General features: G+C 67.4%; 105 protein-coding genes and 3 tRNA genes (1 of these 108 running past the window's edge). 70 read left to right on the forward strand and 38 right to left on the reverse strand.

Annotation, left to right across the window (positions count from 1 at the left end; genetic code table 11):
* Nucleotides 1-154 precede the first annotated feature (154 nt).
* The 5 genes from B5X82_RS17005 to B5X82_RS17025 all read left to right on the forward strand — a co-directional run bounded on the left by B5X82_RS17005 (nt 155) and on the right by B5X82_RS17025 (nt 3,012).
* Nucleotides 155-778: a hypothetical protein gene (locus B5X82_RS17005; protein ID WP_223811320.1), complete on the forward strand. Its 624-nt coding sequence runs from the start codon at nt 155-157 to the stop codon at nt 776-778.
* Nucleotides 779-781: 3 nt separating this feature from the next.
* A complete protein-coding gene (locus B5X82_RS17010) occupies nt 782-1,522 on the forward strand; it encodes a phage holin family protein (RefSeq protein ID WP_125724485.1) in 741 nt (246 codons plus the stop codon).
* Nucleotides 1,519-1,950: a hypothetical protein gene (locus B5X82_RS17015; RefSeq protein WP_079649384.1), complete on the forward strand. Its 432-nt coding sequence runs from the start codon at nt 1,519-1,521 to the stop codon at nt 1,948-1,950. The genes B5X82_RS17010 and B5X82_RS17015 overlap by 4 nt, the downstream gene beginning before the upstream one ends.
* Before the next feature lie 114 nt (nt 1,951-2,064).
* A complete protein-coding gene (locus tag B5X82_RS17020) occupies nt 2,065-2,661 on the forward strand; it encodes an MlaC/ttg2D family ABC transporter substrate-binding protein (RefSeq protein WP_079649385.1) in 597 nt (198 codons plus the stop codon).
* A gap of 135 nt (nt 2,662-2,796) precedes the next feature.
* Nucleotides 2,797-3,012: a DUF4170 domain-containing protein gene (locus tag B5X82_RS17025; protein ID WP_079649386.1), complete on the forward strand. Its 216-nt coding sequence runs from the start codon at nt 2,797-2,799 to the stop codon at nt 3,010-3,012.
* 121 nt (nt 3,013-3,133) lie between these two features.
* Here the strand turns inward: B5X82_RS17025 and B5X82_RS17030 are convergent, their stop codons facing one another.
* From B5X82_RS17030 to carA, 5 genes are all read right to left on the reverse strand, one after another.
* Entirely contained in the window at nt 3,134-3,763 is a 630-nt protein-coding gene (locus B5X82_RS17030) for a rhomboid family intramembrane serine protease (protein WP_079649387.1), read from the reverse strand.
* 17 nt (nt 3,764-3,780) lie between these two features.
* Nucleotides 3,781-4,257, reverse strand: coding sequence for a transcription elongation factor GreA (gene greA / locus B5X82_RS17035; protein ID WP_079649388.1), 477 nt, complete (start codon nt 4,255-4,257; stop codon nt 3,781-3,783).
* An 83-nt stretch (nt 4,258-4,340) separates the two neighbouring features.
* On the reverse strand, nt 4,341-7,673 hold the full coding sequence (gene carB / locus B5X82_RS17040) for a carbamoyl-phosphate synthase large subunit (protein ID WP_079649389.1): 3,333 nt from the start codon (nt 7,671-7,673) through the stop codon (nt 4,341-4,343).
* Nucleotides 7,673-8,035: a ribonuclease E inhibitor RraB gene (locus B5X82_RS17045; RefSeq protein WP_176152609.1), complete on the reverse strand. Its 363-nt coding sequence runs from the start codon at nt 8,033-8,035 to the stop codon at nt 7,673-7,675. Before B5X82_RS17045 ends, carB begins: the two co-directional genes overlap by 1 nt.
* Nucleotides 8,032-9,210, reverse strand: a complete 1,179-nt coding sequence (gene carA, locus B5X82_RS17050) for a glutamine-hydrolyzing carbamoyl-phosphate synthase small subunit (protein WP_079649390.1) — start codon at nt 9,208-9,210, stop codon at nt 8,032-8,034. The genes B5X82_RS17045 and carA overlap by 4 nt, the downstream gene beginning before the upstream one ends.
* A gap of 134 nt (nt 9,211-9,344) precedes the next feature.
* Here carA and B5X82_RS17055 point away from each other — a divergent pair, with 134 nt between their 5' ends.
* From B5X82_RS17055 to B5X82_RS17110, 12 genes are all read left to right on the forward strand, one after another.
* Entirely contained in the window at nt 9,345-9,797 is a 453-nt protein-coding gene (locus tag B5X82_RS17055) for a GatB/YqeY domain-containing protein (protein WP_079649391.1), read from the forward strand.
* A gap of 71 nt (nt 9,798-9,868) precedes the next feature.
* The gene (locus B5X82_RS17060; RefSeq protein ID WP_223811319.1) at nt 9,869-10,261 is read left to right on the forward strand and encodes an endonuclease domain-containing protein; all 393 of its coding nucleotides are present in this window, start codon (nt 9,869-9,871) and stop codon (nt 10,259-10,261) included.
* Nucleotides 10,262-12,124 carry a DNA primase gene (dnaG, locus tag B5X82_RS17065; RefSeq protein ID WP_079649393.1) on the forward strand — a complete coding sequence of 621 codons (1,863 nt, stop codon included), beginning with the start codon at nt 10,262-10,264 and terminating at the stop codon, nt 12,122-12,124.
* Between the two features lie 52 nt (nt 12,125-12,176).
* Nucleotides 12,177-14,201 carry an RNA polymerase sigma factor RpoD gene (rpoD, locus tag B5X82_RS17070; protein WP_079649394.1) on the forward strand — a complete coding sequence of 675 codons (2,025 nt, stop codon included), beginning with the start codon at nt 12,177-12,179 and terminating at the stop codon, nt 14,199-14,201.
* A gap of 210 nt (nt 14,202-14,411) precedes the next feature.
* Nucleotides 14,412-15,080 (forward strand): PepSY-associated TM helix domain-containing protein, encoded by a 669-nt coding sequence (locus tag B5X82_RS17075; RefSeq protein WP_377266548.1) that lies wholly within the window; start codon nt 14,412-14,414, stop codon nt 15,078-15,080.
* Nucleotides 15,081-15,091: 11 nt separating this feature from the next.
* Complete coding sequence (locus tag B5X82_RS17080; RefSeq protein ID WP_176152610.1) at nt 15,092-15,574, forward strand: DUF2271 domain-containing protein; 483 nt, start codon at nt 15,092-15,094, stop codon at nt 15,572-15,574.
* Between the two features lie 11 nt (nt 15,575-15,585).
* Nucleotides 15,586-16,413 carry a DUF4198 domain-containing protein gene (locus B5X82_RS17085; protein ID WP_079649396.1) on the forward strand — a complete coding sequence of 276 codons (828 nt, stop codon included), beginning with the start codon at nt 15,586-15,588 and terminating at the stop codon, nt 16,411-16,413.
* A gap of 95 nt (nt 16,414-16,508) precedes the next feature.
* On the forward strand, nt 16,509-17,372 hold the full coding sequence (locus B5X82_RS17090; RefSeq protein WP_079649397.1) for an FAD:protein FMN transferase: 864 nt from the start codon (nt 16,509-16,511) through the stop codon (nt 17,370-17,372).
* Nucleotides 17,373-17,442: 70 nt separating this feature from the next.
* The gene (gene purS, locus B5X82_RS17095) at nt 17,443-17,673 is read left to right on the forward strand and encodes a phosphoribosylformylglycinamidine synthase subunit PurS (RefSeq protein ID WP_011951274.1); all 231 of its coding nucleotides are present in this window, start codon (nt 17,443-17,445) and stop codon (nt 17,671-17,673) included.
* A gap of 13 nt (nt 17,674-17,686) precedes the next feature.
* Nucleotides 17,687-18,352 (forward strand): phosphoribosylformylglycinamidine synthase subunit PurQ, encoded by a 666-nt coding sequence (gene purQ, locus B5X82_RS17100; RefSeq protein WP_011951273.1) that lies wholly within the window; start codon nt 17,687-17,689, stop codon nt 18,350-18,352.
* Nucleotides 18,349-18,768 carry a GFA family protein gene (locus tag B5X82_RS17105; RefSeq protein ID WP_079649398.1) on the forward strand — a complete coding sequence of 140 codons (420 nt, stop codon included), beginning with the start codon at nt 18,349-18,351 and terminating at the stop codon, nt 18,766-18,768. The genes purQ and B5X82_RS17105 overlap by 4 nt, the downstream gene beginning before the upstream one ends.
* Entirely contained in the window at nt 18,768-19,100 is a 333-nt protein-coding gene (locus B5X82_RS17110; protein ID WP_079649399.1) for a YnfA family protein, read from the forward strand. The genes B5X82_RS17105 and B5X82_RS17110 overlap by 1 nt, the downstream gene beginning before the upstream one ends.
* A 4-nt stretch (nt 19,101-19,104) precedes the next feature.
* Here B5X82_RS17110 and B5X82_RS17115 read toward each other — a convergent pair whose 3' ends face one another.
* The gene (locus tag B5X82_RS17115) at nt 19,105-19,851 is read right to left on the reverse strand and encodes a queuosine precursor transporter (RefSeq protein ID WP_079649400.1); all 747 of its coding nucleotides are present in this window, start codon (nt 19,849-19,851) and stop codon (nt 19,105-19,107) included.
* 59 nt (nt 19,852-19,910) lie between these two features.
* On the opposite strand from B5X82_RS17115, the gene B5X82_RS17120 reads away from it, so the two are divergent.
* Nucleotides 19,911-19,987: transfer RNA gene (locus B5X82_RS17120), tRNA-Arg, on the forward strand.
* Nucleotides 19,988-20,125: 138 nt separating this feature from the next.
* On the opposite strand, the gene B5X82_RS17125 is transcribed toward B5X82_RS17120, so the two are convergent.
* Nucleotides 20,126-20,767: a hydrolase gene (locus B5X82_RS17125; RefSeq protein WP_079649401.1), complete on the reverse strand. Its 642-nt coding sequence runs from the start codon at nt 20,765-20,767 to the stop codon at nt 20,126-20,128.
* Nucleotides 20,768-20,906: 139 nt separating this feature from the next.
* Entirely contained in the window at nt 20,907-21,776 is an 870-nt protein-coding gene (locus B5X82_RS17130) for a pirin family protein (protein ID WP_079649402.1), read from the reverse strand.
* Between the two features lie 116 nt (nt 21,777-21,892).
* Here B5X82_RS17130 and B5X82_RS17135 point away from each other — a divergent pair, with 116 nt between their 5' ends.
* The 4 genes from B5X82_RS17135 to B5X82_RS17150 all read left to right on the forward strand — a co-directional run bounded on the left by B5X82_RS17135 (nt 21,893) and on the right by B5X82_RS17150 (nt 25,674).
* Nucleotides 21,893-22,822 carry a LysR substrate-binding domain-containing protein gene (locus tag B5X82_RS17135; protein WP_079649403.1) on the forward strand — a complete coding sequence of 310 codons (930 nt, stop codon included), beginning with the start codon at nt 21,893-21,895 and terminating at the stop codon, nt 22,820-22,822.
* 230 nt (nt 22,823-23,052) lie between these two features.
* Complete coding sequence (locus B5X82_RS17140; RefSeq protein WP_235862714.1) at nt 23,053-23,868, forward strand: hypothetical protein; 816 nt, start codon at nt 23,053-23,055, stop codon at nt 23,866-23,868.
* A 22-nt stretch (nt 23,869-23,890) separates the two neighbouring features.
* The gene (locus B5X82_RS17145) at nt 23,891-24,565 is read left to right on the forward strand and encodes a hypothetical protein (RefSeq protein ID WP_079649404.1); all 675 of its coding nucleotides are present in this window, start codon (nt 23,891-23,893) and stop codon (nt 24,563-24,565) included.
* Nucleotides 24,562-25,674, forward strand: coding sequence for a hypothetical protein (locus tag B5X82_RS17150; protein WP_079649405.1), 1,113 nt, complete (start codon nt 24,562-24,564; stop codon nt 25,672-25,674). The genes B5X82_RS17145 and B5X82_RS17150 overlap by 4 nt, the downstream gene beginning before the upstream one ends.
* A 53-nt stretch (nt 25,675-25,727) precedes the next feature.
* Here B5X82_RS17150 and gdhA read toward each other — a convergent pair whose 3' ends face one another.
* The 4 genes from gdhA to B5X82_RS17170 all read right to left on the reverse strand — a co-directional run bounded on the left by gdhA (nt 25,728) and on the right by B5X82_RS17170 (nt 29,705).
* Nucleotides 25,728-27,077, reverse strand: coding sequence for an NADP-specific glutamate dehydrogenase (gene gdhA / locus B5X82_RS17155; protein WP_079649588.1), 1,350 nt, complete (start codon nt 27,075-27,077; stop codon nt 25,728-25,730).
* Nucleotides 27,078-27,188: 111 nt separating this feature from the next.
* Nucleotides 27,189-27,317: a DUF2474 domain-containing protein gene (locus B5X82_RS17160; protein ID WP_079649406.1), complete on the reverse strand. Its 129-nt coding sequence runs from the start codon at nt 27,315-27,317 to the stop codon at nt 27,189-27,191.
* Nucleotides 27,298-28,302 (reverse strand): cytochrome d ubiquinol oxidase subunit II, encoded by a 1,005-nt coding sequence (gene cydB, locus B5X82_RS17165; RefSeq protein ID WP_079649407.1) that lies wholly within the window; start codon nt 28,300-28,302, stop codon nt 27,298-27,300. Before cydB ends, B5X82_RS17160 begins: the two co-directional genes overlap by 20 nt.
* Nucleotides 28,299-29,705: a cytochrome ubiquinol oxidase subunit I gene (locus tag B5X82_RS17170; protein ID WP_079649408.1), complete on the reverse strand. Its 1,407-nt coding sequence runs from the start codon at nt 29,703-29,705 to the stop codon at nt 28,299-28,301. The genes cydB and B5X82_RS17170 overlap by 4 nt, the downstream gene beginning before the upstream one ends.
* Before the next feature lie 200 nt (nt 29,706-29,905).
* On the opposite strand from B5X82_RS17170, the gene cofE reads away from it, so the two are divergent.
* From cofE to cofC, 3 genes are read left to right on the forward strand one after another with little or no spacing between them, the layout of a single operon-like run.
* Complete coding sequence (gene cofE, locus B5X82_RS17175) at nt 29,906-30,676, forward strand: coenzyme F420-0:L-glutamate ligase (RefSeq protein ID WP_079649409.1); 771 nt, start codon at nt 29,906-29,908, stop codon at nt 30,674-30,676.
* Entirely contained in the window at nt 30,673-31,596 is a 924-nt protein-coding gene (gene cofD / locus B5X82_RS17180; protein WP_079649410.1) for a 2-phospho-L-lactate transferase, read from the forward strand. Before cofE ends, cofD begins: the two co-directional genes overlap by 4 nt.
* Nucleotide 31,597: 1 nt before the next feature.
* Nucleotides 31,598-32,179: a 2-phospho-L-lactate guanylyltransferase gene (gene cofC, locus B5X82_RS17185; protein WP_079649411.1), complete on the forward strand. Its 582-nt coding sequence runs from the start codon at nt 31,598-31,600 to the stop codon at nt 32,177-32,179.
* Nucleotide 32,180: 1 nt separating this feature from the next.
* Here cofC and B5X82_RS17190 read toward each other — a convergent pair whose 3' ends face one another.
* Nucleotides 32,181-33,650, reverse strand: coding sequence for a leucyl aminopeptidase (locus B5X82_RS17190; RefSeq protein ID WP_079649412.1), 1,470 nt, complete (start codon nt 33,648-33,650; stop codon nt 32,181-32,183).
* A 155-nt stretch (nt 33,651-33,805) separates the two neighbouring features.
* Between B5X82_RS17190 and B5X82_RS17195 the strand changes: the two genes are divergently transcribed.
* The 6 genes from B5X82_RS17195 to B5X82_RS17220 all read left to right on the forward strand — a co-directional run bounded on the left by B5X82_RS17195 (nt 33,806) and on the right by B5X82_RS17220 (nt 40,870).
* On the forward strand, nt 33,806-36,052 hold the full coding sequence (locus tag B5X82_RS17195) for an LPS-assembly protein LptD (RefSeq protein WP_079649413.1): 2,247 nt from the start codon (nt 33,806-33,808) through the stop codon (nt 36,050-36,052).
* A 75-nt stretch (nt 36,053-36,127) separates the two neighbouring features.
* On the forward strand, nt 36,128-37,468 hold the full coding sequence (locus B5X82_RS17200; protein ID WP_079649414.1) for a peptidylprolyl isomerase: 1,341 nt from the start codon (nt 36,128-36,130) through the stop codon (nt 37,466-37,468).
* A 4-nt stretch (nt 37,469-37,472) separates the two neighbouring features.
* Nucleotides 37,473-38,468 (forward strand): 4-hydroxythreonine-4-phosphate dehydrogenase PdxA, encoded by a 996-nt coding sequence (pdxA, locus tag B5X82_RS17205; RefSeq protein ID WP_079649415.1) that lies wholly within the window; start codon nt 37,473-37,475, stop codon nt 38,466-38,468.
* Nucleotides 38,465-39,298 carry a 16S rRNA (adenine(1518)-N(6)/adenine(1519)-N(6))-dimethyltransferase RsmA gene (gene rsmA, locus B5X82_RS17210; RefSeq protein ID WP_079649416.1) on the forward strand — a complete coding sequence of 278 codons (834 nt, stop codon included), beginning with the start codon at nt 38,465-38,467 and terminating at the stop codon, nt 39,296-39,298. The genes pdxA and rsmA overlap by 4 nt, the downstream gene beginning before the upstream one ends.
* A gap of 121 nt (nt 39,299-39,419) precedes the next feature.
* A complete protein-coding gene (locus tag B5X82_RS17215) occupies nt 39,420-39,986 on the forward strand; it encodes a cyclase family protein (RefSeq protein ID WP_079649589.1) in 567 nt (188 codons plus the stop codon).
* A gap of 23 nt (nt 39,987-40,009) precedes the next feature.
* Nucleotides 40,010-40,870, forward strand: a complete 861-nt coding sequence (locus B5X82_RS17220) for an AraC family transcriptional regulator (RefSeq protein ID WP_079649417.1) — start codon at nt 40,010-40,012, stop codon at nt 40,868-40,870.
* Nucleotides 40,871-40,879: 9 nt separating this feature from the next.
* Here B5X82_RS17220 and B5X82_RS17225 read toward each other — a convergent pair whose 3' ends face one another.
* From B5X82_RS17225 to B5X82_RS17250, 6 genes are all read right to left on the reverse strand, one after another.
* Nucleotides 40,880-41,413 carry a hypothetical protein gene (locus B5X82_RS17225; RefSeq protein ID WP_079649418.1) on the reverse strand — a complete coding sequence of 178 codons (534 nt, stop codon included), beginning with the start codon at nt 41,411-41,413 and terminating at the stop codon, nt 40,880-40,882.
* A gap of 35 nt (nt 41,414-41,448) precedes the next feature.
* Nucleotides 41,449-42,618, reverse strand: coding sequence for an RsmB/NOP family class I SAM-dependent RNA methyltransferase (locus tag B5X82_RS17230; protein WP_079649419.1), 1,170 nt, complete (start codon nt 42,616-42,618; stop codon nt 41,449-41,451).
* 6 nt (nt 42,619-42,624) lie between these two features.
* Entirely contained in the window at nt 42,625-44,082 is a 1,458-nt protein-coding gene (gene guaB / locus B5X82_RS17235) for an IMP dehydrogenase (protein WP_079649420.1), read from the reverse strand.
* Between the two features lie 107 nt (nt 44,083-44,189).
* The gene (locus B5X82_RS17240) at nt 44,190-45,326 is read right to left on the reverse strand and encodes a GGDEF domain-containing protein (RefSeq protein ID WP_079649421.1); all 1,137 of its coding nucleotides are present in this window, start codon (nt 45,324-45,326) and stop codon (nt 44,190-44,192) included.
* 46 nt (nt 45,327-45,372) lie between these two features.
* Nucleotides 45,373-45,837, reverse strand: coding sequence for a hypothetical protein (locus B5X82_RS17245; RefSeq protein ID WP_079649422.1), 465 nt, complete (start codon nt 45,835-45,837; stop codon nt 45,373-45,375).
* A gap of 86 nt (nt 45,838-45,923) precedes the next feature.
* Nucleotides 45,924-47,522 carry a phosphoenolpyruvate carboxykinase gene (locus B5X82_RS17250; RefSeq protein WP_079649423.1) on the reverse strand — a complete coding sequence of 533 codons (1,599 nt, stop codon included), beginning with the start codon at nt 47,520-47,522 and terminating at the stop codon, nt 45,924-45,926.
* A 256-nt stretch (nt 47,523-47,778) separates the two neighbouring features.
* Between B5X82_RS17250 and B5X82_RS17255 the strand changes: the two genes are divergently transcribed.
* The 12 genes from B5X82_RS17255 to B5X82_RS17310 all read left to right on the forward strand — a co-directional run bounded on the left by B5X82_RS17255 (nt 47,779) and on the right by B5X82_RS17310 (nt 55,642).
* The gene (locus B5X82_RS17255; RefSeq protein ID WP_079649424.1) at nt 47,779-48,486 is read left to right on the forward strand and encodes a response regulator transcription factor; all 708 of its coding nucleotides are present in this window, start codon (nt 47,779-47,781) and stop codon (nt 48,484-48,486) included.
* Nucleotides 48,473-50,062: a sensor histidine kinase gene (locus B5X82_RS17260; protein WP_079649425.1), complete on the forward strand. Its 1,590-nt coding sequence runs from the start codon at nt 48,473-48,475 to the stop codon at nt 50,060-50,062. The genes B5X82_RS17255 and B5X82_RS17260 overlap by 14 nt, the downstream gene beginning before the upstream one ends.
* A gap of 3 nt (nt 50,063-50,065) precedes the next feature.
* Nucleotides 50,066-50,515, forward strand: a complete 450-nt coding sequence (locus tag B5X82_RS17265; RefSeq protein WP_079649426.1) for an HPr kinase/phosphorylase — start codon at nt 50,066-50,068, stop codon at nt 50,513-50,515.
* A complete protein-coding gene (rapZ, locus tag B5X82_RS17270; protein WP_079649427.1) occupies nt 50,512-51,438 on the forward strand; it encodes an RNase adapter RapZ in 927 nt (308 codons plus the stop codon). Before B5X82_RS17265 ends, rapZ begins: the two co-directional genes overlap by 4 nt.
* A gap of 19 nt (nt 51,439-51,457) precedes the next feature.
* Nucleotides 51,458-51,865 carry a PTS sugar transporter subunit IIA gene (locus B5X82_RS17275; RefSeq protein WP_011951246.1) on the forward strand — a complete coding sequence of 136 codons (408 nt, stop codon included), beginning with the start codon at nt 51,458-51,460 and terminating at the stop codon, nt 51,863-51,865.
* Nucleotides 51,862-52,134 (forward strand): HPr family phosphocarrier protein, encoded by a 273-nt coding sequence (locus B5X82_RS17280; RefSeq protein WP_079649428.1) that lies wholly within the window; start codon nt 51,862-51,864, stop codon nt 52,132-52,134. Before B5X82_RS17275 ends, B5X82_RS17280 begins: the two co-directional genes overlap by 4 nt.
* A gap of 101 nt (nt 52,135-52,235) precedes the next feature.
* Nucleotides 52,236-53,039 (forward strand): TrmH family RNA methyltransferase, encoded by an 804-nt coding sequence (locus B5X82_RS17285; protein ID WP_079649429.1) that lies wholly within the window; start codon nt 52,236-52,238, stop codon nt 53,037-53,039.
* Nucleotides 53,036-53,527: a transcription elongation factor GreB gene (greB, locus tag B5X82_RS17290; protein ID WP_079649430.1), complete on the forward strand. Its 492-nt coding sequence runs from the start codon at nt 53,036-53,038 to the stop codon at nt 53,525-53,527. Before B5X82_RS17285 ends, greB begins: the two co-directional genes overlap by 4 nt.
* A gap of 123 nt (nt 53,528-53,650) precedes the next feature.
* A complete protein-coding gene (locus B5X82_RS17295; protein ID WP_223811316.1) occupies nt 53,651-54,190 on the forward strand; it encodes a helix-turn-helix domain-containing protein in 540 nt (179 codons plus the stop codon).
* 51 nt (nt 54,191-54,241) lie between these two features.
* Nucleotides 54,242-54,589, forward strand: coding sequence for a hypothetical protein (locus tag B5X82_RS17300; protein WP_079649432.1), 348 nt, complete (start codon nt 54,242-54,244; stop codon nt 54,587-54,589).
* Nucleotides 54,590-54,641: 52 nt separating this feature from the next.
* The gene (locus B5X82_RS17305) at nt 54,642-55,070 is read left to right on the forward strand and encodes a hypothetical protein (RefSeq protein ID WP_079649433.1); all 429 of its coding nucleotides are present in this window, start codon (nt 54,642-54,644) and stop codon (nt 55,068-55,070) included.
* An 8-nt stretch (nt 55,071-55,078) separates the two neighbouring features.
* Nucleotides 55,079-55,642 (forward strand): JAB domain-containing protein, encoded by a 564-nt coding sequence (locus tag B5X82_RS17310; protein WP_176152611.1) that lies wholly within the window; start codon nt 55,079-55,081, stop codon nt 55,640-55,642.
* 239 nt (nt 55,643-55,881) lie between these two features.
* On the opposite strand, the gene lon is transcribed toward B5X82_RS17310, so the two are convergent.
* Nucleotides 55,882-58,284, reverse strand: coding sequence for an endopeptidase La (lon, locus tag B5X82_RS17315; RefSeq protein ID WP_079649435.1), 2,403 nt, complete (start codon nt 58,282-58,284; stop codon nt 55,882-55,884).
* Between the two features lie 149 nt (nt 58,285-58,433).
* Between lon and opgC the strand changes: the two genes are divergently transcribed.
* Complete coding sequence (opgC, locus tag B5X82_RS17320) at nt 58,434-59,558, forward strand: OpgC domain-containing protein (RefSeq protein WP_079649436.1); 1,125 nt, start codon at nt 58,434-58,436, stop codon at nt 59,556-59,558.
* A gap of 105 nt (nt 59,559-59,663) precedes the next feature.
* Nucleotides 59,664-61,040 (forward strand): class II 3-deoxy-7-phosphoheptulonate synthase, encoded by a 1,377-nt coding sequence (locus tag B5X82_RS17325; RefSeq protein ID WP_079649437.1) that lies wholly within the window; start codon nt 59,664-59,666, stop codon nt 61,038-61,040.
* Nucleotides 61,041-61,112: 72 nt separating this feature from the next.
* On the opposite strand, the gene B5X82_RS17330 is transcribed toward B5X82_RS17325, so the two are convergent.
* On the reverse strand, nt 61,113-61,319 hold the full coding sequence (locus B5X82_RS17330) for a hypothetical protein (RefSeq protein ID WP_079649438.1): 207 nt from the start codon (nt 61,317-61,319) through the stop codon (nt 61,113-61,115).
* Between the two features lie 147 nt (nt 61,320-61,466).
* Between B5X82_RS17330 and B5X82_RS17335 the strand changes: the two genes are divergently transcribed.
* A tRNA-Glu gene (locus tag B5X82_RS17335) sits at nt 61,467-61,542 on the forward strand.
* Nucleotides 61,543-61,869: 327 nt separating this feature from the next.
* Complete coding sequence (locus tag B5X82_RS17340) at nt 61,870-62,976, forward strand: amidohydrolase family protein (protein ID WP_079649439.1); 1,107 nt, start codon at nt 61,870-61,872, stop codon at nt 62,974-62,976.
* 25 nt (nt 62,977-63,001) lie between these two features.
* Here the strand turns inward: B5X82_RS17340 and B5X82_RS17345 are convergent, their stop codons facing one another.
* The 6 genes from B5X82_RS17345 to B5X82_RS17370 are packed head-to-tail and all read right to left on the reverse strand — an operon-like array spanning nt 63,002 to nt 71,292.
* Complete coding sequence (locus B5X82_RS17345; RefSeq protein ID WP_079649440.1) at nt 63,002-63,736, reverse strand: enoyl-CoA hydratase-related protein; 735 nt, start codon at nt 63,734-63,736, stop codon at nt 63,002-63,004.
* 2 nt (nt 63,737-63,738) lie between these two features.
* A complete protein-coding gene (locus tag B5X82_RS17350) occupies nt 63,739-65,313 on the reverse strand; it encodes an AMP-binding protein (protein WP_079649441.1) in 1,575 nt (524 codons plus the stop codon).
* Complete coding sequence (locus B5X82_RS17355) at nt 65,304-66,671, reverse strand: MFS transporter (protein WP_079649442.1); 1,368 nt, start codon at nt 66,669-66,671, stop codon at nt 65,304-65,306. The genes B5X82_RS17350 and B5X82_RS17355 overlap by 10 nt, the downstream gene beginning before the upstream one ends.
* On the reverse strand, nt 66,668-68,143 hold the full coding sequence (locus B5X82_RS17360) for an aldehyde dehydrogenase (RefSeq protein ID WP_079649443.1): 1,476 nt from the start codon (nt 68,141-68,143) through the stop codon (nt 66,668-66,670). The genes B5X82_RS17355 and B5X82_RS17360 overlap by 4 nt, the downstream gene beginning before the upstream one ends.
* A gap of 3 nt (nt 68,144-68,146) precedes the next feature.
* The gene (locus B5X82_RS17365; RefSeq protein WP_079649444.1) at nt 68,147-70,483 is read right to left on the reverse strand and encodes an arylsulfatase; all 2,337 of its coding nucleotides are present in this window, start codon (nt 70,481-70,483) and stop codon (nt 68,147-68,149) included.
* Nucleotides 70,484-70,491: 8 nt separating this feature from the next.
* Nucleotides 70,492-71,292 carry an SDR family NAD(P)-dependent oxidoreductase gene (locus B5X82_RS17370; RefSeq protein WP_079649445.1) on the reverse strand — a complete coding sequence of 267 codons (801 nt, stop codon included), beginning with the start codon at nt 71,290-71,292 and terminating at the stop codon, nt 70,492-70,494.
* 170 nt (nt 71,293-71,462) lie between these two features.
* Here B5X82_RS17370 and B5X82_RS17375 point away from each other — a divergent pair, with 170 nt between their 5' ends.
* The 3 genes from B5X82_RS17375 to B5X82_RS17385 all read left to right on the forward strand — a co-directional run bounded on the left by B5X82_RS17375 (nt 71,463) and on the right by B5X82_RS17385 (nt 75,135).
* Nucleotides 71,463-73,148, forward strand: coding sequence for a GMC family oxidoreductase (locus tag B5X82_RS17375; protein ID WP_079649446.1), 1,686 nt, complete (start codon nt 71,463-71,465; stop codon nt 73,146-73,148).
* 350 nt (nt 73,149-73,498) lie between these two features.
* On the forward strand, nt 73,499-73,759 hold the full coding sequence (locus B5X82_RS17380; RefSeq protein ID WP_079649447.1) for a hypothetical protein: 261 nt from the start codon (nt 73,499-73,501) through the stop codon (nt 73,757-73,759).
* A gap of 17 nt (nt 73,760-73,776) precedes the next feature.
* Entirely contained in the window at nt 73,777-75,135 is a 1,359-nt protein-coding gene (locus B5X82_RS17385; RefSeq protein WP_079649448.1) for a L,D-transpeptidase scaffold domain-containing protein, read from the forward strand.
* 4 nt (nt 75,136-75,139) lie between these two features.
* On the opposite strand, the gene mutL is transcribed toward B5X82_RS17385, so the two are convergent.
* Entirely contained in the window at nt 75,140-76,924 is a 1,785-nt protein-coding gene (gene mutL, locus B5X82_RS17390) for a DNA mismatch repair endonuclease MutL (protein ID WP_079649449.1), read from the reverse strand.
* Between the two features lie 127 nt (nt 76,925-77,051).
* Between mutL and B5X82_RS17395 the strand changes: the two genes are divergently transcribed.
* From B5X82_RS17395 to B5X82_RS17420, 6 genes are all read left to right on the forward strand, one after another.
* A complete protein-coding gene (locus tag B5X82_RS17395) occupies nt 77,052-78,092 on the forward strand; it encodes a rod shape-determining protein (protein WP_047167615.1) in 1,041 nt (346 codons plus the stop codon).
* Nucleotides 78,093-78,108: 16 nt separating this feature from the next.
* Complete coding sequence (gene mreC, locus B5X82_RS17400) at nt 78,109-78,984, forward strand: rod shape-determining protein MreC (RefSeq protein WP_079649450.1); 876 nt, start codon at nt 78,109-78,111, stop codon at nt 78,982-78,984.
* 44 nt (nt 78,985-79,028) lie between these two features.
* Nucleotides 79,029-79,493, forward strand: coding sequence for a rod shape-determining protein MreD (gene mreD / locus B5X82_RS17405; RefSeq protein WP_235862715.1), 465 nt, complete (start codon nt 79,029-79,031; stop codon nt 79,491-79,493).
* Complete coding sequence (mrdA, locus tag B5X82_RS17410) at nt 79,490-81,478, forward strand: penicillin-binding protein 2 (RefSeq protein WP_079649452.1); 1,989 nt, start codon at nt 79,490-79,492, stop codon at nt 81,476-81,478. Before mreD ends, mrdA begins: the two co-directional genes overlap by 4 nt.
* Nucleotides 81,475-82,575 carry a rod shape-determining protein RodA gene (gene rodA / locus B5X82_RS17415; RefSeq protein ID WP_079649453.1) on the forward strand — a complete coding sequence of 367 codons (1,101 nt, stop codon included), beginning with the start codon at nt 81,475-81,477 and terminating at the stop codon, nt 82,573-82,575. The genes mrdA and rodA overlap by 4 nt, the downstream gene beginning before the upstream one ends.
* 125 nt (nt 82,576-82,700) lie before the next feature.
* Nucleotides 82,701-82,776, forward strand: a tRNA-Lys gene (locus B5X82_RS17420).
* A 58-nt stretch (nt 82,777-82,834) separates the two neighbouring features.
* Here the strand turns inward: B5X82_RS17420 and B5X82_RS17425 are convergent.
* Entirely contained in the window at nt 82,835-83,875 is a 1,041-nt protein-coding gene (locus tag B5X82_RS17425) for a helix-turn-helix domain-containing protein (protein ID WP_176152612.1), read from the reverse strand.
* 145 nt (nt 83,876-84,020) lie between these two features.
* Here B5X82_RS17425 and B5X82_RS17430 point away from each other — a divergent pair, with 145 nt between their 5' ends.
* The 13 genes from B5X82_RS17430 (at nt 84,021) to B5X82_RS17490 (ending at nt 101,857) form a co-directional block, all read left to right on the forward strand.
* Nucleotides 84,021-86,237 (forward strand): TonB-dependent receptor, encoded by a 2,217-nt coding sequence (locus B5X82_RS17430; RefSeq protein ID WP_176152613.1) that lies wholly within the window; start codon nt 84,021-84,023, stop codon nt 86,235-86,237.
* 13 nt (nt 86,238-86,250) lie between these two features.
* Nucleotides 86,251-88,173, forward strand: a complete 1,923-nt coding sequence (locus B5X82_RS17435) for an FAD-binding oxidoreductase (RefSeq protein ID WP_079649456.1) — start codon at nt 86,251-86,253, stop codon at nt 88,171-88,173.
* Nucleotides 88,174-88,204: 31 nt separating this feature from the next.
* Nucleotides 88,205-89,122, forward strand: a complete 918-nt coding sequence (locus tag B5X82_RS17440) for an MBL fold metallo-hydrolase (protein ID WP_209045885.1) — start codon at nt 88,205-88,207, stop codon at nt 89,120-89,122.
* Nucleotides 89,123-89,241: 119 nt separating this feature from the next.
* Complete coding sequence (locus B5X82_RS17445; RefSeq protein ID WP_235862716.1) at nt 89,242-90,243, forward strand: threonine ammonia-lyase; 1,002 nt, start codon at nt 89,242-89,244, stop codon at nt 90,241-90,243.
* Between the two features lie 169 nt (nt 90,244-90,412).
* The gene (locus B5X82_RS17450; RefSeq protein WP_079649459.1) at nt 90,413-91,201 is read left to right on the forward strand and encodes an FAD binding domain-containing protein; all 789 of its coding nucleotides are present in this window, start codon (nt 90,413-90,415) and stop codon (nt 91,199-91,201) included.
* On the forward strand, nt 91,195-91,662 hold the full coding sequence (locus B5X82_RS17455) for a (2Fe-2S)-binding protein (protein WP_079649460.1): 468 nt from the start codon (nt 91,195-91,197) through the stop codon (nt 91,660-91,662). Before B5X82_RS17450 ends, B5X82_RS17455 begins: the two co-directional genes overlap by 7 nt.
* On the forward strand, nt 91,659-93,980 hold the full coding sequence (locus B5X82_RS17460) for a xanthine dehydrogenase family protein molybdopterin-binding subunit (RefSeq protein WP_079649461.1): 2,322 nt from the start codon (nt 91,659-91,661) through the stop codon (nt 93,978-93,980). The genes B5X82_RS17455 and B5X82_RS17460 overlap by 4 nt, the downstream gene beginning before the upstream one ends.
* A 17-nt stretch (nt 93,981-93,997) precedes the next feature.
* Nucleotides 93,998-94,432, forward strand: coding sequence for a nuclear transport factor 2 family protein (locus tag B5X82_RS17465; protein ID WP_079649462.1), 435 nt, complete (start codon nt 93,998-94,000; stop codon nt 94,430-94,432).
* Nucleotides 94,433-94,520: 88 nt separating this feature from the next.
* On the forward strand, nt 94,521-97,106 hold the full coding sequence (locus B5X82_RS17470; protein ID WP_079649463.1) for a LuxR C-terminal-related transcriptional regulator: 2,586 nt from the start codon (nt 94,521-94,523) through the stop codon (nt 97,104-97,106).
* A 240-nt stretch (nt 97,107-97,346) separates the two neighbouring features.
* On the forward strand, nt 97,347-98,360 hold the full coding sequence (locus tag B5X82_RS17475; RefSeq protein ID WP_235862717.1) for a Rieske (2Fe-2S) protein: 1,014 nt from the start codon (nt 97,347-97,349) through the stop codon (nt 98,358-98,360).
* A gap of 117 nt (nt 98,361-98,477) precedes the next feature.
* On the forward strand, nt 98,478-100,550 hold the full coding sequence (locus B5X82_RS17480) for a TonB-dependent receptor (RefSeq protein WP_079649465.1): 2,073 nt from the start codon (nt 98,478-98,480) through the stop codon (nt 100,548-100,550).
* A gap of 4 nt (nt 100,551-100,554) precedes the next feature.
* On the forward strand, nt 100,555-101,400 hold the full coding sequence (locus B5X82_RS17485) for an SDR family oxidoreductase (protein ID WP_079649466.1): 846 nt from the start codon (nt 100,555-100,557) through the stop codon (nt 101,398-101,400).
* Nucleotides 101,401-101,413: 13 nt separating this feature from the next.
* A complete protein-coding gene (locus tag B5X82_RS17490) occupies nt 101,414-101,857 on the forward strand; it encodes an SRPBCC family protein (protein ID WP_079649467.1) in 444 nt (147 codons plus the stop codon).
* A gap of 47 nt (nt 101,858-101,904) precedes the next feature.
* Here B5X82_RS17490 and alaS read toward each other — a convergent pair whose 3' ends face one another.
* Nucleotides 101,905-104,568, reverse strand: a complete 2,664-nt coding sequence (gene alaS / locus B5X82_RS17495) for an alanine--tRNA ligase (protein WP_079649468.1) — start codon at nt 104,566-104,568, stop codon at nt 101,905-101,907.
* A gap of 121 nt (nt 104,569-104,689) precedes the next feature.
* Here alaS and B5X82_RS17500 point away from each other — a divergent pair, with 121 nt between their 5' ends.
* Entirely contained in the window at nt 104,690-105,049 is a 360-nt protein-coding gene (locus tag B5X82_RS17500; RefSeq protein ID WP_079649590.1) for a c-type cytochrome, read from the forward strand.
* A gap of 8 nt (nt 105,050-105,057) precedes the next feature.
* Here the strand turns inward: B5X82_RS17500 and B5X82_RS17505 are convergent, their stop codons facing one another.
* From B5X82_RS17505 to dapA, 8 genes are all read right to left on the reverse strand, one after another.
* On the reverse strand, nt 105,058-105,684 hold the full coding sequence (locus B5X82_RS17505) for a glutathione S-transferase family protein (protein WP_079649469.1): 627 nt from the start codon (nt 105,682-105,684) through the stop codon (nt 105,058-105,060).
* Between the two features lie 34 nt (nt 105,685-105,718).
* The gene (locus B5X82_RS17510) at nt 105,719-106,066 is read right to left on the reverse strand and encodes a VOC family protein (RefSeq protein WP_079649470.1); all 348 of its coding nucleotides are present in this window, start codon (nt 106,064-106,066) and stop codon (nt 105,719-105,721) included.
* Between the two features lie 160 nt (nt 106,067-106,226).
* Entirely contained in the window at nt 106,227-107,300 is a 1,074-nt protein-coding gene (recA, locus tag B5X82_RS17515; RefSeq protein WP_079649591.1) for a recombinase RecA, read from the reverse strand.
* Between the two features lie 157 nt (nt 107,301-107,457).
* The gene (locus B5X82_RS17520; RefSeq protein WP_079649471.1) at nt 107,458-109,881 is read right to left on the reverse strand and encodes a hybrid sensor histidine kinase/response regulator; all 2,424 of its coding nucleotides are present in this window, start codon (nt 109,879-109,881) and stop codon (nt 107,458-107,460) included.
* A gap of 45 nt (nt 109,882-109,926) precedes the next feature.
* Nucleotides 109,927-111,972, reverse strand: coding sequence for a M13 family metallopeptidase (locus tag B5X82_RS17525; RefSeq protein WP_079649472.1), 2,046 nt, complete (start codon nt 111,970-111,972; stop codon nt 109,927-109,929).
* Nucleotides 111,973-112,030: 58 nt separating this feature from the next.
* Nucleotides 112,031-112,606: a DUF2062 domain-containing protein gene (locus B5X82_RS17530; protein WP_079649473.1), complete on the reverse strand. Its 576-nt coding sequence runs from the start codon at nt 112,604-112,606 to the stop codon at nt 112,031-112,033.
* Nucleotides 112,607-112,617: 11 nt separating this feature from the next.
* On the reverse strand, nt 112,618-113,100 hold the full coding sequence (gene smpB / locus B5X82_RS17535; protein WP_079649474.1) for an SsrA-binding protein SmpB: 483 nt from the start codon (nt 113,098-113,100) through the stop codon (nt 112,618-112,620).
* Nucleotides 113,101-113,161: 61 nt separating this feature from the next.
* Nucleotides 113,162-113,597 carry the final stretch of a 4-hydroxy-tetrahydrodipicolinate synthase gene (gene dapA / locus B5X82_RS17540; RefSeq protein WP_079649475.1) on the reverse strand. Its footprint extends 440 nt past the window's final position, so the window shows 436 of its 876 coding nt (coding positions 441-876); the start codon falls outside the window, past its right edge; it ends in the stop codon at nt 113,162-113,164.

The raw sequence follows: 113,597 nt of genomic DNA on the forward strand, positions 1-113,597 counted from the left end.
AAAGGCTGCACATAAAGGCCGGACACGCGACTGCACTCGATATGGCATGTCAGAACGTCAGAAAATCGCACCGCAACGCGGGAGCCATCCACACGGGAACGCTATCCGCCCCATTTGGTTGATGAGCTGGCCTCTTTTGATGGAGACGATCGACATGGCGACCCAAAATCAGGACGGCGGCCCGCGCGCCGGCAGTGCGTTCGACAGCGCCCGCAAAGCGTTCAACGATACCGCGGCCGGCTTCACCGGTCAGGCGGAAGCGCGCGCCCGGGACTATGCCTCGCAGGGCAAGGATCGCGCCGTTGAGGCGCTCGACAACGTCGCCAGCCTGGTCGGCGACGCCGCCTCGCAGGTCAGCGAGAAGCTGGGCGATCAATATGGCGGCTATATCCAGCAGGCGGCCGACGCGGTGAGCGGGTTCGCCACAACGCTGCGCGACAAGGATGCCGACGAGCTGATCGACGATGCCCGCAACGTCGTCCGCTCCTCGCCGGCCGTGGCGATCGCGGCGGCCGCCGCCGTGGGCTTCCTGCTGGCGCGGGTCGTGAAGTCGGGGCTGACTCCCAAGGAGGCAGCGGCGGATGCCGATGCGGATCCCGCTGCCGCGCCCAAGCCAGCGGCCCGCAAGAGCGCCCCTCGCCCAGCGGCCAAGCCTGTGGCGAAGGCAACCGCGAAGCCCCGGGCGGCGGCGAAGCCGAAGGCGCCCAAGGCTCCGCTTGCCGATACGCCGATCGCCGAAACCCCGGCGACGTCCGACGACACGCCGCCCGCAGCCTGATCCTTGACGGCGGGGCGCCCAGACGAACAGGAGACGCTCGGCGCGCTGATGGCGCGGCTGATCGAGGACGGCCGCGCCCTCGCCAAGGCCGAGCTCGCCCTGTTCCGGACCGATTTCTATCGCCGTATCGGCCGGGCGCGCACGGGCGCGTTGCTCTGCCTGATCGGCGCGATCATGGGCCAGGCCGCGGCGGTGACCTTCCTCGTCACTCTGTCCTTCGTCCTGGCGCCGTGGATCGGCCGGCTCGGCGGGGCGGCGGTCTCGGTCCTGCTCGGCATCGGCCTGGCGGTGCTGCTGATCCGCATCGGCGTCCGCAAGCTGATGCTGGTGGTCGAGGATGCCGACGACGATGATGATGCTGACCATGCCGATCCGGTGCATCCCAGCCCGATCGACGAGCTGTTCGAACGCGTCCGGCGACGGTCGCAAGATGCCCGCAACCAGCTCGTCGAGACCGTCGGCGAGGCGCAGGCGCGGCTCCATCCACAGGCGCTGGTCGCCGACCTGGCCGAGATCGTCGTCGATCAGGCCCAGGAAATGAGCCATAAGGCGATCGACGCGATCCGGCGTCGACCCGGCCGTGCCGCGCTGGCCGCCGCCGCGCTGTTGATGCTGGTGCTGCGTCCGCCGCTCCACCGGATCGCCCGCGGCATCGCCCGTGCAACCCGGCGCGGGCCGACGAGTTTCAGCAGCGACCGGCGGCGATCGCCGTCGGCCCGCGACGATGAGGAGACGAGCGCATGACCATCAAGAGCAAGGCCGAGGCGGCCGGAGCCGGCATCAAGCAGCGCGCGGCCCGCGTGGGCGATTATGCCGGCGAGAAGATCAGGACGGGCGGCGAGGCCGCGCGCACCGCGGGACGCAAGGCAGCCGAGGGGGTCGAAAGCTTTCCGGTGGCGGCGCTGCTCGGCGGTCTGGCGGTCGGGGCGGCGATCGGCACGCTCCTGCCCCGCACCCGGCAGGAGGAGGAACTGCTCGGCTCGATCGGCGGCGCGATCAACGACCGCGCCAAGGAAGCCGTCAGCGCCGCGCGCGACGCCGGACAGGCGAAGCTCGACGAGCTCGGCATCAGCACCGATGCGGCCGGCAAGCAGGTCGGCAAGCTGATCGACTCGCTCGCCAAGGTCGCCGAGAGCGCCGGCAACGCCGCGGTGGACGCGGTCCGCTCCTGAGCGTTTCCGGGGCGTCACGGTTCAATCGGGGTTCATCGCCCGGCCGCTAATCGACGGACGAGATCGATTGAAGGGCGCGCGCCGTCGTGCGCGCCGATGGAGAAGAACAGGATAATGAACAGGTTCACCAAGCTCACTGCCGCCCTGATGCTGGCCGGCGCGATCGCCGTGGTCCCCGCCGCATCGGCCCAGGCCGCGGTCGTCGCCAATCAGGATGCCGGGACTTTCATCTCGTCGCTGGGCACCGAGGCGTTCGCCGTGCTCAAGACCGGCAACAAGACCGCGGTCCGGTCCAAGTTCCGCGAGCTGCTGTCGCAGCATTTCGCGATCGACGCGATCGGCGATCGGCTGATCCGCCGCTGGAACAATCAGATCACCCCGCAGCAGAAGGCCGCCTACAAGGCTGCCATCCCGAACTTCATCATCGGCACCTATTCGGACAATCTCTACGATTATGCGAACGCGTCGATGAAGGTGATCCGCACCGCTCCGGCGGGTAGCGGCTTCAATGTGGTGACCCGGGTGCAGAAGCCCGGGGCGCAGCCGATCAGCGCCGTCTGGTCGGTCGCCAAGGTCGGCGGCGCGTTCAAGGTGACCAACCTGACCGTCGCCAACATCAATCTGGCAGTCACCCAAGGACAGGATTTCGACGCGATCATCCAGCGAAAAGGCATTGACGGCCTGATCGCAATGATGAAAGCGCGCGGCTGATCTTTCCGGCGGCCGGGCGGCCGTCACGAAAATAGTGAAGGAACGGGAGGCGGTTCGGGACTATCCTGAACCGCCCTTCTTCGTCAGGAGATGGTGCCAGGTTTCGTCCGGCAGGACGATCAACGGAGTATTCGCATGAGCAAGATCCACCTGGTGTTCGGCGGTCGCGTCAAGGATCCGCAGGGCCTCGATTTCGAGGACCTCAGCCAGATCGACGTCGTCGGTTTCTATGAAGATTACAAGAGCGCCGAGAAGGCGTGGCGCGGCGCGGCGCAGCGGACGGTCGACGATGCCGAGATGAAGTACGTCGTCGTCCACCTCCACAAGCTGCTCGAACCCGAACTGGGCTGATCGACAAGCCATCCACTTCCAAAGACGTCATGCCGGCGAAGGCCGGCATCTCGGGAGGAAGAGAGATATGGTCGCGGCAGGAGACGCCTGAGATGCCGGCCTCCGCCGGCATGACGGATTTCTAGCGGAGCGATCGCCGCCGCCAGGCCAGCAGCGGCCGGATCAGCAGCAGCCCGGCGAGGAAGCCGCCGACATGGGCTCCGGTGGCGATCGCCATCCCATAGTCGGCGAAGGCGAAGCCCATCAGGAACTGGACGCCGATCCAGGCCGCCGCCAGCCAGACTATGTTGATCGCGACGCCCAGCGTCGGATGGCTGGCGAAGCCGCGCGGGCGGCCGAACAGCAACGCATAGCCTGCGAACAGCGCGGAGATCGCGCCGCTCGCGCCGATCATCGGGGTGCCGTCGGCCGGATTGACCAGGAACTGCATGCCCGCGGCGGCATAGGCGCCGACGACATAGAGGATCGCGAGCGCCGCCGGCCCGATCACCGCCTCGACCATGCGGCCGCAGAAGACCAGCATCAGCATGTTGAAGCCGAGGTGCAGCATCCCCCCGTGGAGCAAAGTCGCGGTCAGCGGCGTGATCCAGGCGGGCAGCGCCCCCGGAATCTCCATGCCGGCCAGGCGGGCCGGAACGAAGCCGCCGGCAATGTCGGCCGCGTCGCTCCACCCGAGCAGGACAAGAAGCAAGTAGATCGCCGTCGTACCGATGGCGATCGCATTGGTGCAGCGGCTGGGCGGCAACCGCATCGGCGCCCCGGAAGCGTTCAGATGAACTCGATCTTGGAGACGAGGTAGAAGCGGTCGCCCGACGGCACCGTGACCTCGACCTCGTCGTCGACCTTCTTGCCGATCAGCGCGCGGCCAAGCGGCGAATTGTAGGAGATCTTGCCGGTCTTGGCATCCGCCTCGGTCTGGCCGACGATCTGGTACTTGACCGGCTTGTCGTCGTCATCGAGCAGCGTGACGGTCGCGCCGAACACGATCTTGTCGCCCGACAACATGCTGGGATCGATCACCTGGGCACGGCTCAGCCGGTCCTCGATGTCGGCGATCGACGCCTCGATCTGACCCTGGCGCTCCTTGGCGGCATGATATTCGGCGTTTTCCGAAAGATCGCCATGCGCCCGAGCTTCCTCGATCGCATCGATGATCAGCGGCCGTTCGGCTTTGAGACGGGCGAGCTCCTCGGTGAGCATCTTCTGCCCTTCCGCCAGCATCGGCAGCTTCTCAATGCTCGCCATCGTCCAACAACCCCTTCGTCAAAACCAACGTCCCCGGACGACCCCGGCCGGGCCGCCCGCCCTGAACTCCTGCAATGTGGGGATCAGGCGTGCGAATGAGAATAATAGGATTGAAGCGCGCGCACTTCAAGCTTCCGCTCCCGCAATGCCCCGATCGCCTGCGCCGCCGCGACGCTCGCCGCCGCCGTGGTGAAATAGGGAACGCGGCCGTAAAGCGCCGAGGTTCGGATCGCCTTCGAGTCCAGCAGCGACTGCCAGCCCTCGGTCGTGTTGAAGATCAGATCGACGTCGCCGTCGACGATCCGGTCGACGATGTTCGGCCGCCCCTCCCGCTTCTTGAGCACGGTTTCGACCTCCAGCCCCTGCTCGCGCAGGAAGGCCGCGGTGCCGCTGGTCGCGAGAATGGTGAAGTCCATCGCGATGAGCTGCCGCACGGCGGGCAGGATATGCCCCTTGTCGCCGTCCTTGACCGAGACGAAGGCGGTGCCGCCGAGCGGCAGCCTGGTGCCCGCACCGAGCTGTGCCTTGGAGAAGGCTGTGGCAAAATCGCTATCGATTCCCATGACTTCACCGGTAGATTTCATCTCCGGGCTCAGCACCGGGTCGACCCCGGGGAAACGCGCGAACGGGAATACGGCTTCCTTGACCGCGATATAATCGACGTCGAGACGGATACGCGGCAGCGCCTTGAGACGCTCGCCTGCCATCACCCGCGCCGCGATCTTGGCGATCGGCTGGCCGATCGCCTTGGCCACGAACGGTACGGTGCGGCTGGCGCGCGGATTGACCTCGATCAGGTAGACCTCGCCGTCCTTTACCGCGTACTGGACGTTCATCAGGCCACGCACCTTGAGCGCGCGGGCCAGCGCATCGGTCTGACGCTCGATCTCGGCGATGATCTCCTTGGGCAGGCTGTAAGGCGGCAAGGTGCAGGCGCTGTCGCCCGAATGGACGCCTGCCTCCTCGATATGCTGAAGCACGCCCGCGACCACGACATCGTCGCCGTCGCAGATCGCGTCGACGTCGACCTCGATCGCATCGCGCAGGTACTGATCGATCAAAACTGGTGAATCGCCAGATACTTGGACCGCAGTACTAATATACTGATCGAGCTGCGACGGATCCTCGACGATCTCCATCGCGCGGCCGCCGAGCACGTAAGAAGGCCGCATCAGCACCGGATAGCCGACCCGCTCGGCGACGATCAGCGCCTCTTCGCGGCTGCGGGCGATGCCGTTGCGCGGCTGGCTCAAGCCGAGCTCGCCGACCAGCGCGGCGAAGCGCTCGCGGTCCTCGGCCAGGTCGATCGCGTCCGGGCTGGTGCCGAGGATCGGGATGCCCGCATCCTCCAGCTCCTGCGCCAGCTTGAGCGGGGTCTGCCCGCCGAACTGGACGATCACACCCTTGAGCGTACCCTTCGACTGCTCGACATGCAGGATCTCCAGCACGTCCTCGGCGGTCAGCGGCTCGAAATAGAGGCGGTCCGACGTGTCATAGTCGGTCGACACCGTTTCCGGGTTGCAGTTGACCATGATCGTCTCATAGCCCGCATCGGCCAGCGCAAAGCAGGCGTGGCAGCAGCAATAGTCGAACTCGATCCCCTGACCGATCCGGTTCGGGCCGCCGCCGAGGATGACGATCTTCTCGCGATCGCTCGGATTGCTCTCGCACTCGGGCTCGCCGAAGCTCGGCGCCTCGTAGGTCGAGTACATATAGGGCGTCTTCGCCTCGAACTCGGCCGCGCAGGTGTCGATCCGCTTGAACACCGGGCGGACGCCCAGCTTGTGGCGGTGCGCCCGCACCTCCTTCTCGGTGATGCCGCCGGTCATCGCCCTGGCCGCGTCATGGACGATGCCCGAGCCGCGCGCCTGCTCGCGTGCCATGCCCGCCAGATTGGCCGATTGCAGCGCCAGCCAGGCGAGCCGCTTGTCGGAGAAGCCCATCGCCTTCAGCCGGCGCATGCCCGCCGCGTCCTGCGGCAGGCCCTCGCGGCACACCTCCTCCTCGGCCGCGACGATCTCGGCGAGGCGTTCGAGGAACCAGGGCTCGTACTTGGCGATGCGGTGGATGTCGTCGACCGAGAGGCCTTCGCGCAACGCCTGCGCCGCGACGAGCAGCCGGTCCGGGGTCGGCCGGGCCAGCTCCTCCTCGATCACCGAGCGGGGCGCGCCCTTCAGGCCCTCGACGACGTTGAAGCCGGCGAGCCCGGTCTCCAGGCCGCGCAGCGCCTTCTGCATCGATTCGTGGATGTTGCGGCCGATCGCCATCGTCTCGCCGACAGACTTCATCGCGGTCGACAGCAGCGGCTCGGAGCCCTTGAATTTCTCGAAGGCGAACCGCGGGATCTTGGTGACGACATAGTCGATCGTCGGCTCGAACGAGGCAGGCGTCGCGCCGGTGATGTCGTTCATGATCTCGTCGAGCGTGTAGCCGACCGCCAGCTTGGCGGCGACCTTGGCGATCGGGAAGCCGGTCGCCTTCGACGCCAGCGCCGAGGAGCGCGACACGCGCGGGTTCATCTCGATCACGACCAGGCGGCCGTCGGCCGGGTTGACCGCGAACTGGACGTTCGACCCGCCGGTCTCGACGCCGATCTCGCGCAGCACCGCGATCGAGGCGTTGCGCATGATCTGATATTCCTTGTCGGTCAGCGTCAGCGCCGGCGCGACGGTGATGGAATCGCCCGTGTGGACGCCCATCGGATCGACATTCTCGATCGAGCAGATGATGATGCAGTTGTCGGCGCGATCGCGCACGACCTCCATCTCATATTCCTTCCAGCCGAGCACCGATTCCTCGATCAGCACCTCGGTGGTCGGCGACGCGTCGAGGCCGCCGGTGACGATCTTGACGAACTCGTCCTTGTTGTAGGCGATGCCGCCGCCGGTGCCGCCCATGGTGAAGCTGGGACGGATGATCGCCGGCAGGCCGACATAGTCGAGCACGCGCAGCGCCTCGTCGAGCGTGTGGGCGACATCGGAGCGCGGGCTTTCCAGGCCGATCTTGTCCATCGCCTGGCGGAACTTCAGCCGGTCCTCGGCCTTGTCGATCGCCTCGGCATCGGCGCCGATCATCTGGCAGCCATATTTCTCCAGCGTGCCGTCGTTGAACAGCGCCAGGGCGGTGTTCAGCGCGGTCTGCCCGCCCATTGTCGGCAGGACGGCGTCGGGCCGCTCCTTCTCGATGATCTTGGCGACGATCTCGGGCGTGATCGGCTCGACATAGGTCGCGTCGGCCATCTCCGGATCGGTCATGATGGTGGCGGGGTTCGAGTTGACGAGGATGATGCGATAGCCTTCCTCGCGCAGTGCCTTGCAGGCCTGCGTCCCCGAATAGTCGAACTCGCAGGCCTGACCGATGACGATCGGACCCGCGCCGATAATGAGGATGGAGGAGATGTCAGTGCGCTTGGGCATTATTCGCTTGTTCCATCCTGGGCGGCACAGCCCCAGCCATCATATTCGACGCCGAAATCGACCTCGATCTGCAGGCAGGTGGCGGTAAGGGCCTTGATTGATTCCACGTCGGCACGCTGGTCGCGCACCAGAAAGAGACAGGGATCGCCGTCGGGCGAGGTCTCCATGTCGAGATAGTCGAAGCCCAGCCCCTCAGCCGCCTCGGTCAGGCGCACCAGCGCCTCGGGGCTGCCCCGGAAGCTGACGTCGACGGGGCGCTCTATCTCTGCCCGATCGCCATGTTCGGCGAGATCGGCGAGGACCTCCATATCGGCCCGCCATTCCTCCTCGAGCCGCTGGGGATCGACGGCGCCCTTGGTCACGCCTTCGCCTTCAGCTGGGCGACGAACTGCTCGAACAGATAATGGCTGTCCTGCGGTCCGGGGCTGGCTTCGGGGTGGTACTGGACGCTGAACGCCGGCTTGTCGGTCAGGCGGAGGCCCGCCAGCGAACCGTCGAACAGCGAGATATGGGTGGCCTCGGCATTGGCCGGCAGGCTGTCGGTGTCGACCGCGAAGCCGTGGTTCATGCTGGTGATCTCGACCCGGCCGTCATCGGTGCGCTTGACCGGATGGTTCGCGCCACGATGGCCCTGGTGCATCTTGTAGGTCTTTGCGCCGACCGCGAGGCCGAGCATCTGATGGCCGAGGCAGATGCCGAACAGCGGCGTGCCGACCTCAAGCAGCTTGCGGATCACCGGCACCGCATATTCGCCGGTCGCGGCGGGGTCGCCCGGTCCGTTCGACAGGAATACGCCATCGGGCTTGTGCGCCATCACCTCTTCGAAGCTGGCGGTGGCGGGGACGACCGTCACCCGCGCGCCGGCGGCGACCAGGTTGCGCAGGATGTTGCGCTTCAGCCCATAGTCGATCGCGACGACGTGCGGCGCGTCGGCGGGCGCGGCGTCGAGGTCATAGCCCTCGCCCAGCGTCCACAGGCCGTCGTTCCACTTGTAGGTCTGGGTGGCGCTGACCTCCTTGGCGAGGTCCATGCCCTCCAGCCCCGGCCATTCGCGCGCCTTGCGGCGCAGCGCTTCGATATCGAAGCGACCCTGGGCATTATGCGCGATGACGCCGTTCGGCGCGCCGTTGACGCGGATCGCGCGGGTGAGCGCGCGGGTGTCGACGCCCGAGACACCGATCCGGCCATTGGCCTTCAGCCAGGCGTCGAGATGCTGGCTGCTGCGGAAATTGGCGGGGTCGGTGACGTCCTCGCGCACGACCATGCCGAGCGCGTGGGGGTTGGTCGCCTCGATATCCTCGGCATTGGTGCCGACATTGCCGATGTGCGGGAAGGTGAAGGTGATGATCTGCCCGGCATAGGAGGGATCGGTCATCACCTCCTGATAGCCTGTCATCGCCGTGTTGAAGCAGACCTCGCCGACGGCGTCGCCTTCGGCGCCGAATCCCCTGCCCCAGATCAGCGTCCCGTCGCCGAGAACCAAAACGCCCGTTGCGCCCTCGGGGGGTGTCAGACGCGCGTGATCGGTTTCGGCCACTAGGGCTCTCCTCGGCTATGGGTCGGTGGGCAAACGGCGGCGTACCTAGGGGCCCCTCCTCGGCGGGTCAATTCTATTAAATCAGGAATCTCTGTGCTACGCATCCTCCTTTCCCGAACAGACCGGTGGTTCCCATGATTCGAGACGACATCAAGACGGCGCTCGTCGCCGCGATGAAGGCGCGCGACGCCACCACCACGGCGGCGATCCGCCTGATCCAGTCGGCGATCAAGAACCGCGACATCGAACTGCGGACCGCCGCCCAGCAGCCCGACGACGACCTGCTCGTCACCGAGGTGCTGCAGAAGATGATCAAGCAGCGCCGCGAATCGATCGAGATGTACGAGAAGGGCAACCGCCCCGAGCTCGCCGCCGCCGAGGCGGCCGAGGTCGCGGTGATCGAGCGCTTCCTGCCGCAACAGATGAGCGAGGACGAGGCCCGCGCCGCGATCGACGCCCTTGCGACCGAACTCGGCGCGTCCTCGGTCAAGGACATGGGCCGCGTGATGGCGGCGCTCAAGGAACGCTTCGCCGGCCAGATGGACATGGCCAAGGCCAGCGCCCTGGTGAAGGCGCGGCTGGGGTAAGGTTAAAAAGCCCCCTCCCTGCCAAGGGAGGGGGTTGGGGGTGGGTCATGCCGCGAAGAATCGATCCCCGATTGGCCACCCATGCCCGCACCATGCGGGCAGCACCCACGCCCTTCGAGGATCGGCTCTGGCAGCAGCTTCGCGGCGCGCGGCTAGAAGGACTCAAATTTTCGCGGCAGATCGTCCTGCACGGCTTTATCTGCGATTTCGTCTGCCGCAATCTGCGCCTTGTGATCGAGGTGGACGGCGATACCCATGATCGAGTGCGCGATGCGGACCGGGACCATGCGCTCGGACAGATGGGATATCGGGTGCTGCGCTTCACCAATGCCGAGATCGGCGCGAACATCGAAGGCGTATTGACGGTTATCGCGGCGGCAGCGGCGGGGCGGCCTTCGAAGGTCGAGCTGTCGGGCGGCGTGACCCGCCCCCCGGCCCCCTCCCTTGGCAGGGAGGGGGAGTAGATGTCCCTCTCCCCCCAATTCCTCGACGAGCTCCGCGCCCGGGTCACGCTCTCCACCCTGATCGGGCGGTCGGTGAAGCTCGTGAAGGCCGGACGCGAGTTCAAGGCGTGCTGTCCGTTCCACAACGAGAAGTCGCCGAGCTTCTACGTCAACGACGACAAGGGCTTCTACCATTGCTTCGGCTGCGGCGCGCATGGCGACGCGATCCGTTTCCTGACCGAGGCGAAGGGCCTGACCTTCATCGATGCGGTCAAGGAGCTCGCGCAGGGCGCCGGAATGGAGGTCCCCGCCCCCGATCCGCGGGCAGCGCAGCGCAACGAGATGCAGGCGGGGCTCCATGATGTTATGGCGGCCGCGGCGAGCTGGTTCCAGGAACAGTTGGGCGGGATCGCCGGTGCCGAGGCCCGCGCCTATCTCCAGCGGCGCGGAATCGACGAACGACTGGTGAAGAAATTCGGCATCGGCTTCGCCCCCGATTCGCGCGGCAAGCTCCGCACCGCGCTGAAGAGCTTCGGCGACGCCAAGCTGATCGAGACCGGGTTGCTGATCCAGGTCGAGGACAAGGAACCCTATGACCGGTTCCGGGGCCGCGTGATGATCCCGATCCAGGACCAGCGCGGGCGCGTCATCGCCTTCGGCGGGCGCATCCTCGACAAGGGCGAGCCCAAATATCTGAACTCGCCCGACACGCCGCTGTTCGACAAGGGCCGGACCCTGTTCAACATCGAGCGCGCCAGCGCCGCATCGCGCAAGGCCAACCGCGTGATCGCGGTCGAAGGCTATATGGACGTGATCGCGCTGGCCAAGGCGGGGATCGACGAAGCCGTCGCCGCCAACGGCACCGCGCTGACCGAAGCTCAGCTCGAACGGATGTGGCGGATGTCCGAGATACCGCTCCTCTGCTTCGACGGCGACAAGGCTGGGCAGAAGGCCGCGGTCCGCGCCGCCCAGCGCGCGCTGCCGATGATCGCGCCGGGGCGGACGCTGCGCTTCGCCCTGCTGCCCGGCGGGCAGGACCCCGACGACCTCGTCAAGTCGGGCGGCGTCCGCGCGGTCGAGCAGGTGCTGGGCGAGGCGATCAGCCTCGACGAGTTGCTGTGGCGCGCTGAATATGAGGCGCAGCCGCTGTCGACACCCGAAGCCCGCGCCGGCCTGCGCAAGCGGCTCGGCGACCTCGCCGGATCGATCCAGGACCGCGACGTGCGCGAACTCTACCAGGCCGAGTTCCGCCGCCGCTTCGACGAACTGTTCGGCAGCGCCCAGCGCCGCCCGTTCGAACGAAGCTTCCAGCCCCGGCGGCAGCGCCGCCCCGGCCAGCCCTGGAAACCCGAACCGCTGCCGCCGTCGCGGGCCGCCCATGCGGTGAACAGGAGCGGGGTCAACCCGATGGTGACCCGCGCGGTGATGGCCGGCCTGCTCCGCTTCCCGGCGCTTTTCTCGTCGCACATGGAGGCGATCGGGCAACTCCAGCTTGACGACGAGCGGCTCGACAGGCTGCGTGCGGAAGCCTTCGAAGCTGGATTTTCGGGGCTCCCGCTTGAAAAGGAAAGCCTCGAAACCATATTGGCCGAGGCGGGTCTTGGGGCTGTGGTCGAGGAGCTCAAGGCTACGAACGCTCTTGCCTTTTCCTTCTTGCGCGGCAATGCCGATCCTGACCGTGCTATGCGCGATCTCTCGGCGGCGATCGAGGCCATGGCGGCGCGACCCCTTCTGGACGCGGCGCTGAGGGAGGCCACCGAGCGGTTGGGCATGGCGGCCGACGATGCCGGGCTAGAGGAGCAGCGCAGGCTGCTCGCGGCCCGCGAGGCGGCGGATCGCGCGCTCACCGACCTCGCCCTGGGCGAGGACGGCGGGGGCGCTTAAACTGTTTGAGGCCGGCGTTTCCGGCCGAACATACATTGAGGGCTGGTCTTAGATGGCGAAGACGAACGGGAGCGAGGGTGGCGATCGGATCGACGGTGACGCCCCGCTCATCGATCTCAACGAAGGATCGCTCAAGAAGCTGATCGCCCGCGCGAAGCGCAAGGGCTACATCACCTATGAGCAGCTCAACGAGGCGCTGCCGCAGGATCAGATGACCTCCGACCAGCTCGAGGACGTGATGTCCGCGCTCAACGAGATGGGCGTGAACATCGTCGAGAACGAAGATGCGGGCGAGGACGAGCAGCCCGAGGAGGACGGCATCGACGAGGTCGCCGGCTCCGAGGAAGGCGATACCGGCCCTGCCCTCACCACCACGGCCAAGAAGGAAACGGTCGATCGCACCGACGATCCCGTGCGCATGTACCTGCGCGAGATGGGCGCCGTCGAGCTGCTCAGCCGCGAGGGCGAGATCGCGATCGCGAAGCGCATCGAGGCAGGCCGCGACACGATGATCCTGGGCCTCTGCGAGAGCCCGATCACCTTCAACGCGATCATCGAATGGTCGAACGCTCTCAATGAGGGCACGATGCAGCTGCGCGAGATCCTCGATCTCGACGCGATGCTCTCGAAGGGTCCGACCGCCGAGCAGGTCGAGAACGAGGACGCCGACGGCGAAATCTCGGCCGAGACGGCGGGTCCGACCTTCAAGGAGGAGGATGAGCCCGAGGAGGAGGCCTCCGCCGACGAGGACGAGGACTCGATGACCGAGCGGCGCGCCCCGCGCCCGCAGGAAGACGATGACGAGGATAACACCCTCAGCCTCGCCCAGATGGAAGAGCAGCTCAAGCCAATGGCGCTCGAGCGGTTCGCGGCGATCACCGATCTCTACAAGACCTTCTCGCAGGTCCAGTCCGCGCGCGTCGCCGCGCTCGGCGTCGGCGACGACTTCCCGGCCGCCGAGGAGGAGCGCTACCAGGGCCTGCGCGAGCAGCTCACGGCCGAGGTCGAGAGCGTCCAGTTCCACGGCGCGAAGATCGAATATCTCGTCGACCAGCTCTATTCGTTCAACCGCCGGCTGACCACGCTGGGCGGGCAGATGCTGCGCCTGGCCGAGCGCCACAAGGTGCCGCGCCGCGACTTCCTCGAAGCCTATGTCAACCACGAGATGGAGGACGGCTGGCTCGACCGGGTCGGTCGGATCGACAAGAAGTGGGCGAATTTCGCGGCCAACGAGGCCGACGCCGTCGATCGCATCCGCAACGAGATCGGCGAGATCGCCCAGGCGACCGGCATGGCGCTCAGCGAGTTCCGCCGCATCGTCAACATGGTGCAGAAGGGCGAGCGCGAGGCGCGCATCGCGAAGAAGGAGATGGTCGAGGCCAATCTCCGCCTCGTCATCTCGATCGCCAAGAAATACACCAACCGCGGCCTGCAGTTCCTGGACCTGATCCAGGAGGGCAATATCGGCCTGATGAAGGCCGTCGATAAGTTCGAATATCGCCGCGGCTACAAGTTCAGCACATATGCGACCTGGTGGATCCGGCAGGCGATCACCCGCTCGATCGCCGACCAGGCGCGGACGATCCGCATCCCCGTCCACATGATCGAGACGATCAACAAGCTGGTCCGCACGAGCCGCCAGATCCTGCACGAGATCGGCCGCGAGCCGACTCCCGAGGAACTGGCCGAGCGGCTGTCCATGCCGCTCGAGAAGGTCCGCAAGGTGATGAAGATCGCCAAGGAGCCGATCAGCCTCGAAACGCCGATTGGTGACGAGGAGGACAGCCATCTGGGCGACTTCATCGAGGACAAGAACGCGATCATCCCGGTCGATGCCGCGATCCAGTCCAACCTGAAGGAAACCGTCACCCGCGTCCTCGCCAGCCTCACCCCACGCGAGGAGCGCGTCCTGCGCATGCGCTTCGGCATCGGCATGAACACCGATCACACGCTGGAGGAGGTCGGCCAGCAATTCTCGGTGACGCGCGAGCGCATCCGCCAGATCGAGGCGAAGGCGCTCCGCAAGCTCAAGCATCCGAGCCGCAGCCGCAAGATGCGGAGCTTCCTGGACCAATAGGGCTCGATTGCCTTTCGTCATCCTGGCGAAAGCCGGGATCTCCCTGCCTTTTTCGTGCTTCGGCGAAGAGAAGTGAGATCCCGGCTTTCGCCAGGATGGCCCGAAAATGAGGGCAACGGGACTCCGCTTCAAATATTTCATCGCTGAATTATTGCGAACAGTTCGCATTAGCTATTGCGAGGGTAAATCGTTCGCGCTACGCGGCAGGACGTGAACGAGACGCCCGTCATCCCCGCCCCTCCGGCGAAACGCAAGCCGCAGCACAAGCCCTGGTATCGCTCGCGCGGCTGGTGGCTGAAGCAGCTCCACAACTGGCACTGGATGAGTGCCGCCATCTCGCTGATCGGCATGCTGCTGTTCGCGGCGACGGGCATCACCCTGAACCATGCCGCGACGATCGGCGCTTCGCCTCAGGTCCAGAACCTGTCGGCGAAGCTGCCGGCGCCGATGCTCGCCCAACTCGCCAAGCCCGCGTCCGACAGCGCGCCGCTGCCCCCGGCCATCGTCGCCGAGCTCGATGCCAGGCTTGCGCTCAACGCCGGTGGCAAGCCAGGCGAATGGTCCGATGACGAGGTCTATGTCGCCCTGCCCCGTCCTGGCGGCGATGCCTGGATCAGCATCGACCGCGCGAGCGGCGCGGTGACCGCCGAGATCACCGATCGCGGCTGGATCAGCTACCTCAACGATCTCCACAAGGGACGCAATGCCGGCGAGGGCTGGAGCTGGTTCATCGACATCTTCGCGGCGGCCTGCATCCTGTTCACGCTGACCGGCCTGTTCCTGCTCTACATGCATTCCAAGCCGCGCCCCCTGACCTGGCCGCTCGTCGGACTGGGCCTGGTGGTACCGGTCCTGATCGTCGTCCTCTTCGTCCATTGAGAGAGATCGCCATGCGCACTACGCCCTTCCTGCTCATCGGCGGAATGATCGCCGCCCCCGCCTCGGCGGCGGGGACGATCAACGTGACCATCCCGCAGCTCAAGGTCGCCGAATATCACCGCCCCTATGTCGCGGTGTGGCTGGAACCGACCGGCGGCGGCGCGGCGCGCACCCTGGCGGTGTGGTACGACGTCAAGAAGGGCGGCAACGAGCCCGGCACCAAATGGCTGTCCGACCTGCGCGCCTGGTGGCGCAAGGGCGGCAAGAGCGCGAAGATGCCCGCCGACGGCATCAGCGGTGCCACCCGCGCGCCCGGTACCCACGCGATCCCGCTGCCCGCCGACCTGAAGCCCGGCAACTATGTGCTGGCGGTCGAGGCCGCTCGCGAGACCGGCGGCCGGGAATATGTCACCCTACCGATCAGCGTCCCGGCCAGGCCCGCCAAGGCGGCCGGCAAGACCGAGCTCGGCGCCGTCACCCTCTCCGCCCGCTGAAAGGACCGCCGATGAAGCGCCTCCCCGTCCGCCTGATCGCCGCCGCCGCGATCATCGCCCTTCCCGCCGCCGCCTCGGCGCACCGCCAGTGGATGGTGCCCAACGCGACGGTCTTTTCCGGCACCAACAGCTGGGTGACGGTCGATGCCGCCGCCTCGAACGACCTGTTCTTCGCCGATCATCAGCCGATGCGGCTCGACGGTGTGAAGGTCTGGGCGCCCGACGGCAGCGAAGGCGCGATCGCCAACGGATCGACCGGCCGCTACCGTTCGACCTTCGACGTGAAGCTCGACAAGCCCGGCACATGGAAGATCGGCACCTTCACCAGCGCCGTGATGGGCAGCTTCAAGGTCAATGGCGAGGAACGCCGGGTCGGCGGTCGTCCGGGCGCCGGAACCCCGCCGCTGTCGGTCGCGGACATCCCCGCCGACGCCACCGACGTCAAGCTGACCGAGATGATCGGCCGCAACGAACTCTACATCACCGCCGATGCACCGAGCACCACGGTATTCACGCCGACCGGCAAGGGGATCGAATTCCAGCCGGTGACTCATCCCGACGAGCTGGTCGCGGGCGAGCCCGCCAGCTTCCGCTTCCTCGTCGACGGCAAGCCCGCCAATGGCCTGAAGGTTACGGTGGTCCCCGGCGGCAAGCGCTATCGCAACGACGACGGCGCACGCGAATTCACGACCGGCGCCGACGGTGTCGCCAGGATCGACTGGCCGACACCGGGCATGTACTGGATCAATGCCTCGCTGACCGACGACAAGCCCTCGGCGCCGCGCGCGACCCAGCGCCGGATGAACTATGTGACGACCGTCGAGGTGCTGCTCCCCTGAACGCCCCCCGCATCGCCCTGCCCAGAGAGATCGCGATCGCGGCTTTCGCCGATCGCGATCCGGCTCGGCCGCTGGTCGAGCTCGGCGGCGAGACGATGGGAACGAGCTGGTCGGCGCGCTTCGCCGCGCCGGCCGGCTGCGATCCCACCAGGGTCGAGACGGAAATCCTCGCCCGGCTCGAGACCATCATCGTCGAGATGAGTCATTGGCAGGCGGATTCGCTGATCTCCGGCTATAACCGGGCCGAAGCCGGTACCTGGCATACGCTTCCCGACGATTTCGCGACGGTGGTTTCGACTGCGCTCGACGTCGCGGCGCGCAGCGGCGGCGCCTTCGATCCGACGATCGGCCGCCTCGTCGACCTCGCCGGCTTCGGCCCCGATCCCGCCCTGCGCAGCGATGACCAGGCATCGCTCACGCGCGCCCGGATCAAGGCGGGATGGCGGCATCTGCGCTTCGGCGACGGCCGGCTCCTCCAGCCCGGCGGCCTCGCCCTCGACCTGTCGGGCATCGCCAAGGGCCATGCCGTGGACGCGGTCGCCGACACGCTCGGCGCGCTCGGCATCGCCCATGCGCTGGTCGAGATCGGCGGCGAACTGGTCGGGCGCGGCGTCCGCCCGGACGGCGATCCCTGGTGGGTCGATCTCGAAAACCCGCCCGGCATCCCTCTGCCGCCGCTGCGCATCGCGCTTCACGGCATCGCCGTCGCTACCTCGGGCGATTATCGACGCGGCGCGCACAGCATCGATCCACGCACCGGCCGATCCATCGAAAACGGCGTCCGCTCGGTCAGTGTGATCCACCGGAGCGCCATGCTCGCCGACGCCTGGGCGACGGCGCTGACGGTGGCGGGGCCCGAAGCCGGCCTCGAACTTGCCCGACGCGAGGGCATTGCCGCGCGAATTGTCGGCGATCGCGAATGGCTCACCCCCGCGCTCGTGGAAATGCTGGAATATTGATCCCGGCCCCTTGCCCCTGACGGCCTTCGTCGCCATAGGGCATCATGAATTTCCAACACATGAGGCCGCGATGAAGACCCGCGTCTATGTCACCCTGAAGGGCGGCGTGCTCGATCCCCAGGGCAAGGCGATCCACCATGCGCTCGGCTCGCTCGGTTTCTCGGGTGTCAACGACGTCCGTGCCGGCAAGCTGATCGAGCTCGACCATGACGACGGCGTCAGCGACGCCGAGATCGAGGCGATGTGCAAGAAGCTGCTCGCCAACACCGTCATCGAGAATTTCCGGATCGAACGGGCCTGATCGGAGGCATATCATGAAGAGCGCGGTCATCGTCTTTCCCGGCTCCAATTGCGATCGCGACCTTGCCGTCGCGATCCGCGACGTCACGGGCAAGGCGCCGGACATGCTCTGGCACCAGGAAACGGCGCTGCCCGACGGCATCGGCCTGATCGCGGTGCCCGGCGGCTTCTCCTATGGCGACTATCTGCGTTCGGGCGCGATGGCGGCGCGGTCGCCGATCATGCGCGCGATCGTCGAGGCCGCCGGCCGTGGCGTTCCGGTGCTCGGCATCTGCAACGGCTTCCAGATCCTGACCGAGGCCGGGCTGCTGCCCGGCGCGCTGATGCGCAACGAAGGGCTGGACTTCGTCTGCCGTGAGGTCGCGCTGACCGTCGAGAACAGCCAGTCGACCTTCACCGCGCGCTACGACAAGGGCGAGAAGGTCCATTTCCCGGTCGCGCACCATGACGGCAATTTCACCGCCGACCGCGAGACGCTCGACCGGATCGAAGGCGAGGGCCGGGTTGCCTTCCGCTATGCCGAGGCGGTCAACGGATCGGCACGCGGCATCGCGGGCATCCTCAACGATGCGGGCAACGTGCTGGGCATGATGCCGCACCCCGAGCGGGTGATCGAGGCCGCGCACGGCAATGACGACGGCCGTCGCCTGTTCGAAGGCCTGCTGGAGACGGTGGCGTGACCGCGCCGCACGGCGCCGGCTGTCTCTGCGGCGCGGTGCGCTTCACCATCGACGCCGAGCCGATGGCGGCGCGCACCTGCTGGTGCCGGTTGTGCCAGTATCTCGGCGGCGGCACCGCGACGGCGAACATCTGCTTCCCGGCCGACAAGGTGAGCTGGACCGGCGAGATCCGCTATCACGAGACCGTCGCCGACAGCGGCAATGCGATGCGGCGCGGCTTCTGCCCCACCTGTGGCACGCCGCTGACCAGCGAAGCGCTGAGCCGACCGCACTTGATCTTCCTGCGGATCGGCACACTCGACGATCCCAACCTGATGGGTCCGCAGGCGACGATCTGGACCTCGCAGGCGCCCGACTGGGCCTGCATCTCGACCGAGATACCCAGCCTCGAAAGCCAGCCTCCGCCTGTCGCCTGATGCAGGCCACCGGCCTTTTCATCTTCATTGCGGCGGCGCTGTGCGAGATCGGCGGCTGCTTCGCCTTCTGGGCCTGGCTGCGGCTCGGCAGGTCGCCCTTCTGGGCGGCCGGCGGCATCGGGCTGCTGATCCTGTTCGCCTGGCTCCTCACCCGTGTCGACAGCGCCGCAGCAGGTCGCGCCTTCGCAGCTTATGGCGGCATCTACATCTGCGCGTCGCTCGGCTGGATGTGGGCAGTCGAGGGCGGCCGGCCCGACCGCTGGGACCTGATCGGCGCGCTGCTGTCCGTCGCGGGAAGCGCGATCATCCTGCTCGGACCGCGCACGGCCTGATCGCCTATACCCGTGTTCTGAACGGGGTGAAGTCGGTGCCCTCGTCGAAGACGTCGATGCCCTCGCGCTTCTTGAGGAAGTTGACCACGACATAGGTGGCCGGGGTCAGGATAACCTCCCAGCTCACCTTGAGGACCCACTGGGTGACGAGCACCTTGAACACCAGGTTGCTCGTCCATCCTTCCGCGCCGAGGAAGGCGAGCGGATAGAAGATCAGGCTGTCCACCCCCTGCCCAGCGACGGTCGATCCGATCGTGCGGGTCCACAGATGCTTGCCGCCGGTCCACAGCTTCATCTTGGCGAGGACGTAGCTGTTGACGAACTCGCCCGCCCAGAAGGCGGTGATCGAGGCGATGACGATGCGCGGTACCTGCCCAAACACCTGTTCATAGGCCGCTTGCCCGGTCCAGTTCTTGTCGGGCGGCAGCGCCACGACGACGAGGCTCATCACCACCATGAACAGCAGCGCCGCCGTACCCGCCCAGATGCAGCGGCGGGCACGGCCATAGCCGTAGACCTCGGTCATGATGTCGCCGATCACATAGCCGACCGGGAAGAACAGGATGCCCGCGCCGAACGGCCATGGACCGATACCGGGGATATGGACCACCGCCACCTTGCCCGCACCCAGCACGTTGGACAGCAGCAGGATGGTGACGAACGCCGCCATGACGAAATCGAAATAGCGGAAATGCCGGCCCCGGATGGCTTCGGCGTCGGAGGCGACAGGCGCGGCGCTGCTATCGTTCATAAGGTCACACTAACGTCGTTCCATCCGAGCGCAATCCACGCTATCTGCCGGCCCGACGCGCGCCCGTAGCTCAGTTGGATAGAGCACGAGCCTTCTAAGCTTGGGGTCGCAGGTTCGAATCCTGCCGGGCGCGCCATAGCCACCGGGAGCACGAAATCCGGCGTTTCCGCTTGCGACCATTCCCGAACAAAAGAGAGAACTCAGCCGGGATGGGCATGGTCAATCTCCGGCATCCCGCCGCCGGGCGATGGTCGCGGCGGCGGGATATATCCGGTCATTCCGCCTTATCGGCGGCGAACTGGAGCCCGGCAGTGCCGCCGGTCTCGATGAACAGGTTCATGAAGGCGGGCACTGTCTCGGCACGCTTCCAGTCGCGTTGCAGTTCGCAGAACAATTGTGGCACAGAGATCATCTTGCCACCGGCCTGCTCGATCCGGCGCAACGCTGCCTCGTGCGCGACGACCGACGTGCCGCCGACGGCATCGACGGGCACATAGACCTCATAGCCTTCGGCGAGCGCGTCGAGCGCCGGGAAGGTCAGGCACGCCTCGGTCCACAGCGCGGTCATGATAAGCTTCTTGCGGCCGGTCTCCTCCACCGCCTTTTTAAACTCGACATCTTCCCACGAGTTGATCGTCGTGCGATCGTAGGTCGGATAGCCTTCAAGCGCCTTGCGCACCTGGGGCACGGGTGGCCTATTGAGTCCGGTCTCGACGTTCACCGTCGAGTGGATCACCGGCAGCCCGTAAGCCACCGCCGCCTTCGCACAGCCGACGATGTTGTTGACCAGGAGCTGGCGGTCCATCGAGGCGATCGAGTTCACCTGGACAGGCTGATAGTCGATGATGATGAAGGCTGCGTTCTGCGGAGTGAGCAGATGATCGGCCTTGGGATCGCGGATCGGTTCGCTGGACATGGATCATTCCTTCCTTGCTTTTCAGGCGCTCGCCGTGGCGCCGCGCGGGTGCAGGCCTGGCGGTGAGGGACGGAAGCGAGCAATGCCGCCCCAATTGCATGAAGATGGACCGACCGCATGAGGCGGCGGGGCCATCCGTTCAGGCAGCGATCCTGGCGAACCGGCCGCTGTTATAGTCGTCGATGGCCTGGCGGATCTCCGCCTCGTTGTTCATCACGAACGGGCCGTGGCCGACGATCGGTTCGTCGATCGGCTCGCCGGTCAGGACCAGCAGCTTCGCATCGCCATCGGCATGGACGCTGACGTCGCTGCCTTTGCGGTCGAGCAGGATCATCTCCGCCTCGCCCGCGCCCTGCGCGCCGTTGACGGTGACATGGCCGGTCAGCACGACCACCATGGCGGTATGACCTTCGGGCAGGTCGAGTGTGACATCGGCGTCGCGGCTGAGGGCCACGTCCCAGACGTTGATCGGCGTGAACGTCCGCGCCGGTCCCGTTACACCGCCGAACTGGCCGGCGATGATCCGGGCCTTGCCGGCGCCTTCGGGCAGATCGACCGAGGGGATGTCGACGGCGCCGATGCCTTGGTAGCCGGTCGGGGCCATCTTGTCCTTGGCCGGCAGGTTGACCCAGAGCTGGATCATGCGGAACGGCCCGCCGGTCTTCGCAAATGCCGGTGAATGATATTCCTCATGGATGATCCCGCCAGCCGCCGTCATCCACTGCACGTCGCCCGGGCCAATGACGCCGCCATTGCCGGAGGAATCCCGATGCTCGACCTCGCCGTCATATACGATGGTGACGGTCTCGAAGCCGCGATGCGGGTGCTGGCCGACGCCGCGTCGATCCGTGGTCGGCTCGAAATAATGCGGCCCCGCATAGTCGAGCAGCAGAAACGGGCTGACGTGTGCGCCCAGCGAATTGTAGGAAAAGAGCGAACGAACGGGGAAGCCGTCGCCCACCCAATGGCCGCGATTGTTGCCGTAACGCCCGAGGATTTGTTTGGTCATGGTTTGTCTCCGGCGCGAGGCGCTCCTTGGCTTCCTCGCTATTGCGCCGAAAATAGATCTGCGACGTCGGGGCCGGAAGATTGTAAATCCCGTCGCTGCGTCCTAAAAATAGGACGATGCAGGACCTCAACGACCTTTATTACTTCGTCCAGACGGTCGATCACGGCGGCTTCGCGGCCGCCGGACGCGCGCTCGGCATTCAGAAATCCAAACTCAGCCGCCGCATCCTGCTGCTGGAGGAGCGCCTGGGCGTGCGCTTGCTCAACCGCTCTTCGCGCCATTTCTCCGTCACCGAGATTGGCCGCGAGTTCCATGATCGCTGTGTCGCCATGCTGGTCGAGGCCGAGGCCGCCGAACAGGTGATCGCGCAGGTCCGCGCCGAACCGCGCGGCGTCATCCGGGTAAGCTGCCCGGTTGCGCTCGCCAACTTCCAGTTCGGCGCGCTGATCGCCCGGTTCATGCTCGAGAACCCCGCCGTCGAGGTGCATCTGGAAAGCACCAACCGACGCGTCGACGTGATCACCGAGGGCTTCGATATTGCGATCCGTGTTCGCTTCCCGCCCCTGGAGCCGACCGATCTCGTCATGCGCCGCCTTGATGAAAGCACGCAGTGTCTGGTCGCTAGCCCGACGCTGGTTACGGCAGCGCTGTCATCGCCAGGCGATCTTGCCGGGCTGCCCAGCCTCGATCTCGCTCCCCCGCATCGCGAGCATTGTTGGCGGCTCGATCATGACGACGGTCAAGAGGCGGTCATTCCACACCGGCCGCGTCTCGTTACCGATGACATGGCGGCATTGCGCGAAGCAGCGATGGCTGGGGTGGGTGTCGTTCAGCTTCCTACGATGATGATCTGGGGAGACATAGAGGCCGGACGGCTTGTCCATGTGCTGCCGGCCTGGCGGCCTCGTGCCGGCATTGTCCATGCGGTGTTTCCTTCGCGGCGAGGCCTGCTGCCCTCCATTCGTGCGCTGCTCGACTTTCTGGGCCGCGAATGCGCGATGCAGCGCCACGCCGTCGGAAACATACCATCATGGCGTTCCGCTTGACTCGCGAAGAGTTGAAAATGGGGGCACCGGCACCTCAAAGAGCGATTATCGACCAGTTCTCATCTTCATCATCTGGGCGCGCCACTTCGGTTCGAAATCCCGAACACCTGACTGGCACCGCCATTCGATCATTCGTGAAGTTGCGGCCCCGGTTCCGCCCAAAAAAAGCGCTTGCCCCGAACAGGGTCGCCACACATTCTGGTTGGACAGTCGTAACGAATTGCGAGGGGATGCCCGTGACGATCCGCCATCTGAGCATCATCGCCGCCTGCGGACCGCTCCTGTTGTCCTCTATCGCGTCAGCGCAGGCGCCGCGCGACCTGGGTGACCTGGTCGGTGCCCGCGCGGCCGGCGGCGAGACGCAGCTAGAAGAACGGGGCTATGTCCATATCAAGACCCAGAAGGGCGACGATCGGGCGTGGAGCTACTGGTGGCAGCCGAAGCACCGCGCCTGCGTGTCGGTGGCCGTTTTCGACGGGCGGTTCGATGCCATCACGACGACGCCGGCGGCCGACTGCAACCAGGGCAGCGCGAAGGCGGACGGGAAAGACGGCTCCGGCGCGGCGGCGGCAGCGGCCATCGGCGTTGCCCTCGTCGGGGTGGCGGCGCTCGCGCACAGCTCGCACAATCACGACAATGGGAAGCATCTCGACGACGAGGCCGCGGATTCGCAATTCGAGCGCGGCTATCGCGACGGCCTCTATGCGCAATCCTACCATAATTACGATCGGGCCGATGCCTATTCGGACGGCTATTCCAAGGGCGTCGCCCAGCGCGGCAACGAAACCCGGCATCGCGACGGCCATGCCGACGATGCCGGCGGCTATCGCGCCTCGGTCAACGTCAACGACCTCGTCACCCAGCGGGCGGCGAGCGCAGACGTCGAGCTCCAGAAGCGCGGCTTCCGGACCGTGAACGCCTATCAGGCCGGCGATTCCGCCTATACGATCCGGTCGAACGAGCGAACCGGCCAGTGCGTGCAGGTTGCCGTCAAGGACGGGCGCATCCGCTACATCGCCGCGATCAAGCCATCGGCCTGCCGCTGACGCCTGGCGCGAGGCGGAAGACGTGGATTTCCTGCGCCTTTTCCAGTCGATCGAGGAACTGCTCTATGAAGTGATGAGCTGGCTGATCTTCTATCCGCGCACGCTGTGGCGGTCGGTCCGGCATCCGATGGAGATGCTGCTTTATTCCGAAAGGGAATTGAGGGACCCCGCCGAGGACCAGTTCACGGACATGCTCAGCCCGCCGCTGTTCCTGCTGCTCACCATATTGCTGTCGCACCTGATCGAGATCGGTTCGCATAGCAGCTTGCCCAAGGCCACCAGTCCGATCGGCCAGCAGTTCATGACGTCGGACCAGAACCTCCTGCTGTTGCGCTTCGTCCTCTTCTCCATCTATCCGCTGATGTTCGCGGCGCGCCGGCTGAAGGCGCAGGGCCTGCCGCTCGACCGCGAGACCCTCCGCCAACCCTTTTTCGCGCAATGCTACATCGCCGGCCCTGCCGCCCTCATCCTAGGCATCGCCGCGATCCTCGTGCGCGCGCAGCACCCGGCGGTCGTCCTGAGCGGCTTCGCGGTCGCCCTGCTCGGCGTCGCCTGGTATCTGCGCATCGAAACCATCTGGTTGCGCCGCCACAGCCATATGACGCGGTCCGCCGCCATTCGTTCGGTGCTGGGCACCTGGCTGGCCGCGGCGATCTTCAACGGCATCGCCAGCATCCTGATCGTTGGGGCACCATGACGCGCGACATTTCCTCCTCCCGCCGCTGGGGCATCCGACTGGGCGCGATCCTCTGGTTCGTGGCCGGGCTCGGCTTCCTCCTCGCGCTGCCGATCCTCGTCCAGGCGACGGGCTGGGCGCTGCCGGTGGTCGCGCTGCTGGCCGCACTGATCGCGTTGCCGCTGGCCTGGCTCTTCCGGAAGCTGCTCCGACCGCGCCGGACCTTGCTACAAAGCTGGATCGGGTGGGCGGTGGCGCTGTTCTTCGTCCTGTCGATCCTGCTCGCCGCGCCGATCTACTATCTCGCCGCCGTCACGCAGATGCGTCCCGCCCTGGTGCCACAGGTCACGCTCACCAACGGCCACAAGACGATCGTCTTCCAAGGTATGCAGCATGTCGGGATCGAGCGCTTCTACAAGTCGGTGGTCTACGACCTCGAAGATGCACTCTCGCGGGGCTATGTCCTCTATTATGAGGGCGTCCGGCCCGCGACGCCCGAAGCCGACGCCTGGCTCGACCGGACGGTGACCGGCGGCCGCGATCTCAGCGAGACCTATCGCGCGCTGGGCGACCTGTGCGGCCTCCAGTTCCAGAACGATTATTTCCAGCTTCTCGGCCGCGATGCGCAGGTCCATCCCGCCTCGCACATCGTCGCGGACGTCAGCACATTCGACCTGAAGCGGGAATATGACCGGCTGATGGCGACCGATCCGGGCTTCTCCAAGGCGATGGCCGCAAGGTCGAAGAGCGACGCGGCCTCGCCCGACCGGATGGAAGCCGCGATCCGTTTCCTCCGGCAGGGAACGGAGGGGCAGCGCGCCATTGCCGGCATCCTGTGCCGCGGCTTCATGACGCTGTCGCTGACGCGGGCTAACGGTCCGCCCTCGGGCGATCCGCTCGACCGGGTGCTGATCGACTTCCGCAACCGCCAACTCGCGGCCCGGCTGATCGCCGAGCCCAGGCCGCGCGTCTACCTCACCTATGGCGCGATGCATCTGCCCGGCCTGTTCGCGCTGCTGCGCAAGAACAACCCGCAATGGCATGTGGCGTCGGTCAAATGGATGCGGACGATCGATGCGCCCGAGGATCATGACGGGCAGATGCCCACCCTCCCCGCCGCCGGCCGATAGGGCCGGCGTCCGAAGGGACCGCGCCGAGCCGCGCGCAGCCCCTTCGGCGACGATCAGATCACGCCGAGCGAGCGCATCGCCTCGGCGACGCGGACGAAACCGGCGATGTTGGCGCCAAGCACGTAATCGCCGGGCGCCGCATATTCCTCGGCCGTCTCGGCGCAATTGTCGTGGATGTTGCGCATGATCTGCGCGAGCCGCTCCTCGGTCTGCTCGAACGACCAGCTGTCGCGCGAGGCGTTCTGCTGCATCTCCAGCGCGGAGGTGGCGACGCCGCCGGCATTGGCAGCCTTGCCCGGCGCGAACGGCACGCCGGCGCGCTGGAACAGGTCCACGGCCTCCGGGGTCGACGGCATGTTGGCGCCCTCACCCACCGCGATCACACCGTTCCTGATCAGGGTGTTCGCATCCTTGGCGGTCAGTTCATTCTGGGTCGCGCAGGGCAGCGCGATGTCGCACGGGACGTCCCAGATCGAGCCGTTCTCGATATAATGCGCCCTGGCGCCCGCAGCGCGTGCATATTCGGACAGCCGCTCACGGCGTACTTCCTTGATCTCCTTGAGCAGATCGAGGTCGATGCCATCCTCGTCGAGGACATAGCCGTTCGAATCGGAGCAGGCGACGACCTTGCCGCCGAACTGGCGCACCTTCTCGATAGCGTAGATCGCGACATTGCCCGAACCCGACACGACGACGCGCTTGCCGTCGAACGCTTGGTCCTTCGTGGCCAGCATTCGCTGCACGAAATAGACGAGGCCGTAGCCGGTCGCCTCGGTCCGCGCGCGGGAGCCGCCATAGACCAGGCCCTTGCCGGTCAGCACGCCTGCCTCATAGCGGTTGTTGAGCCGCTTGAACTGGCCGAACATGTAGCCGATCTCGCGCCCGCCGACGCCGATGTCGCCCGCCGGCACGTCGGTATATTCGCCCAGGTGGCGCTGAAGCTCGGTCATGAACGCCTGGCAGAAGCGCATCACCTCCCCGTCGGAGCGGCCGCGCGGGTTGAAATCCGAACCGCCCTTGCCGCCGCCGATCGGCATGCCGGTCAGCGCATTCTTGAAGATCTGCTCGAAGCCCAGGAACTTGACGATGCCGAGGTTCACGGAGGGATGGAAGCGGATGCCGCCCTTATAGGGGCCGAGCGCCGAGTTGAACTGTACGCGAAAGCCGCGGTTGATCTGGACCTGACCCGAATCGTCGACCCACGGCACGCGGAAAATGATCTGCCGCTCGGGTTCGCAGATGCGCTCGATCAGCGCCTGTTCGGCATAATCGGGATGCTTGGCGACCACGCGGCCCAGGCTTTCCAGCACTTCGCGCACAGCCTGGTGGAATTCGGCTTCTCCGGCGTTTCGACGCAATACTTCATCAAGAACGGGCTGCAACTTCTCATCAATATTGCTCAACAACACCTCCATGGAGCACGTTTCGCACATGCCTTTGGAGCAATCGTTGCATGTTTCGCAACCCGTCAGTCGTCATGCGGGCGGTTTCAAGGCGGTGGCGGGGCGAACGGATCAGCCGTTGATCATTCGCCGGATGGCCCAGGCGACGAGGCCGAGCACGGCGACGCTCGCCGCCCAGATGCCGACGAACCAGGCGAGCCGCCGCCAGAGCGGGCCGGGTTCAGTGGTAGCCGGCTTCATCGACCTTGCCGCGGAACACCCAATAGGCCCAGCTGGTGTAGCCAAGAATGATCGGCACCAGCACCACGGCTCCCACCAGCATGAAGAGCTGGCTCCGCTCGGGCGCTGCCGCCTCCCAGATCGTCACCCGGCCCGGAACCACGTCGGGATAGATCGAAATGGCGAGCCCCAGCATCGACAGGCCGAACAGGCCGAGGGTCAGCAGGAAGGGCATGCCGTCGCGCCGTCCCCCGATCGACCGCCACAGCAGCAGCGCGCCGACGGCGACGAGCAGCGGCACCGGAATCGTCACGAACAGGCCCGGATAGCCGAACCAGCGCTCATGATATTTACCTTCCAGGAAGGGCGTATAGGCACTCACAGCGGCGATCGCGACGAGCAGCGCCAGGCATAGAGGTCGGGCGAAGCGGCGCGCGTCGGCCTGAAGCGCACCCTCGGTCTTCCAGATCAGCCAGCCTGCGCCGAGCAGTGCATAGCCGATCGCGAGGCTCACCCCGGTCAGCAGCGAGAAAGGCGTCAGCCAGTCCCACCAACCGCCGGCATAGGCCCGCCCGCCGACCTCGATGCCCTGCAGCAGCGCGCCGAGGGTGATGCCCTGCGCCAGCGTCGCGACCAGTGATCCGCCGCAGAAGGCCGCATCCCAAAAGGCACGATGCCCGGGATCGCGCCAGCGGAATTCGAAGGCGACGCCGCGGAAGACGAGGCCGAGCAGCATCGCCGTCAGGGGGGCGTAGAGCGCCGGCAGGATGATCGCATAAGCGAGCGGAAAGGCCGCCATCAGCCCTCCCCCGCCCAGCACCAGCCAGGTCTCGTTGCCATCCCAGACCGGGGCGATGCTGTTCATCGCCATGTCGCGTTCGCCACCGACCCGAAAGCCGGGGAAGAGGATGCCGATGCCCAGGTCGAAGCCGTCCATCACGACATAGGCGGCCACCGCGAAGGCGATGATCGCCGCCCAGGCGAGGGTGAGGTCGAAGCCGATCATGGTCTTTCTCCTTCGACGGCCGGCGCGGGGGTGATGCCGGCGCTGCGGATCGGCCCCGCGGCCGGCTCGGCGCTCTCACCGCGCTGGGGCGGCTTCGCCATCAGCTTGAGGATGTACCAGACGCCCACCCCGAACACGGCGAAATAGACGATGATGAAGGCGAGCAGCGACGCGCCTACCGCCGGCGCCGCCAGTGGCGAGGCGGCATCGACGGTGCGCAGCAACCCATAGACGACATAGGGCTGGCGGCCGACCTCGGTCGTGACCCAGCCCGCGATCACCGCTACGAAGCCGGCCGGGCCAAGCAGGATGGCGAGGCGGTGGAGCAGCGGCCAGTCATAGAGCCGCCCCCGGACCCGCGCGACCAGGCTGAGCAGGCCGAGAGCGAAGATCGCAAAACCGATCCCGACCATGATCCGAAACGACCAGAAGACGATACCAACCGGCGGATGCTCGTCCGCGGGCACGGTGTCGAGCCCGGCGAGCGGCGCGTCGGGATCGTGCTTGAGGATCAGCGAGGACATCTTGGGAAGCTCGACCGCCATATCGACCCGCTGCTCCGCGCTGTTCGGAATGCCGAACAGGATCAGCGGCGCACCGTGCGGATGGCTTTGATAATGGCCTTCCATCGCCATCACCTTGGCCGGCTGATGCTCAAGCGTGTTGAGCCCGTGCATGTCGCCGGCCAGGATCTGGATCGGCGCCACCAGCGCCGCCATCCACATCGCCATCGAGAACATCGTTCGCGCGCCGCGATTGGCGCTGTCGCGCAGGAGATGCCAGGCACCGACGCCGCCGACCACCAACGCCGTCGTCAGATAGGCGGCGATGACGGTGTGGACGAGGCGATAGGGGAAGCTAGGGTTGAAGATGATCGCCGCCCAGCTCGGCCCCGGCACGAACTGTCCGTTCGCCGCGATCTCGTAGCCGACCGGGGTCTGCATCCAGCTGTTCGCCGACAATATCCAGAAGGCCGATATGAAGGTGCCGATCGCGACCGCGCAGGTCGCGGCGAAGTGCAGCCCCTTCCCCACCTTGTTGATCCCGAACAGCATGACGCCGAGGAACCCCGCCTCCAGAAAGAAGGCGGTCAGCACCTCATAGGCCATCAGCGGACCGATCACCGCCCCCGCCTTGTCGCTGAACACCGACCAGTTCGTACCGAACTGGTAAGACATGACGATCCCCGACACGACCCCCATGGCGAAGGCGATCGCGAAGATCTTCAGCCAGTAGCGGTAGAGATTGGCGTAGATCGCGTTGCCCGTCTTCAGCCACAGCGCCTCCAGCACCATCAGATAGCTGGCCAGCCCGATCGAGAAGGACGGAAAGATGAAATGGAAACTGACGGTGAAGGCGAACTGGATGCGCGCCAGCACCACGGGATCGAAGGCGTCCAGCATCGGTGCGATGCTCCCCTCTAGGCCGAGGCGGACCGGCAACGGAACGCCCCCGAGTCGAAGCGGTCCGGCGGTTTCCGGCCGCGGCGCGGCTATACCAGCATTTTGCCGCAGTGCAGGAAAAAACGTGTCGATTCGTATATTTCCCAATGTGGCGCGCCATCGCGATTGCGCCTGTCGCCGCCCCGACCTAAGCCCCGCCCATGGTCACCGAAACCTCCCTGTCGCTCTTCCCGCTGGCGGGCGTGCCGCTGATCGAAGGCGGCGTCGATCTCGCCGCGGTCGTGACTTCCGCGCTGGAAACGAGCGGCCGGTCGCTCGTCGACGGCGACATCGTCGTCCTCGCCCAGAAGATCGTCTCCAAGGCGGAGGGGCGGCTGGTCGAGCTGGCCGGCGTCACCGCCTCGGCCCAGGCGATCGACATCGCCCGGCAGGTCGACAAGGACCCGCGCCTCGTCGAGCTGATCCTGTCCGAGGCGCAGGAGGTGATGCGCGTTCGCAAGGGCGTGCTGATCGTCCGCCACCGGCTGGGCCTTGTCCTCGCCAATGCCGGGATAGACCAGTCGAACATCGACCATGACGGCCAGCCCCGCGCCCTGCTCCTCCCCGTCGATCCCGACGCCAGCGCCCGCACACTGCGCGCCGCCCTCGCAGAGCGCTGCGGCGTCGATGTCGCGGTGCTGATCATCGACAGCCTCGGCCGTGCCTGGCGCACCGGCACCACCGGCACCGCGATCGGCGTCGCCGGCATGCCCGCGCTGCTCGACCTGCGCGGGCGCGAGGACCTGCACGGCCGGCGGCTGGAGACCAGCGAGCTCGGCCTCGCCGACGAGGTCGCCGCCGCCGCCTCGCTCGTCATGGGCCAGGCCGACGAGGGCCGCCCGATCGTCATCGTGCGCGGGGTCGAGCATGATCGCCGCGACGGCAGCGCCGCCGACCTGATCCGTCCGCGCCACATGGACCTGTTCGCATGATCCTGGCGCTGGCCGGTGGCGTCGGAGGGGCGCGGCTCGCGCGTGGGCTGGCGGCGATCCTGCCGCCCGATGATCTGACGATCGCGGTCAACACCGGCGACGATTTCGAGCATCTCGGCCTGCTCGTCTGCCCCGACATCGATACGGTCTGCTACACGCTGGCGGGGATCAACAACGCCGCCCAGGGCTGGGGACTGGCGGGCGAGAGCTGGGCGTTCATGGATGCGCTCGGCAAGCTCGGCGGCGAAAGCTGGTTCAACCTCGGCGACCGCGACCTCGCCACCCATGTGCTGCGCACCGGCATGATCGGGCGGCTTGCGCTGTCGGAGATCACCGCCCTGCTCGCCGGACGGATGGGCATCGCCCACCGCATCGTGCCGATGAGCGACGATCGGGTCCGGACGATGATCGACACCGACGAGGGCGAACTGCCCTTCCAGCATTATTTCGTCCGCCGCCGCGCGGAGCCTCGCTTCCGGGCGATCAGCTTCGACGGGATCGAGACGGCCCGACCCTCGACCGGCCTGCTCGACGCGATCGCCGATCCGGCGCTGGAAGCGGTGATCCTCTGCCCGTCCAACCCGGTGCTCAGCATCACGCCCATCCTCGCCTTGCCCGGCGTCCGGACGGCGCTGGCGGCGCGGGGCGTCCCGATCGTCGCCGTGTCGCCCTTCATCGGCGGCCAGGCAGTGAAGGGGCCCGCCGCCAAGATCATGGGCGAGATCGGCCTCGCCACCACCCCCCCGGGGCTCGCGGCCTATTATGACGGGCTGCTCGACGGCATCGTCATCGATCACGTCGATGCGGCGGCCGACGCCGGGAATACCGCCCTGCACGTCACCGCCACGCTGATGCGCGACCTCGACGACCAGCGCCGCCTCGCCGCCGAGACGATCGCCTTCGCGCAGCGCCTGCGCTGAGATGGACGGCCATCTTCTCTTGGCTGTCCGGCCGCCCGAGGAAGGCAAGAGTCGGCTCGCCACGACAATCGATGCTGACCAGAGATCGGCACTCAATTACAATATGTTCCGGCATGTCCTGAAGATCGGAAGGGAGCTTTTTCCTCCCGAAAGGATCATCCTGGTCAGCCGGTCGGCCGCGCTGCGCGGGGAGGTGGCGGCGCTTGGTGGCCATGCGCTGGAGGAGAGTGGCGACGATCTCAACGCGGCGCTCGAACAGGGTGCGCGTTTCGCCATCGGGCGCGACGCCGGATCGCTGCTGTCGCTGAGCAGCGACCTGCCCGCGCTGACCATGGACGACGTGCGAGCGTTGCTCGACGCGCCGGCGCCGATCGCGATCGCCACCGATCGGCTGCGGACCGGCACCAACGCGCTCCGGATGCGCCCGGCCGGGGCGATACCGTTCCGCTATGGGATGGACAGCCTTACCGCGCATCTCGCCGCGGCGGCGGCGGCGAAGCTGGAGGCGGTGGTCGTCGAACGGCCAGGCCTGGCGGATGACATCGATACGCCCGCCGACCTGGCCGCTTGGCACCGTCGCTGACCTATTTCTCGAAATTGTCGGCGACGAAGCGGTCGAGCAGGCGCACGCCGTAACCGGTCGCACCCTTGTCCCATGTCGCGCCGGGCTTCGAGGCCCAGACCATCCCGGCGATGTCGAGATGCGCCCAGCGGACGCCGTCATCGACGAAGCGCTTGAGGAACTGCGCGGCGGTGATCGAGCCGCCCTCGCGCGGGCCGACATTCTTCATGTCGGCGATCGGCGAATCGATCAGCTTGTCGAAGGCGTCGCCGAGCGGCATCCGCCACAGCTTGTCGCCCACTGCGCTGCCGGCGGCGGAAAGCTGGTCGGCCAGCGAGTCGTCGTTGGCGAACATCCCGCCATATTCGTGGCCGAGCGAGATGATCATCGCGCCGGTCAGGGTGGCGAGGTCGACGATCGTCTTCGGATTGCGGGTCTTCTGCACCCAGGTCAGAGCGTCGCAGAGGACGAGCCGCCCTTCGGCATCGGTGTTGATCACCTCGATCGTCTGGCCCGACATGGAGGTCACGACGTCGCCGGGGCGCTGGGCATTGCCGTCGGGCATATTCTCCACCAGGCCGCAGACGCCGATGACGTGCGCCTTCGCCTTGCGCAGCGCCAGCGCCTTCATCGCTCCCGCGACGGCGCCCGCGCCGCCCATGTCCCACTTCATGTCCTCCATGCCGGCCGGCGGCTTGAGGGAGATGCCGCCGGTGTCGAAGGTCACGCCCTTGCCGACGAAGGCGACCGGCGGCTCGGCGCCGCCGGTGCCGTCCCAGGTCATGACCAGCAACTGGGGCTGGCGCACCGAGCCCTGTGCGACGCCCAGCAGCGCACCCATGCCAAGCTTTGCCATCGCGTCGCGGTCGAGGACCTCGATCTTGACGCCGAGGTCGGCGAGCGTGCGGCAGCGTTCGACGAAGCTCTCCGGATAGACGATGTTCGCGGGCTCGGCGACCAGCGTGCGGGCGAACATCACGCCTTCGGCGACCGCCTCGCGGTCTTTCCAGGCGTCTGCCGCGCCAGTGCCGCCGCCGACGATGACGATCTCCTCCAGCGACGGGCGCTGCTTGGCGTCGAGCTTGGTGCGATAGGCGTCGTGGCGCCAGGCGCGCAGCACCGCGCCGAAGGCAAGCGCGGCTGCCGCATCGGCCGGCTTGTCGCCCGCGACCGCCGAGAGGTCGACCACCAGCGCGGTCTCGCCCGAGGTCAGCAGCTTGGCCACCAGCGCCGCGCCGGCCCGCTCGAAATCATTCTTCGACCCGACGCCGACGAGCAGCAGGCGGCGATGCGCCGCATCGGTCTCGCCGAAGAACTCGACGACCGCACCGCTCTCGCCGTCGAACCGGTTGGCCTGGGCCGCGGCGCGCGCCAGCGGCTGGACCGCTTCGGGCAGCGCGGCGAGGCCGGCGCCGCCGATCGTGGCGGGCGCGACCGCGATCGCAAGGGCGTGAGGCCGGGCCGGCCGACTGTCGACAAAGCTGATGCGCATCGGGGAAAGCTTCCTTTTTTGTGTTGCCCTCATCTAGGGCCAGCCCCCGTGCGTCGCAACGGGGGTTCGCCAGAGGATTGCAGCCGGGCGTCGGGTGCGATAGGCGGCGCGAACGCATATTTCGGGCGATCCGTCCGCGCGTCATAAGGGGTAGCGTGAAGAAGCCGATCCTGTTCCTGCTGGCGACCACCCTGCCCCTGCCGTTCGCGGCCACCCCGCTTCGCGCGCAGAACATCATGACGCCCGCCGCCGGCCCACCGCTCCAGGGAGACGCGCCGACCCCGGCTAACGAGCAGGAAGTCACCTTCGCCGCCGATACGCTGACCTACGACGACAATGCCGAGATCGTCACGGCGACCGGCAATGTCCGCATGATGCGGCAGGGTGATCGGCTGCGCGCCGACAAGGTCCAGTGGAACCAGAAGACCGGCGTCGTCCGCGCCGAAGGCAATGTCGCCGTGGTCAATTCGAGCAATGACACGCTCTACGGCGACTCGGTCGAGCTGACCGATTCGCTGCGCGACGGCGTGATCGAGAATCTGCTGCTCGTCCTCAACGACGGCGGTCGCCTTGCGGCGGTCCACGGCGTGCGCCGCAACGAGGTCACGACCCTCGACAAGGCGGTCTACACGCCCTGCGCGGTGCTCGACAGCAAGGGCTGCCCCAAGGAGCCGATCTGGAAGATCAGCGCGGTGCGCGTGGTCCATGATCCGAACAAGCACCGGATCAGCTATGACGGGGCACGGATCAGCTTCCTCGGTGCGCCGATCCTGTGGCTGCCCGGCCTGTCGCATCCCGACGGCAGCGGCGGCGGCGGATCGGGCCTGCTGCTGCCCGACGTCAAGTACAGCCGGGTAAACGGCGCCGAGCTCGGCCTGCCTTATTATTTCCAGCTCGCGCCCAATCGCGACCTGACGATCACCCCACACGTCTACACCAAGGTGCTGCCGGCGATCGAGGCGCAGTATCGCGCGCTGACCGACAACGGCGCCTGGCAGGCCGCGGGCATGCTGACCTACAGCTCGCGCTTCGCGGCGACGACCGGCACCACGCCCGTGCCGAACGGCAACAAGGACATTCGCGGCTATATCGACGCCAATGGCCGTTTCCAGCTCGATCCCTATTGGACGCTGTCAGGCTCGATCCGCGGGACCAGCGACCGCACCTTCCTGCGCCGCTACGACATCTCGCGCGACGATCGCCTTCGCAACCAGATCCAGGCGGAGCGGATCACCCCGAACAGCTATCTGTCGATCAAGGGCTGGGCGGTGCAGACGCTCCGCACCAACGACAAGCAGGGCCAACAGCCTATCGCCCTGCCCGCGATCGACTATCGCCTGCGCATGGCCGATCCCTGGGTGGGCGGCACGCTCAACATACAGGCGAACAGCCTCGCGCTGCTCCGCACCGACGGCCAGGACACGCAGCGCGCCTTCGCCGCCGTGCAGTGGGACATGCGCCGCTACACCCCGCTCGGCCAGGAATTCACCCTGACCGCCTATGGCCGCGGCGACATCTACCATACCGACCAGGTCGGACGGACCTCGACGATCGTCTATCGCGGCGATCCGGGCTGGACGACGCGCGGCATCGCGGCGGTGGCGGCCGACATGCGCTGGCCCTTCGTCGGCGCATTCCTGGGCGGATCGCAGCGGATCACCCCGCGCGTCCAGATCGTCGCCAGCCCGAAGACCCGTAACCTGAGCATCCCGAACGAGGATGCCCGCGCGATCGACCTCGAGGATTCGAACCTGTTCGCGCTCAACCGCTTCTCGGGCTACGACCGCTGGGAAGACGGCAGCCGCATCACCTATGGCGCCGAATGGGCGGTAGACCTGCCGGGCATCTCGTTCAACACGGTGATCGGACAGAGCTACCGCCTGTCGAACAAGTCGACGCTGCTGCCGGTCGGCACCGGCCTGTCGGACCGGCTGTCGGACATCGTCGGCCGCACCACCGTCAAATATGGCCGTTTCCTCGAGCTCACCCACCGCTTCCGCCTCGACAAGGACAATTTCGCGGTCCGCCGCAACGAGATCGACGCGACGATCGGCACCCAGCGGACCTATGCGACGATCGGCTATCTCAAGCTCAACCGCGATATCGCCGCGACGATCGAGGACCTGCGCGACCGCGAGGAGGTTCGCCTCGGCGCCCGCATCCAGATCGCGCGCTACTGGTCGGTGTTCGGCTCGACCGTGATCGACCTGACCGGCCGGCGCGAGGATCCGCTGACGCTATCCGACGGATATCAGCCGATTCGGCATCGTCTGGGTATCCTCTACGATGACGATTGCATCGAGCTTGGCGTCACCTGGCGGCGCGAATATGACGCGATCGGCGATGCCCGGCGCGGAAATACCTTCCTGTTGCGACTGGCGCTCAAGAATTTGGGCCGCTAAGCCTGCATTCAGCGGGCGCATGCCAGGGGACAGCCCGTCTGGCCAGATTGAGGATGTGACTAGGTGCGTGGACTGATGCTGAGGCGGGGCGGCTTTTGGATGACGGCGGCGGCGGTCGGGGCGATCGCCCTGGCGACGCCGATCATCGCCCAGACGATGATGGACGACGAGGACGTCGGCGGCCTCAATATCCCGAAGGACATCACCGTCTTCGGCAACAGGGACCCGAACATCCGCACCGCGACGGCGATCGTCAACGGCACGATCATCACCCAGACCGACGTCGAGCAGCGGCTGGCGCTGGTGATCGCGGCGAACGGCGGCAACATCCCCGACGAGGAACGCGAGCGCCTGCGCCTGCAGGTGCTGCGCAACCTGATCGACGAGACGCTGCAGATCCAGGAGGCAACCGCCCAGAAGGTCGAGGTATCGCCCGAGGAGGTGCAGCAGACCTATGACCGGGTCGCCGCCAATTTCCGCAAGTCGCCCAAGGAGTTCGCCGAGTTCCTTCGCGAGAAGGGATCGTCCCAGGCGTCGATCAAGCGGCAGATCGAGGGCGAGGCCGCCTGGCGGCGCGTGCTCAGCCGCAAGGTCGAGCCCTTCGTCGCGGTCAGCGACGAGGAAGTCAACGCGATCATCGCCCGCCTCAAGGCGTCGAAGGGCGCCAACGAATATCATGTCGGCGAGATATTCCTGTCGGCAACGCCCGAGACGATGAACGAAGCCAGCGCCAATGCGGAGCGGATCATCGACCAGGTCCGCCGTGGCGCCTCCTTCGCGGCCTATGCGCGGCAGTTCTCCGAAGCCTCGACCGCGGCAGTCGGCGGCGATCTCGGCTGGGTCCGCGCCGAGCAGCTTCCCGACCAGCTCGCCTCGGTCGTCAACCAGCTCCAGCCCGGCCAGATCAGCCAGCCCATCGCCATCCCCGGCGGCTATTCGATCCTATTGCTGAGCGACAAGCGCCAGGTGCTCGGCGCCGATCCGCGCGACGCGCAGCTCCTCCTCAAGCAGCTCACTGTCAACTTCCCGCCGGGCATCACCCAGGCGCAGGCGACCCCGAAGGTCGAGGCGTTCGCCAAGGCGCTCGAGCAGATCAAGGGCTGCGGCAACGCCAACGAGGTCGCCGCCAATATCGGCGCGGAGGTCGTCAACAACGACCAGATGAAGATCCGCGACCTGCCGCCGCAGCTCCAGGAAGTGATGCTCAACCTGCAGATCGGCCAGTCGACCCCGCCGTTCGGCTCGCTGCGCGACGGCATCCGCGCGCTGATCCTGTGCGGCCGCGACGATCCGACGCCCTCGTCGGGTCCGTCGTTCGAGCAGATTCAGTCGCAGATCGAGCAGGAGCGCGTCAATCGCCGCGCCCAGCGCTATCTGCGCGACCTGCGGCGCGACGCCGTCATCGAATATCGATGAGGCGATGGAGATAGGGCCTCTCGCCGTCGCGCTGGGCGATCCCGCCGGGATCGGTCCCGAGATCGTCGCCAAGGCCTGGGATGCCCGCGAAGCGCAGCGTCTGGCCCCGTTCTTCGCGGTCGGCGACCGGCGCTCGATCGAAGCCGTATGGCAGGGGCCGATCCGGCAGATCGCCAGCCCCGACGAAGCCGCCGCCCATTTCGCCGACGCGCTGCCGCTGATCCAGATTTCGGACACCGGGCCGATCATTCCGGGCCAGCCCGACCTGGCCGGCGCCCGCTGCGCGCTCGACTCGCTCGAACTGGCGGCCGGACTCGCGCGTTCGACGATGGTCGGGGGGCTCGTCACCGCACCGGTGGCCAAGGCGCAGCTCTACGCGATCGGCTTCGCTCATCCCGGCCAGACCGAGTTCGTCGCCGAACGCTGCGGCGTGGCATCGGCCAACACGGTGATGATGCTGGCGGGGCCGAGCCTGCGCGCCGTCCCGATCACCACCCATATGCCGCTGCGCGAGGTGGCCGACCATGTGACGGTCGACCTGATCGTCGCCAAGGCGCGCGCCACCGACCGTGGGCTCAGCCGCAATTTCGGGATCGAGCGCCCGCGCCTCGCCATAGCGGGGTTCAATCCGCATGCCGGGGAACAGGGCGCGATCGGGCGAGAGGAGATCGACCTGATCATTCCCGCCGTCGAGCAGCTTCGCGCCGAGGGGATCGACATCGTCGGGCCGCTCGCCGCCGACACCATGTTCCACACCCGCGCCCGCGCCCAATATGATTGCGCGCTGTGCCTCTATCATGACCAGGCGCTGATCCCGCTCAAGACCTTGCATTTCGACGAGGGCGTCAACATGACGCTCGGCCTGCCGATCGTGCGGACCGCGCCCGACCACGGCACCGCCTTCGCCATTGCTGGCGAGAACAAGGCGCATCCGGGCGCGATGATCGCGGCGATCGCGCTGGCCGCGGAAGCCGCCCGGAACCGCCTCGTCCACGCATGAGCCGCGCACTGCCGGACCTTCCGCCGTTGCGCGAGGTGATCGCGCGCCACGGGCTCAGCGCGAACAAGGCGCTCGGGCAGAATTTCCTGCTCGACGGGCAGTTGCTCGACCGGATAGCGCGCGTTCCCGGCGATCTCGACGGCCAGACGGTCTATGAGGTCGGCCCCGGGCCCGGCGGGCTGACCCGAGCGCTGCTCGGCACCGGCGCTTCGGTCGTCGCGGTCGAACGCGACGACCGCTGCCTCGCCGCGCTCGAAGAGCTCAACCAGGCTTCGGGCGGGCGGTTGCGGGTGATTTCCGCCGACGCAATGAAGATCGACGAGCGGGCGGAGGCCGGCGACGGCGCACACATCGCTTCCAACCTGCCCTATAATGTCGGCACCGCGCTGTTCGTTCGCTGGATGACGCTCGACGCCTGGCCGCCCTGGTGGCGCTCGCTGACGCTGATGTTCCAGAAGGAGGTGGCCGAGCGTATCGTGGCGAAGCCGGGCAGCGCGGCCTATGGCCGCCTCGCCGTGCTGGCGCAGTGGCGCGCGACCCCCGCGATCGCGATGAACGTCCACCGCTCGGCCTTCGTGCCGCCGCCCAAGGTGATGTCGGCGATCGTCCATGTCGTCCCCGCCGCGCAGCCCGAAGGGGCGAGCATGACGGCGATCGAGACGCTGACCGCCGCCGCCTTCGGCCAGCGCCGCAAGATGCTGCGCCAGAGCCTCAAGGGCGTGAAGGGCGCGGTCGAGGCGCTGACGACGGTCGGCATCGACCCCGAACGGCGCGCCGAGACGGTGACGGTCGACGAGTTCGTCGCGCTGGCACGGACATTGGAGGCCTGACCCCAACCGGCCGTTTATGGCGCGATCGCGACATTGGTTGGCCGGGTCGCTCCATGCCGCCCGCACATGGGGCGGCTATGATCGGGATATCCCCACAGGGCCGATCATGGAGAAACCGACGATGCTCATCGATCTTTCACTGCCGATCTCGACCGACCAGATCACCGGGGGCGAGGAATTCGTCCGCAAGATCATTGACGCCGGCCATGCCGGCACGCATTTCGACGTGATGGACAAGAGCTTTCCGCTGGAGAAGTTCAAGACCCGCGGCAAGGTGATCGACATCTCGCACATCCGCGACCGGGAAATCGAGGTCGCCGACCTCGGCGACATCCGGATCGAGAAGGATGATTTCGTGATCTTCCATTCGGGCTGGGTCGGGCAGCTGGGCTACGACATCGTCGACGAATATATCCACAAGAGCGCCGAGCTCTCGGACGAGCTCGTCCGTCATCTGGTCGAGGCCGGCGTATCGCTGATCGGCGTCGACGCGGCGGGCGCACAGCCGCCCAAGAAGCATCCAGCGGTCGATCAATATTGCGCCGACCATGGCGTCTTCATCATTGAGAATCTCAATAACGTCGATAAACTTCTTGATATCCCTCAGCCTTTTACCGTCTATACAGCGCCACTCAACCGGGTCGACCTGACCGGGTTGCCGTGCCGTGTGCTGGTCGAGGCGGACTGACGCATCGCCATGGCAGGGACGCGATGACCGAGCGCCTGCCCGCCGGGACCGAGGATCCCGACCTGGTCCCGCGGCCGCTGGTCGGCCTGACCATCCGGGGCACGCCGACGGCCGAAGGATTGCTGCATCGGCATGACAAGGCGGAGCTGCTCTATGTGATCAGCGGCGTCATCACCGTCCAGGCCGCGACCGGCATCTGGACGGTGCCACCCCGCTGCGCCTTCTGGCTGCCCAAAGGCGTCGAGCATATGGCGGACGCCAGCGGCCATTTCGAAGCCGGCGCGCTCTATGTCGTCGCGGATCTCGCCGAGCGCATGCCCGGCGCATGCTGCATCGTCTTCGTGCAGCCGCTGCTCCGCGAACTCATCCTGCGTTTCATCCGCAGCCCGCAGCTCTATCCCGAGGGGGATTCGCGCGAAGCCAGGCTGGCCGCTGTGCTTCTGGACGAATTGCAGGCGGCTCCGGTCGAGCCGCTCCACCTGCCCTTCCCCGCCGACCGGCGGCTACGCCGCCTGACCGAGGCGGTGCGCGAGCAGCCGTCGCTGCGGCTCAGCCTGGAGGAATGGGGCAGCCGGGTCGGTGCGAGCAGCCGCACCTTGTCCCGGTTGCTCCGCAGCGAAACGGGCATGTCGTTCGTCCGCTGGCGACAGCAACTCCATATCGGGCTGACCCTGCAGCACCTCGCCATGGGCCGGTCTGTCGCCACGATCGCCCATGATCTCGGCTATGAAAGCGTCAGCGCCTTCATCGCGATGTTCCGGCGCCTGCTGGGCACCACGCCCGCGCGCTATTTCTCCGAAGCCATGGGCGCGAAGCCGGATCAGGCGTCGGAAGGCGTCGTCCTTCGCATGACGCCCGACGGGATCACTCCCGCCGACGCCTGACCGCGAAACTCATTTGTCGCTGACGACGCTCTTTTCCTCGCCCTTGGGCGGGACCTTGTCATTGGGCTGCGCGGCGGCGACGGCGGCGGCCGGCGGCCCCTTGGCGATCGCGGCGGCCAGTTCGGTCGCGGGGGCGCACTCGCTCTTGCACAGCGCCTTGACCCGCGCGAGGTTGGCCCGGGCGCGCTCCACCGCGCCCTTCTGCACCATCGCCTCGCCCTGCGCCGACAGCGCTGTCACATCGTTGGGTTCGAGCGCGAGCGCCTCGAAATACATGCGGATCGCCTTGCCCGGCAGCTGCTGCGCCTGCGCGACCCGGCCAAGCGCGACGAAGGCCGCGCGGTTGCGCGGGTCGATCGCCAACGCCGTCTCCAGCGCGTCGTTGGCGCCCTGGAGGTTACCCGCCTTCAGCGCCGCCTGGCCTTCGGTCAGCAGCGCGAGCGACTTCGGATTGATCTGGTCGTCGGCCTTCTGGCCGTTCACCCCGCTCGAAACCGCCGCGAGGGTCAGGGACAGGGCAATCGCAACCGGCGAAAAACGCATCAAAATCTCCACTAGCGGCGCTGATCGGCCTTCTATCATGCACGCACCAGCCTGGCGACGAAAAAGCCGTCGGTGCCGTCATGCCCGGGGCTGAGCAGCGTTCCGCCATCCTGATAGCGCCCGGCGCTGAACGGGAGCTGAGCGGCCGCGAACGAGGATTGCCGGCCGAGGAAGGCCCGGAGCTGCCCCGCGCCCTCCTCGTCGAGCAGCGAGCAGACGGCATAGACCAGCGCGCCGCCAGGCCGGACCAGATCGGCCGCGAGATCGAGCAGCCGCGCCTGCGTCTCGACCAGCTTCGCGAGGCGATCGGGGCTCAGTCGCCAGCGCGCCTCGGGGTTGCGCCGCCAGGTACCCGTACCCGAGCAGGGGGCGTCGACCAGCACCAGGTCGCAACCATCGCGGAGATCGCCGAGCGCGGCCATTTCCCGGCCGGGATCGAGCAGCCGCGTCTCGATGCCGGCGAAGCCCGAGCGCTGGGCGCGCGGCGCGAGGCGGTCGAGCCGGGCGCGGTTGGTGTCGCTCGCGATCAGCCGCCCGCCGTTGCCCATATCGTCGGCCAGCGCCAGCGTCTTGCCCCCCGCCCCTGCGCAGAGATCGAGCGCGGTCATCCCACCGGTCGCCTTCCCGGCGAGCGCGATGAGTTGGCTGCCTTCGTCCTGGATCTCGATCAAGCCCTCGACCCAGGGCGTGCTCGCCTCGATCGGCGTGCCCTCGGGCAGGCGCAGGCCGTGCGGCGCGAACGGGGTCGGCTCCGCGCCGGGCAGCAGCGCGGCGACCGCGTCGCGGTCCGCGCGCCGGCGGTTGACCCTCAGGTCGAGCGGCGCGCGTTCGAGCAGCGCGGCATGTTCGGAAGGATCGATCCGGTCGGCGAGCCAGCGCGGCAGCACACCGGCCGGGCTGCCCTCCTCGTCCGCGGCGATCGGCGCCGGGGTGTGTGGCGCTCCGTCGAACGCCGCCGCCAGCACGGCGTCCTCGCGGGCAAGGCCGACCAGCGCGGCGCGTCCGCTCGCCGGCACCTCGCCGGCCCGGCGGATGGCGCGGTAGATCAGCTCGCGGATTGCCCGGCGATCCTTCGATCCGGCATAGCGTCGCGTCTTGAAATAGCGCGCGATCAGCGTATCGGCCGCCGCCCCGCCCTCACGGGCCGCGCGGACGATCTCGTCGAGCAGCTCGATCGCCGCCTGCGCGCGCGCGCCCGGCGTCATCGCGACCTAGCGGGTCGGATAATTGGGCGCCTCGCGGGTGATCGACACGTCATGGACGTGGCTTTCCTTGAGGCCCGCATTGGTGATGCGGACGAAGCGGGCGCGCTTCTGGAGCTCGGGGATGGTCCGGGCGCCGGTATATCCCATCGCCGCCTTCACGCCGCCGACGAGCTGGTGAATCACGTCGCGCGCGGTGCCCTTGTAGGGGACCTGGCCCTCGATGCCCTCGGGCACCAGCTTCATCTGGTCCTTGATATCCTGCTGGAAATAGCGGTCGGCCGAGCCACGCGCCATAGCGCCGACGGAGCCCATGCCGCGATAGGACTTATAGGCGCGGCCCTGGTAGATGAAGGTCTCGCCCGGCGCTTCCTCGGTGCCCGCCAGCAGCGATCCGACCATCACCGTGCTCGCGCCCGCGGCGAGTGCCTTGGCGAGGTCGCCCGAGGTGCGCAGGCCGCCGTCGGCGATCACCGGCACGCCCGACTTGGCGGCCTCGGCGGCCGCTTCCATCACCGCGGTGAGCTGCGGCACGCCGACGCCCGCGACGATGCGGGTGGTGCAGATCGAGCCCGGGCCGATGCCAACCTTGACCCCGTCCGCGCCCGCGTCGATCAACGCGCGGGCGGCTTCGGCGGTGGCGACGTTGCCGGCGACGACCTGAACCGAGTTGGACAGCCGCTTCACCCGCTCGACGGCGCGGGCAACGTCGCGGTTATGGCCGTGCGCGGTGTCGATGACGATCAGGTCGCACTCAGCGTCGACCAGCGCCTCGGTCCGCTCATAGCCCTTGTCGCCGACCGTCGTCGCCGCGGCAACGCGCAGCCGGCCGCTCGGGTCCTTGGTGGCCGAGGGATAGTTGACCGCCTTCTCCATGTCCTTGACGGTGATCAGCCCGACGCAACGATAGGCATCGTCGACGACCAGAAGCTTCTCGATCCGGCGCTGGTGAAGCGTGCGGCGCGCCTCCTCCTGGCTGACGCCGCTGCGGACGACGGCCAGGTTCTGGCTGGTCATCAGCTCCGACACCGGCTGGTTGGGATTCTCGGCGAAGCGGACATCGCGGTTGGTGAGGATGCCGACCAGCTTGCCGTCGGCTTCGACGACGGGGATTCCCGAGATCTTGTTGCGCGCCATCAATTCGTGCGCATCGGCCAGCGTCTGGTGTGGCTGCATGGTGATCGGGTTGACGACCATGCCCGATTCGAACCGCTTGACCGCACGGACGGCGGCGGCCTGTTCCTCGACGGTGAGGTTGCGGTGGAGCACGCCGAGCCCGCCGAGCTGCGCCATGACGATCGCCATGTCGGCTTCGGTCACGGTGTCCATCGCCGACGACAGGATCGGGATGTTCAGCGTGATCGCCTTGGTCACCTGGGTGGCGGTGTTCGCCTGGCTCGGCAGTACGTCCGACTCTCCGGGCCTGAGAAGCACGTCGTCGAAAGTAAGGCCGAGGCTGATGTCCATGAGGTCGAATCCCCGCGAGGTGTTGAAGGATTCGAGGCCATATATGTCGATGGGCGGCGGATCGCTAGTCCGCTTGTCGGATTTCCGCAGCGATCGCCGCGCCGGCCTTATTCCTCGCCGTGGATGACCACCCGGTTGCGGCCGCCATTCTTCGCCGCGTAGAGCGCCTCGTCGGCCCGACGCAGCATCGCGCCGTCGTCCTCGCCCGCCAGGAGCTGGGCGACGCCGGCCGAGAAGGTGACGGTGCCGAGCGGCTCTCCGGTGGTCTTGGAGACGAGATGGCGGCCCGACAGCTCGTCGCGCACCTCGTCGACCCGCATCGCCGCGCGCCGCGCCATGATACCGTCGAACAGGATGAGGAATTCCTCGCCGCCGAAACGCCCGACGAACGCGTCCTCGCCGACGCCCTCGACCAGGGCCTCGGCCACCATCTTCAGGATCCGGTCGCCGGTGTCGTGGCCGTGGTTATCATTGATCGACTTGAAATGGTCGATGTCGCAGAAGGCGACCGACAGCGGCGTGCCCTCCGCCGCCGCCTGCGCCATCGCCCGTGCGAGACGCGACTGGAAGGCGCGGCGGTTGGCGAGGCCGGTCAACGGGTCGCTCTCGGCCACGGCCTGCGCCTCGGCGAGCTCGCCCTGCAGGCTGCTCATCTGGCTGCCCATTTCGACCAGCCGGCGCTCGGCGTCGTTGGTCTTGTCGATCATCGTGCGGGTCAGCTCTGCCATCAGTTCGAGCGCGCGGCCCGCCGGCTCGCCGCCGGCTTCGAGCGCGGCCGATCCCCGGTCGAGCGCGCTGCCATAGGCGCTGGCATCGGTGCGCGACTGCCCGACCAGCGCGGCCGCCAGGGTGACGCTGCGATGCGCCTGTTCGATCAGCTTGCCCAGCAGGTCTGACGAGACCCGGCTCGACGCAGCCTCGGCGATTTCCGCGGCGACATCGTGGCGCAGCAGGCCGTCGCGCGCGATCGCCGCGTCGACCGAGGCGACCAGCGCCGGGTCATGGCCACCGAGATATTGATAGGCCAGGTCGTAATTGCCCGGGCTCGGGTCGAGCCGGTGGGTGCGCAGGAAGCCACCGATCCGCCCGAAAAGATCGGACGGCGCGGCTTCGTCCGGGACAGCCGGGACGGGCACCTGCGCGGCCGGAACGGCGGCGGGATCGTCTACGGCCGAGCGGCCGAACAGCGCATCGAAGCTCCAGCCCTTGCGGCCGGTGGAGGATGGCGGCTTTCCTTCGTACATCGGACACCCACTCTGCGGATCGTCCGACGGGCTTATCGGCCGCCCCTTAATTTTCGGTATCGCCGCCGGGAAAAGATGCGAGATCCGGCGCCACCAGCGCGCGCCGCGCAGCGACCGAGAACAGCCGGTCCCGGCTATAGAAGCGCAGCGGCCAGTCGCGCTGCCCCTCGGGCGCTTCGAGCAGGCCGTTGACCCGGTCGACCAGAGTCCCCGCCCCGGTCCGCGCCAGCCAGCCACGGACGCCGGCGATGAAGCAGTGGGTGATGGTGTCGTGATAGCCCTGCCGATCGTCGTTCACGCCGCCGACCGCGACATTATAGGCGCTGATGATCGCGCGCATGTCGCGCGCCGGATCGATGTCGGACCGCTCGACGACGATCCACAGGCAGGCGGCCAGATGCGCCTCATGGGTCCACGCCGCCTTGGGAAGGCTGCGGTCGAGCAGGCCCCGCCCGACATGACGGATACTCTCGTCGTCCGCGAACAGGCGCGGACCTTCCCCGATCGCCATGATCATTCCCTCTGAACGGAAGGAGGGCGCCCCCGCCGAAGCCGGGGCGCCCTCCTGAAGGCCGTGTCGGCCCTTATGGAGTTTCGTCAGGCCGCCTTCGGAGCCGCCTGACGGACGCCCTCGTCCACATGATCCGCGAATTGCGCGAAATTCTCGATGAACTGGTCGACCAGCTTCTTGGCGGTCGCGTCATAGCCGGCGCCGTCAGGCCAGGTCTCGCGCGGGTTGAGGATCTTGCTCTCGACGCCCGGCACCGCGACCGGGACCTTGAAGCCGAAATTGGGATCGATCCGGAACTCGGCATTGTTCAGGCTGCCGTCCAGCGCGGCGTTGAGCAACGCGCGGGTGACCTTGATCGGCATGCGATGGCCGACGCCGTACTGGCCGCCGGTCCAGCCCGTGTTGACCAGCCAGCAATCGACGCCGCCCTTGGCGATCCGCTCCTTGAGCAGGTTGCCGTAGACAGACGGATGGCGCGGCATGAACGGCGCGCCGAAGCAGGTCGAGAAGGTCGCCGACGGCTCGGTGACGCCGATCTCGGTGCCGGCGACGCGCGCGGTGTAGCCCGACAGGAAATGGTACATCGCCTGTTCCGGGGTCAGCTTCGCGATCGGCGGAAGAACGCCATAGGCATCGGCGGTCAGGAAGATGAGGTTCTTCGGGACCGGACCGAGATTCTCCTTCGACGCGTTCGGGATGAAATCGATCGGATAGGAACCGCGGCTGTTCTCGGCCAGGCTGTCGTCGTCGAGGTCGATCTCGCGCGTATCGGGATCGATCACGACATTCTCGAGCACCGTGCCGAAACGCTTGGTGGTCGCGTAGATCTCCGGCTCGGCCTCGGCCGACAGGCGGATCATCTTGGCGTAGCAGCCGCCTTCGAAGTTGAACACGGCCTCATCCGACCAGCCATGCTCGTCGTCGCCGATCAGCGTGCGGCTGGCGTCGGCCGACAGTGTCGTCTTGCCGGTGCCCGACAGGCCGAAGAAGATCGCGGTGTCGCCCTTCGGACCGATATTGGCCGAGCAGTGCATCGGCATGACGCCGGCGACGGGCAGCTTGTAGTTGAGGATGCCGAACACCGATTTCTTCATCTCGCCGGCATAAGCCGTGCCGCCGATCAGGATCAGTTTCTCCGTCAGGTTGACGGCGATCACCGTCTGGCTGCGGCAACCGTGCCGCTCGGGGTCCGCGGCGAAGCTCGGCAGGTCGATGATCGTGAACTCGGGCACGAAGCTGGTGAGCTCGGCCGCCTCCGGGCGCACCAGCAGGGTGCGGATGAAAAGATTGTGCCAGGCCAGCTCGTTGATGACGCGGACGTTGACGCGGTGCGCCGCCTGCGAACCGCCGTAGAGATCCTGCACGAACAGCGTCTCACGCGTCTTGAGATGGGCCAGGAAGTCAGCCTTCAGCGCAGCGAAATGCTCGGGCGTCATCCCCTTGTTGGTCTTGCCCCACCATACGCTGTCCTCGGTCTCGGCATCGCGGACGATGAACTTGTCGTTGGCGGAACGGCCGGTGTGCGCACCGGTCTTGACGACGAAGGGCCCGTCCTTGGCGAGCAGTCCTTCGCCCCGCTGGACCGCATGCTCGACGAGGGGCGCGGTTCCCAGGTTCCAGTGGAGCTGGGCGGCGACATCGATTCCCTGTTTGTCGAGGCCAAAGGCGGGGATGAGCTGGGGCACTTTTGTCTCCTATACGGGTGAGGCTACCGTTGTGGGGTCGCCCTCCTAACGTCTAGGCACGTGGCGATGCCGCGAATCCATCGTTCGGCATCCTCCGCACCTTTGTATCTTTCCCATCGCGCATAGTTTCAAAGCCCCGGATCGTAAAGGGTGCGCAGCATGGTTGAACGTCCATGAGGGCTGCGCTAGGCAGAGCGGGCATTTTCCGGGCCATGGCGTGTCGGCCAGCATCATTTCGGGGAGGCCACCGGTCCCAATGACACCCACGATCGCCCTGGTCGACGACGATCGCAACATCCTGACCTCCGTCTCGATCGCGCTGCAATCCGAAGGGTTCACGGTCCGGGTCTATTCGGACGGCGAATCGGCGCTGAAGGCGCTGCTCGACAATCCGCCCGACCTTGCCGTGCTCGACATCAAGATGCCGCGCATGGACGGCATGGAACTGCTGCGGCGGCTGCGCGAGAAGAGCAGCATCCCGACGATATTCCTGACCTCCAAGGACGACGAGTTGGACGAGGCGCTGGGCCTCGCCATGGGCGCCGACGACTATATCACCAAGCCCTTCTCGCAACGGCTGCTGATCGCCCGCATCCGCGCGATCCTGCGCCGGACCGAGGTTCGCGCGACGCCCGAGGACCAGGCCGACGCCACCCCGGTCGAGAAGATCGTGCGCGGCCGACTGGAGATGGACCCCGCCCGGCACCGCGTGCAATGGGGCGGCAAGGACGTGACCCTCACCGTCACCGAATTCCTGATCCTCGAGGCGCTGGCCCAGCGGCCCGGCTTCGTGAAGTCGCGCGATCAGCTGATGGACACGGCCTATCAGGACGACGTCTATGTCGACGACCGCACGATCGACAGCCACATCAAGCGCCTGCGCCGCAAATTCCGGCAGGTCGACCCTGAATTCAGGGCCATCGAGACGCTCTACGGCGTGGGCTATCGCTTTGGCGAAGAGTAGCAGCGCGCTGGGCACGCCCGAGGCGGCGGCGCGCACCTCCCTCACCACCCGTATCCTCGCCGTCAACATCTTCGCGCTGGCGATGCTGGCTGGCGGCTTCTTCTATCTGGACAGCTACCGCGCCCAGCTGATCGACGCCCGGCTCGAGGAGACCGCCACACAGGTCCGGCTGATCGCGGAGGCCTATGCCGTGACGCCGCCTGCTGGACGGCCGCAGCTCCTCTCCAAATTCGGCCTGCTGACCGATACGCGGCTGCGGGTCTATGCCTACCCATCGCCCACCGCGCGCGCCGCCGAGGTTCCGCGGAGCTTCGACAGCTGGTCGGTCTCCGGCCCGACCTACCAGCTTCGCGATCCGGCGCAGGAGGAATGGCAGAAGCGGGTCGCCCGTTTCCTCGACCGGTCGATCGACATCATCGTCGACGCCGACCATCCCGAGCATTTCCATGAGCCGGACCACGACACGCTCGCCGCCTGGCCGATCGCCCTGCGCGCGACGCGCGACCGCAACATCGCCACCTCGGTCGAGCGGGCGCCGGACCGGACGCCGATGATCCTGGCGGCGATCGACGTCCGCCGTCCCGACGGCAGCGGCGCGGTGATCCTGTCGACAGAGAACCAGCGCGACATCACCCGCATCGTCCGCGCCGAGCGGCTGCGCCTCGGCGTCGTGCTGCTGATCGTCGTGCTCGTCTCGGTCAGCCTGTCGCTGTTCCTGGCGCGTACCATCGTCCGCCCACTGCGCCGTCTGGCGCTCGCGGCGCACCGCGTCCGCCTTGGCCGGGCGCGCGAGGTGCAGGTGCCGCGCCTGCCCGAGCGGCGCGACGAGATCGGTACCCTCGCCCGCGCGCTGTCCGACATGAGCATGGCGATCCGCCAGCGGATCGATGCCACCGAGGCTTTCGCCGCCGACGTGACGCACGAGCTCAAGAACCCCCTCGCCTCGCTGCGTTCCGCAGTCGACAGCCTCGGCATCGTCAAGGATCCGGCTCTCCAGAAACAGCTGATCGACGTGATCCGCGACGATGTCGGCCGGCTCGACCGGCTGATCACCGATATTGCCGAGGCATCGCGGGTCGATGCCGAGCTGGCGCGCGCGCGCTTCGAATCGGTCGATCTCGGCACGATGATCGAGGGGCTGCTGACCACCCGTGAAGAGCGCGGCCGCAACGGCGACGTCCGCGTGGCCTTTGCCCGCCCGCATCGCGGCACAGCGGTGGTGTTCGGCGACGGATCGCGGCTCACCCGTGTGATCGAGAACCTGGTCGAGAATGCGGTTTCCTTCTCCCCGGCCGGCGGGCTCGTTCAGGTTGCAGCCACCCGCGATGGCGATGATGTCGTGATCAGGGTGGAAGATGAGGGACCCGGCGTGCCGCCCGACGCGCGCGAGGCGATCTTCAACCGGTTCCACAGCGACCGCCCCGAAGGCGAGGAATTCGGCCGGCACAGCGGGCTTGGCCTCGCCATCGCGAAGGCTATCGTCGAGGGTCATAATGGTTCGATCGTCGCGACCGACCGGGACAATGCGCCGAACGGCGCGAGGTTCGTCATCCGCCTGCCGGCCTGGAGCCGCTAGGCCATGAGCGATTCCGTCCCCCTCGCGGGCCCGATTCATGCGAGCAGCGTCCTGATCGACGGCCGGGTGGTGCTGATTTCCGGCCGTTCGGGCAGCGGCAAGTCGGACCTGGCGCTGCGGCTGATCGATCGCGGCGCGCTGCTCGTTGCCGACGACTATACCCGCGTCGACGGCCGGGACGGACGGCTGATCGCCAGCGCGCCACCGCAGATCGCCGGCCGGATCGAGGTGCGAGGCGTCGGCATCGTCGAGCTGGCGAGCGCCGTCGAGGGGACGGTCGCCCTGCTCGTCGATCTCGACCGGGCGGTCGAGCGCATGCCTGCCGAGCCGCTGCCGACGACGCTGTTCGAAGGCGTTGCCATCCCCACGATCGGCCTTGCCGCTTTCGAGGCATCGGCACCGGTCAAGGTGGAGCTGGCGCTGCGCCGTCATGGGCTGGGAGGCCCGCAATGACCAAGGCTGGAGAGCCACGCCGTATCCTGTTCGTCACCGGCATGTCCGGTTCCGGCAAGAAGACCGCGCTGACCGCGCTCGAGGACATGGGCTGGGAGACTGTCGACAACCTGCCCGTGTCGCTGCTCGAACGGCTGCTCGCCGCCAGCCCGGCCGAGGGGAGCATCGACGAAGGCCGTCCGCTCGCGCTCGGCATCGACAGTCGCACCCGCGATTTCGACAGCCGCGGAGTCGTTCGGCGGGTGCGGTCGCTGCGCGACAGCGGGCGCGACGCATCGATCCTGTTCTTCGACTGTTCCAATACCGAGTTGAGCCGCCGCTATTCGGAGACGCGCGCGCGTCATCCGCTGGCGCAGGACCGCCAGGTCGAGGACGGCATCACCTATGAGCGCGAGCTGCTGGCCCCGTTGCGCGAGGCGGCCGACGAACTGATCGACACCACGGACAGCTCGACCAACGATCTGCAGGCACTGCTGCGCCGCCGGTTTGGCGATTCGGCGGGCACGGGGACGACGCTGACCGTCATGTCCTTTGCCTTCTCGCGCGGGGTGCCGCGCGACGCCGACCTGATGTTCGACATGCGCTTCCTGCGCAATCCGCACTGGGTGCCCGAACTGAGGCCCCATAGCGGCCTCGATCCCGACGTCGGCGCCTATATTGCCGGCGACCCGATCTATCCCGAGGCGCGCCGGCGGATCGAGGAGCTCATCCTGTTGTTGCTGCCGCGCTATGAGATGGAGGGCAAAAGCTATGTGACGATCGCCATAGGCTGCACGGGGGGGAAGCATAGGTCCGTGCATTTCGCCGAAACCCTCGCAAGCCGGTTGCGCCAGGAGGGATTTTCGCCCACGGTCCGCCACCGCGATTTGACTCGGCAGAAGTCGAACGCTGAGGAGAGCACCGTGCCAGGCGTGGGATCATGACCATTGGGTTTTTAGTCAGATGATCGGATTGGTGCTCGTTACCCATGGCCGCCTTGCGGCCGAGTTTGTGACCGCGATGGAACATGTCGTGGGTCCACAGACCGCGATCGAGGCGATCTGCATCGGTCCGGACGACGATATGGAAAGCCGCCGGGCCGACATCGCCCGCGCGGTGAAGGCCGTCGACGACGGATCGGGGGTGATCCTGCTGACCGACCTGTTCGGCGGCACGCCATCGAATCTGGCCATCTCGCTGATGGAACCGGGCCGGGTCGAGGTGATCGCCGGCATCAACCTGCCGATGCTGATCCGCCTCGAAGGTGCCCGCAAGATGATGAAGATCAAGGCCGCCGTCGCTGCCGCGCGCGATGCCGGCCGCAAATATATCTCGGTCGCATCCGAGGTTCTGGGGGAAGCTGCCGCATGACGCAATTCCGGCGCGAAGTGCAGATCACGAACATAAGGGGGCTTCACGCCCGGGCCAGCGCCAAATTCGTCACTCTCGCCAGCGCGCACAGCGCCGATGTCGAGGTCGAGAAGGACGGGTCGAAGGTCGCCGGCACCTCGATCATGGGCCTGATGATGCTGGGCGCCGCCAAAGGCGACAGCGTCGTCATCTCCGCCACCGGCGACGGCGCCGAGAAAGCGCTCGCCGCGCTGGTGGAACTGATCGAAGGCAAGTTCGGCGAGGAGTGAAGTGAAACCGTTCGTGTCGAGCGAAGTCGAGACACGTTTCGCCTAGTCCACGTCCCTCGACTTCGCTCGGGACGAACGGCGTCCAGTCGAGGTCCATCACCCTGCCCCGCCAGATCACCGCCTTTTCCAACCCGCTGATCAAGCGCGTCCGGTCGCTCCGCGAGAAACGGCACCGGCGCGAGGAAGGGCTGTTCCTTGCCGAGGGACTGCGGATCCTGACCGAGGCGTCCGAGGCCGGCATCCTGCCCGAATATGTCTTCTTCGCGAAGGATGGCGCCCGACATCCGCTCGCCCAGGCGCTGATCGAGGCGGTCGAGGCCAAGGGTGGAGAGGCGATCGAGACCGACCGCGACATCCTGTCCAAGCTGTCGGGCAAGGACAATCCCCAGACGGTGATCGGCGTCTATCGCGAATTCGACACCGCGCTCGACCGCATCGACCGTTCCACGGCGGGCATCTGGATCGTCGCCCAGTCGCTGCGCGATCCCGGCAATCTCGGCACGATCCTGCGTACCGGCGACGCGGTCGGCGCGGGAGGGCTGATCCTCATCGACGATTGCGTCGATCCCTTCTCGGTGGAAGCGGTGCGGGCGACGATGGGGGCGCTGTTCACCCAGCGGATCGCGGCGGCGCGATGGCCCGATTTTCTTACCTGGCTGCGCGCCGGGCCCGGGCAGCTCGTCGGCACCAGCCTGAAGGCGACCCAGGACTATCAGGCGCCGCGCTATGCCGCGCCGACCTTCATCCTGGTCGGCAACGAGGCACAAGGCCTGCCGTCCGACTATGAGGAGCAGTGCGATCTGCTGGTGAAGATGCCGATGCTGGGCAAGGCCGACAGCCTCAACGCCGCGGTCGCGACGGCGGTGATGGCCTATGAGGTGCTCAACCAGCGGCGGGCGCGATGAGCGGGGAGCCGCCGCCCAACTACATCACCCCGGCGGGCTTCGCCGCGATGCGGGCGCGTTACGACCATCTGTTCGGCATCGAACGCCCGGCGCTGGTCGAGGTGATCAGCTGGGCCGCCGGCAATGGCGACCGGTCGGAGAATGGCGACTATATCTACGGCCGCAAGAAGCTGCGCGAGATCGACCGCGAGCTCGCCCATCTCTCGCGGCGGATGAAGGCGGCCAAGGTCGTCGATCCCGCCCGGCAAGCCGATCGCGGCAAGGTCTTCTTCGGCGCCACCGTCACCGTCGTTGACGAAGACGACGTCGAGCGGACGGTGACGCTGGTCGGCGCCGACGAGGCCGATGCCGGCAGCGGCCGGATCAGCTGGCTCTCGCCCCTCGCCCGCGCGTTGCGTGGCGCGGCGGTCGGCGACGTCCGCCGCGTCACCCTGCCGGGAGGCGACCGCGAACAGGAGATTCTCTCGATTCGCTATCCGGATGCCTGAACGGCGTCCGGCCGTTGCTCCAAATGTCCTTTCCCGCTGTTTGTCTCGTTCCGGATCAGGCACTTGCGGCGCTTCCGGCAAGTTTCGCATCGACTTGAAGCGCCGATGCGGTATTTTTCCCCCATGAGCATCGAGGCCATCAGCAAACTGACTGCCAGGCAGCGCGACTGCCTGCGCCTCGTGCTTCATCACAAGCAGTCGAAGGAAATCGGTCGCGAGCTCGGCATCTCGCCGATGACCGTGGACAATCATTTCCGCAGCGCGATTCAGACGCTGGGCGTCTCGAACCGCCTCGAAGCCGCGCTGATGCTGGCCTCGTACGAGGGCGACGAGCCTAGTCAGCGATTGACTAGTCAACCGCACCCCGTTGTTTCCCCGGCCGAAAGTTCCATCATGGCCTCGTCGTCGGACATCGGTGACGGGCAGAGGGAAATGACGAGCGCCCTTCGAGAAGATCAGGTCCCCTACAGGACCTACCGCGAAGCGAGCTTCGTCGATTTCCCCTTGCCGGTGCCGACCAGGGGGAAGCCACGCAATGACCTGTCGATCGCCCAGCGCCTGTTCTGGATCGCCATACTGATCTTTGGAATGGGACTGGGGGCCGGCGCGCTGCTGTCTGGCTTCGCCGCTCTGACGAACATCGCCCTGGCGCTCAAGCACTAGGGACTTCCTGCAACCGTTCCGAGGCGCCCGTTCCGGCGCAAGGGGAGAGCTATGTCCAAGAACCGTGATGACGCAACGCTGCGCGTCTATGCCGCCCTCGAGCAATATGAGCGCGCTCTCGACATCGCCGCGAAACAGGGTGCCCTGCTGGCGGCCGAGCTTCCGCAGGCACGGCTCGACGGCAATTTCGCGCTGGAGGTCGCGCAGGGCGCGTTCACGCACTTTTTCAACTCGCTCTCCACGATCATCGAAGCGCGCGGACAGGTCGTAGAAGGCCACCGCGAGCTCGCGGTGGTCCAGCGCAAGTTCAACCTGCCCGTCGTCTCGACCGGCGATAAAGGTACGATCCCCAAGCTGCCGATCGACAACGGCGAGTCGCTTCCGCGCCGCGTAGCGTAAATCCGTCCGGATCACCCTTGACGAGAGATCGTCGGAGATCGATTGATCGGGGGTGATCCGGCAACTCCTCTATGGCGCGTTGATGTGGGCCGTGTGCCTGTACGCCTTCTTCCGGGGCGGATGGGCGGAACGCGTGACCGCCGGGGGAATCCTGATCGCAACCTATGTGACGGTTCTGGTGCTCAGCCCCTTGGCTATCCGTTATCAGTTCGTTGAACTGCCGGTGATGGCCGTCGACACCGTTCTGCTCTTCGTGCTGGTCGGCATCTCCCTGAAATCGGAAAAATTCTGGCCGCTATGGCTTACCGCAATGCAGGGCCTGACCATCTTGTCGCACCTGGCGCCCTATGTCCCGCATGTGCTGCCATGGGCCTATGGCAATGCAGTTGCGGTGTGGATCTATCCCATGCTGATCGTGCTGGGCTTCGCGGTCCACTCCCATCATCGCAGCAGGAAGGCTGGCGGCTCGTTCTCCGGCTGATCCAGGCGATGAAGCCGATCGGGGCCTCCGCGATCGTCGACCGACTGATCGTCGAATTCACCGACGCCTCCACCCTGCTCTTCGCCGGCCCCGCCCGTCTCGAACGCGCGCTGCCCCAGGATCGGGCGATCGTCGACATTTTGATGGCGTCGCGCGAGTTGTTCCTGCATTCGCTCGAACAGCGGATCAGCTGGCGGCCGATCCTGGCCGACGACCGGGCCGTGCTCGACTATCTCGTCGCGCGCATGGCCCATCAGCCGGCCGAGCAGGCCCGCGTCCTCTATCTCAACACCAAGAACGAGCTGCTGCGCGACGAGATCGTCGCCCGGGGGTCGGTCAATCGGGTCGACATATCGCCGCGCGAGATCATCCGCCGCGCGCTCGACATATCGGCGACCGGCCTGCTGCTCGCGCACAACCACCCGTCGGGCGATCCGACGCCGAGCGCCAGCGACGTCGCGCTCACCCGCGACCTGTTCCAGGCCGCGCGGCTGTTCGAGATCGCACTGCTCGACCACATCATCGTGGCACGACAGGGCTATTACAGCTTCCGCGCCGAGGGCCGGCTCTAGGACGGATCGACATTCAGTTCAGGCCGAGGGCATCGGGCTTTTATCTGACCCGCTCACCCTGAGAAAGCATTGAGCGTAGTCGAAATGCTGTCTCGAAGGGCCGGTCGACGTCCGGATATCCTTCGATACGAGCCTTCGCCAGGCTCAGTCCCTACTCAGGATGAGCGGGGGTGCGCCAAGGTGACACACGATGTCCTAAAAAAGGGGACGGCCTGGCAACGGCGCGTCCCCCTTCCCGTTCAGTGCCGGACGGCCACCTCGCCGCCGTCGGGGCTGGTCGCGCCCTTCAGCGTCAAGGCCAGCTCGTCCGCCTCGGTCCAGTCAATCGCGGTGAGGTGGCCGGCCAGCGCCAGGCCCAGCACCTCGTCGACATGGCTGACGGGGATGATCTTAAGCCCCTCGCGGATATTGGCCGGGATCTCGACCAGGTCCTTCTCGTTCTCCTTGGGGATCAGCACCGTGGTGATGCCGCCGCGCAGCGCCGCGAGCAGCTTCTCCTTGAGGCCGCCGATCGGCAGGACGCGACCGCGCAGTGTCACCTCGCCGGTCATCGCCACTTCCTTGCGGACCGGGATGCCGGTCAGCGTCGAGACGATCGCGGTGGTGATGCCGATGCCCGCCGATGGGCCGTCCTTCGGAACAGCGCCCTCGGGCAGGTGGATGTGGATGTCCTTGCGGGCGATCAGGCTCGGCTTGATGCCATAGGCCGGCGCCCGCGCCTTGACGAAGCTGAACGCCGCCTGGACGCTCTCCTTCATCACGTCGCCGAGCTTGCCGGTCGTGCTGATCCCGCCCTTGCCGGGCACGGTGACAGCCTCGATGGTCAGCAGCTCGCCGCCGACCTCTGTCCAGGCGAGGCCGGTGACGGCGCCGACCTGGTCCTCCTCCTCGCCGATGCCGAAGCGGTATTTCCGCACGCCGGCGAAGTCGGACAGGTTGTCCGGGGTGATGACGACCTTCTCGTCCTTGCCCTCGAGGATGCGGCGCAGGCTCTTGCGCGCGAGCTTGGCGATCTCGCGCTCGAGCGTGCGGACGCCCGCCTCGCGGGTATAGTAGCGGATCAGGTCGCGCAGCCCCGCGTCGGTCAGCTCGAACTCGCCGGCCTTCAGGCCATGCGCCTCGACCTGCTTGTCGAGCAGGTGCTCCTTGGCGATCTCGACCTTCTCGTCCTCGGTATAGCCTTCGAGACGGATGATCTCCATGCGGTCGAGCAGCGGCTGCGGCAGGTTCAGGCTGTTCGCGGTGCATACGAACATCACGTCCGACAGATCGACGTCGATCTCCAGATAATGGTCCTGGAACTTGCTGTTCTGTTCGGGATCGAGCACCTCGAGCAGCGCCGAGGCGGGATCGCCGCGGAAGTCCTGGCCGAGCTTGTCGATCTCGTCGAGCAGGAACAGCGGGTTCGATGCCCCCGCCTTCTTCAGGTTGGTGACGATCTTGCCGGGCAGCGAGCCGATATAGGTACGCCGGTGGCCGCGGATCTCGGCCTCGTCACGCACGCCGCCCAGCGACTGGCGCACGAACTCGCGCCCCGTCGCCTTGGCGATCGAGCGGCCGAGCGAGGTCTTGCCGACGCCGGGCGGGCCGACCAGGCACAGGATCGGCCCCTTGAGCTTGTTGGTGCGCGCCTGGACCGCGAGATATTCGACGATCCGGTCCTTGACCTTCTCCAGCCCGTGATGATCGGCATCGAGCACCGCCTGAGCGGCGGCGATGTCTTTTTTGAGCTTCGACTTCTTGCCCCAGGGCAGGCCGAGCAGCACGTCGAGATAGTTGCGGACGACGGTCGCCTCGGCCGACATCGGCGCCATGGTGCGCAGCTTCTTGAGCTCCGCATTGGCCTTGCCGCGCGCTTCCTTCGACAGCTTGAGCTTGGCGATCTTCGCGGCGAGCTCGCTGAGCTCGTCGCCACCGTCCTCGCCCTCGCCATTGCCCAGCTCGCGTTGGATCGCCTTGAGCTGCTCGTTCAGATAATATTCGCGCTGCGTCTTCTCCATCTGGCGCTTGACGCGGCTGCGGATCTTCTTCTCGACCTGAAGGACGCCGAGTTCGCCTTCCATCAGCGCGAACGCCATTTCGAGCCGCTTGGCGGGGTCGAGCTCGACCAGCAGCGCCTGCTTGTCGGAAACCTTGATCGAGATGTTGGCGGCGACCGCGTCGGCCAGCTTCGCGGCCTCCTCGATCTGGCCCAGCTGGACCGAGGTCTCGGCGGGCAGCTTCTTGTTGAGCCGCGCATAATTCTCGAACTGGTCGACCACCGAACGCATCAGCGCGGAGACCTCGGTCCCCTCGGCCTCCGTCTCCTCGATCAGCTCGACCTCGGCGGTCAGGTGGGCGTCTTCGCCGGTCAGCGCCTCGAGCCGGGCGCGCTGCTTGCCCTCGACGAGCACGCGGACCGTGCCGTCGGGCAGCTTGAGAAGCTGGAGCACCGTCGCGACGACGCCGAGATCATAGAGCGCGTCGCGATCGGGATCGTCCTCGGCCGGATCGAGCTGGGCGACGAGGAAGATCGACTTGTCCGCCGCCATCGCGCTTTCCAGCGCGGCGACCGATTTCTCGCGTCCGACGAACAGGGGCACGATCATGTGCGGGAAAACGACGATATCGCGCAACGGCAATACGGGAAGGGTCTCAGTCATCTATTCTCCGATCGGAGCACCGCGGGGGCACGTCCTGGCCCCTATATGGGCCCACCCCTCTTCATGATCAATGAACGGCGCGCTTGGGCCGGGCCAAATTTGTCTTGCCCGGCGTTGTATTTTTCCCTCCCTGCGGTAAGGGCCCGCGAGTGACCTCCTCCGATACCAGCCCTGGCGGCGGACCGCGCCCGACCCGGCGTGACGCCAGCATCGACATATTGCGCGGCCTGGCCCTGATCACGATCACGATCAACCACATCACCGGCTTCACTGACCGGATGCACATGGTCGGCATGCAGTTCCCGACGCTCACCCTGTGGGGCTTCTCCAGCGCCGCCGAGGTCTTCTTCCTGCTGTCGGGCTATCTGGTCGGCGCGGTCTATTTCCGGGCCGATCGCGATCCCGCCATCGCCACCTTCACCGACAAGCTGTGGCGGCGGACCGGCAAGCTCTACGTCTACAATCTCGGGCTGTTCCTGGTCCTGATCCCGCTCGCGCTGAACTCGCCCGACCTCGCCCGGCTCAGCTTCTACAGCTATTTCATCAAGGGCGGCCCATCGACCATCGTCGATTTCCTGATCCTCTACATCCAGCCCTACTGCCTGGAGATCCTCGTCACCTACATGGTGCTGCTCGGCACCGCGCCGCTGTTCGCGCTGCTGCTGCGATGGCAGCCGATCGTCGCGCTGCTGGTTTCGGCCGGGCTCTACTGGTTCGCCCATGAGCATGCCTGGTTCAACGTCATCGGCGGATCGCCGGTCGGCGACTGGCGCTGGAACTTCAACCCGGCGTCGTGGCAGCTCGTCTTCTTCGGCGCGATGGCGGCGGGGCGCTACCGGCTGCTCGCGCGGCTCGAACGGCGCGCCGAGGGCAACTGGCACTGGCTGGTGCCGCCGGTGCTGCTGTTCGCCGGCCTCACCATCCTGTTCCTGGCGCAGAGCTGGTTCTCGTTCGAGGTGCTCTACCAGAGCAAGATCCGCATCGGCCCGGTCCGCGTCGCCCACGCGCTGTCGGTCTGCTGGCTGATCATGAGCATATTGTGGATGTGGCCGCGCCTGCAGCAGCTGTGGCCGATGCGGCAATGCGCGGTGATCGGCTCCAATTCACTCCAGACCTTCGTCGTCTCGGTCGCGCTCAGCTATGCCGCCGGCTTCCTGTGGATCGAGGTCTGGCCGAACCACGACGCCTATATCGCGCTGTGCCTGGCGAGCGTGATCCTGCTTGGGCTGTTCGCCAACGCCTACCGGTACTGGAAGGTGACCCGACCGGCCTGAAGCAGGGCCACAAACCGCAGCTTGCTTCGCCCAAAGCCACCCTCCCCTTGCCTTTCCTGCCCCCCGCGCGCATGGGAAGCCCCCGAATAAACAATGGGACTGGACATGGCGACGAACTGGACGCCCGCGAGCTGGCGTCAACATCAAGCGGTGCAGATGCCGGACTATCCGGATGCGGCGGCCCTGGCGGCGGCCGAGAAGGAACTGTCGAGCTTTCCGCCGCTGGTCTTTGCCGGCGAGGCGCGCGAGCTGACCGCGTCGCTCGCGCAGGTCGCGGCGGGCAAGGCTTTCCTGCTCCAGGGCGGCGACTGCGCCGAGAGCTTTGCCGAGTTCCATCCGAACAACATCCGCGACACCTTCCGCGTGCTGCTGCAGATGGCGGTGGTGCTGACCTTCGCGTCGAAGCTGCCGGTGGTGAAGGTCGGCCGCATGGCAGGCCAGTTCGCCAAGCCGCGCTCGGCCCCGACCGAGGAGATCGGCGGCGTCACCCTGCCCAGCTATCGCGGCGACATCATCAACGACATCGGCTTCACCGAGGAATCGCGCATCCCCGATCCGCGCCGGATGGTCCGCGCCTACAGCCAGTCGGCGGCGACGCTGAACCTGCTGCGCGCCTTCGCGCAGGGCGGCTATGCCAACCTCCACCAGGTCCATGCCTGGACGCTCGATTTCATGGGCCGCAGCCCCTGGGCCGCGCAATATGGCGAGGTCGCCGCCCGAATCGGCGACGCGCTCGACTTCATGGCGGCGTGCGGGATCAACCCGGAGACCGTGCCCCAGCTCAAGGGAACGCAGTTCTACACCAGCCATGAGGCGCTGCTGCTGCCCTATGAGCAGGCGATGACGCGCGAGGACAGCCTCAACACCGGGCAGTATTTCGATACCTCGGCGCATTTCCTGTGGATCGGCGACCGCACCCGCTTCGAAGGGTCGGCGCATGTCGAATATCTGCGCGGCGTCGGCAACCCGATCGGCCTGAAATGCGGGCCGAGCCTGGAGCCGGATGCGCTGCTGCGCCTGCTCGACACGCTCGACCCGCAGCGCCAGCCCGGCCGGATCACGCTGATCACCCGCTATGGCCACGACAAGATCGAGAAGCATCTGCCGGCGCTGGTCCGCGCGGTGAAGCGCGAGGGGCGCCCGGTCGTCTGGTCGTGCGATCCGATGCACGGCAACGTCGTCAAGGCGGCCAATGGCTACAAGACCCGGCCGTTCGACCGCATCCTCGCCGAGGTGCGTGGCTTCTTCGCCGTCCACCGCGCCGAGGGCACCCATGGCGGCGGCATCCATGCCGAGATGACCGGCCAGAACGTCACCGAATGCACCGGCGGCGCGATGGCGGTGACCGACGAGAATCTCGCCGATCGCTATCACACCCATTGCGACCCGCGCCTCAATGCGGGCCAGAGCCTCGAGCTGGCCTTCCTGCTCGCCGAGATGCTCAATCAGGAGATGAAGGAGCGCGACCGGGCCGCCGCCTGATCGGCGCCGACGCAGCTCCGAACAACAAAGGCGCCATCGGACCTCGGCCCGGTGGCGCTTTTCTTTCGTCGCTCAATTACCGATCGAGCGCATCGCCCGCCAGGGCTCCTCGAAGCGCTGTTCGACGATCTGGAGCAGACGATCGAGGCTGTCGACGGCCTGGTCGTCACAATGCCGGACCGCGTCGGCGATCCGGTCGACGAGCACCGCGATCGCATCGACGCCGTGAAGCGCGATGAGGTCGTCGGCCTTGTCCGGTGACGTCAGTTCTGCCTGCATGGACCGAATCTAGCGACCCGCGCACCCGTGGCTACTGCGTAGTTTCCCGGTGCGACGGGCGGTCGGCGCAAATGGCGAACGCCCTGGCGCGCAACAGCCCTTGACTTGCTTTCCCCCGCCCCATAAGGACGCCGCTCCGCACAGGACGGCCCCTTCGTCTAGCGGTCTAGGACGTCGCCCTCTCACGGCGAAAACACGGGTTCGAGTCCCGTAGGGGTCACCAGCGCCTTTCGGCGCATAGCGCTTCACCAAGCTCAAAATGGATACTCCGCTCAGGAGCCGGCTTCGGCCCGGATGCGGACCAGGCGGCGTTGCGCCTGCTAATCGCCATCCCCTCGCGTCCGGCGTGGAATAGCCAGCGCCCCGAACAAAGCATCAGAGTTCTGAATTGTAGGCGCCGAAGCCCCGAAAACAGCCGTTGCGCATTGCCGCGCCGCCGCGCCGATCCCTAATGTCGGCTCGACAGTGACGGGTTCGAGGGTCGGACCCGGCCCGGCGAACCGGCTCCCAGGTCGGCGTCGGCCAACAGGTTTGAACGACAAGGGCAAAGATGAACGACATCACTCCCACTCCCTGGCCGAAGGACCGGATCATCCCCGCCGCCAACTGGCAGCGGCCCGAGGGGGTCCGGCTGATCTCGAGCGACGATCATGTCATCGAGGAGCCCCATCTGTGGGAGGAGCGGCTGAAGGGCGCAGACAAGGACCGCGCGCCGAAATATTGGAAGGACGAGACCGGCTTCCACATGACGGTCGACGGCGAATCCTATGACGTCCCCGGCCTGCCCTCCGACTTCCCCGAGGGCCGCGAAGGCTTCTGGGACGTGTCGAAGCGCCTCGCCGACATGGACGCCGAGGGGGTCGACGCCTCGATCGTCTACCATGGCCGCGCCGCGGGCCTGATCCGCATGGCCGACCGCGACTTCTTCGTCCGCTGCATGGACGTGTTCAACGAATGGCTGGCCGAGTGGAAGCAGGCCGCGCCGAACCGGCTCTATCCGGTCGCCTACCTGCCGACCTTCTTCAATCCGGAGGCGACCGCCGACTATCTGCAGAAGCTCAAGCAGCTCGGCTTCAAGGCGATCGAGATCCCGCTCAACCCGCGGGGCATCCGCTACAACAGCCTGGCGATGGACCCGATGTGGCGCGCGATCGAGGATAGCGGGTTGCCGCTGTCGATCCACATCGGAGCCTATATCCAATATTCGGGGCGCGGATCGTTGGGCGCCAACCTCAACGCCAACCTGATGCCGTTCACCGGCATGTTCGGCCAGTTCGTGTTCTCGGGCATCTTCGATCGCTTCCCCGGCCTGAAGCTGATCTTCACCGAAGGCGGCGCGGGCTGGGTGCCGGCGACCCTGGAGAATGCCGACAAGATCGCGCGCGACTATGCGACCGAGCTTCGCCCCAGGATCGCGCATGCGCCGAGCTGGTATTGGCACAACAACTGCTACGCGACCTTCATGCAGGACGACGTCGCGATCGAGAATATCGACCGGATCGGCGCGGACCGCATCATGTGGTCGGTCGACTATCCGCACCCGGAGAGCATCGTCGGCAATAGCGAAACGGTCGTGAAGGGCATCTTCGACAAGGTCGGCGAGGCGAAGGCGCGCAAGATCGTCGGCGACAACGCGGCGGCGGTCTGGGGAATCTGACGCGGAATGTCCGACGGGGCCGGCCTCAGGCCGGCTTCGCCTCCCAGCGCATCGCCCCTTCCGCCTTGCGTGTCGCCAGCGCCTCGGATTCGATCGCGATCGCCTCCGCCAGCGTCGCCGCGCTGCCGCGGTCGACCACGTCCCTGGCGATCCGGATCAGCGCGGGATCATGGCCCGCGATCGCCCCCGCCAGCGCGATCGCGCGCGGCAGCAGCCGATCCGCGGGCAGCAGCTCGTTGACCAACCCGACCCGCAGCGCGGTGGCGGCATCGATCGGCTCGCAGGCGAGCATCATCTGCTTGGCGAAGCGCGGACCCACCGCATAGGGCAGCCTCGATCCCATCCCGCTGCCCGACAGCGCGCCGATCTTCGCATGGGTGTCGGCGAAGCGCGCCTCCTCAGCAGCGAGGATGAAGTCGCAGGCCAACGCCAGTTCGAGCCCACCCGTATAGGCGGCGCCATTGACCGCCGCGATCACCGGCTTGCCGAGGCCGGGCACCATATGGATCAGCTCGGTCACGCGGTGGCGGGGCGCGCCGGGCGCCGCGAAGCTCTTCAGGTCGAGCCCGGCACAGAAGGCCGGCGCCGCGCCGGTGAGGATCGCCACGCGCCAGCGCCGATCGTCGCGAAAGTCCGCCAGCGCGGCCGACAGCCGATCGCATAGTTCCAGGTCGATTGCATTGCGCTGGGCGGGGCGGTTCAGCGTCAGCAGCAGGACGCCCTCTCCGACCTCCGCGCTCAGCAGCGCATCGGTCGTCATCGCTACTTCACCATCTCGCGCAGCGCGAACTTGATCACCTTGCCGGTGGCGTTCATCGGCAACGCATCGACGAAGGTGACGCCGCGCGGAACCTTGTAGTTGGCGAGGTTCGCCTTGCTCCAGCCTATCACTTCCTCGGCGGTGATGGTTGAGCCGGCCGAGCGGACGATGAAGGCGTGCCCCACTTCGCCCAGGCGCTGATCGGGCACGCCGATGATCGCCGACTGGTGGATACCGGGCAGGCCCGACATCTGCTTCTCGATCTCCGCCGGATAGACGTTGAAGCCACCGACGATATACATGTCCTTCAACCGGTCGGTGAGCTTCAGATAGCCCTCCGCATCAAGCGTGCCGACATCGCCCGAATGGAGCCAGCCCTCGGCGTCGAGCGTCGCGCGGGTCGCCTCCGGATTGTCGAGATATTCGATCAGCAGCTTGTCGTCGCGGATCAGCACCTCGCCCGGCTCGCCGGTCGGAACCGGGCGGCCGTCGGGGCCGACCAGCTTGATCTCGGTTCCCTCGATCGCAGTGCCGACGGTGTAGGCGACCCGCTCGACCGGATCGCCGGGCCGGGTATGGGTGGCCGAACCGGCGCATTCGGTCATGCCGTAGCCGGTGGTGATCTCCGCGATCGTCGTTTCGGCCTGTAGCCGCTTCATCAGCTCGATCGGGACGACAGTGGCTCCGGTCGACAGGAAGCGGTAGCTGGAGATGTCCCAGTCGCGCCAGTTGGGATGCGCGAGCATCTCCTGGAACACGGTGGGCGGCGCCGGCATCACGGAGATGCGATTGCCCGCGATGAGGTCGAGGATCGACACCGCGTCATAGGCCTCAGGCCAGTAGACGGTGCTCCCGGTCATCAGCCCGGCCACCCAGCCCGCCTTGTAGGAGGCGTTGTGCGAGAAGGGGCCGAAGACGCAGTAGCGATCGTCGGCGGTCTGGCGCGAGATGTTTGCCCAGGCACGGCCGCCGCCCAGCGAGCGGCGATGATCGAAGATAGCCCCCTTGGGCGCACCCGTGGTGCCCGAGGTGAACATGATGTCGGCGATGCTGTCGGGCGTCACGCCCGCCTCGCGCTCGGCAAGGGCCGCGTCGCTGGTCGATCGACCGCGCGCGATGAAATCGTCCCAGCTTTCCTCGCCCGCCGCCAGCTTGTCGGGGATGCCGCGCAGCACGATGGTGCGGCGCAGGTCCGGCATCGCCTCGCTGCGCAGCATCTCGGGATAATGGCGGCCGAGGAAATCGCCGATCACGAACAGGCGGGCGATGCTGCCGCGCCGGACGATATCGGCGACCTCGCCGCCCTTGAGCCGGGTGTTGAGCGGGACCATCGTCCCGCCGGCGCGCTGGATGCCGACCGTCGCCACCACCCATTCCCACATATTGGGAGCCCAGATTCCCGCCCGGTCGCCGGGCCTGGCGCCGTCGGCGATCATCGCCTTGGCGACCTCGTCGGCGCGCCGGTCGAGCTCGCGATAGCTGGTCGGGCCATCGGTGGCGGAATGCAGCGCCGCGCGATCCCTGTAGCGGGCGGCGGCGTCGCGCAGAAGCGCGGGTATCGTGATGCTCACGAGCATACCTCGTTCGAAGGGGAATGGGCCGGAACCGCGGCGAGCCGGCGGACGAAATCGCCCCGCGCGTTCCAGATCAGCCAGGCCGCGAAGGGGCAGACCAGGACCAGAACGATCGCGACGCTGACGCCGATCTTGTTGGGATCGCCGAAGCCGTAGTCGGTGATCGCCCCGACCAGCATCGGACCGAAGGCGAAGCCGAACAGGTTGGAAGCCAGCACGACGAGCGCGCCGAAGCGGCCGCGCATCGCCGGCGGCGCGATCATCTGCACCGCCGCCAGCGTCGGGCCGAAGATCGCACCCATCGTCAGCATCATCAGGGTGATGCCACCGAACAGGATGGTCGCGTCGTCGGCCAGGAAGCAGAGCGCGATCAGCGGCGGCACCGTCAGCGCCGCGATCGCCAGCAACCGCAACGCGATGTCGTGCACGCCACGCCGGAACCAGTGGTCGATGACCAGGCCCAGTGCGATCCCGCCGATCACCCCACCCAGTCCCACGGCCAGCGACATGATCGTGCCGACCTCACCGGCGCTGACGCCCAGCACGCGCCGGGCATAGGTCGGGGTCCAGGACATCGCCGCCTGGGTCATCATCGCAACCAGCGCGCTGCCCAGGATGACGCCGAGCATGAGCCGTGCATTGGCGCGGATATAGCCGAAGAAACTGCCCCAGCTCGCCTCGTGCCGCTGGGGAGGCGGCGTTCCGGCGCGCTTCGGCTCACGCAGCGTGAAGGCGAGCAGCGCGACCGCGACGCCCGGCGCGCCGGTCACCACCAGCACCTGCCGCCACGGCGCCATCCCCTCCAGCACGCCGCCGAGCGGGGCGACTGTGAAACGATCGAGCAGGAGGCCGCCGAGCGCATAGGAGAGCGAGATGCCGATCACGCCGGCGGCGGTGAAGCAGGACATCGGCGTCGCCAGCTTGCCGCGCGGGAAGATGCCCGACAGCAGCGACTGCGCCGCGGGCGAGATCGCCCCTTCGCCGAAGCCAACGAACAGCCGGGCGACGAACAGCTGCACATAGTTGCGTGCGAAACCGGTGGCCGCCGCCGCGATCGACCAGAGCACGATGCCGGTGAACATGATCTTCTGCCGCGAATGGCGATCGACCAGCGCGCCGATGATCAGCCCCATCGCGCCGTAGAACAGCGCGAAGGCCATGCCCTGCACCATGCTGATCTGGAAGTCGTTGAGGCCGAGGTCGGCGCGCATCTCCGGGATCAGCACCGACACGACCTGCCGGTCTATCATCGACACGATCTGGAAGATCATCGTCACTGCCACCGCCCACCATGCGGCGGGGGCGCGGTAATTGTCGGGCCAGTCGTCGTGCGCCTGTGCCGGCGCGGGCGCGGCGCTCATGACCGCAGATGCGTCGGAAGTTCGGGCATGAATACCGCCTTGATCTCGGTGAACGCGTGCAACCCCTCGACCCCGCCTTCGCGGCCGATCCCCGACTGCTTGAAGCCGCCATAGGGCATGGTGAAGTCGATCACCCGCCCATTATGCCCGAAATTGCCGGTGCGGATACGCCGCGCGACGGCATAGGCGCGGTCGGGGCTTTCGGTGAAGACGCCGCCCGAAAGGCCGTAATTGCTGTCGTTGGCGATCGCGATCGCCTGCTCCTCGTCGTCATAGGCGATGATCGTGCCGACCGGCCCGAAAATCTCCTCGCGCGCGATCGCCATGTCGTTGCTCGCGTCGGCGAACAGGGTCGGCTCGACGAACCAGCCCTTCGGCAGATGCGCCGGCCGGCCGCCCCCGGTGACGAGGCGGGCGCCCTCGGCCTTGCCCTTCTCGATATAGCCGAACACCCGGCCATGCTGGTTGCGGGTGACGAGCGGACCCATCTGAGTCGCCTGGTCGAACGGATCGCCGACCGTCACCGCCTGCATCGCGGCGGCCATCGCCTCCACAATCTCGGCCTTGCGCGCGGCGGGGACGAGGATGCGGCTGAACGCGGCGCATTGCTGGCCGCACAGGCCGACCAGGTTGGGCATGATCCCGGCAACCACGGTCGCGATCTTCGCATCGTCGAGCAGGATCGCGGCGGACTTGCCGCCCAGTTCGGTGGTGACGCGGGCCATGCGGCTGCCGCAGACCGATGCGATGTGCAACCCGGCGGCGGTCGAGCCGGTGAAGCTGACCTTGTCGATGCCGGGGTTGCGGATCAGATGATCGGAAACCTCGCGGTCGGCGGTGACCACCGAGAAGACCCCCTCGGGCACCCCGGCGGCGGCGATGCACTCGGCGAGGATCAGCGCCTCCAGCGGGGTCTCGGGCGAGGGCTTGGCGATGACGGCGCAGCCCGCCGCCAGCGCCGGGGCGACCTTGAGCAGCAGCGTCGCCAGCGGCGCGTTCCACGGCACCACCGCCGCGACGACGCCGACCGGCTCGTGGACGACGATGCAGTGGCCGCCCATCATCGGCTGACGCACCTCCTCGAACCCCTTTTCGGCCAGGTCCGCGAAATAGGTGAGATAGGCGGCCATATAGGGCGCGGTCATCGACGACTGCGCATAAGGCATGCCGACCTGCAGCGACCAGGCGCGCGCGAAATCGTCGGCGCGCTTGCCCATCTCCCCGGCGATCCGGCGCAGCACCACCGCGCGCTCCGCGCCGGTCGTGCGCGGCCAGGGGCCATGATCGAAGGCGTGGCGCGCGACCGCGACGACGCGGTCCATGTCCGCCTTGCTCGCCTTGCCGACCCGGCCGACGACCTCCTCGGTCGAGGGCGAGACGATCTCGATCCCGCCGTCGTCGGACGAAGCGGCCCAGTCGCCGCCGATGAAGAGCTTCTCGGGGTTGGAGAGGTTCAGCAGCGTGTCGGTCATCGGCTAGTCCTTCCTGGCTGGCGCGGCATAGGCGCGGCTCGCGGCGGCGATCTCGCCGGCGTCATAGGGTTTGTTGTCGGTCCGGATCTCGACCCGCTCGATCCGCCCATCGAAGGCGAAGGGCGCGGCGTAGCGCGGGCTGGCGCGCACCGACTCGTTGCGGCCGATCTGAAGACCCTGCATCGGCGTGCCGAGCAGCAGCCGGTCGCTGTCGAGCGCCGCCGCCTCGCGTCCGTCGATGACGATCGACAGCCGCCCGACGCGCGGGCGCGCCGACAGCCGCTGGACGAAGCGCACATTGCGCACCGTCGAAGGCCAGGGCGCGTCGAGCGCGATCAGATGGGGATCGCAGCGGAACTCGAACCAGACCCGCCCCTCGCGGACGAAGGCGACGGCGCCGAGGAACTGGTTGCCATGCGCGAACAGTACGCCTTGCCGGCCGGCATCGGCCAGCGTCAGCTCGATCTCGAAATCGCGGCCGAGCAGCTTGGGCGAGGATTCCTCGGGGATCAGGTCGATCGGCGGGATGATCGACCAGCGATCCTTGCCGCCACCCCGGAACAGTTCGGCGAAGGATCGCTCGAGCAGCGAGCGATCGTCGATCGGGAAGACCTGGTGCGCCTGCGCCTCCTTCGTCCAGGCGCGGTCGAGCCGCTCGACGATGTCGGGCCGCTCGGCGGCGAGGTCGCGGGTCTCGTTGGGATCGGTCGCGGTGTCGTACAGCTCCCATGCGTCACCGGGCAGACCGAACCGCCCCTTGGACACGATCCGCCACCGGCCGAGCCGCATCGCCCGGAGCCCGCCCATCTCGAAATACTGGCGGTCGCGCGGATCGGGTGCGTCGCGGTCGGCGAAGCTCGATCGGGCCGAGCGGCCCTCGATCGGCTTCGCGCCGGGACGATCGGATCGGGCGGGGATACCCGCCGCGTCGAGCAGGGTCGGCAGCAAGTCGACCGCGTGCAGGAACTGGCCGCGCAGCTCGCCCCGCGCCGGGATCGTCCGAGGCCAGCTCAGGATCAGCGGATCGGCGACCCCGCCGAGATGGGTGTCGTGCTTGTAGAGCCGGAACGGCGTGTTCGACACCGATGCCCAGCCCAGCGAATACATCGGATAGCTGTCCGGCCCGCCGATCGCGTCGATCCGCTCCGCCGTCTCGGCCGGGGTGACGCCGCCATTGACCATCGCCAGCAGGTTCGGCGTGCCGCCGCGCCCGTCGGGCGACCCGCCATTGTCGGACATCAGCGCGATGATCGTATTGTCGCGATCGCCCAAGGCTTCGAGCGCGTCGAGGATGCGCCCTACCCCCTCGTCGATCCGCGCGATCATCGCCGCATAGACCTCCATGTAGCGCGCCTGCACCCGGCGCTGGGCCGGGTCGAGCGTGTCCCAGCGCGGCACGCCGGGATTGGCGGGCGGCAGGGCTGCGTTGGCCGGGACCAACCCCATCGCCTTCTGGCGATCGAGCCGCGCGGCGCGCAGCACGTCCCAGCCCGCGTCATAGGCGCCCTTGAAGCGCGCGATGTCCTCGCGCCGCGCCTGGAGCGGCGAATGGGCGCCGGGATGCGCCAGCGTCATCAGGAAGGGCCGGTCGCCCCGCTGCGCGCGATGATCGCGCAGGAAGGCCAGTGCCCTGTCGGTGAAATCGTCGGTCGCATAATAGCCGTCGACCGGCGGGGTGATCCGCTCGTTGCCGGCATAGAGCTGGGCGGGCGCGAAATAGTCGGTCGAATGGCCCTGGAACCAGTAGCTCCGCGCATAGCCGCGCTGGCTGGGCCAGTTGCGGGTCGGGCCGGCGGCGTTGGTGGTGTCGGCCAGGTTCACATGCCATTTGCCGACATGATAGGCGCAGTATCCGGCGTCGCTGAACCGCTCGGCCATGGTCGCGGCATTTTCGGCCAGGTCGCCGCGATAGCCGGGATAGCCTGAATCGGAGAAGGTCAGCCAACCGATCCCGGCGCTGTGCGGGTTGAGGCCGGTCATCACGCTGGCGCGGGTCGCCGAACAGACGCCGGTGGTGCGGAAATTGGTGTAGCGCAGCCCCGATGCGGCCAGGCGATCGATGTTTGGCGTCGGGATCTCGCCGCCATAGCAGCCGAGGTCGGCGAAACCGACATCGTCGAGAATGACCAGCAGAACGTTGGGGCTACCCGCCGCCGGCACGGCCTCCTGCCGGATATCCGGGGTCGACGCGCTCATCACCGGTGCGATGCGGCCCTTGAACCCGGCGGCTTCCCCGGCCTGCGCCGGCGCGGCGGCCAGGCCGGCGCCGACCGCCGCCGAGCCGGTGATGCCGGCGGCGATCGCCTCGCGCCGCGACAGCTTGTTCGGATCGCGCTCCATCGCCTTGCTCAGTCCAGCGATCCGCCTTCGACGACCACGGGCAGCGACAATATGTTGGCGATACCGCCGTCGACCGGCAGCATGTGGCCGGTCACGTAGCGCGAGGCTTCCGAGGCGAGGAACTGGACCGGGCCGACGATCTCGGCCGGGTCGCCGAACCGCCCGATCGCGATCGCGTCGCGGAAGATCTTGGCGCGCTGCGGATGGCCGGCGGTGGGCGCGGCCATGTCGGTCAGGAAGATGCCCGGCGCGATGGCGTTGCAGGTGACGCCATGCGGGGCGAGATCGGCGGCGACGGCGCGGGTCAGGCCCAGCACCGCATGCTTGCTGGCGACATAGGCCGACAGATTGGGCCGGCCGGTCCCGGCGACGTAAGAGGCGAAGTTGATGATCCGCCCCCATCCGCGCTCGGCCATCGGCTTCGAAAGCTCGCGGCACAGCAGGTAGATGGCCGAGACGTTGACGTCGAAGGTCCGCTCCCAGTGATCGAGGCTCGATCCGTGCAGCGGACCCCATTCGGCGATGCCGCCATTGTTGACGAGGATATCGATCGGCGCGCCTTCGTCGACCAGGCGGCGGGCCGCCGCTTCGACCGAAGCCATGTCGGCAAGGTCGAAGGTGACGATCCGGGCATCGCGCCCCCTGGCGCGGACCTCGTCGGCCACCTCGCCCAGCTTCGCCGCGTCGCGCGCCGCCAGGATCAGCGAGGCACCAGCGTCGGCAAGCCCCAGGGCGATGGCGCGCCCCAGCCCGCGCGACGCGCCCGTCACCATCGCGGTCCGCCCTTCCAGCGAAAAAAGCGCCGTCATCCCGTCCTCTTCCCTAGCATGTGCCGATCGACATAGCGCCCGATCGACCAAGATACAGATGGCCGCCCGGCATCCATCATATTGATGATCTCCGCAGCTTCGCGCGCAATCTGCTTGAGCCCGCCCCGGATCGCACGGCACATCGCTCGACCGACACGGGAGAAGAAGAGATGGCAGGCGGAGCGGATGGGCGCATCGAGAACGGCGCCGAGGCCGACTATGTGATCATCGGCGCGGGATCGGCGGGCTGCGTCCTCGCCAACCGGCTCAGCGCCGACGGCCGCCACAAGGTCGTCGTCCTCGAAGCCGGCGCCGACGATCGGCCGACGCGCAACCTCTCCGATCCGGCCCAGGCGATCGCGAACATCAACATCCACATGCCCGCCGGCTTCACCCGGATGCTGAAGGACCCGAAGGTCAACTGGAACTACATGACCGATCCGGACCCAGGCACCGAGGGGCGGCAGCACAGCTTCCCGCGCGGCAAGGTGCTGGGCGGCTCCTCATCGATCAACGGCATGCTCTGGGTGCGTGGCCTGCCCGAGGATTATCAGGGCTGGCGGCAACTCGGCTGCGATGGCTGGTCCTGGGACGATGTCGAGCCCTATTTCCGGCGGATCGAGCACCAGCATGGCGAAGGGCAGATCAGCGAGGCGCAGCCGGGTCCGCTCCATGTCAGCGACGTGCCGATCAAGCACGCCATGCTCGACGTGATGACCCGCGCCTTCGAGGAGGCCGGGGCACCGGTCAGCACCGATCTCAACGGCACCACGCGCGAGGGCGTCGCCCGCGTCCGGCTCAACGCCCGCAACGGCGTGCGCGTGTCGGCGGCGGTCGCCTATCTTCACCCGGCGATGAAGCGCCCCAACCTGACCGTGCAGCTCCGCGCCCATGCCACCCGCCTGTTGTTCGAGGGCAGGAAGGCGATCGGCGTCGAATATGTGCAAGGCGGCGTCCGCAAGCAGGTCCGCGCCCGGCGCGAGGTGATCCTGTCAGGCGGCGCGATCAATTCGCCCCAGCTGCTCGAACTCTCGGGTATCGGCGACGGCGAGCGGCTGCGCGCGCTGGGCATCGACGTGCTGGTCGATCGGCCCCGCGTCGGCGAGAATCTCCAGGATCATTATGCGGCGATGGTGCGCGCCCGGATGAAGCCCGGATCGGCCGGCTTCAACGAGCTGTCGCGCGGCGTCCGGCTGATGGGGCAACTCCTCCGCTACGCGTTCACCCGCAGCGGCCTGCTCGCGCTGGGCGGGTCGAACCTGACCGCGTTCCTCAAGTCCGATCCGGCGCTCGACCTTCCCGACATCCAGTTCTTCGCCAGCCCGGCGACGGTGGATTTCGAAGGGCTCGCCAAGCATGGCACGATGTCGATGGAGCGCGCGCCGGGAATGACCGTCGGCGGCTATGTGATGCGCCCGCGCTCGCACGGCTCGATCCACATCACGTCGCCCGACTATCGCGATCACCCGTCGATCAAGCCCAACTACCTGGCGGACGAGGCCGATCGGCGTGCGCAGATCGCCTCGCTGCGTTGGGCGCGACGGATCATGCACAGCCCGGCACTCGCGCCCTATTTCGACCATGAACTGACCCCCGGGGCGGAGGTCCAGAGCGACGAGGCGCTGCTCGCCTTCGCGCGGGCGAGTGGATCGACCGGCTATCACCAGAGCTGCACCTGCGCGATGGGGCCGGGCGCGGACGCGGTGGTCTCCCCTACCCTCCGGGTCAACGGCATCGAACGGCTGCGCGTCGTCGACGCCTCGGTGATGCCCAACATCGTCTCGGGCAACACCCATGCCGCCACCGTCATGATCGCCGAGAAGGCAGCCGACCTGATCCTGGTCGACGCGCGCTAGGCGAGGTTCACCGGTCAGGCCGCGCCGATCGGGCGGGAGCGGCACGTCGGGATCGGACCGGCGTTCGGTGTATCTTGCCGAAGCGCCGGGACATCGGGGCCCCTTTTGAAGGAATCGAGCCCGGCTGCGCTGACGCGAAGCCGGCTGCAATTCACCCTTTCCTTTCGGCTCCGTCCCGAATGTATTCCGGATCACACAAGCATGCCGATCGGCGCACCAGCGCAACCGGTCACCGCCGTCGAGCGTTGCCGTTCATCTTCCAGCCATCGAGCGGGCAGCCAGCTTGCCCGCGCGGTCCGGCTGGACCGTCGCCCGCCAGTCCGCGGCGCCAGCCTATGGGAGGTTGCCCAATGAAGATAAGATTGATCGCCATGTCGATGGCCACGGCGCTGATGCTCGGCGCCTGCGCCAGCACCAAGACCGAGGAGGTCGCGACCGCCGCGCCGCCGCCACCCCCGCCCGGCGCTGTTCCGGGCAGCGTCGCGGCTGATCGCGACGGCGACGGAATCGTCGACGGCTATTATTCGGCCGACGGCATCTATCATCCGAACCTGCCGCCGGCTCCGCCGCCGCCGCCTCCGCCGCCGACACGCCGCGGGGAACGGGGCTGATCGCCCACTTCAGGGGAATGCGGCACGTCCGCATTCCCCGGCTTGCCCTGTTCCTGCTGGCCGGGCTCGCCTGCACGCCCATCTCCGCCGAAGCCGCCCCGTCCAAAGCTGCTTCAAAGGCCGCCTCCAAGACCGCAGCCAAAGCCAAGCCCGTCGCCGCTCCTCGCGCCGAGCAACGGGGGATCGCGCTCGCCATCCGTGACCAGGGTCGCGGGCAGATCGCCAGCTTCTACGCGACGCGCGGCTTCTGGCCGCTCTGGGCATCGAGCGGTCGCATCGGCCCGGAGGCCGACAAGCTGATCGCCATGCTCAAGACCGCCGATCTCGACGGCCTCGATCCGTCCTCCTATCGCATCGACCGGCTCCGCGCCCTTGTCGCCAAGGGACGCTCGGCCAATCCGCAGGCGATCGCCGAGGCCGAGCTGGCGCTGTCGGCGGCCTTCGCTGACTATGTCGCCGACATCCGCAAGCCACGCCGTGTCCGCATCAAATATCTCGATCCCGAGCTCAAGCCGCGCCCCGTCGCAGCGCGTACCGCGCTCAGGGGCGCCGCATTGCAGCCGTCGCTCGGCACCTATATGGCGACGATGGGCTGGATGAGCCCGCATTATGCCCGGCTGCGCGCCCTGCTCGCCCGGGCGATCGAACGCAGGAGCCCGCGCGAGATCGTCGAGCGCCTGCGTCTCAACCTCGATCGCGCCCGGCTGCTGCCCGGCCCATGGACCCGCCATGTCGTTGTCGACGCGGCCTCGGCACGGCTCTGGTATTATGAGGGCGGCAAGCAGCGCGCAATGATGCGCGTCGTCGTCGGCGCTCCCGAGACCGAGACGCCGATGCTGGCCGGCATGGTCCGCTATGCGATCCTCAACCCCTATTGGAACGTTCCCGATTATCTGATCCAGCGCAAGCTCGCCCCAAAGATCGTCGCCGGCGCGACCCCCGCCTCGCTGCGGATGGAGGTGCTGTCCGACTGGAGCGCCTCACCGCGTCGCCTCACCGCGGACGAGGTCGACTGGCCGGCGGTCGCCGCGGGCCGCAAGCTCGTGCGGATGCGCCAGCTTCCGGGCGGCGCCAATGCGATGGGACGGGTCAAGTTCATGTTCCCCAACGATCTCGGGATCTATCTCCACGACACGCCCGACAAGGGCCTGCTGTCCAAGCCGGACCGGCATCTCAGCAATGGCTGCATCCGTCTCCAGGATGCGCCGGGTCTATACCGTCTGATGTTCGGGCGCCCCCTTCCCGCCGCGTCCAAGCAGCCCGAGCGCGACGTGGCGCTGCCGACGCCGATCCCGGTCTATCTGACCTACATCACCGCGACGCCGACCGAACGCGGCATCGGTTTCCTGAAGGACGTCTACGGCCGCGACGAGTGACTGGTCACTTGCGTCCGAACAGCTTCTCTATGTCGCCATGGCCGAGCTTGATCCAGGTCGGCCGGCCGTGGTTGCACTGACCCGAATGCGGCGTCACCTCCATCTCCCGGAGCAGCGCGTTCATCTCGGCGACCGACAGCGTCCGGCCCGCGCGCACCGATCCGTGGCAGGCCATGGTCGCGGCGACATGGTCGAGCTTCTCCTTGAGCGACAGCGCCTCATCATAGGCCGCGAGCTCGTCGGCCAGGTCGACGATCAGGCCATGGACGTCCCCCTGCCCCAGCAAGGCCGGCGTCGCCCGTACCAGCATCGCCTTGGGCCCGAAGCGTTCGAGCTCGAGCCCCATCTCGGCCAACTCGTCGATCCGCGTCTCGAGCCTGTCGCAGCCGACCTCGTCGAGCTCGACGACCTCGGGCAGCAGCAGCGCCTGCCGCGCGACACCGCCATCGGCCATCGCCCGCCGCATCCGTTCGAGGACGAGCCGCTCGTGCGCGGCGTGCTGGTCGACGATCACCAGCCCGTCCTCGGCCTCGGCGACGATATAGGTGGCGGCGACCTGGCCGCGCGCGACGCCCATCGGATAGCTCGTTTGCTGCGGTGGTGGACTATAGGCCGGCTCCGCCCGCGCCATCGGCGCCGGGGCGAAGTCGGCCACCCGATCCCAGACGCTGCCCTGCCCGCTTCGCTCGGCGGCGGCGCTGAAGGCGAAGCCGTTGGGGATCGCCGGCGCCGCAGCCGAAGGCGGCGGCAGGCCCCCGGCTTGCCAGTTGCCGAGCGCCGCGACCGACGGCCGCTGGACGCTGCGATGCCCCGCCTCGTCCAGCGCGGCGCGCAGGCCGCCTACGATCATGCCACGCACCAGCCCGGGATCACGGAAGCGCACCTCGGTCTTGGCGGGATGGACGTTGACGTCGACCTGGTCGCCGGGAAGATCGACGAACAGCGCGATCACCGGATGCCGGTCGCGCGCGAGCATGTCCTGATAGGCGCCCCGCACCGCGCCGATCAGCAGCCGGTCCTTCACCGGCCGGCCGTTGACGAACAGGAACTGATGGTCGGCGACGCCGCGGTTGAAGGTCGGCAGCCCGGCGACGCCGGTCAGCGACACCGCCTCGCGCCGGAAGTCCACCGCGACGCTGTTGTCGGCCAGATCGCGGTCGGTGAGCGCTGCGACCCGGTCGACCCGCTGCTCGTCGGGCGCGACCAGGATCACCCGCCGCCCCTCATGCTCCAGCGTGAAACCGATATCGGGCCGCGCCATGGCGAGCCGCTTGATGACGTCGACGCAGGCCGCATATTCGGCGCGGGCCGAGCGCAGGAATTTGCGCCGTGCGGGCACCTTGGCGAACAGGTTCGACACGCGAATGCGGGTGCCGGGCGGCAGCGCTGCCGGCCCCTCCCCCACCAGATCGCCATGGTCCACCCGGCGGTGCCACCCGTCCGCGCCGCGCACCCGGCTCTCGATGGTGAGGTCGGCGACGCTGCCGATCGAGGGCAGCGCCTCCCCCCGGAAGCCGAGCGTGGTAACCGCCTCGATCGCGTCGTCGGGCAGTTTCGAAGTGGCATGGCGCTCCAGCGCCAGCGCGATCTCCCCGGGCGCCATGCCGCAGCCGTCATCGACGACGTCGATCGAGGAAAGCCCTCCTTCTGAAAGGCTTACCGAAATCCTTTTCGCTCCTGCGTCGATCGAATTCTCGACCAGCTCCTTGAGCGCGCTGGCCGGTCTTTCGACCACTTCACCGGCGGCGATGCGATTCACCAGATGCTCAGGCAGGCGGCGTATTGACATGGACATTGTCCTAGCCCAAGCGGCGGCGTTCCGCATCCCTTGATAGACGCCGGATTTTCCTCGCCGATCGGGTGGTGCAACCGACACGCAAAATCCGTCCCGGGCGGGCTAGAGAACGGACCAGAGCATGTTCCTCCAGCGTTACTTCAAGTTCATGTCGCACGATATGGCGATCGACCTCGGCACCGCGAACACCGTCGTCTACGTGCGCGGGCGCGGGATCGTGCTCAACGAGCCGTCGGTGGTGGCGATCGAGACGATCAACGGGGTCAAGCGGGTGCGCGCGGTCGGCGACGACGCGAAGCTGATGATGGGCAAGACGCCCGGGTCGATCGACGCGATCCGCCCGTTGCGCGACGGCGTGATCGCCGACATCGACGTCGCCGAGCAGATGATCAAGCACTTCATCCAGAAGGTGCATGGACGCCGCAACTTCATGCGCTGGCCGGAAATCGTGATCTGCGTGCCGTCCGGCTCGACCTCGGTCGAGCGCCGCGCGATCCGCGACGCCGCTTCCAACGCCGGCGCGAGCCAGGTGTGGCTGATCGAGGAGCCGATGGCGGCGGCGATCGGCGCGGGGATGCCGGTGACCGAGCCGATCGGGTCTATGGTCGTCGACATCGGCGGCGGCACCACCGAGGTCGCCGTCCTCTCGCTGCGCGGCCTCGCCTACACCACCTCGGTCCGCGTCGGCGGCGACAAGATGGACGAGGCGATCAGCTCCTATGTCCGCCGCAATCACAACCTGCTGATCGGTGAGGCCACCGCCGAACGGATCAAGCAGGAGGTGGGCGTCGCCAAGATGCCGGCCGACGGCAAGGGCGAGACGATCCACATCAAGGGCCGCGATCTCGTCAACGGCGTGCCGAAGGAGATCACCATCACCCAGGCGCAAATCGCCGAGGCGCTGACCGAGCCGGTTTCGGCGATCGTCGAGGGTGTCCGCATCGCTCTGGAGAACACCGCACCCGAGCTGGCGGCGGACATCGTCGATCAAGGCATCGTCCTGACCGGCGGCGGCGCGCTGCTGCAGGGTATCGACGAGGTGTTGCGCGAAGCCACCGGGCTGCCGGTCTCGATCGCCGACGACCCGTTGACCTGCGTCGCCCTGGGCACCGGACGCGCGCTGGAGGACTCGGTCTTCCGCGGCGTGCTCCAGACGGCCTGATCCGCGCCGCTGGCCGATGGCGGCGCCCCGGCACAGGCGTCGAGGATTCTCCCGCCGGGTCCAATATGGCCTGTTCGCGGGCTATGTCGTTGCGATCGTCGGAATCCTGATCGGAGCCGCGCTGCTGCTCGTCGCGCGGCTCGATCCGCGTGCCTTCGGAACGCTGCGCGGGGTCGTCGTCGATGCCGGGGCGATCTTCACCGGCGCCGGCCGGGTCGGGGTCGATGCCGCGCATGACCTCGGCGACGGGATCGCCGCCTATTTCGATGCCGCGAACCAGAATCGCGCGCTCAAGGAGGAACTGGCGCGCGAACGGCGGCGCGTGATCGCGGCCAAGGCGATCGCCGCCGAAAACGGCCGGCTCAAGAAGCTCGCCCGGCTGACCGAGCACCTTCCCGCCCCGATCCTCTCGGCGCGACTGATCGGATCGACCCCGACCGGCCAGCGGCGCTTCGCGACGCTCGCGGCGGGAACCGCCGAAGGCATACGGCCGGGGATGACGGTGCGTTCGCCCGAAGGGCTAGTCGGCCGCGTCTACGAGAGCGGCATCTTCGCCTCCCGCGTGCTGCTGCTGACCGACGGCGAAACGACCGTCCCGATCAAGATCATCCGCAGCGGCCAGGCAGCGCTGGCCACCGGCCAGGGCGATGGAACGATGGAGGTCCGCGCGCTGATCGCCGGCGGCCGGCCGTTCCGGCGCGGCGACCTGGCCGTCACCTCCGGTACCGGCGGCGTCTATTCACCCAATGTGCCGGTCGCCGTGGTCGTCGCGGTCAACGGCGACCGCGCCATCGCCCGGCCGCTCGCCGACCCCGGCCGCGCGGATTTCGCGGCGGTCTACCCGATCTTCCAGGCACCGGTGGTCGATCCGCCGGCCCAGCCCAAGCCATGATAGCCCCCGAAGGCAATCCTTTCCTGGAGCGCGCGCCGCTCCGCGTGACGATCGTTCCCATCCTGTCGACGCTGGCGGGATCGGCGACGGCGCTGCTGCCCATCGTCGCGACCGAGCCGATCGTGCCGCCCTTCGGGCTGATGATGCTGCTTGCCTGGCGGCTGCTGCGTCCCGAGATCTGGCCGGTCTGGGTGGCGCTTCCGCTCGGGTTGGCCGACGATCTGATCAGCGGCCATTATCTTGGCACCGCGATGATCCTGTGGACCATCGCCTTCCTCTCGCTCGAATGGGTCGACCAGGCGCTGCGATGGCGCGACAGCTGGATCGAATGGGGGGTCGCCTCGCTGGGCATCGTCACGATCGGCATCGGCTCATGGGCGCTGTCGCAGCCGGGCGGCAGCCACACCTCGGTGCTGACCGTCCTTCCCCAGACGATCGGCGCCATCCTGCTGTTCCCGGCGATCCTGCGGATCACCGCGGCGCTTGACAATTGGCGGCTCAAGCGATGAAGCGCAACCGCATCATCACCGAGCAGACCCAGGCCTTCACCTTCACCCGACGCGCCTTCGTCCTGGGCGCCGCGCAGGCGGGGGTCGGCGTGGTCCTGGCGGGGCGCATGGCGTGGCTGTCGATCGCGCAGAACGAACGCTACACCTCTCTTTCGGAGAGCAACCGGGTCCAGCTCACCCTCGTCCCGCCGCGGCGCGGCTGGATCATCGATCGCGCCGGCAAGCCGATCGCGATCAACCGCACGACCTTCCGCGTCGACATCATCCCCAACCAGCTCAGGAACGTCGATGCCGTGCTCGGCCAGCTGAGCCGGCTCCTGGCGCTGACAGCCGACGATCTCGACCGCATCCGTTCCGACCTCGCCGAGGCGCACGGCTTCCGCCCCGTCCCGGTGGTCGAGAATATCGACTACGAGCATTTCGCCGCGGTTAGCGTCCATCAGCCGTCGCTGCCGGGGGTCGCTCCGTCGAGCGGCTATGGCCGCTATTATCCGGCCGGTCCGGCGGTCGCGCATCTGGTCGGCTATGTCGGCCCTGCCTCGGCCGCCGACTATGAGAAGAGCCGTGACCCGCTGCTGATCACGCCTGGCTTCAAGATCGGCAAGGAAGGTCTTGAGAAAACGATGGAAAAATGGCTCCGCGGCAAGCCGGGAGCCAAGCGAAGCGAGGTCACGGCCCATGGCAAGGTGGTGCGTGAGCTGACCACCCGCCCCGAAGTGGTCGGCAATGCGCTCCAGCTCACCATCGATGCGGGTCTGCAACGCTACGCGGCGGCCCGGCTCGGGCCCGAGAGCGCGTCGGCGGTGGTGATCGACACCAAGACCGGCGGCATCCTCGCCATGGCGTCGATGCCCGCTTATGATCCCAACAGCTTCTCGGACGGCATCAGCCATGCCGAATGGGACTTCCTGTCGGGCGACGACCATCTGCCACTCACCAACAAGGTGATGCAGGGACTCTACCCGCCGGGGTCGACCGTCAAGCCGATGGTCGCGCTGGCGCTGCTCGAGGCCGGGGTCGATCCCAGTCAGACCGTCGTTTGCACGGGCCGCTACCGGCTCGGCAACAGCTATTTCCACTGCTGGCGGCATGGCGGCCACGGCAGCGTCGACATGCACCGGGCGATCGCGTCGAGCTGCGACATCTATTTCTACACCATGGCGCGACTGGTCGGGATCGACCGGATCGCGGCAACCGCCCGGATGCTGGGGATGGGTCAGGAATTCGACCTGCCGATGCCGTCACAGCGCTACGGCACCGTGCCCGACACGGCGTGGAAGGCGCGCCGCTACAAGGGTGCGCGATGGACCACAGCCGACACGCTCAATGCGACGATCGGCCAGGGCTACATGCTCAGCAACCCGCTCCAGCTCGCGGTGATGGCCGCGCGGATCGCGAGCGGCACCGCCCTCGCCCCTCGGCTGATCGTCAACAAGCGCTACCCGCCGCAGGGCGGTCCGCTCGACATCGCGCCCGAGCATCTCGACATAGTCCGTCAGGCGATGAGCGGCGTGATCAACGGCCCGTTCGGAACCGGACGATCGGGTCAGCTCAACATCGGCGACCTGCTGCTGGCGGGCAAGACCGGCACGGCGCAGGTCCGCCGCATCACCATGGCGATGCGCCGGGCGGGCCTGACCGGGACCGAGGGAATGCCGTGGAAGTATCGCGATCACGGCCTGTTCGTCGGCTTCGCGCCGGTCCAGGACCCGCGCTACGCGGTGTCGGTGGTGATCGAGCATGGCCTGCACGGCGCCGCTGGCGCGCCGATCGCGCGTGATCTGATCACCTATCTCTATGACCGCAAGCGCGCCGAAGACCGGCTCGCCACGCTCGAACAGGGCTGGGGCGGTACGATCGAGCAGCGCATGGCGCGCAAGGCCGCGATCTGGGCGCACCGCAACGATCCCAAGCCGGCCGCCACGCCCCCGACCGCCGAGGGCTCGCCGCCCCCGCCGCCCACCGGGGAGGCAGATCCCGAATGAACCGCGATTCGATCGTCCCGACCCCGCTGCGCCACATCCCCTGGCGCCTGCTGGCGTTGGTCGTCACCATCGGTGGCTTCGGCCTGGTCGTGCTTTATTCGGCGGCAGGCGGCAACATGCGGCCCTGGGCGATGTCGCAGGGCATCCGCTTCGCGATGTTCGTCGGCCTCGCCATCCTCATCTCCTGGGCAGGCGAGGAGCGGCTGAAGCGGGCGGCGATGCCGACCTATGGGATCATCGTCTTCCTGCTGCTGCTGGTCGAACTGTTCGGCTTCGTCGGCGGCGGCAGCCGGCGCTGGCTCGACCTCGGCTTCATCCGGGTCCAGCCCTCGGAGCTGATGAAGCCGGTGATCGTGCTCGCGGTGGCGCGCTTCTACGACATGCTGCCGGCGGGCGAGATTCGCCGGTTCAGCGCGATATGGCCCCCCGCCCTGCTGATCGGCGTGCCAGCCGCGCTGGTGCTGGTCCAGCCCGATCTCGGCACCGCGCTGATGATCTGCGGCGGCGGCGTCACCGTCGCCTTCCTCGCCGGAGTGCCGCTGCGCCTGTTCGGCGGCGCTGCGCTAGCGCTGGCAGCGGCCTTCCCGATCGCGCTGTCGTTCATGCACGATTACCAGCGCGACCGGATCGAGATATTCCTCAATCCCGAAAGCGATCCGCTCGGCACCGGCTACCACATCATCCAATCGAAGATCGCGATCGGATCGGGCGGCCTGTTCGGCAAGGGCTTCCTCGCCGGCACCCAGAGCCATCTCGACTATCTGCCCGAACGGCACACCGACTTCGTCTTCGCGACCATGGCGGAGGAATGGGGCCTGGTCGGCGGAGTCGCGTTGATCCTCGCCTTCCTCCTGGTGATCCGCTGGGGCATGCGCGTCGCCGGCCGTGCCAAAGGCCGTTTCGCGCGGCTGACGGCGGCCGGGCTGGCGACGACGATCTTCTTCTACGTCGCGATCAACCTGGCCATGGTCATGGGCCTGGCGCCCGTCGTCGGCATCCCCCTGCCCCTCGTCTCCTTCGGCGGATCGGCGATGATGACGGTGCTGATCTGCATCGGCATGCTGATGGCGATCGATCGTTCGGCCCAGCGCCCATAGCGTCCGCCGATCTTTTTTGGGGGAAGGCTAAATTTTTTCCCTCAAAGCGGTTTACATTTCGCGCGAGCCGATGCTAAGGGCGCGCCTCCACGACGGGAGCTACCATCTCCCATCCGCCGGAAAGTGGACGCATAGCTCAGTTGGTAGAGCAGCTGACTCTTAATCAGCGGGTCCTAGGTTCGAGCCCTAGTGCGTCCACCATTCCCCTCCCCCTCATCTCGAAAGCAAGCCTAAGCGGTCTGGTCGCCGGGCGGCGCGGTCATCCGCCTTGGCGCATCGCCGATGGCGGCACCGAGAAATGCTTCTTGAAGGCGGCGGTGAAATTGGTGGCCTCGCTGAAGCCCAGCCGCTCGGCGACGTCCGCGATGCTCAACCCTGCGTCGTTCAGCAGATCGAGCGCGCGCCGCATCCGCAATTCCGTGCAATATTGCTGCAGCGACATGCCGAACATCCGCTTGAACATGAACTGCAGCTTGTTGCGGTTGATGCCGGTGAACGACACGGCCTCCGACAGCGCGATCGGCGCGGGACAACGGCGCTCGACCTCACGGCCCAGCCGCAGGAGGACATCATGCTCTTCGGGCGTCAGCCTCTGCACGCCGGTCGCGGCCTGCGCCGTCGCGGTCCAGGCGTCGAACAGTTCCTTCAGCAACTCCAGCCCGATCATGTGCGCCTGCACCGGACGCCAGGCCGCGCGCCGATCGAGATTGAACAGCCGTTCGGCCAGGAGCCTCGTCCTGCGGTCGAGCGGGATATGGCCGAACGACACCTCGCGGTTCCGCCAGAGGCGGCTCAGCATCGGCGGCAGGTCCGACAGGCTGAAACCCAGTCCGCCTTCCAGATAGTCGCGCGAGATTTCGAGCGAGCAGAAGCGATAGCGCGTTCCCCGCCGATAGGTGCCCGTCAGGCCGGTGCCGGCGGACTGGACGATGAAGGTGCAGAAGCGCTGCCCGTCGTGGATGTCGTCCTGCGGCGAGCTGAAGGTCGCTTGTCCGTCGAATGGGATGCGCAGCCGGACGCAATCCTCGGAGGCCTTCGCGGTGATCAGCCAGTCGCGGGCCACCGTCCCCTGTACGATCTGTACGAGCATCCCCGGCAGCAGCGCCAGATATTCCTCCGTTCCGTCCCTGAGGATGTTGGGAATGCGATCGTCATCGGCAATCGGCCGGTGATCGACCTGCAGAGCGTCGATGCCGCCGGATAGCGCGGGGCTAAGCGCGGAGAGATGTGCGATCTCGGCATCGATATGGGCGCGGTCGGCGGTGATCGTCGTCGCCACCGGGAATCGATCGGCACGCATATTTCCTCGTGCTGATTCCATCATTCGTGCTGCCTCAATCTTGTGATCCGCCGAAAATGCCCGGATGAGCTGGCGGCCGAAACAGCTTGGGCGGCACGGTCGCCTTCACGGGAAGATGCTGTAGGCATTAATGAAGGGGGTAACAATGGCTCACAGCTTCCGACGGTTCGCCCATATCGCCACCGCGGCATCGGCGCTGGCTTTCGGCGCATCCGGCGTCTCAGCGGCCGGCGCGGCGTCCGCCGGCGACGGCGCCGACGAGGACATGATCATCGTCACCGCCCAGAAGCGCGAGGAGCGCCTCCAGGACGTTCCGCTATCGGTTTCGGCGATCTCCTCGGAAAGCCTGCTCGACCGCAACCAGACCCGTATCCAGGATTATTTCGCGAATGTGCCGGGGCTCAACATCAGCGCCCAGGGCAATGGGCAGACCAACCTTGCGATCCGCGGCATCACCACCGGCCAGACGACGAACCCGGCGGTCGGCATCGTCATCGACGACGTCCCGTTCGGCGGCAGCAACGCGCTCGCCTATGCATCCCGCCTGATGCCCGATCTCGACCCAGGCAGCCTGGCGCGGATCGAGGTGCTGCGCGGCCCGCAGGGAACGCTCTACGGTGCCAGCAGCATTGGCGGCCTCCTCAAATTCGTCACCCGCGAACCGTCGATGACCGAGACGAGCTGGCGGGGGGAGGTCGGCGCCAGCGACGTCAGCGGCGGTGCGATGGGCTTCTCCGCGCGCGGCGCTGCCAACATTCCGCTGACCGACAAGCTCGCGCTGCGGGCCAGCGGCTTCTTTCGGCGCGACGGCGGCTATGTCGACAATGTGCTGACCGGCCGATCGAACGTGAACCGCATCGAAAGCTATGGCGGCCATGTCGCGGCGCTGTGGCGACCGGCCGAGCCCCTGTCGGTCAAGCTGTCCGCCCTCCTCCAGAACGTGACCTCGAACGGGTCGTCGGAGGTCGATACCGACGCCTCGCTCCGGCCCGTGCTCGGTTCGCTGCGCCAGGCGCGCCTGCCCGGCGTTGACCATTACGACATCAAGTCGCGGCTGTTCTACGCGACGATCGGCTATGACCTCGGATCGGTCGATCTCACCTCGGTCACCGGCTACGGCATCAGCGACTATAGCGCGTCGATCGAATCGACCTATCGCTTCGGCGATCTCGCGAATCGCTTCTTCGGCGTGCCCGGCGCCGCGCTGGCGAATGATTTCAGGACGAAGAAGTTCAGCCAGGAGGTCCGGCTCGCCTCGAGCGGCGAGAATATCCTCGATTGGGTGGTCGGCGCCTTCTACACGCACGAGACGACCAGCGCGCTCCAGCGGATCCAGGCGCTCGACGCGATCGGCGCCGTCGCCAACTCGCTCCAGCGCACCGAATTCCCGACCAAGTTCCGCGAGCTGGCCGGCTTCGCCTCGGTCACGCTGCATCTGGGCGAGCGTTTCGATATCCAGGCCGGCAGCCGCTACAGCGGCAACAAGCAGGATTATGAGGAAGAGGGCGTCGGCCGGCTGGGCGGCAACTATAGGCGCGCCCAGACCTCGCGCGACCACAAGTTCACCTATCATGTGACGCCGCGCTTCCGCATTTCCGAGGACGCGATGGTCTATGCCCGTGTCGCCACCGGCTATCGCGTCGGCGGTCCCAATCCGCTGACGACGGCGGACGCGGCAGCGGCGGGCGTTCCCACCGAATATGGCCCCGACACCACGACGAACTACGAGATCGGCCTGAAGGGCAACGCCGCCGACGGCGCCCTGACCTTCGACCTGTCGGCCTATCATATCGACTGGAAGAACATCCAGCTCGCGCTGACCAGCCCGACGACCGGCTATTATTATTTCACCAACGGCCCGAGCGCGAAGAGCGAGGGCGTCGAGGCCAGCCTGACCGTGGCGCCCGGCGGCGGCCTGGAGATCGGTTTCAACGCCTCCTACAACAAGGCGGAGCTCAAGGCCGACATGCCGGCCGGCAGCGCCCGCGCCTTCGCCGGGGACCGGCTGCCGTTCAGCAGCAAGTTCACCGCCAGCACCAGCATCGATCAGGATTTCGGCATCACCGATCGATGGGACGGTTTCTGGGGCGCCGGCCTCACCTATGTCGGCAAGCGACCGGGTGAGTTCGTGTCGCGGCCGACCAGCCCGCGAATCGTCTATCCAGACTATGTCTCGGTCGACCTGCGCGCCGGGTTGCGGATGGAGCCATGGACGCTGTCCTTCTATGTCACCAACCTGACCGACGCGCGCGGCGTGGTCGGCGTCTCGACCAACAGCCGCGCGCCCACCGCGACGAGCTTCTACGGCGTCAACTACATCCGTCCGCGGACCGTCGGCATGACGCTGGCGACGGCCTTCTGAGCCGGAGGGACGCATGACGCGCGATCCCAGCGACAGCCGTCTCGATCTCGGCATGGACGCCGCGATCACGCGGCGGGACTTCGTCAACGGCGCGCTCGTCGGCGCCGGCGCGCTGCTGACCGCGTCGGGACCGGCGGGGGCCGCGGCGGCGGGGCCCTTCGCCCCCTCGGGCTCGGCCTGGACGGGCTATGGCGGCGTCGGCGACTATAGCGTGTCGAACGGCAATACCGAGCAGGTGCGCGACGCCGCGCACCTGATCCGCGACGGCGCCTATGAAGCGATCGCAACCTCGCCGGTCGAGGAGAGCTGGGACGTCGTCGTCATCGGCGGAGGCTTTTCGGGCGTCACCGCGGCCTATGAATTCTCCCGCCAGGCGAAGCCGGGGCAGAGTTGCCTGCTGCTTGAGAACCATCCGGTCATCGGCGGCGAAGCCAAGCAGAACGACCTGGACGTCGACGGCATCCGGCTGGCCGGGCCGCAGGGATCGAACGAGAGCCTCGTGCCCGTCCAGCCTTATGGCGAGCGCTACGAGGTGTTCCGCGACTATTGGCACGAGATCGGGATGCCGACCGATTTTCCGCTGGTGCCGCTGGCCGGCGGCGCGGAAAAATACCACATCCCCAACAGCCATTATGACCCGATGGTGATCGAGCGCGAATTCGACGTCGGCTATTATTTCGGCGCCGATGGCTGGCGCACCAACCCGTGGAAGGACGCGTTCCGGTCGACGCCCTGGCCAGAGAATATCCGTCGCGACGTGGACGATTTTTTCAACAACCGACGGGACGGATCGGCGCTTCCCGGCGCGGGGGACGGTTTCGACCGCTTCCTCGACTCGATGAGCTATAGGGAACTGCTCGACCGGCTCGGCTATGGCCCGGAGATATCGAGCTATGTCGACCCGCTGATCGGGGTCGGCAATTACGGCGTCTGCAGCGACGCGATCTCCGCCTATGCCGCGCGGCGGCTCACCCTTCCAGGAACGATCCCGAGCGGTGCCAGCAGCCGCTTCAGCAACCTCAAGGCGGTGTCCTTCCCCGGGGGCAATGCCACGATCCTCCGCACCATGCTGAAGCGGATGATCTCCGACGCAATCCAGGGCGACGGCGGGCTGCTCGCCAATGCGACCGCGCCGTTCAATCCGGCGGCGTTCGACCGGCCCGGACAGGCGGTCCGCCTCCGGCTGTCGAGCACCGTGGTCCGGGTCGAGCATGACGGGCCGCCGGACAAGGCCGAACGGGTCTTCGTCACCTATGCCCGGAATGGACGCCTGCACCGCGTCGCCGCCAAGGCGGTGGTGGTCGGCGCGGGCGGCTGGGTCGCGCGCCGGATCGTCCGCGATCTCCCCTCGGACATCGCGGAGGCCTATTCCGGCTTCAACTACGGTCCGGTCATGACGGCGAATATCGGGCTACGCCACTGGCGCTTCTTCGACCGGCTGGGGATCATCGCGGCGCGATGGTTCGACGGGCTCGGCTGGGAGGCCTGCATTCGCCGCGACGTCGACCTGACCGGCAATGCCCGGCCGCTGACACCCGACTCGCCGATCATGCTGACGCTCTATATCCCCATCCTTCGCCCCGGCGAGGACATGGCAGCGCAGGGCGCGGTGGCCCGCCAATATCTGCTCGACACCTCCTATGCGACGTTCGAGCGGCAGATCCGGGAGCAACTGACGGCGATGTTCGGCAGCCATGGCTTCGACGCCCGGCGCGACATCGCCGGCATCGTCCTCAACCGCTGGGGACATGCCTATTTTGCGCCGTCGCCGGGCTTCTTCTTCGGCAAGGACGGCAAGGAGGCCCCGCACGAGACGATCCGCCGCAGCTATGGACGCATCCGCTTCGCCCATTCGGAGCTTCAGGGAAACATGAACATGGCCCATGCCATGCTCGAGGCCCGGCGCGGGGCCAGGCAGGCGGCCGCGCTGATCTAGCGGCCGGGTCAGGGATATGTGGGAGGATGGATTGCTGGTAGGACGTCGAACCGTCGTCTCGGGAATGGCCGCGGCGCTGGGCGCCCTCGCCCTGCCGGGCTGGGCATTGCCGCAGAAGGGCACCCATGCGGTGCTGCTCGGCACCAAGGGCGGGCCGAGCCCGATCCCGGAGCGCGCCGCTCCGTCGACCGCGCTGGTGATCGACGGCAGGCTGCACCTCGTCGACTGCGGCAACGGCGTCGCCCACCAGCTCGCGAAGGCGGGGATCGCCCTGCCCCTGCTGAACCAGGTCTACATCACCCACAACCATTCCGACCATGTGATCGACGTCGCGACGTTGCTCGTCCTGGCCTGGGCGGCCGGGCTCGCCACGCCGGTCGCCGTGCATGGGCCGCCGCCGATCGCGGAGATCGTGAAGAACGGGCTTGGCGTATCCGCCTACGACATGGCGGCGCGGATGCGCGAGGAAGGCCGGCCGCCGCTGGAAAAGCTGATCACCGTCCGCGAACGCGACACGGGCGGGCTGGTGTACCGCGACGACAGCGTGACGGTGCGCAGCGCGCTGGTCGACCATTATACGGTCCGCCCGGCCTTCGCCTATCGCTTCGACACGGCGGACCGGTCGATCGTCATCTCGGGCGACACCACCTATAGCGAGGCGCTGGCGGAGCTGGCTCGCGACGCCGACGTCCTGATCCACGAGGCGTTGTACGAACCCTTCCTCGACCGGATCAGCACGGCCAACGCGCCGACGTTGCGCGACCATCTGCGCAAGAGCCACACCACCACCGAGCAGATCGGGCAACTGGCCGCGAAGGCCAATGTCGGGAAGGTCGTCCTGACCCATCTCGTCCCGGCGGTCGGGGTGACGGACGAGGAGTGGATCGTCGGCGTCCAGAAATATTATCGCGGCGAGATCGTCGTCGGGCGCGACCTGATGGTGATCTGAGCGGACGGCGCGGGAGATCGGCGCTGGGCCCATCCGATCGGATAGGCTTCGACCGGAATCCGGCCATGCCCATCCGATCGTCTTGCTCGCGTGCGCGCGAAATGCTGCACAATGGACGGATGACCAGCCCATCCCTTTCGATCGAAGCGATTCGCGCAACGCGCGAGGCGCTTGGCACGCGCGTCGTGACCACCCCGACCCTCGATTGGCAATGCGACGAGATCGTCGAGCGGCTGGGGCCGGATTCTCGCGTCAACCTGAAGCTCGAACTGTTCCAGCGCACCGGCACCTTCAAGGCGCGTGGCGCGCTCAACGTGATGCTCGGCCTGTCGCCCGAACAGCGCGCGCGGGGCGTCACCGCGGTCAGCGCGGGCAATCATGCGATCGCCACCGCCTATGCCGCCCGCTCGCTCGGCCTGTCGGCCAAGGTGGTGATGCTCGCCAGTGCCAATCCGGCTCGGGTCGAGCGCTGCCGCAAGCTCGGCGCGGAGGTCGAGATCGCCCCCGACGGCGCATCGGCCTTCGAACGCGCTCGCCAGATCGAGGCGGAGGAAGGGCGCAGCTTCATCCATCCGTTCGAAGGGCCGCTGACCGCGCTCGGCACCGCGACGATCGGGCTCGAATGGGTCGAGCAGGCGGGGCCGCTCGACGCGGTGATCTGCCCGATCGGCGGCGGCGGACTGATCGCCGGCCTTGCCACCGCGATCAAGCTGCTGTCCCCCGGCTGCACGGTCTACGGCGTCGAGCCCGAGGGTGCCGACAATATGCGGCGGAGCTTCGAGGAGGGCGAGCCGGTCGCCAATGCGCGGATCGCGACGATCGCCGACAGCCTCGCCCCGCCCTATTCGCTGCCCTACAGCTTCGACCTGTGCCGCCGGTCGGTCGACGAGATCGTGCTGGTCTCCGACGACCAGCTCCGCGCAGGCATGAACCTGCTGTTTCGTGAAGCGAAGCTCGCGGTCGAACCGGCCGCCGCCGCCGCGACCGCCGCGATGCTGGGCCCGCTCGCCGAGCGGCTATACGGGCAGCAGGTCGGCGTGATCGTCTGCGGGGCCAATATCGACATCGCCGGCTTCGCCGCCCACATCGAAACCGGACGCACCCTCACCGGCTTGCAATAGCGCAGGTGGACCTAGCCGTTCGGCTAAGCCAGGACGGGCGGGCCGATCGCCCCATCCTTTCGGTCGTCTCCAGATCCCGAAGAACGATTTGACTGGCGGCCGGGGATGACGACCATGAAGCGCATGGCGGAAACCGCCGTGGCGTGAATGGCAGGGAGGGCGCGCGACGATGGATGATCCGGTTCCCGTCCCTGCCGTGCCGGACTATTTCCTGCCCGCGACGATCGCCGAGGCCGGCGACCTGCTCGCCCGCCATGACGGCCGCGCCCGGCTGCTCGCGGGTGGCCAGACGTTGATCCCTGAACTGTACCGGCCGGGCGGCACGCCCGCCGCGCTGATCGACCTGCGCCGCATCGCCGAGCTCGGCCGGATCGAGTGGCGCGCCGACCATGTCGAGATCGGCGCAATGGTGACGATCGCCGCGGCGCGGGCCGAACTCGCCCGGGCCTTCCCCGTGGCCGCACCCTGCCTCGGCCATGTCGCCAACAGTGCGGTCCGCAACCGCGCGACGCTGGGCGGCAGTCTCGCCCTGGCCGATCCCGCCTCGGAGATATCGACCTTCCTGCTCGCCCATGACGCCGGGATCATCCTCGCCGGGGGTGAGCTGTGCCCGGTGGACCAGTTGATCGCGGGCTGCGCCGACGCGCCGCCGTTCATCCGCGCCATCCGCCTCCCCCTCCCCGCCGCGCACGAGCGCTCCGGCTTTGCCGAGATATTGCGGCGGCGATCGGGCGGCCGGTCGCTGGCGATGGCGCTGGCGCGGCTCGGCGCCGGGCGCGCCCGGCTGACGGTCAGCGGCGGAACCTGCCAACCCTTCCGGATCGAGGCTACCGACGGCCCCGCGCTGCTCGACGCACTCGTGGCGCGGTCGTCCGCCTTCGATGGACCGTCGACACGAGCCTGGGCGCTCGCCGCCGCCCGCCGGGCGATCGCGACGGCGGAGAATGCGGCATGCTGATCAACTGCACCCTCAACGGCCGCGACACCGCGATCGAGGCCGCCGCCACGACCCGGCTGTCCGCGCTGCTTCGTGAAACGCTGGGCCTGACCGGAACGCATGTCGCCTGCGACGAAGGCGTGTGCGGCTCTTGCACCGTGCTGCTCGACGGCAGCGCCGCGCGCGCCTGCCTGACGCTGGCCGGCCAATGCGACGGTGTGGCGATCGAGACGGTCGAGGGCGTCGCCGCCGGCGAGACGTTCGAAACGATCGCCGACGCCTTCCTGCGGCACAATGCGCTGCAATGCGGCTTCTGTACGCCGGGCTTCGTCACCACCGTCGCCGCGATGCTGCGCGACGATGCGCGCGAGAGGCTCGGCGACGCCGAGGTCGAGGCGCGGATATCGTCGGTCGCCTGCCGCTGCACCGGCTATCTGCCGATCGTCGCGGCCGTCCGCGACCTGCTGGGGCGCGACCGATGAGCGCGGCGATGCCCGGTCACGCCCGCCCTTCGGCGCGGCGCTTCCTCGAAGGGCGCGGTCGCTATGTCGCCGACCTGTCGATGCCCGGCATGCTCCACGCAGTGGTGGTGCGCAGTACCGAGGCGCATGCCGACATCAGCGTCGACGCCAGTGCGGCCCGAGCCGTCGCCGGGGTGCGGCTGGTGCTCGACGGCGGCGACATCCTCGCGGCGATCCAACCGCCCCCGATCATCTGGGACGTCCCCGGCCAGCGCCGCTCGGGGCTGCGCGCGTTGGCGCACGGCCGTGTCCGCTATGTCGGCGAGCCGGTCGCGATCGTCGTCGCCGAGAGCGAGGCGATCGCCCGCCACGCCGCCGCGCTGGTGCGGATCGCCTATGCCCCGCGTCCGGTCGTCGCCTCGATCGACCAGGCGCTGGCCGCCGATGCGCCTCGCCTCTACGACGACTGGCCCGACAATGTCGTCGCCTCGGCCGAATGGAGCGGCGGCGAACCCGATGCCGCCTTCGCCGACGCGCCGGTCCATGTCTCGGGCCGCTATGTGTCGGGCCGGGTCTCGGCCCATTCGCTGGAGACGCGCGGCGTGCTCGCCGCTTATGATCCGGCACAGGACGGCGTCACCATCCACAGCTCGACCCAGGGGCCGCACCAGCTGCGCGAGGCGATCGCCTGGTGCCTGGGCGTCGCCGAGCACCGCATCCGGGTGATCGTGCCCGACGTCGGCGGGGCGTTCGGATCGAAGTCCTGCCCCTATGGCGAGGAGATATTGCTCGCATATCTCGCGTTGTGGCTGCGCGCGCCGGTGCGCTGGATCGAGAGCCGGGCCGAGGCGTTCGTCGCCTGCGCTCCCGGCCGCGACGAGATCGTCGATATCGAGCTGGCCTTGTCGGAGGATGGCCTCATCCTCGGCCTCAAGGCGCTGATCACCCTCGACAAGGGAGCCGAGCCCTATGCCGCCTCGGTCGGGGCCGCCTGGGCCGGAGCGATGATGGTGACGGGTGCCTATCGCATCGCCGACGTCCATGTTGCGACGCGGGTCGTCGTCACCAACAAGACGCCGACCGGCGCCTATCGCGGTTATGGCACGCCCGAGGTCAATTTCGCGCTCGAACGCGCGCTCGACGATGCCGCGCGGCGGATCGGCATCGACCCGGCCGAACTGCGCCGCCGCAACCTCGTGCCCCCCGAGGCGATGCCCGCGCCGTCCGCGACGGGGCTGCTGCTGCTCGACAGCGGCCGCTACGAGGAGATGCTCGATCTCGCGCTCGACGCCTTCGACTATCGCGCGCGGGTCGGTCGGGCGCGCGCCGAACGGGCCGAGGGACGCGCCGTCGGGATCGGCCTCGCCTTCTATGTCGAGCCGACCAATCTCGGCCCGTCCGCGCTGTGCGGCATGATCGGCATCGCCTCGGGCGGCTTCGACATTGCCACGATCCGCATGGAGCCGAGCGGGCAGGTCGTCGTCTTCACCGGCCAGACGCCGATGGGCCAGGGCGTCGAACGGGTGCTGCAACAGATCTGCGCCGCCGAACTGACGATGCCCGACGAGGACGTCACCGTCGTCCATGGCGACACCCAGGCCTGCCCCTATACCGCCTATGGCAGCGGCGGCAGCCGGGGGACAGGCATCGGCGGATCGGCGGTGATGCTCGCCGCCAGCCGCCTCCGCGAGAAGCTCTGCGCGATCGGCGCGCATCTCCTCGGCGCGGCGCCCGACGATGTCGAACTCAGCCAGGGTGGCGTGCAGGTGCGGGACGACGCCGCGCGGCGCGTATCGATCGCCCGGGCCGCACGCGCCGCCTATCTCGCCCATGACCTTCCCGCCGGAATGGACCCCGGGCTCGACGCCCGCGCCAGCTTCGATCCCGCGACGCTCGCCATCACCTACGGTGTCGCGCTGGCCGAGGTCGAGGTCGACCGGGAGACCGGGCTGGTCAACGTGCGCGACATCCTGTTCGGCCATGATTGCGGGCGGCAGATCAACCCGGCGCTGGTCGAGGCGCAGGTGATCGGCGGGATCGTGCAGGGGATCGGCGCCACGCTCTACGAAGGGCTCGACCATGACGCGGCGGGACGGCCCGTCACCCGCTGCATGCGCGACTATCCCCTACCCTTCGCGGCCGATGTCCCGCCGATCGCGCTGGTCCATCTCGAAACCCCGTCCCCCTTCTTCCCCAACGGCGCGAAGGGCGTCGGCGAAAGCGGCGCGATCCCGATCCCGGCCGCGATCGCCAACGCCATCCGCGACGCGCTGGGCGATACGGCCGGCGACGCCGTCAACCGGCTGCCTATCCGCCCGGAAAGCCTTCTCCCAAGCTGAACGAAAGGAATATTCCCATGGCCGATTATGCGAAGGACGAGGCGCGTATCCGCGAGATCGTCGAGCAGATGTTCGAGGCGATCAGCTGGTCCGCCGACAAGGCGCCCGATTTCACCGCCTTCGCCGCCGCCGTGCGCAAGGACGCGCTGCTCGCCCCGTCGGCCCGCCCGCTCAGCCCGACCGACATCGAGACCTTCGTCGGCCGGATGCGCGGGCAATATGAGAGCGGCGCGATGAAGACCTTCGACGAGCGTGCCAACAAGACGATCGTCAAGGTGTTCGGCAACCTCGCCGTGGCGATCGGCAGCTATCGGGCGCAGATCGACGGCGGTCCGGTCGGCCGGGGCGCGAACGGTTTCCTGCTGGTCCGCAACGACGGCGACTGGCAGATCGCGGCGATGGGCTGGGACAGCGAGGGCGAGGACAAGCCGCTGCCGGCCGAGCTGGTCTGATCGGTCGAACGGGGTACGGATGCGATAGAGGCTTTCCGTTCGGTCGCGAGCGGTTAAGCTCTCCATCGCGACAGGCGAGGCCGGGACCATGACAATCAACGCCGGGGACGGCTGGTCCCGACGCATCGACGATCTGGCGCCCCGGATCGCCCGCCACCATGTCACGCTGCTGCGGGCGCCGGCCGGCCATGGCAAGAGCGTCGCCCTCGACCGGCTGCGCGCGGCGGTCGAGGCGGGCGGCGAGCGCTGCGCCGCGCTGCTGCTCGACAAGCGCGACGCCGATCTGAGCCGCTTCTTCCGGCGCGTCGCCCATGCGCTGGGTGTCGATCCCGCCCAGCCCGACGCGGCGGGCGTGGCCGAGGCGGTGGACGGCGAGGCCGACGACGACCGTCTGTCCATGTTGTTCCTCGACGGTATCGACGAGGCGGGCGACACCCTGCCCCCGGCCCTGTCCGACCTGATCCTGTTCGCCCCCGGCCTGCGTTTCGTGATCGCCTCACGCGAAGGCAACCTGCCCGGACTGGCGAAGCTGCGGGCGCAGGACCGGGTCGCTGTGATCGGCCCCGACCAGCTCGGCTTCTCCCGCGCCGAGGCGCTCGCCTTCCTCGGCGCCAGCGAGGATGCCGACGTCATGCGGCTGGTCGATCGTTGCGAGGGCTGGCCGATCCTGCTCAAATTCGTCCGCGACGGCCTCGGCGCCGGCGATCCGCCGTCGCTGGCGGGAGAGGTCGGGTCGGTATCGGCCGATCTCATCGCCGACTTCCTCGACGAACAGATCCTCGCCCCGCTGCTGCCCGAGGACGCCGACTTCCTCGAGCGGACGGCGGTGGTGTCGCGCTTCACGCTCGATCTGGCGCGGCTGCTCGCGCCCGAAGCGGCCGTCGAGCAATCGGTCGAGCGGCTCGGCCGCGCAGCCGGCCTGCTCCAGGCGCGGCGGCTCAACGGCCTCTGGTATCATGTCAATCCGATGCTCCGCGCGACGCTCATGCGGCGCTTCCAGGCGCGGATCGGCTCGGACATCCGCAGCGTCCACCGCGCGATCGAGGCGTGGATGATCGAGCATGACGCGATCGACGAGGCGGTGCTGCACGCCTGCCTCGCCCAGGACTATGACGAATGCGTCCAGCTCGTCCGGCGCTTCGGTCCCGCCAATCTCTCGATGCGCTACGGGCTGCGCACGCTCCGCTCGGTGCTGGCCGCTTTCCCGCGCCATTATCTCGACCATGAACCCTCGCTCGGCATTTCAGAGGCGCTGATCCTGTCGAAGGAAGGCCGCGTGTCCGACGCCCGGCGCCTGGTCCACCGCCTGCGGGAGAAAACCGGCAGCCATGCCGTGCGTCCTGCCGCACTTGGCGATCTCGACCTGCTCGACATCATGCTCGCCTGCCATGCCGATCAGCCGCTCGCGCCGGGGCTGGCCGACCGGCTGTCGGAGGTCGCGGCGACGCTGCCGCATGACGACGTGATCCATCAGGGCTGGGTCCAGAACCTGATCTGCCGCGTCCATCTGAGCCTCGGTAATTTTGCCAACGCCGCAGCAGCCGGGATCGCCGCCGAGCATTATTATGCCCGGTCGGATTCACGCTACGGTCAGTTCTTCGTCCACCTCCACCTCGCATCGACGCGGAGCTGGCAGGGGCATTATGACCAGGTCGCCAGCCACATCGACAGTGCGGAATCGATCGCCGTCCAGCATTTCCCCGAAGAGCCGGCGATGGCGACGCTCTGCCGGCTGTTGCGCGCCGAGCTGCTGTTCGATCAGGGCCAGGCCGATCTCGGCATCGACCTGCTGCCCGCGCTGCAAAGCGCCGAGAACAACGATGGATGGCTCGACCTGTTCGTCAGCGGCTATCGCACCGCCGCGCTGCACGCCTTCCGCGGCAGTGGCCTCGAAACCGCGCTCGCGGTCACCCGGCGGGGCGACGAGGCGGCGTTGCGCATCGGCCTTCCGCGCCTCTCGCTGGTGATGCAGATCCTCCGGGCCGAGCTGCTGTCGCTCGCCGGGCATCGCAACCAGGCAGGCAACGCGCTGCGCGCGATCCGGGTGCCGGGCAATGGCGAGGACGACGCGCGCTGGCGCGAGCGGCTTGCGCTCGGCATCGCCAATGCCCGGCTGCTGATCCATTCGCGTCAGTTCCGCCGGGCGACCGTGCTGCTCGACACGCTGGAAGGCGAATGCGAGCGCCGTGGGATCGGGCGCCTCGTCGCCAAGATCGGCCTGTTGCGGGCGCTGCTGCTCGCCGGTTCGGGCAGCCCGCAGCGCGCGATCGCGACGCTGGTCGAGCTGCTCCAGTCGGCACAGCAGCCGTCGATGCAGGCCTTCATCGAGGAGGGTGAACTGATGGCGCGGCTCTGCTCGCTGGTCGCCCATCATTCACAGCGCCACGCCCTCGGCCCCGAGGCGAGCCGCTTCCTCGCCGAACTGTCGGAGCGGCTCGGTCAGAGCTACCAGCATGTCATCGACCGCGATGCCGGCGGCTCCTATCTCAGTGCCCGCGAGCGCGAGATATTGCTCAGCCTCGCCCAGGGCGAATCGAACAAGTCGACCGCAGAGCGCCTGAACGTCTCCGAGGCGACGGTGAAATTCCACCTCCAGCGCATCTACCGGAAGCTCGGCGCCCACAACCGGGTCAAGGCGATCGCCGTCGCCCAGCAGCAGGGCCTGCTCTACTGAGCAGGGCTAGGCTCCCGCTCTTCCGTCACCCTACCTATCCGAACGGCCAGAAGCTTCCGACCGCTCGACCCCGCACATACTTTCGGCAGCACGGCGTAGCCAGCGCGACGCTTGTCTCCATCCCCCGTTCCCCCTCTCATGGCGACGCATCATCCATTGGGAGCGTGGGATGACATCAGCGGCATACCCCTTCGTCGCCCCGAGCGCCTCCCTCCTTCATCCGCGTCAGAGGAGCCGATCGTGTCGACAAGCATCATGAACCGTCCCGCCGCAGGCAATCCGACGAGCCGCGTGCAGGGCGAGAAGATCCTGCTCGAAGGCGAGGACGGCCTGTTCACCCAATCCTGGTTTCCGATCTGCCTGTCGACCGACGTGCCGGTCGGCACGGTCAAGGGCTATGGCTTCCTCGACGGCCGCATCATCGTATTCCGGGGCGAGGATGGGGTCGCCAACGTCGCCAGCGCCTTCTGCCCGCATCTGGGCGCCGACCTGCGATCGGGCGACGTCATCGGCAATACGGTCCGCTGCGCCTTCCACCACTGGAGCTATGACGGCCAGGGGCGCTGCATCGCCACCAAGATCGGCGATCCGCCGCCGCCGTCCGCCCGCCTCTACAAATTCGTCAGCCAGGAGCGATACGGCATTATCTGGGCGTTCAACGGCGACGAGCCGCATTACGACCTGCCCGACTTCCCCCATCCCGAGGAGGAACTGGTCATCCGGACGGTCGTCAACGGCGAGCCGAACGGAGTCGATCCGTGGATCCAGTGCGCCAACACGCCCGACATGCAGCACATCAAGGCGCTCCACAACATCACGTTCACCCAGGACGACCCAGAGGACATCGCCTGGACCGATCATTCGATGCTCTACAGCTTCTCGGGCATCCACACCGACGGATCGCCGGTCGACAATGTCGTCGGCATCTACGGCACGTCGCTCTACTATCAGAGCACCGACTATGCCGGCCGCTGGTTCGGCTTCCTCAACCCGATGGGGATGCCCCAGGCCGGCTTCTCCCAGAACTACATGGTCCTGGCCGCCCGTCGCGACATGGGCACGCCCGAGGAGGTCGAACGCTTCCTGGATTTCGTCGAGGCGCTCGAACGCGGCGTCGTGTCGGAGGATCTGATGGTCATGTCGTCGATCAAGTTCCGGCCGGGCACGCTGACCAGGAGCGACAAGACGCTCGCCCGCTTCTTCGACTATATGCGCGCCTATCCGCGCGCCCACCCGTCACGCGATTTCATCTGAGCGAGGAACGGCGGCAGCGACCGCCACAAAGGGGACGTGGAGAACATCATGACAGGGAAACTCAGGATCGGCCGATGGGCCATTGGAACCGCTCTATTTTCCTTCGCAACGATCGCCATGGCGCAGCAGCCGGGAACGGGCGGGCCGGCGGTCGGAGCGGATGAGGCGCCCGACCAGATCGTCGTCACCGGCCGCAAGCGCGAGGAACGACTTCAGGACGTTCCCGAGGCGATCACCGCCTTCACCTCGGCGACGATCGAGGCGGCGGCGATCGACAATATCCGCGACGTCGCGCTCAATGTTCCCAACTTCAGCATCTCGTCGGCCGAGCAGCCGGGCATCGTCCTGATCAACATCCGCGGCGTCGGCCAGGTCCGCAACGGGGAGCCGCCGATCGCGGTGGTGATCGACGGCGTCCAGCTCAACAACGTCAACCAGTTCACCCAGGACCTGTTCGACATTGAGCGGATCGAGGTGCTGAAGGGCCCACAGGGGGCTGTCTATGGCCGCAACGCGATCGCCGGCGCGCTCAACATCGTCACCCGCCAGCCCACCAACGCGCTGGAAGGGATGGTGGAGGGCACGGTTGGCACTGGGCTGGACCTGCGCGCTCGCGCCGCGATCAGCGGCCCGATCGTCGAGGACAAGTTGCTGTTCCGCTTTTCCGGGGCGGTGCGCGACTTCGACGGCGACATCAGGAACGTCACCGTCGGCCGCGACATCAACGACGACAAGTCATACAGCTTCCGCGGCAACCTGATCGCCCATCCCACCGAGGCGCTGACGATCGACATCCGCGGCTCGCGGACCGAGAACCACAGCGGCGCCGCGTGGTATTCCTTCGTGCCGCCAGGCTCGCGACGGACCGACCTGCTGCCGATCACAGCCGACATACCGGGCAAGGTCGACCGCTATCTCCACGATGCCTCGGTCAAGATCGACTATGAATTCCCGGGCGCCACGCTGACTTCGGTCAGCGCCTATACGCGGACCAAATTCTTCCTGAACGAGGATTTCGACTTCCTGCCCTTCGACTTTCTGTCGGGCACGCAAGGATTCAAATCGAACGCGTGGAGCCAGGAACTGCGGCTGACGTCCGATCCGGGCCGGTTCAACTGGATGGCGGGCGCCTATCTGATCAAGACCGACCAGAAGCTGGACAGCGTGCTGTTCGTGCGGCCGGGGGCCGGCGGGGTGCTGTTCCCCTTCCCCATCCCGGCGCCGACCATCTTCACCGCCACCCGATCGACCGATGACAATTTCGCCTACGCCTTCTTCGGGCAGGCCAATTATGGCGCGACCGATGCGCTCGATCTGTCGCTGGGGCTGCGCTACGACATCGATGAGCGCAAGCAGACCGACCGGGCGCTACCCGGCCTGCCCCGCTACGACAAGACGTTCAAGGCGTTCCAGCCCAAGCTCGCCATCACCTACAAGCTGACGCCCGACGCCAATCTCTACGCCTCGGCCGGCAAGGGCTTCCGCAGCGGCGGCTTCAACCCCAACGCCCGCATCACCCGCGTCTACAAGGCCGAGGAGAATTGGAGCTTCGAGACCGGCTTCAAGTCGACCTGGCTCGACCGCAAGCTGACCCTCAACGGTGCGCTGTTCTATACCCGGGTCAAGGACCGGCAGATCTACCTGTTCGACCAGCTCACCGGATCGCAGATCATCACCAACCCGATCCCGCGATCGCGCATCTTCGGTGCCGAGATGGAGATGACGGCGCGCCCGGCGGATGGCCTCGACATCTCGCTGTCGGGCGGTTTCCTCGACACCAAGGTCACCCGCTACGACACGACGGTGTTCGCCGGGCTGCCGGCGGCCGGAGACTTCACCGGCAACGATCTGCCGCAGGTGCCGCGCTGGTCCTATTCGGCGGCGATGCAATACCGCATCCCGCTCGGCGCCGACACCGATCTCACTCCACGCATCGAGGCGAACGGCAAGGGCGGTCATTATTATTGGGAAGTCGACAATCGCGACCGGCTGAATTTCGTCAACCTGGTCAATGCCCGACTGTCGCTGCGCACCGGCCCGGTGACGCTGACCGCCTATGTCGAGAACCTGTTCGACAAGGAATATCTGGTCGACGTCGTCGCGCAGCGCTTCAGCGGCGCCCCGCTCGGCGATTACAACCAGAGGAGCTGGGGACGGCGCTACGGCCTGACCGGCCGGTTCAACTTCTAGGCCGATGCGGGCGGCCGTCGTCACGGGGGCGTCGAGCGGCATCGGTCGCGCGACGGCCGCCCTGCTGGTCGAACGCGGCTGGCAGGTGTTCGGCTCGGTCCGCACCGAAGCGCAGGCAGAGGCGCTCAGCGCCGAGCTCGGTCCGGACCTCGTTCCGCTCCGCTTCGACCTGCGCGACGGCCCGGCGATCGCCCGGGCGGCCGAGCAGGTCGCGGCGGCGCTGGGCGCGGACCGCCTGGCGGGGCTCGTCAACAATGCCGGGCTCGCCCATTTCGGACCGCTCGCACAACAGCCGATCGAGGACTGGCAAGCGCAGATCGACGTCAACCTGACCGGTACGCTGCGCGTCGTCCAGGCCTTCCTGCCGCTGCTCGGCAGCGATCGCGCGCGAAGCGGTGCGCCGGGGCGGATCGTCACCATCTCCTCGGTCAGCGGGCGGATCACCCTGCCCTTCACCAGCGGCTATTCCGCGTCGAAACATGGGCTGGAGGCGCTGTCCGACGCGATGCGGCGCGAGCTGGCGATCTACGGGATCCGGACCATCGTCATCCAGCCCGGCGCAGTGCGGACGCCGATCTGGGACAAGATCGACCGACCGGAGGACCAACGCTTCCAGGACGGAGACTTCGGCGGACTGTTCGCACGGTTCAAGACCGCCTTCGCCGCCGCGGGCGAGGCGGCGCTGCCGCCCGAGCGCTTCGCGGCGCTCGTCCACCACGTTCTCACCGTCCGCAACCCGCGCCCACGCTATGCGCTGATGCGCGGGTGGCTGACCCACTGGACGCTGCCGCGCCTGCTGCCCGACCGGACGCTCGACCGCATCCTGGCCGGCCAGCTCGGCATTTCATGAGGATGGGAGCCGCATGATCACTGTCGAGAAGGCCACTCGCATCGCCGCCCCGGCCGACCCGCTGTGGCACCTGCTGTCGAGCCGCGAAGGGCAATGCCGGCTCGAGCGCGGCATCGTCGCATCGATCGAGTTCGAAGGCGACGGCGTGGGCATGATCCGCCACATGCGTCTCGAAGGCCATCCGCCCGAGATCGTCGTCAGGGAACGGCTCGACCTGTGTGATCCGGTCGCGCGCGAGATGCGGCTGAGCATCGTCGATACCGGCGACGTTGTGCCCTTCGCCTGCCACAGCGGCCATGCCCGCGTCATCCCCGCCGGGCCGGCGGCATCGATCCTCTATCTGCGGACCAGCTTCGTGCCGGTCGACATGGAGGACGAAGCCGCCCGCGCCATCGCCGAGCGGAACCACGACATGCTGATCGCCAACGTCCGCGCGGCGCTGGCCGAAGCCATCTAAGCGAGTTTCAGTAAGATTGAACCGTTCCCATCAATCTGAAACCGGCTCTAGGCAGGAACCTTCGCCAGCACGTCGCGGACCGCTGCCACCGCATCGGCGGCCCTGTCGCCGTCCGGGCCGCCGCCCTGCGCCATGTCGGGCCGGCCGCCGCCGCCCTGCCCGCCCAATGCCGTCACCGCGGCCTTGACGAGGTCGACCGCGCTGATCCGGTCGGTCAGGTCGCCGGTGACGCCCGCCGCAACGCTCGCCCGACCGTCGTTGACCGCGACGATTACCGACACGCCCGAGCCGAGCGTCGCCTTGGCCTCGTCGACCAGTCCACGCAGCCCCTTGGGGTCAAGCCCCTCGACGACCTGCGGCAGGAATTTCACGCCCGCCACGTCCTCGGGGCCGGCCGCCTCGGCCTTCGAACCGCCGCCCAGCGCCAGCGCCTTCTTCGCCTCGGCCAGCTCGCGTTCGAGCTTGCGGCGCTCCTCGACCAGCGCAGCGATGCGCGCGGGCACGTCGTCGGGAGCGGTCTTGAGCGCGGCAGCGGCTTCCTTGAGCTTCTCGTCGCGCTGGATCAGCCACAGGCGTGCGGCCTCGCCGGTCAGCGCCTCGATACGGCGGACGCCGCTCGACACCGCGCTTTCGGAGATGATCTTGAACAGCGCGATGTCGCCGAGCGCGGAGACATGGGTGCCGCCGCACAGCTCGACCGAATAGCTCTTCGCGCCGAGGTCGCGATCGGCCCTGCCCATCGAGAGGACGCGGACCTCGTCGCCATATTTCTCGCCGAACAGCGCCATCGCGCCGGCCTCGATCGCGGCGTCCGGGGTCATCAGCCGGGTGGTGACCTCATCATTCTCGCGGATGTGCCGGTTCACCTCGGCCTCGATCGCGGCGATGTCCTCGGGCGTCAGCGCCTTGGGGTGCGAGAAGTCGAAGCGGAAGCGATCGGCCGCGACGAGGCTGCCCTTCTGCGTCACATGGCTGCCGAGCCGGTTGCGCAGCGCCGCGTGGAGCAGGTGGGTCGCCGAATGGTTGGCGCGGATGCGGGTGCGGCGATCGCCGTCGACGATCAGGTGGAGCGCGTCGCCGGTCCGGACCGACCCGCTCACCACCTTGCCACGGTGCGCGTGCAGACGACCGAGCGGCTTGGCGGTATCCTCGACCGCTATCTCCAGGCCGTTGTCGCCAGTGATCCGGCCGGCGTCGCCCATCTGGCCGCCGCTCTCGCCGTAGAAGGGCGTCTGGTTGGTGACCAGCACCACCTCGTCGCCCGCCTTGGCTTCGGCAACGCGCTGGCCGTCCTTGACGATGGCGAGGAGCTGGCCATCGCCTTCCTCGCTGACATAGCCGGTGAACTCGGTGCCGCCGAACTCCTCGGCGATGTCGAACCAGACCTCGTCCGACGCCTTCTCGCCCGATCCCTTCCAGGCAGCGCGCGCGGCGGCCTTCTGCTCGGCCATGGCGGCGTCGAAGCCGCTCCGGTCGACGCCCAGGTCCTGCGCGCGCAGCGCGTCCTCGGTCAGGTCATAGGGGAAGCCGAAGGTGTCGTAGAGCTTGAACGCGACCGCGCCGGGCAGCACGTCGCCCGGCTTCATGCCGCCGGTCGCCTCGTCGAGCAGGCGCAGGCCGTTGGCGAGCGTCTGGCGGAAGCGGGTCTCCTCGAGCTTCAGCGTCTCCTCGATCAGCGGCTGTGCGCGGACCAGCTCGGGATAGGCGGCGCCCATCTCGGCGACGAGGCTCGGCACCAGGCGGTACATCAGCGGCTCGGCCGCGCCGAGCAGGTGCGCGTGACGCATCGCGCGGCGCATGATCCGGCGCAGGACATAACCACGCCCTTCATTGGCCGGCAGCACGCCGTCCGCGACCAGGAAGCCCGAGGCGCGCAGGTGATCGGCGATGACGCGATGCGATGCCTTGAAATCGCCATTGGTCGCGGTCCGGGTGAGCTCGCCCGAGGCGGCGATCAGCGCCTTGAAAGTGTCGGTGTCGTAATTGTCGTGGACGCCTTGCAGCACCGCGGCGATGCGCTCCAGTCCCATGCCGGTGTCGATCGACGGCCTCGGCAGGTCGATCCGGGTTTCCTTGTCGACCTGCTCATATTGCATGAATACAAGGTTCCAGATCTCGACGAACCGGTCACCGTCCTCGTCGGGGCTGCCCGGGGGGCCTCCGGGGATGTGCGCACCATGATCGTAGAAGATCTCCGAACAGGGGCCGCAGGGGCCGGTGTCACCCATCGACCAGAAATTGTCCGAGGTCGGAATGCGGATGATCCGGCTCTCGGGCATGCCGATCTTCTTCCACAGGTCGAACGCCTCGTCGTCGGTGTGGAAGACCGTGACGGTCAGCCGCTCGGCCGGGATGCCCCAGGTGCCGGTGATCAGGCTCCACGCCAGGCTGATCGCGCGTTCCTTGAAATAGTCGCCGAACGAGAAGTTGCCGAGCATCTCGAAGAAGGTGTGGTGGCGCGCGGTGTAGCCGACATTGTCGAGATCATTGTGCTTGCCGCCGGCGCGCACGCATTTCTGCGAGGAGGTCGCGGTCGAATAGGGCCGTTTTTCAAGGCCGGTAAAGACATTCTTGAACGGCACCATGCCCGCGTTGACGAACATCAGCGTGGGATCGTTGTGCGGCACCAGCGGCGCCGACGGCACCAGTTCATGCCCTTCCTTCGCGAAATGGTCGAGGAACGAGCGGCGAATGTCGTTGGTCGATGTCATGGGTGCGACTTAGGCGAGAGCAGGCCGCTTCTCAAGCGGTTCGGCGGAGAGCATGGCAGATCGTCACTGCTACGTCCTAATGCGTATGGCCGAAAGCGATGTCATCGGAGCATATGCCCTCATGATGTCTCGCTCATCCCGACGATCCGCGGCCGTCCTGCTCGGCCTGTTCTGCCTCTTCGCGGCGCAGGCCGCAACGGCTCGGTCCGACCGGCTCGCGCGCGAGGGGCACGCGCTGGCGGTGAAACGGTGCGGCGCCTGCCACGCCACTGAAATGACCGGAGCGAGCCCGCTCGCCGCGGCACCGCCCTTCCGCTCGCTCGCCTATCGCTATCCGGTCGAGACGCTCGATGAAGCGCTCGCCGAAGGGATCGTCGTCGGCCATCCGGACATGCCGTCCGATCCATGGGAACCGGCCGACATCAAGCGCTTCATCGCCTATCTGGAAAAGATCGGACCGAAGCCCGCGAAAACGCGCTGAACGCGAGGTCAGGCATAGGCGTAGGGCCCGCCCTTCTCCAAAGCCCTCTGGTAGGCGGGACGGGCATGGATACGGCCGAGCCAGGCGAGGATCGACGGGCGGCGGCCGTCGAGCTTGAGGCGCTGGCGGCCGGCTTCGAGCGGGAAGCTCATCATGACGTCGGCGGCGCTGAACTCGGCGCCGGCGAACCAGGGACGCCGGCTCAATTCGCCCTCGACATAGTCTATATGGGTCATAGCCATGCGGGTGACGAAGCCCCTCGCGGGCCATCCGAGGGGCCCCATCTTGCCGATCACCAGCGACAGCAACAATGGCGGCATCAGCGAACCTTCGGCATAATCGAGGAAGTAGCGCCAGCGCAGCGCCCCATCGGGGTCTTCGGGTGGGCCGAGCCCGCCGCCCGAGAGCGCCACCAGATATTCGAGGATCGTCGCGGTCTCGGCGACGATGCGCCCGTCATGTTCGACGACGGGCGACTTGCCGAGCGGATGGACTTGCTTGAGCGCAGGAGGCGCGAGCATCGTCCTGGGATCGCGTTCGTAGCGGCGGACCTCATAGGGAAGGCCCAGTTCCTCGAGCATCCAGAGGACACGCTGCGACCGCGAATTTTCGAGATGATGGACGATCATCACCATGGGCAGCCTCCCGCGAGACGGCCCGGCTCGCCGATCAGCCCGGCTCGTTCACATAGACGGCGAGTTCGTTACCCGAAGGCTCGCGGAAGTGGAAGCGGCGGCCACCTGGGAAGGCGAAGATCGGGCGGCTGACCACCCCGCCCGCCGCCTCGACCGAGGCCAGCGCGGCTTCGAGATCATCTGTCTCGATCACCGCGAGCGGCGCGGCCGTGGCGTCGCCCGCGTCGCCATTGAGCCCGATGTCGCTGCCGGCCTGCCCGGTCGTAGCAGCATAGTCGGGGCCGAAGGCGGTCAGCGACCAACCGAACGCCTTTTCGAAGAAGGCCTTCGACGCGGCCGTGTCGCCGACCGGAAGCTCGACATAGTTGAGACGCGCGGTCATGGTCCTCGTTTCCCGATATTCGTCATCCCGGCGAAAGCCGGGATCTCCATGCCTGTTCCATCGTCACCGCCTGCGGCACGAAGGAAAGGGAGATTCCAGCTTTCGCTGGAATGACGAGAGGATGGTGCGGATGGGGAAGGCTCTCCGCCTCTCCCTTGCCTCAGATGTCGTCCTCCTCGGACGGACCCGCCATCAGCGCCTCGCCGACGCCGTCGGCATTGCCACGGATCGCGGCTTCGAGCTTGGCGGCGACCTCGGGATTCTCGCGCAGATAGACCTTCGAATTCTCGCGGCCCTGGCCGATGCGGATCGAATCATAGCTGAACCAGGCGCCCGACTTCTCGACCAGCCCGGCCTTGACGCCGAGGTCGAGCAGCTCGCCGACCTTCGACACGCCTTCGCCATACATGATGTCGAACTCGACCTGCTTGAACGGCGGCGCGACCTTGTTCTTGACGACCTTCACACGGGTGGCGTTGCCGACCACCTCGTCGCGGTCCTTGATCGCGCCGGTGCGACGAATGTCGAGTCGGACCGACGCGTAGAATTTCAGCGCGTTGCCGCCGGTCGTCGTCTCCGGCGAGCCGTACATCACGCCGATCTTCATGCGGATCTGGTTGATGAAGATGACAAGGCACTTCGACCGGCTGATCGAGCCGGTGATCTTGCGCAGCGCCTGGCTCATCAGCCGGGCCTGGAGGCCGACATGGCTGTCGCCCATCTCACCCTCGATCTCGGCGCGAGGAACCAGCGCCGCGACCGAGTCGATCACCAGCACGTCGATCGCGTTCGAACGGACCAGCGTATCGGCGATCTCCAGCGCCTGCTCGCCGGTGTCGGGCTGCGAGACGATCAATTCATCGATGTCGACGCCGAGCTTCTTGGCATAGACCGGGTCGAGCGCATGCTCGGCATCGACAAAGGCCGCGGTGCCGCCCGCCTTCTGCGCCTCGGCGATCGCGTGGAGCGCCAGCGTGGTCTTGCCCGAGCTTTCCGGCCCGAACACCTCGACGATGCGGCCCTTGGGCAGGCCGCCGATGCCGAGAGCGATGTCGAGCCCGAGCGACCCGGTCGAGATCGCCTCGACCTGCATCGTCTCACGGCTGCCGAGCTTCATCGCCGAGCCCTTGCCGAAGGCGCGATCGATTTGCGCCAATGCGGCTTCAAGGGCCTTCTGCCTGTCCATATTCGCTGCTTCCCTTTCGGATCCGATGAGCTTCAACTGTGCCGACATGTGCGTCACTCCCTCGTAGATCGGGTGGCCCGAAACCTCAAACCGGAAACGCATGTACCCCGAATGTTCCATTGGAACAAGAGGAGAACTTAACTTTCTGTCATCCCCGAGATGCCGGCCTCCGCCGGCATGACGAAATCGAGAGGATGTTCGGCGATTATTCCGCCACCGCCTCGCCGCGCGCATGGTCGGCAAGCGCCTCCCGCGCGGCCTGGCCGATCTGCTGGACCGAGAAGGGCTTGGGCAGGAAACCGATATTATCGAGGTCGATCGAGCGGCGGAGCTGTTCCTCTGCATAGCCCGACATGAAGATGATCGGCAGGTCGGGCCGCTTCTCGCGCGCGGCGCGGGCCATGGAGGGGCCGTCCATCGTCGGCATCACCACGTCGGAGATGACGAGGTCGATCGGCTCCTCGGCGCTTTCCAGCATCTCCAGCCCCTCCTCGCCATTGGTGGCGGTGAGTATCTTGTAGCCTTGCCGCGCCAGCGCCCGTTCGGCGACGGCGCGCACCATCGCCTCGTCCTCGACCAGCAGGATGGTACCGGTGCCCCACAGCTCGGTACTCGCCTCCTTGGCCGGCGCCCGGGCGGCAGCGGCTGTGGCGGGCGCCTCGTGGACGGGCAGGTAGATGACGAAGCTCGTCCCCACCCCCACCTCGCTCTCGGCAAAGATGAAGCCGCCGGTCTGCTTGACGATGCCGTACACGGTCGACAGACCGAGGCCGGTCCCCTTGCCCACCTCCTTGGTGGTGAAGAAGGGCTCGAAGATCTTGTTGAGGTTCTCGGCGGAGATGCCGCTGCCGGTGTCGGTCACCTTCATCGCGGTATATTCGGTCACCGGCATGATCTCGATGCCGAGCCGGCGGACGTCGGCCTGCGACACGGCATAGGTCTGGATCGTCAGCGTGCCACCGTCGGGCATCGCATCGCGGGCGTTGACCGCAAGGTTGACGATCACTTGCTCGAGTTGCCCCGGATCGGCGCGGACGGTGCCCAGGTTGCGGCCATGGCTGACCTCGAGCCGGACGGTTTCGCCCAGCAGCCGGTTGAGCAGGTTCGAAATCTCCGAGATGACGTCGGGAATCTGCAGGATCTGCGGACGCAGCGTCTGCTGCCGCGAGAAGGCGAGCAGCTGGCGGGTCAGCGCTGCCGCGCGATTCGAATTATGCTTGATCTGCTGAATGTCGTCATAGTCGCTGTCGCCAGGGATGTGGCGCATCGTCATCAGGTCGCAATGGCCGATGATCGCGGTCAGGATATTGTTGAAGTCGTGGGCGACGCCACCGGCGAGCTGCCCGACCGCCTGCATCTTCATCGCCTGGGCGACCTGCCGCTTGAGCCGCGACTCCTCGCTGTTGTCCTTGAGGCTGAGCAGCACCGACGCCTTGCCGAGCCCCTTGGCCGCGGCGATGGTCAGCGAGACGTTTTCCTCGGGCCGTTCCTTGAGCCGCACCGACAGGTCGCTCGCCGATCCGCGCCCAGCGGAGAAGCGCCGCACCGCATCGGATACGGCAGCCTTGTCCTCCTCGACGACGAGGTCGCTGGGATAGACGATCGTCGCCTCCGGCCCCAGCCCGGCGGCGCGGCGGAACGAGCTGTTCATGAACAGGACGCGGCCGTCGCGCTCGGCCACGGCCAGGCCGATCGGCAGCATGCCGAGCAGCGCGTGGAGATCGCCGGTCGCCACCGCCCGCGCCTCGGCGCCATGGCCGGTCGGCTCGTCGAGCAGCAGGAACAACGTGGCGTCGGCCCCGCCCTGATTGTCGAGCGGTATCTGGATCAGGCGGACCGGATCGGCCGTGGCGGGATCGGCGGCAAGCCGGATCATGTCGCCGTCGCTGCGCAGCAGTTCGGCGAAGGCCCAGCCCGCGCTCGGCGCATCGGCCGAACCCAGCGCGCGTTGCAGGAATACCCGGTTGGCGACCAGGCCGATGCCGTTGCCGTCGACCAGCGCGGCCATCACCCCGGCGCTGCCGATCCGCCGGCCGATTTCACTGCCCAGCATCCGCATGACGTCGCCCAGCCCGTCGAACTCGCTCGACCGGTGGAAGCGCCAGACGAGGTGATCGTCGCCATTGCCGGCACGTCGCACGACGACATCGATCAGGCCGCGGTCGGTGGACAGCCGGGCGAGCTGGGCGAGACCGTCGCGCCGCGCCGCCAGCGCCGCCGAGGAAAGCTGCATCCTCGCGGCCGCGTCCAGCGGCAGGCCGGGCGGCGTCGGCAGCCCGCCGAACCAGGTCTCATATTGGCGGTTGGCGCAGAGCAACTCGCCGCCCGGCCCGGTGATCGCCACCCCGGACGCCGAATCCTCGATCGTACCCAGCAGCAATTCCGTGTCGAGCAGCCGTTCGGGCCGGCTGTGGATTCGCGCGCGGAGCATCGCCACCAGCAGGATCATGCCGATCCCCAGGCAGAAGGCGAGCATGAACAGGCCGGCGACCAGCAGGTTGTCGGTCGCGCCCCAGATCATCCCCGTCATCCCGATCGAGGCGATGAAGGCGAGCACCGCGAGCAGCAGGTTGAGCGCGAAGCGGCCCGAGCTCGCGGAGATCGGGGCGGCGGAAAACAGCGTGGCCATCCGCGCTTGATCTCCGCCGCCCGTGCTTTCGTCAAGCGGGACGCCCTACCAGATGTGCAGGCGATCCGCCGGTGCGAGGTACATCTTCTCACCGGCCTTCACATCATAGGCCTCGTAGAAGGGATCGAGGTTGCGCACGACCCAGGTGCGCTGGATCGAAGGCGAGTGCGGATCGGTCAGCAACCGCTGCCGCAGATTGGCCTCGCGATAGTTGCGGCGCCACACCTGCGCCCAGCCCAGATAGAAGCGCTGGTCGCTGGTGAAGCCGTCGATCACCGGCGCCTTCCGCCCCTTCAGCGCCATCTGATAGGCCTCATAGGCCACGGTCAGTCCGGCGAGGTCGGCGATGTTCTCGCCCTGGGTCAGTGCGCCCTGGATGTGCAGCCCGGGCAGCGGCTCATAGGCGTCATATTGCCTGACGATCCGGCCGGTCAGCACGCCGAAGCGCTTGACGTCGTCGGCGGTCCACCAGTCTGACAGCCGGCCGTGCATGTCGTACTTGGCGCCCTGGTCGTCGAAATGATGGCTGATCTCGTGCCCGATCACCGCGCCGATCCCGCCATAGTTGATCGCCGGGTCGGCATGCGGATCGAAGAAGGGCGGCTGCAGGATCGCCGCCGGGAAGACGATCTCGTTCATGCTGAAATTGGCGTAGGCGTTGATCTCCATCGGGGTCATTCCCCATTCGGTGCGGTCGATCGGCTTGCCTAGCTTGTTCAGGTTGCGCTGCCATTCGAAGGCGTTGGCCCGCAGCACGTTGCCCAGCAGATCGCCGCGCCGGATCTCCAGCGCCGAATAGTCGCGCCACTTGCTCGGATAGCCGATCTTCGGGGTGAAGGCCGCCAGCTTTGCCCGCGCCTTCACCTTGGTCCCGGGCGCCATCCAGCTCAACCCGTCGATCCGCCGCCCCATCGCCGCGATCACGTTGCGGACCAGTTCGTCGGCCGCGGCCTTGGTCTCGGGGGTGAAATAGAGCTTCACATATTCCTGGCCAAGATCCTCGCCGACCTGCTCCTTGATCAGGGTGACGCCGCGCTTCCAGCGCTCGGCATTCTGCGGCGTCCCCGACAGCACCGTCTGGTTGAACGCGAACTCCGCCTCGACGAACGGCTTCGACAGATAGGGCGCCTCGGCGTTGATCGCCGCCAGCAGCAGATAGTCCTTGAGCACCTCGACCGGCGCCGCCGCGATCGCCTTGGCCATGCCGGCGAAGGCGCTGGGCTGGCCGACCAGATAATCGGTCTGGCCGTCGAGACCCGCCGCCTTCAGATAGGCGTCCCAGTCGAAACCGGGCGCGTTCTTCGCGAAATCGCCGCGCCCCCATTTGTTATAGGTCTTGGTGCTGTCGCGCGAATCGACGCGGGTCCACTGGACCTTGGCCAGTTCGGTTTCGAAGGCGAGGATCGCCGCCGCCCGCTCGTCGGCGCGCGGCTCGCCCGCCAGGGTCAGGAGCTGCGCGACATAAGCCTGGTAGGCGGTACGGGTCTTCGCCATCTCGGCATCGGATTTCAGGTAATAATCGCGGTCGGGCAGCCCGAGCCCGCCCTGCCGCAGGATCGCGATATAGCTCTCGGGATTCTTGTCGTCCTGGTCGACGAAGGAACGGAACGGCGTCCGGATGCCGAGCCGCAGATACTCGCCCATCTTCGCCGCGACAGCGGGACGCCCATCGAGCGCCTTGACGGCATCGAGCAACGGCCGGAGCGGAGCGATGCCGGCGGCGTCGACCGCCGCCTCGTCCATGAAGCTGGCGTAGAAGTCGCCGATCCGGGTGCCGGGCGTCTTGGCGATCCGTTCGAGAATGTCGTGGCTGCGCGCCATCGACAGCTCGTCGAGCACGGTGAACATGCCGAAGTTCGACCGATCGGCGGGGATCGGCGTGTTCTTCGCCCAGTTGCCATTGGCATAGGCGTAGAAATCGTCGCCGGGGTGGACGTTGCGGTCCATGCCCGCGAGGTCGAAGCCGAAATCGCCATAGGTCGGCTTGGCCGCAGCCTTCGCCGGCGCGGCGCGCGCGGCATCGCCGGCGCTCGGCGTGCCCACGGGCACGAGCATGCTGCTCGCCGCGAGAGCGATTAGGAAAGTCTTCATGGGAACCTCGGTGTATGATCTGACTATGACGGCCGGCTTACCATCGGCCTTGTCAGGATCAACCCCGCTCTTCCCCCGCACGCTCCGCGCGATGCCGCTCTCGCAGGTTCCATTTGTGGGAAACCCAGGCCCGCCAGATGCAGCCCGACAGCAGATAGCCGACCACTGCGGTGATTACCGATATGACGAACAGCCCTACGACCAGCGCCGGCGCCGCAGCGGAGGCGAGCCACGCAGCCCATTCGGCCAGGGTCGCGCCCTGATTGATCATCGTCATCACGGTGCCGACGTCGACTGCCGAATGGATGAAGCGATTGCCGACGATGATCGAGAGATAGAGAATGAACGGGGTCGTCGCGGGGTTGCTTAGGAAGGTCATCGCCACTGCGATCGGCACATTGGCCCGGCACGGCAGCGCGAGTAGCGCGGCGCCGATGATCTGCAGGCCGGGAATCATGAGGAAGATGCCGACGATCAGGCCCAGGGCGACGCCGCGCGGGACGGAACGCCGGGTAAAGCGCCACAGCGCCGGCTCCAGCACGCGATGGGCGAAAGGCCGCAGCCAGCGCACCTCCTCCAGCGATTCGCGGGTCGGGGCATTCTTGCGCCACCATCTGCCGATGCTGTCGAACATCCGCGCCGGGCTCAGCCGCGATCGCGCAGCAGCCGCTGCTGCTCGCGCTTCCAGTCGCGTTCCTTCTCGGTATCGCGCTTGTCGTGCAGCTTCTTGCCCTTGGCCAGCGCCAGCTCGACCTTCGCCCGGCCGCGCCCGTTGAAATAGATCGACAGCGGGATCAACGTCATCCCCTCGCGGGAGACGGCGTTGCGCATCTTGTCGATCTCGCGCGCATGGAGCAGCAGCTTGCGAGGCCGTTTCGGCTCATGGTTGAAGCGGTTGCCATGGCTGAACTCGGGCACGTTCGAATTGACCAGCCAAACCTGATCGTCCTTCACCTCGGCATAGCTTTCGGCGATCGACCCCTCGCCGAAACGCAGCGACTTCACCTCGGTACCGGTCAGGGCGATGCCGGCCTCGAAGAACTGCTCGAGGAAATAATCGAAGCGCGCCCGCCGGTTCTCGGCGACCACCTTCTTCTTCTCGAACTCTGCGGGACGCGGGCGGGCCATGGACTCAACTTAACGCAAAAGGATCGATTTCGTCTCCCGGCAAAGGGAGACGGTCGGAGATTCAGGCGATGCCGGCGTGCGCCAGCGCCGCGTCGACCGCGCTTCGGCTCGCTTCCGAAGGCCAGGTCATCGGCAACCGCAGGTCCGCCGGGAAATCCCGGTAGGTGCGGGTCAGGGCATATTTGACCGGGCCCGGTGAAGCGTCGCTGAACAGCGCGGCATGGAGCGGAAACAGCCTGTCCTGCAGCGCTAGAGCATCCGCCCAGCGGCCATCGGCGCAGGCCTTCTGGAACTGCGCGCACAGGCCGGGGGCGACATTGGCGGTGACCGAGATACAGCCGACCCCGCCCATCGCCATGAAGCCGAGCGCCATGTCGTCATTGCCCGAGAGCTGGCAGAAGTCGGGGCCGCAATGGAGCCGCTGCGCCGAGACGCGCTCGACCTTGCCGCTCGCGTCCTTGACTCCGACGATCGTCTTGATCCCGGCCAGCTTGCCC

The organism is Rhizorhabdus histidinilytica (assembly GCF_900167915.1).
GTDB lineage: Bacteria > Pseudomonadota > Alphaproteobacteria > Sphingomonadales > Sphingomonadaceae > Rhizorhabdus > Rhizorhabdus histidinilytica.

Excerpts from the sequence above, each read along its gene's own strand:
- B5X82_RS17140 (WP_235862714.1), top strand. The coding sequence starts at position 23,053 with ATGCCCGTGACGATCCGCCATCTGAGCATCATCGCCGCCTGCGGACCG.
- rsmA (WP_079649416.1), top strand. The coding sequence starts at position 38,465 with ATGAGCCGCGCACTGCCGGACCTTCCGCCGTTGCGCGAGGTGATCGCG.
- B5X82_RS17135 (WP_079649403.1), top strand. The coding sequence starts at position 21,893 with ATGCAGGACCTCAACGACCTTTATTACTTCGTCCAGACGGTCGATCAC.
- B5X82_RS17025 (WP_079649386.1), top strand. The coding sequence starts at position 2,797 with ATGAGCAAGATCCACCTGGTGTTCGGCGGTCGCGTCAAGGATCCGCAG.
- B5X82_RS17115 (WP_079649400.1), bottom strand. The coding sequence starts at position 19,851 with ATGAACGATAGCAGCGCCGCGCCTGTCGCCTCCGACGCCGAAGCCATC.
- B5X82_RS17360 (WP_079649443.1), bottom strand. The coding sequence starts at position 68,143 with ATGACCGACACGCTGCTGAACCTCTCCAACCCCGAGAAGCTCTTCATC.
- mutL (WP_079649449.1), bottom strand. The coding sequence starts at position 76,924 with ATGTCAATACGCCGCCTGCCTGAGCATCTGGTGAATCGCATCGCCGCC.
- rodA (WP_079649453.1), top strand. The coding sequence starts at position 81,475 with ATGAACCGCGATTCGATCGTCCCGACCCCGCTGCGCCACATCCCCTGG.
- B5X82_RS17090 (WP_079649397.1), top strand. The coding sequence starts at position 16,509 with ATGGGAACGAGCTGGTCGGCGCGCTTCGCCGCGCCGGCCGGCTGCGAT.
- guaB (WP_079649420.1), bottom strand. The coding sequence starts at position 44,082 with ATGGACATCAGCCTCGGCCTTACTTTCGACGACGTGCTTCTCAGGCCC.
- greA (WP_079649388.1), bottom strand. The coding sequence starts at position 4,257 with ATGGCGAGCATTGAGAAGCTGCCGATGCTGGCGGAAGGGCAGAAGATG.
- B5X82_RS17450 (WP_079649459.1), top strand. The coding sequence starts at position 90,413 with ATGGATGATCCGGTTCCCGTCCCTGCCGTGCCGGACTATTTCCTGCCC.
- B5X82_RS17365 (WP_079649444.1), bottom strand. The coding sequence starts at position 70,483 with ATGGAGCGCGATCCGAACAAGCTGTCGCGGCGCGAGGCGATCGCCGCC.
- B5X82_RS17300 (WP_079649432.1), top strand. The coding sequence starts at position 54,242 with ATGTCCAAGAACCGTGATGACGCAACGCTGCGCGTCTATGCCGCCCTC.
- purS (WP_011951274.1), top strand. The coding sequence starts at position 17,443 with ATGAAGACCCGCGTCTATGTCACCCTGAAGGGCGGCGTGCTCGATCCC.
- B5X82_RS17245 (WP_079649422.1), bottom strand. The coding sequence starts at position 45,837 with ATGGCGATCGGGGAAGGTCCGCGCCTGTTCGCGGACGACGAGAGTATC.
- B5X82_RS17280 (WP_079649428.1), top strand. The coding sequence starts at position 51,862 with ATGACGCAATTCCGGCGCGAAGTGCAGATCACGAACATAAGGGGGCTT.
- B5X82_RS17225 (WP_079649418.1), bottom strand. The coding sequence starts at position 41,413 with ATGCGTTTTTCGCCGGTTGCGATTGCCCTGTCCCTGACCCTCGCGGCG.
- B5X82_RS17345 (WP_079649440.1), bottom strand. The coding sequence starts at position 63,736 with ATGACGACCGATGCGCTGCTGAGCGCGGAGGTCGGAGAGGGCGTCCTG.
- B5X82_RS17395 (WP_047167615.1), top strand. The coding sequence starts at position 77,052 with ATGTTCCTCCAGCGTTACTTCAAGTTCATGTCGCACGATATGGCGATC.
- mrdA (WP_079649452.1), top strand. The coding sequence starts at position 79,490 with ATGAAGCGCAACCGCATCATCACCGAGCAGACCCAGGCCTTCACCTTC.
- B5X82_RS17215 (WP_079649589.1), top strand. The coding sequence starts at position 39,420 with ATGCTCATCGATCTTTCACTGCCGATCTCGACCGACCAGATCACCGGG.
- dnaG (WP_079649393.1), top strand. The coding sequence starts at position 10,262 with ATGTCCCTCTCCCCCCAATTCCTCGACGAGCTCCGCGCCCGGGTCACG.
- alaS (WP_079649468.1), bottom strand. The coding sequence starts at position 104,568 with ATGACATCGACCAACGACATTCGCCGCTCGTTCCTCGACCATTTCGCG.
- B5X82_RS17170 (WP_079649408.1), bottom strand. The coding sequence starts at position 29,705 with ATGCTGGACGCCTTCGATCCCGTGGTGCTGGCGCGCATCCAGTTCGCC.
- B5X82_RS17350 (WP_079649441.1), bottom strand. The coding sequence starts at position 65,313 with ATGCTCGTGAGCATCACGATACCCGCGCTTCTGCGCGACGCCGCCGCC.
- carB (WP_079649389.1), bottom strand. The coding sequence starts at position 7,673 with ATGCCCAAGCGCACTGACATCTCCTCCATCCTCATTATCGGCGCGGGT.
- B5X82_RS17125 (WP_079649401.1), bottom strand. The coding sequence starts at position 20,767 with ATGTCCAGCGAACCGATCCGCGATCCCAAGGCCGATCATCTGCTCACT.
- B5X82_RS17150 (WP_079649405.1), top strand. The coding sequence starts at position 24,562 with ATGACGCGCGACATTTCCTCCTCCCGCCGCTGGGGCATCCGACTGGGC.
- B5X82_RS17330 (WP_079649438.1), bottom strand. The coding sequence starts at position 61,319 with ATGCAGGCAGAACTGACGTCACCGGACAAGGCCGACGACCTCATCGCG.
- cydB (WP_079649407.1), bottom strand. The coding sequence starts at position 28,302 with ATGATCGGCTTCGACCTCACCCTCGCCTGGGCGGCGATCATCGCCTTC.
- purQ (WP_011951273.1), top strand. The coding sequence starts at position 17,687 with ATGAAGAGCGCGGTCATCGTCTTTCCCGGCTCCAATTGCGATCGCGAC.
- rpoD (WP_079649394.1), top strand. The coding sequence starts at position 12,177 with ATGGCGAAGACGAACGGGAGCGAGGGTGGCGATCGGATCGACGGTGAC.
- B5X82_RS17355 (WP_079649442.1), bottom strand. The coding sequence starts at position 66,671 with ATGAGCGCCGCGCCCGCGCCGGCACAGGCGCACGACGACTGGCCCGAC.
- B5X82_RS17130 (WP_079649402.1), bottom strand. The coding sequence starts at position 21,776 with ATGACCAAACAAATCCTCGGGCGTTACGGCAACAATCGCGGCCATTGG.
- B5X82_RS17480 (WP_079649465.1), top strand. The coding sequence starts at position 98,478 with ATGGCGCAGCAGCCGGGAACGGGCGGGCCGGCGGTCGGAGCGGATGAG.
- B5X82_RS17190 (WP_079649412.1), bottom strand. The coding sequence starts at position 33,650 with ATGCGCATCAGCTTTGTCGACAGTCGGCCGGCCCGGCCTCACGCCCTT.
- B5X82_RS17160 (WP_079649406.1), bottom strand. The coding sequence starts at position 27,317 with ATGAAGCCGGCTACCACTGAACCCGGCCCGCTCTGGCGGCGGCTCGCC.
- B5X82_RS17505 (WP_079649469.1), bottom strand. The coding sequence starts at position 105,684 with ATGGTGATGATCGTCCATCATCTCGAAAATTCGCGGTCGCAGCGTGTC.
- B5X82_RS17385 (WP_079649448.1), top strand. The coding sequence starts at position 73,777 with ATGCGGCACGTCCGCATTCCCCGGCTTGCCCTGTTCCTGCTGGCCGGG.
- B5X82_RS17490 (WP_079649467.1), top strand. The coding sequence starts at position 101,414 with ATGATCACTGTCGAGAAGGCCACTCGCATCGCCGCCCCGGCCGACCCG.
- mreC (WP_079649450.1), top strand. The coding sequence starts at position 78,109 with ATGGCGGCGCCCCGGCACAGGCGTCGAGGATTCTCCCGCCGGGTCCAA.
- B5X82_RS17265 (WP_079649426.1), top strand. The coding sequence starts at position 50,066 with ATGAGCGATTCCGTCCCCCTCGCGGGCCCGATTCATGCGAGCAGCGTC.
- B5X82_RS17085 (WP_079649396.1), top strand. The coding sequence starts at position 15,586 with ATGAAGCGCCTCCCCGTCCGCCTGATCGCCGCCGCCGCGATCATCGCC.
- B5X82_RS17325 (WP_079649437.1), top strand. The coding sequence starts at position 59,664 with ATGGCGACGAACTGGACGCCCGCGAGCTGGCGTCAACATCAAGCGGTG.
- smpB (WP_079649474.1), bottom strand. The coding sequence starts at position 113,100 with ATGGCCCGCCCGCGTCCCGCAGAGTTCGAGAAGAAGAAGGTGGTCGCC.
- B5X82_RS17310 (WP_176152611.1), top strand. The coding sequence starts at position 55,079 with ATGAAGCCGATCGGGGCCTCCGCGATCGTCGACCGACTGATCGTCGAA.
- B5X82_RS17425 (WP_176152612.1), bottom strand. The coding sequence starts at position 83,875 with ATGCGTGCCGATCGATTCCCGGTGGCGACGACGATCACCGCCGACCGC.
- B5X82_RS17370 (WP_079649445.1), bottom strand. The coding sequence starts at position 71,292 with ATGACGGCGCTTTTTTCGCTGGAAGGGCGGACCGCGATGGTGACGGGC.
- B5X82_RS17240 (WP_079649421.1), bottom strand. The coding sequence starts at position 45,326 with ATGTACGAAGGAAAGCCGCCATCCTCCACCGGCCGCAAGGGCTGGAGC.
- recA (WP_079649591.1), bottom strand. The coding sequence starts at position 107,300 with ATGTCGGCACAGTTGAAGCTCATCGGATCCGAAAGGGAAGCAGCGAAT.
- B5X82_RS17005 (WP_223811320.1), top strand. The coding sequence starts at position 155 with ATGGCGACCCAAAATCAGGACGGCGGCCCGCGCGCCGGCAGTGCGTTC.
- lon (WP_079649435.1), bottom strand. The coding sequence starts at position 58,284 with ATGACTGAGACCCTTCCCGTATTGCCGTTGCGCGATATCGTCGTTTTC.
- B5X82_RS17485 (WP_079649466.1), top strand. The coding sequence starts at position 100,555 with ATGCGGGCGGCCGTCGTCACGGGGGCGTCGAGCGGCATCGGTCGCGCG.
- B5X82_RS17200 (WP_079649414.1), top strand. The coding sequence starts at position 36,128 with ATGCTGAGGCGGGGCGGCTTTTGGATGACGGCGGCGGCGGTCGGGGCG.
- B5X82_RS17055 (WP_079649391.1), top strand. The coding sequence starts at position 9,345 with ATGATTCGAGACGACATCAAGACGGCGCTCGTCGCCGCGATGAAGGCG.
- B5X82_RS17435 (WP_079649456.1), top strand. The coding sequence starts at position 86,251 with ATGACGCGCGATCCCAGCGACAGCCGTCTCGATCTCGGCATGGACGCC.
- B5X82_RS17380 (WP_079649447.1), top strand. The coding sequence starts at position 73,499 with ATGAAGATAAGATTGATCGCCATGTCGATGGCCACGGCGCTGATGCTC.
- B5X82_RS17500 (WP_079649590.1), top strand. The coding sequence starts at position 104,690 with ATGATGTCTCGCTCATCCCGACGATCCGCGGCCGTCCTGCTCGGCCTG.
- B5X82_RS17340 (WP_079649439.1), top strand. The coding sequence starts at position 61,870 with ATGAACGACATCACTCCCACTCCCTGGCCGAAGGACCGGATCATCCCC.
- B5X82_RS17230 (WP_079649419.1), bottom strand. The coding sequence starts at position 42,618 with ATGACGCCGGGCGCGCGCGCGCAGGCGGCGATCGAGCTGCTCGACGAG.
- B5X82_RS17465 (WP_079649462.1), top strand. The coding sequence starts at position 93,998 with ATGGCCGATTATGCGAAGGACGAGGCGCGTATCCGCGAGATCGTCGAG.
- B5X82_RS17525 (WP_079649472.1), bottom strand. The coding sequence starts at position 111,972 with ATGAAGACTTTCCTAATCGCTCTCGCGGCGAGCAGCATGCTCGTGCCC.
- B5X82_RS17275 (WP_011951246.1), top strand. The coding sequence starts at position 51,458 with ATGATCGGATTGGTGCTCGTTACCCATGGCCGCCTTGCGGCCGAGTTT.
- B5X82_RS17020 (WP_079649385.1), top strand. The coding sequence starts at position 2,065 with ATGAACAGGTTCACCAAGCTCACTGCCGCCCTGATGCTGGCCGGCGCG.
- B5X82_RS17445 (WP_235862716.1), top strand. The coding sequence starts at position 89,242 with ATGACCAGCCCATCCCTTTCGATCGAAGCGATTCGCGCAACGCGCGAG.
- cofC (WP_079649411.1), top strand. The coding sequence starts at position 31,598 with ATGGACGGCCATCTTCTCTTGGCTGTCCGGCCGCCCGAGGAAGGCAAG.
- B5X82_RS17455 (WP_079649460.1), top strand. The coding sequence starts at position 91,195 with ATGCTGATCAACTGCACCCTCAACGGCCGCGACACCGCGATCGAGGCC.
- cofD (WP_079649410.1), top strand. The coding sequence starts at position 30,673 with ATGATCCTGGCGCTGGCCGGTGGCGTCGGAGGGGCGCGGCTCGCGCGT.
- B5X82_RS17430 (WP_176152613.1), top strand. The coding sequence starts at position 84,021 with ATGGCTCACAGCTTCCGACGGTTCGCCCATATCGCCACCGCGGCATCG.
- B5X82_RS17030 (WP_079649387.1), bottom strand. The coding sequence starts at position 3,763 with ATGCGGTTGCCGCCCAGCCGCTGCACCAATGCGATCGCCATCGGTACG.
- greB (WP_079649430.1), top strand. The coding sequence starts at position 53,036 with ATGAGCGGGGAGCCGCCGCCCAACTACATCACCCCGGCGGGCTTCGCC.
- B5X82_RS17510 (WP_079649470.1), bottom strand. The coding sequence starts at position 106,066 with ATGACCGCGCGTCTCAACTATGTCGAGCTTCCGGTCGGCGACACGGCC.
- B5X82_RS17460 (WP_079649461.1), top strand. The coding sequence starts at position 91,659 with ATGAGCGCGGCGATGCCCGGTCACGCCCGCCCTTCGGCGCGGCGCTTC.
- B5X82_RS17530 (WP_079649473.1), bottom strand. The coding sequence starts at position 112,606 with ATGTTCGACAGCATCGGCAGATGGTGGCGCAAGAATGCCCCGACCCGC.
- B5X82_RS17295 (WP_223811316.1), top strand. The coding sequence starts at position 53,651 with ATGAGCATCGAGGCCATCAGCAAACTGACTGCCAGGCAGCGCGACTGC.
- B5X82_RS17375 (WP_079649446.1), top strand. The coding sequence starts at position 71,463 with ATGGCAGGCGGAGCGGATGGGCGCATCGAGAACGGCGCCGAGGCCGAC.
- B5X82_RS17110 (WP_079649399.1), top strand. The coding sequence starts at position 18,768 with ATGCAGGCCACCGGCCTTTTCATCTTCATTGCGGCGGCGCTGTGCGAG.
- pdxA (WP_079649415.1), top strand. The coding sequence starts at position 37,473 with ATGGAGATAGGGCCTCTCGCCGTCGCGCTGGGCGATCCCGCCGGGATC.
- cofE (WP_079649409.1), top strand. The coding sequence starts at position 29,906 with ATGGTCACCGAAACCTCCCTGTCGCTCTTCCCGCTGGCGGGCGTGCCG.
- B5X82_RS17255 (WP_079649424.1), top strand. The coding sequence starts at position 47,779 with ATGACACCCACGATCGCCCTGGTCGACGACGATCGCAACATCCTGACC.
- B5X82_RS17470 (WP_079649463.1), top strand. The coding sequence starts at position 94,521 with ATGACAATCAACGCCGGGGACGGCTGGTCCCGACGCATCGACGATCTG.
- B5X82_RS17015 (WP_079649384.1), top strand. The coding sequence starts at position 1,519 with ATGACCATCAAGAGCAAGGCCGAGGCGGCCGGAGCCGGCATCAAGCAG.
- rapZ (WP_079649427.1), top strand. The coding sequence starts at position 50,512 with ATGACCAAGGCTGGAGAGCCACGCCGTATCCTGTTCGTCACCGGCATG.
- B5X82_RS17080 (WP_176152610.1), top strand. The coding sequence starts at position 15,092 with ATGCGCACTACGCCCTTCCTGCTCATCGGCGGAATGATCGCCGCCCCC.
- B5X82_RS17520 (WP_079649471.1), bottom strand. The coding sequence starts at position 109,881 with ATGGCCACGCTGTTTTCCGCCGCCCCGATCTCCGCGAGCTCGGGCCGC.
- B5X82_RS17220 (WP_079649417.1), top strand. The coding sequence starts at position 40,010 with ATGACCGAGCGCCTGCCCGCCGGGACCGAGGATCCCGACCTGGTCCCG.